The 115,343-nt window shown below is 41.2% G+C and carries 109 protein-coding genes and 2 pseudogenes (2 of these 111 running past the window's edge); 33 read left to right on the top strand and 78 right to left on the bottom strand.

Annotation, left to right across the window (positions count from 1 at the left end; all coding sequences use genetic code 11):
- From panB to panD, 3 genes are all read left to right on the top strand, one after another.
- On the top strand, positions 1–153 hold the 3' portion of the coding sequence (gene panB / locus J6836_RS01190; protein ID WP_219246108.1) for a 3-methyl-2-oxobutanoate hydroxymethyltransferase. 639 nt of this gene lie to the left of the window's left edge; the window shows 153 of its 792 coding nt (coding positions 640–792); the start codon falls outside the window, past its left edge; it ends in the stop codon at positions 151–153.
- Positions 154–179: 26 nt separating this feature from the next.
- Entirely contained in the window at positions 180–1,043 is an 864-nt protein-coding gene (gene panC / locus J6836_RS01185) for a pantoate--beta-alanine ligase (protein ID WP_219246107.1), read from the top strand.
- 215 nt (positions 1,044–1,258) lie between these two features.
- Positions 1,259–1,639 carry an aspartate 1-decarboxylase gene (panD, locus tag J6836_RS01180; RefSeq protein WP_219246106.1) on the top strand — a complete coding sequence of 127 codons (381 nt, stop codon included), beginning with the start codon at positions 1,259–1,261 and terminating at the stop codon, positions 1,637–1,639.
- Between the two features lie 41 nt (positions 1,640–1,680).
- On the opposite strand, the gene J6836_RS01175 is transcribed toward panD, so the two are convergent.
- From J6836_RS01175 to J6836_RS01140, 8 genes are all read right to left on the bottom strand, one after another.
- On the bottom strand, positions 1,681–2,223 hold the full coding sequence (locus tag J6836_RS01175) for a fimbrial protein (RefSeq protein ID WP_219246105.1): 543 nt from the start codon (positions 2,221–2,223) through the stop codon (positions 1,681–1,683).
- Positions 2,224–2,231: 8 nt separating this feature from the next.
- Positions 2,232–2,780, bottom strand: coding sequence for a fimbrial protein (locus J6836_RS01170; RefSeq protein WP_219246104.1), 549 nt, complete (start codon positions 2,778–2,780; stop codon positions 2,232–2,234).
- Positions 2,781–2,795: 15 nt separating this feature from the next.
- The gene (locus tag J6836_RS01165; protein ID WP_219246103.1) at positions 2,796–3,818 is read right to left on the bottom strand and encodes a fimbrial protein; all 1,023 of its coding nucleotides are present in this window, start codon (positions 3,816–3,818) and stop codon (positions 2,796–2,798) included.
- A 15-nt stretch (positions 3,819–3,833) separates the two neighbouring features.
- On the bottom strand, positions 3,834–6,308 hold the full coding sequence (locus tag J6836_RS01160) for a fimbria/pilus outer membrane usher protein (RefSeq protein WP_255586297.1): 2,475 nt from the start codon (positions 6,306–6,308) through the stop codon (positions 3,834–3,836).
- Positions 6,309–6,436: 128 nt separating this feature from the next.
- The gene (locus J6836_RS01155; RefSeq protein ID WP_219246101.1) at positions 6,437–7,114 is read right to left on the bottom strand and encodes a fimbrial biogenesis chaperone; all 678 of its coding nucleotides are present in this window, start codon (positions 7,112–7,114) and stop codon (positions 6,437–6,439) included.
- Between the two features lie 51 nt (positions 7,115–7,165).
- On the bottom strand, positions 7,166–7,711 hold the full coding sequence (locus tag J6836_RS01150) for a fimbrial protein (protein WP_219246100.1): 546 nt from the start codon (positions 7,709–7,711) through the stop codon (positions 7,166–7,168).
- 760 nt (positions 7,712–8,471) lie between these two features.
- Entirely contained in the window at positions 8,472–9,242 is a 771-nt protein-coding gene (locus J6836_RS01145; protein WP_219246099.1) for an ABC transporter permease, read from the bottom strand.
- On the bottom strand, positions 9,242–10,180 hold the full coding sequence (locus tag J6836_RS01140; RefSeq protein ID WP_219246098.1) for an ABC transporter ATP-binding protein: 939 nt from the start codon (positions 10,178–10,180) through the stop codon (positions 9,242–9,244). The genes J6836_RS01145 and J6836_RS01140 overlap by 1 nt, the downstream gene beginning before the upstream one ends.
- A 257-nt stretch (positions 10,181–10,437) precedes the next feature.
- Here J6836_RS01140 and can point away from each other — a divergent pair, with 257 nt between their 5' ends.
- Positions 10,438–11,091 carry a carbonate dehydratase gene (gene can / locus J6836_RS01135; protein ID WP_219246097.1) on the top strand — a complete coding sequence of 218 codons (654 nt, stop codon included), beginning with the start codon at positions 10,438–10,440 and terminating at the stop codon, positions 11,089–11,091.
- Between the two features lie 210 nt (positions 11,092–11,301).
- Here can and hpt read toward each other — a convergent pair whose 3' ends face one another.
- The gene (gene hpt / locus J6836_RS01130) at positions 11,302–11,838 is read right to left on the bottom strand and encodes a hypoxanthine phosphoribosyltransferase (protein WP_219246096.1); all 537 of its coding nucleotides are present in this window, start codon (positions 11,836–11,838) and stop codon (positions 11,302–11,304) included.
- Between the two features lie 128 nt (positions 11,839–11,966).
- Entirely contained in the window at positions 11,967–13,616 is a 1,650-nt protein-coding gene (cueO, locus tag J6836_RS01125; RefSeq protein WP_219246095.1) for a multicopper oxidase CueO, read from the bottom strand.
- Between the two features lie 241 nt (positions 13,617–13,857).
- Between cueO and J6836_RS01120 the strand changes: the two genes are divergently transcribed.
- The gene (locus tag J6836_RS01120) at positions 13,858–14,208 is read left to right on the top strand and encodes a YacC family pilotin-like protein (protein ID WP_219246094.1); all 351 of its coding nucleotides are present in this window, start codon (positions 13,858–13,860) and stop codon (positions 14,206–14,208) included.
- A gap of 72 nt (positions 14,209–14,280) precedes the next feature.
- On the opposite strand, the gene J6836_RS01115 is transcribed toward J6836_RS01120, so the two are convergent.
- Positions 14,281–15,318 carry an AbrB family transcriptional regulator gene (locus J6836_RS01115; protein ID WP_219246093.1) on the bottom strand — a complete coding sequence of 346 codons (1,038 nt, stop codon included), beginning with the start codon at positions 15,316–15,318 and terminating at the stop codon, positions 14,281–14,283.
- A 120-nt stretch (positions 15,319–15,438) separates the two neighbouring features.
- Complete coding sequence (locus J6836_RS01110) at positions 15,439–16,086, bottom strand: TetR/AcrR family transcriptional regulator (RefSeq protein WP_219246092.1); 648 nt, start codon at positions 16,084–16,086, stop codon at positions 15,439–15,441.
- A gap of 368 nt (positions 16,087–16,454) precedes the next feature.
- On the opposite strand from J6836_RS01110, the gene J6836_RS01105 reads away from it, so the two are divergent.
- Positions 16,455–17,675: a Tm-1-like ATP-binding domain-containing protein gene (locus tag J6836_RS01105; RefSeq protein WP_219246091.1), complete on the top strand. Its 1,221-nt coding sequence runs from the start codon at positions 16,455–16,457 to the stop codon at positions 17,673–17,675.
- An 11-nt stretch (positions 17,676–17,686) separates the two neighbouring features.
- A complete protein-coding gene (locus J6836_RS01100) occupies positions 17,687–18,514 on the top strand; it encodes a phosphoenolpyruvate hydrolase family protein (protein WP_219246090.1) in 828 nt (275 codons plus the stop codon).
- A 50-nt stretch (positions 18,515–18,564) separates the two neighbouring features.
- Here J6836_RS01100 and J6836_RS01095 read toward each other — a convergent pair whose 3' ends face one another.
- The 3 genes from J6836_RS01095 to J6836_RS01085 all read right to left on the bottom strand — a co-directional run bounded on the left by J6836_RS01095 (position 18,565) and on the right by J6836_RS01085 (position 21,065).
- Complete coding sequence (locus J6836_RS01095; protein WP_219246089.1) at positions 18,565–19,260, bottom strand: hypothetical protein; 696 nt, start codon at positions 19,258–19,260, stop codon at positions 18,565–18,567.
- A 4-nt stretch (positions 19,261–19,264) separates the two neighbouring features.
- Positions 19,265–20,002: a hypothetical protein gene (locus J6836_RS01090; RefSeq protein WP_219246088.1), complete on the bottom strand. Its 738-nt coding sequence runs from the start codon at positions 20,000–20,002 to the stop codon at positions 19,265–19,267.
- A 166-nt stretch (positions 20,003–20,168) separates the two neighbouring features.
- Complete coding sequence (locus tag J6836_RS01085) at positions 20,169–21,065, bottom strand: diaminopimelate dehydrogenase (protein WP_219246087.1); 897 nt, start codon at positions 21,063–21,065, stop codon at positions 20,169–20,171.
- 199 nt (positions 21,066–21,264) lie between these two features.
- On the opposite strand from J6836_RS01085, the gene J6836_RS01080 reads away from it, so the two are divergent.
- Together J6836_RS01080 and J6836_RS01075 are read left to right on the top strand one after the other, a co-directional pair.
- The gene (locus tag J6836_RS01080) at positions 21,265–22,611 is read left to right on the top strand and encodes an MATE family efflux transporter (protein ID WP_219246086.1); all 1,347 of its coding nucleotides are present in this window, start codon (positions 21,265–21,267) and stop codon (positions 22,609–22,611) included.
- 208 nt (positions 22,612–22,819) lie between these two features.
- Positions 22,820–24,142 carry an L-cysteine desulfidase family protein gene (locus J6836_RS01075; protein ID WP_219246085.1) on the top strand — a complete coding sequence of 441 codons (1,323 nt, stop codon included), beginning with the start codon at positions 22,820–22,822 and terminating at the stop codon, positions 24,140–24,142.
- Positions 24,143–24,496: 354 nt separating this feature from the next.
- On the opposite strand, the gene yjiA is transcribed toward J6836_RS01075, so the two are convergent.
- The 11 genes from yjiA to J6836_RS01020 all read right to left on the bottom strand — a co-directional run bounded on the left by yjiA (position 24,497) and on the right by J6836_RS01020 (position 38,420).
- The gene (yjiA, locus tag J6836_RS01070) at positions 24,497–25,465 is read right to left on the bottom strand and encodes a GTPase (RefSeq protein ID WP_219246084.1); all 969 of its coding nucleotides are present in this window, start codon (positions 25,463–25,465) and stop codon (positions 24,497–24,499) included.
- Positions 25,466–25,504: 39 nt separating this feature from the next.
- Positions 25,505–25,708: a YbdD/YjiX family protein gene (locus J6836_RS01065; RefSeq protein ID WP_004260586.1), complete on the bottom strand. Its 204-nt coding sequence runs from the start codon at positions 25,706–25,708 to the stop codon at positions 25,505–25,507.
- Between the two features lie 101 nt (positions 25,709–25,809).
- On the bottom strand, positions 25,810–27,963 hold the full coding sequence (locus J6836_RS01060; protein ID WP_219246083.1) for a carbon starvation CstA family protein: 2,154 nt from the start codon (positions 27,961–27,963) through the stop codon (positions 25,810–25,812).
- A 420-nt stretch (positions 27,964–28,383) separates the two neighbouring features.
- On the bottom strand, positions 28,384–28,839 hold the full coding sequence (locus J6836_RS01055; RefSeq protein ID WP_219246082.1) for a WG repeat-containing protein: 456 nt from the start codon (positions 28,837–28,839) through the stop codon (positions 28,384–28,386).
- Between the two features lie 13 nt (positions 28,840–28,852).
- The gene (locus J6836_RS01050; RefSeq protein ID WP_219246081.1) at positions 28,853–31,396 is read right to left on the bottom strand and encodes an energy transducer TonB family protein; all 2,544 of its coding nucleotides are present in this window, start codon (positions 31,394–31,396) and stop codon (positions 28,853–28,855) included.
- 18 nt (positions 31,397–31,414) lie between these two features.
- Positions 31,415–32,851 carry a protein kinase domain-containing protein gene (locus tag J6836_RS01045; RefSeq protein ID WP_219246080.1) on the bottom strand — a complete coding sequence of 479 codons (1,437 nt, stop codon included), beginning with the start codon at positions 32,849–32,851 and terminating at the stop codon, positions 31,415–31,417.
- Positions 32,851–33,603, bottom strand: a complete 753-nt coding sequence (locus J6836_RS01040) for a PP2C family serine/threonine-protein phosphatase (protein WP_219246079.1) — start codon at positions 33,601–33,603, stop codon at positions 32,851–32,853. Before J6836_RS01040 ends, J6836_RS01045 begins: the two co-directional genes overlap by 1 nt.
- A gap of 3 nt (positions 33,604–33,606) precedes the next feature.
- Positions 33,607–34,287 carry a vWA domain-containing protein gene (locus tag J6836_RS01035; RefSeq protein ID WP_219246078.1) on the bottom strand — a complete coding sequence of 227 codons (681 nt, stop codon included), beginning with the start codon at positions 34,285–34,287 and terminating at the stop codon, positions 33,607–33,609.
- Between the two features lie 786 nt (positions 34,288–35,073).
- Positions 35,074–36,252, bottom strand: a complete 1,179-nt coding sequence (gene purT / locus J6836_RS01030) for a formate-dependent phosphoribosylglycinamide formyltransferase (protein WP_219246077.1) — start codon at positions 36,250–36,252, stop codon at positions 35,074–35,076.
- A 129-nt stretch (positions 36,253–36,381) separates the two neighbouring features.
- Entirely contained in the window at positions 36,382–37,302 is a 921-nt protein-coding gene (rarD, locus tag J6836_RS01025) for an EamA family transporter RarD (protein ID WP_219246076.1), read from the bottom strand.
- 170 nt (positions 37,303–37,472) lie between these two features.
- Positions 37,473–38,420 (bottom strand): aminoimidazole riboside kinase, encoded by a 948-nt coding sequence (locus J6836_RS01020; RefSeq protein WP_219246075.1) that lies wholly within the window; start codon positions 38,418–38,420, stop codon positions 37,473–37,475.
- 159 nt (positions 38,421–38,579) lie between these two features.
- Between J6836_RS01020 and J6836_RS01015 the strand changes: the two genes are divergently transcribed.
- Positions 38,580–40,037: a glycoside hydrolase family 32 protein gene (locus J6836_RS01015; RefSeq protein ID WP_219246074.1), complete on the top strand. Its 1,458-nt coding sequence runs from the start codon at positions 38,580–38,582 to the stop codon at positions 40,035–40,037.
- 30 nt (positions 40,038–40,067) lie between these two features.
- Here J6836_RS01015 and J6836_RS01010 read toward each other — a convergent pair whose 3' ends face one another.
- Positions 40,068–41,063 carry a LacI family DNA-binding transcriptional regulator gene (locus J6836_RS01010; RefSeq protein WP_219246073.1) on the bottom strand — a complete coding sequence of 332 codons (996 nt, stop codon included), beginning with the start codon at positions 41,061–41,063 and terminating at the stop codon, positions 40,068–40,070.
- A 472-nt stretch (positions 41,064–41,535) separates the two neighbouring features.
- Between J6836_RS01010 and J6836_RS01005 the strand changes: the two genes are divergently transcribed.
- On the top strand, positions 41,536–42,165 hold the full coding sequence (locus J6836_RS01005; protein WP_219246072.1) for a response regulator transcription factor: 630 nt from the start codon (positions 41,536–41,538) through the stop codon (positions 42,163–42,165).
- Positions 42,166–42,724: 559 nt separating this feature from the next.
- On the opposite strand, the gene J6836_RS01000 is transcribed toward J6836_RS01005, so the two are convergent.
- The 3 genes from J6836_RS01000 to J6836_RS00990 form a co-directional block, all read right to left on the bottom strand.
- Positions 42,725–43,363 (bottom strand): helix-turn-helix domain-containing protein, encoded by a 639-nt coding sequence (locus J6836_RS01000; RefSeq protein WP_219246071.1) that lies wholly within the window; start codon positions 43,361–43,363, stop codon positions 42,725–42,727.
- A 212-nt stretch (positions 43,364–43,575) separates the two neighbouring features.
- A complete protein-coding gene (gene rimO, locus J6836_RS00995) occupies positions 43,576–44,910 on the bottom strand; it encodes a 30S ribosomal protein S12 methylthiotransferase RimO (protein ID WP_219246070.1) in 1,335 nt (444 codons plus the stop codon).
- A 138-nt stretch (positions 44,911–45,048) separates the two neighbouring features.
- The gene (locus J6836_RS00990) at positions 45,049–45,978 is read right to left on the bottom strand and encodes a DUF7916 family protein (protein WP_219246069.1); all 930 of its coding nucleotides are present in this window, start codon (positions 45,976–45,978) and stop codon (positions 45,049–45,051) included.
- Positions 45,979–46,250: 272 nt separating this feature from the next.
- On the opposite strand from J6836_RS00990, the gene J6836_RS00985 reads away from it, so the two are divergent.
- The 5 genes from J6836_RS00985 (at position 46,251) to efeB (ending at position 50,261) form a co-directional block, all read left to right on the top strand.
- The gene (locus tag J6836_RS00985; RefSeq protein WP_219246068.1) at positions 46,251–46,808 is read left to right on the top strand and encodes an iron transporter; all 558 of its coding nucleotides are present in this window, start codon (positions 46,251–46,253) and stop codon (positions 46,806–46,808) included.
- Between the two features lie 94 nt (positions 46,809–46,902).
- Positions 46,903–47,238, top strand: coding sequence for a cupredoxin domain-containing protein (locus tag J6836_RS00980; RefSeq protein ID WP_219246067.1), 336 nt, complete (start codon positions 46,903–46,905; stop codon positions 47,236–47,238).
- Positions 47,239–47,249: 11 nt separating this feature from the next.
- Complete coding sequence (locus J6836_RS00975) at positions 47,250–48,098, top strand: FTR1 family iron permease (RefSeq protein WP_219246066.1); 849 nt, start codon at positions 47,250–47,252, stop codon at positions 48,096–48,098.
- Positions 48,076–48,978 (top strand): EfeM/EfeO family lipoprotein, encoded by a 903-nt coding sequence (locus tag J6836_RS00970; RefSeq protein ID WP_219246065.1) that lies wholly within the window; start codon positions 48,076–48,078, stop codon positions 48,976–48,978. The genes J6836_RS00975 and J6836_RS00970 overlap by 23 nt, the downstream gene beginning before the upstream one ends.
- A gap of 11 nt (positions 48,979–48,989) precedes the next feature.
- A complete protein-coding gene (gene efeB, locus J6836_RS00965) occupies positions 48,990–50,261 on the top strand; it encodes an iron uptake transporter deferrochelatase/peroxidase subunit (protein ID WP_219246064.1) in 1,272 nt (423 codons plus the stop codon).
- A 170-nt stretch (positions 50,262–50,431) separates the two neighbouring features.
- Here the strand turns inward: efeB and J6836_RS00960 are convergent, their stop codons facing one another.
- The 3 genes from J6836_RS00960 to J6836_RS00950 form a co-directional block, all read right to left on the bottom strand.
- Positions 50,432–51,166 carry a vWA domain-containing protein gene (locus J6836_RS00960; RefSeq protein ID WP_219246063.1) on the bottom strand — a complete coding sequence of 245 codons (735 nt, stop codon included), beginning with the start codon at positions 51,164–51,166 and terminating at the stop codon, positions 50,432–50,434.
- A gap of 181 nt (positions 51,167–51,347) precedes the next feature.
- Positions 51,348–52,250, bottom strand: a complete 903-nt coding sequence (locus J6836_RS00955; RefSeq protein WP_219246062.1) for a hypothetical protein — start codon at positions 52,248–52,250, stop codon at positions 51,348–51,350.
- 322 nt (positions 52,251–52,572) lie between these two features.
- Positions 52,573–53,502, bottom strand: a complete 930-nt coding sequence (locus tag J6836_RS00950; protein WP_219246061.1) for a LysR family transcriptional regulator — start codon at positions 53,500–53,502, stop codon at positions 52,573–52,575.
- 145 nt (positions 53,503–53,647) lie between these two features.
- Between J6836_RS00950 and J6836_RS00945 the strand changes: the two genes are divergently transcribed.
- The gene (locus J6836_RS00945; RefSeq protein WP_219246060.1) at positions 53,648–55,423 is read left to right on the top strand and encodes an adenine deaminase; all 1,776 of its coding nucleotides are present in this window, start codon (positions 53,648–53,650) and stop codon (positions 55,421–55,423) included.
- 32 nt (positions 55,424–55,455) lie between these two features.
- Positions 55,456–56,799, top strand: a complete 1,344-nt coding sequence (locus tag J6836_RS00940) for an NCS2 family permease (protein ID WP_219246059.1) — start codon at positions 55,456–55,458, stop codon at positions 56,797–56,799.
- A gap of 217 nt (positions 56,800–57,016) precedes the next feature.
- On the opposite strand, the gene J6836_RS00935 is transcribed toward J6836_RS00940, so the two are convergent.
- Together J6836_RS00935 and mdlC are read right to left on the bottom strand one after the other, a co-directional pair.
- Positions 57,017–57,421: a RidA family protein gene (locus tag J6836_RS00935; protein ID WP_219246058.1), complete on the bottom strand. Its 405-nt coding sequence runs from the start codon at positions 57,419–57,421 to the stop codon at positions 57,017–57,019.
- 180 nt (positions 57,422–57,601) lie between these two features.
- Positions 57,602–59,230, bottom strand: a complete 1,629-nt coding sequence (mdlC, locus tag J6836_RS00930) for a benzoylformate decarboxylase (protein WP_219246057.1) — start codon at positions 59,228–59,230, stop codon at positions 57,602–57,604.
- Positions 59,231–59,981: 751 nt separating this feature from the next.
- Here mdlC and gltS point away from each other — a divergent pair.
- From gltS to J6836_RS00910, 4 genes are all read left to right on the top strand, one after another.
- Positions 59,982–61,187 (top strand): sodium/glutamate symporter, encoded by a 1,206-nt coding sequence (gltS, locus tag J6836_RS00925; protein WP_219246056.1) that lies wholly within the window; start codon positions 59,982–59,984, stop codon positions 61,185–61,187.
- A gap of 186 nt (positions 61,188–61,373) precedes the next feature.
- Positions 61,374–62,282, top strand: coding sequence for a LysR family transcriptional regulator (locus tag J6836_RS00920; protein WP_219246055.1), 909 nt, complete (start codon positions 61,374–61,376; stop codon positions 62,280–62,282).
- 56 nt (positions 62,283–62,338) lie between these two features.
- Entirely contained in the window at positions 62,339–63,580 is a 1,242-nt protein-coding gene (locus J6836_RS00915) for a D-amino acid dehydrogenase (protein WP_219246054.1), read from the top strand.
- Positions 63,581–63,582: 2 nt separating this feature from the next.
- A complete protein-coding gene (locus J6836_RS00910; protein WP_219246053.1) occupies positions 63,583–63,936 on the top strand; it encodes a RidA family protein in 354 nt (117 codons plus the stop codon).
- 60 nt (positions 63,937–63,996) lie between these two features.
- Here the strand turns inward: J6836_RS00910 and J6836_RS00905 are convergent, their stop codons facing one another.
- Together J6836_RS00905 and J6836_RS00900 are read right to left on the bottom strand one after the other, a co-directional pair.
- On the bottom strand, positions 63,997–65,007 hold the full coding sequence (locus J6836_RS00905; protein WP_219246052.1) for an XdhC family protein: 1,011 nt from the start codon (positions 65,005–65,007) through the stop codon (positions 63,997–63,999).
- A gap of 8 nt (positions 65,008–65,015) precedes the next feature.
- A complete protein-coding gene (locus J6836_RS00900) occupies positions 65,016–65,579 on the bottom strand; it encodes a nucleotidyltransferase family protein (protein ID WP_219246051.1) in 564 nt (187 codons plus the stop codon).
- Positions 65,580–65,773: 194 nt separating this feature from the next.
- On the opposite strand from J6836_RS00900, the gene J6836_RS00895 reads away from it, so the two are divergent.
- The 8 genes from J6836_RS00895 (at position 65,774) to miaE (ending at position 79,190) form a co-directional block, all read left to right on the top strand.
- Positions 65,774–68,569, top strand: coding sequence for a xanthine dehydrogenase family protein molybdopterin-binding subunit (locus J6836_RS00895; RefSeq protein WP_219246050.1), 2,796 nt, complete (start codon positions 65,774–65,776; stop codon positions 68,567–68,569).
- A complete protein-coding gene (locus J6836_RS00890; protein WP_219246049.1) occupies positions 68,566–69,117 on the top strand; it encodes a (2Fe-2S)-binding protein in 552 nt (183 codons plus the stop codon). Before J6836_RS00895 ends, J6836_RS00890 begins: the two co-directional genes overlap by 4 nt.
- Entirely contained in the window at positions 69,114–70,349 is a 1,236-nt protein-coding gene (locus J6836_RS00885; RefSeq protein ID WP_219246048.1) for a cytochrome c, read from the top strand. The genes J6836_RS00890 and J6836_RS00885 overlap by 4 nt, the downstream gene beginning before the upstream one ends.
- 418 nt (positions 70,350–70,767) lie before the next feature.
- On the top strand, positions 70,768–73,686 hold the full coding sequence (locus J6836_RS00880) for a xanthine dehydrogenase family protein molybdopterin-binding subunit (RefSeq protein ID WP_219246047.1): 2,919 nt from the start codon (positions 70,768–70,770) through the stop codon (positions 73,684–73,686).
- Complete coding sequence (locus J6836_RS00875; protein WP_219246046.1) at positions 73,683–74,249, top strand: (2Fe-2S)-binding protein; 567 nt, start codon at positions 73,683–73,685, stop codon at positions 74,247–74,249. Before J6836_RS00880 ends, J6836_RS00875 begins: the two co-directional genes overlap by 4 nt.
- A gap of 11 nt (positions 74,250–74,260) precedes the next feature.
- On the top strand, positions 74,261–75,580 hold the full coding sequence (locus J6836_RS00870) for a cytochrome c (protein WP_255586296.1): 1,320 nt from the start codon (positions 74,261–74,263) through the stop codon (positions 75,578–75,580).
- 276 nt (positions 75,581–75,856) lie between these two features.
- Positions 75,857–78,424: a DNA mismatch repair protein MutS gene (mutS, locus tag J6836_RS00865; protein ID WP_219246045.1), complete on the top strand. Its 2,568-nt coding sequence runs from the start codon at positions 75,857–75,859 to the stop codon at positions 78,422–78,424.
- A 1-nt stretch (position 78,425) separates the two neighbouring features.
- Positions 78,426–79,190 carry a tRNA isopentenyl-2-thiomethyl-A-37 hydroxylase MiaE gene (gene miaE, locus J6836_RS00860; RefSeq protein ID WP_219246044.1) on the top strand — a complete coding sequence of 255 codons (765 nt, stop codon included), beginning with the start codon at positions 78,426–78,428 and terminating at the stop codon, positions 79,188–79,190.
- A gap of 80 nt (positions 79,191–79,270) precedes the next feature.
- Here the strand turns inward: miaE and rpoS are convergent, their stop codons facing one another.
- The 14 genes and pseudogenes from rpoS to J6836_RS00795 form a co-directional block, all read right to left on the bottom strand.
- Positions 79,271–80,257, bottom strand: coding sequence for an RNA polymerase sigma factor RpoS (gene rpoS / locus J6836_RS00855; RefSeq protein ID WP_219246043.1), 987 nt, complete (start codon positions 80,255–80,257; stop codon positions 79,271–79,273).
- A 54-nt stretch (positions 80,258–80,311) separates the two neighbouring features.
- Entirely contained in the window at positions 80,312–81,391 is a 1,080-nt protein-coding gene (gene nlpD / locus J6836_RS00850; RefSeq protein ID WP_219246042.1) for a murein hydrolase activator NlpD, read from the bottom strand.
- Between the two features lie 314 nt (positions 81,392–81,705).
- Positions 81,706–82,332, bottom strand: coding sequence for a protein-L-isoaspartate(D-aspartate) O-methyltransferase (locus J6836_RS00845; RefSeq protein ID WP_219246041.1), 627 nt, complete (start codon positions 82,330–82,332; stop codon positions 81,706–81,708).
- Complete coding sequence (gene surE / locus J6836_RS00840; RefSeq protein ID WP_219246040.1) at positions 82,329–83,090, bottom strand: 5'/3'-nucleotidase SurE; 762 nt, start codon at positions 83,088–83,090, stop codon at positions 82,329–82,331. The genes J6836_RS00845 and surE overlap by 4 nt, the downstream gene beginning before the upstream one ends.
- Before the next feature lie 208 nt (positions 83,091–83,298).
- Positions 83,299–85,563, bottom strand: a complete 2,265-nt coding sequence (locus J6836_RS00835) for a hypothetical protein (protein ID WP_219246039.1) — start codon at positions 85,561–85,563, stop codon at positions 83,299–83,301.
- Between the two features lie 65 nt (positions 85,564–85,628).
- Positions 85,629–88,721: a host specificity factor TipJ family phage tail protein gene (locus tag J6836_RS00830; protein ID WP_219246038.1), complete on the bottom strand. Its 3,093-nt coding sequence runs from the start codon at positions 88,719–88,721 to the stop codon at positions 85,629–85,631.
- Entirely contained in the window at positions 88,718–89,098 is a 381-nt protein-coding gene (locus J6836_RS00825; protein WP_219246037.1) for a nitrite transporter, read from the bottom strand. Before J6836_RS00825 ends, J6836_RS00830 begins: the two co-directional genes overlap by 4 nt.
- 9 nt (positions 89,099–89,107) lie before the next feature.
- Entirely contained in the window at positions 89,108–89,590 is a 483-nt protein-coding gene (locus J6836_RS00820) for a DUF1833 family protein (RefSeq protein WP_219246036.1), read from the bottom strand.
- On the bottom strand, positions 89,587–90,051 hold the full coding sequence (locus J6836_RS00815; protein WP_196732901.1) for a hypothetical protein: 465 nt from the start codon (positions 90,049–90,051) through the stop codon (positions 89,587–89,589). The genes J6836_RS00820 and J6836_RS00815 overlap by 4 nt, the downstream gene beginning before the upstream one ends.
- Positions 90,052–90,115: 64 nt before the next feature.
- Positions 90,116–90,307 carry a hypothetical protein gene (locus tag J6836_RS00810; protein ID WP_219246035.1) on the bottom strand — a complete coding sequence of 64 codons (192 nt, stop codon included), beginning with the start codon at positions 90,305–90,307 and terminating at the stop codon, positions 90,116–90,118.
- Positions 90,300–90,854: a hypothetical protein gene (locus J6836_RS00805; protein ID WP_219246034.1), complete on the bottom strand. Its 555-nt coding sequence runs from the start codon at positions 90,852–90,854 to the stop codon at positions 90,300–90,302. The genes J6836_RS00810 and J6836_RS00805 overlap by 8 nt, the downstream gene beginning before the upstream one ends.
- A gap of 835 nt (positions 90,855–91,689) precedes the next feature.
- Positions 91,690–91,905, bottom strand: a pseudogene (locus tag J6836_RS23310) (phage antirepressor N-terminal domain-containing protein); the annotation flags it as partial.
- Positions 91,906–92,067: 162 nt separating this feature from the next.
- Positions 92,068–92,241: pseudogene (locus tag J6836_RS23305) on the bottom strand (ORF6N domain-containing protein); the annotation flags it as partial.
- Between the two features lie 157 nt (positions 92,242–92,398).
- Positions 92,399–92,566, bottom strand: a complete 168-nt coding sequence (locus tag J6836_RS00795; protein ID WP_219246032.1) for an Arc family DNA-binding protein — start codon at positions 92,564–92,566, stop codon at positions 92,399–92,401.
- Positions 92,567–92,653: 87 nt separating this feature from the next.
- On the opposite strand from J6836_RS00795, the gene J6836_RS00790 reads away from it, so the two are divergent.
- Positions 92,654–92,908 carry an Arc family DNA-binding protein gene (locus J6836_RS00790; RefSeq protein WP_219246031.1) on the top strand — a complete coding sequence of 85 codons (255 nt, stop codon included), beginning with the start codon at positions 92,654–92,656 and terminating at the stop codon, positions 92,906–92,908.
- A 26-nt stretch (positions 92,909–92,934) separates the two neighbouring features.
- On the opposite strand, the gene J6836_RS00785 is transcribed toward J6836_RS00790, so the two are convergent.
- From J6836_RS00785 to J6836_RS00750, 8 genes are all read right to left on the bottom strand, one after another.
- Positions 92,935–93,132, bottom strand: a complete 198-nt coding sequence (locus J6836_RS00785; RefSeq protein ID WP_219246030.1) for a type II toxin-antitoxin system HicA family toxin — start codon at positions 93,130–93,132, stop codon at positions 92,935–92,937.
- A gap of 1 nt (position 93,133) precedes the next feature.
- Positions 93,134–93,787: a DUF1902 domain-containing protein gene (locus J6836_RS00780; RefSeq protein ID WP_219246029.1), complete on the bottom strand. Its 654-nt coding sequence runs from the start codon at positions 93,785–93,787 to the stop codon at positions 93,134–93,136.
- A gap of 145 nt (positions 93,788–93,932) precedes the next feature.
- Positions 93,933–94,610: a hypothetical protein gene (locus J6836_RS00775; RefSeq protein WP_219246028.1), complete on the bottom strand. Its 678-nt coding sequence runs from the start codon at positions 94,608–94,610 to the stop codon at positions 93,933–93,935.
- A gap of 92 nt (positions 94,611–94,702) precedes the next feature.
- Positions 94,703–97,885: a phage tail tape measure protein gene (locus J6836_RS00770; RefSeq protein WP_219246027.1), complete on the bottom strand. Its 3,183-nt coding sequence runs from the start codon at positions 97,883–97,885 to the stop codon at positions 94,703–94,705.
- A gap of 69 nt (positions 97,886–97,954) precedes the next feature.
- Positions 97,955–98,458 (bottom strand): hypothetical protein, encoded by a 504-nt coding sequence (locus J6836_RS00765; RefSeq protein WP_219246026.1) that lies wholly within the window; start codon positions 98,456–98,458, stop codon positions 97,955–97,957.
- Positions 98,459–98,558: 100 nt separating this feature from the next.
- A complete protein-coding gene (locus J6836_RS00760) occupies positions 98,559–99,419 on the bottom strand; it encodes a DNA adenine methylase (protein WP_219246025.1) in 861 nt (286 codons plus the stop codon).
- A gap of 66 nt (positions 99,420–99,485) precedes the next feature.
- Positions 99,486–101,225, bottom strand: a complete 1,740-nt coding sequence (locus J6836_RS00755; protein ID WP_219246024.1) for an AAA family ATPase — start codon at positions 101,223–101,225, stop codon at positions 99,486–99,488.
- Between the two features lie 49 nt (positions 101,226–101,274).
- Positions 101,275–101,520: an Arc family DNA-binding protein gene (locus J6836_RS00750; protein ID WP_131679895.1), complete on the bottom strand. Its 246-nt coding sequence runs from the start codon at positions 101,518–101,520 to the stop codon at positions 101,275–101,277.
- Between the two features lie 113 nt (positions 101,521–101,633).
- Between J6836_RS00750 and J6836_RS00745 the strand changes: the two genes are divergently transcribed.
- Both J6836_RS00745 and J6836_RS00740 read left to right on the top strand, forming a co-directional pair.
- The gene (locus J6836_RS00745) at positions 101,634–101,792 is read left to right on the top strand and encodes an Arc family DNA-binding protein (RefSeq protein WP_219246023.1); all 159 of its coding nucleotides are present in this window, start codon (positions 101,634–101,636) and stop codon (positions 101,790–101,792) included.
- 70 nt (positions 101,793–101,862) lie between these two features.
- On the top strand, positions 101,863–102,840 hold the full coding sequence (locus tag J6836_RS00740; RefSeq protein ID WP_219246022.1) for an ORF6N domain-containing protein: 978 nt from the start codon (positions 101,863–101,865) through the stop codon (positions 102,838–102,840).
- Positions 102,841–102,904: 64 nt separating this feature from the next.
- Here J6836_RS00740 and J6836_RS00735 read toward each other — a convergent pair whose 3' ends face one another.
- From J6836_RS00735 to J6836_RS00645, 19 genes are all read right to left on the bottom strand, one after another.
- Entirely contained in the window at positions 102,905–103,417 is a 513-nt protein-coding gene (locus J6836_RS00735) for a hypothetical protein (protein ID WP_219246021.1), read from the bottom strand.
- A gap of 95 nt (positions 103,418–103,512) precedes the next feature.
- Entirely contained in the window at positions 103,513–103,839 is a 327-nt protein-coding gene (locus tag J6836_RS00730; protein WP_219246020.1) for a hypothetical protein, read from the bottom strand.
- A gap of 105 nt (positions 103,840–103,944) precedes the next feature.
- Positions 103,945–104,193, bottom strand: a complete 249-nt coding sequence (locus J6836_RS00725; RefSeq protein WP_219246019.1) for a hypothetical protein — start codon at positions 104,191–104,193, stop codon at positions 103,945–103,947.
- 83 nt (positions 104,194–104,276) lie between these two features.
- Entirely contained in the window at positions 104,277–104,711 is a 435-nt protein-coding gene (locus tag J6836_RS00720; RefSeq protein WP_219246018.1) for a hypothetical protein, read from the bottom strand.
- Between the two features lie 3 nt (positions 104,712–104,714).
- Complete coding sequence (locus J6836_RS00715) at positions 104,715–105,191, bottom strand: hypothetical protein (RefSeq protein ID WP_219246017.1); 477 nt, start codon at positions 105,189–105,191, stop codon at positions 104,715–104,717.
- 51 nt (positions 105,192–105,242) lie between these two features.
- Complete coding sequence (locus J6836_RS00710) at positions 105,243–106,175, bottom strand: phage tail tube protein (RefSeq protein ID WP_219246016.1); 933 nt, start codon at positions 106,173–106,175, stop codon at positions 105,243–105,245.
- A gap of 8 nt (positions 106,176–106,183) precedes the next feature.
- The gene (locus J6836_RS00705; protein WP_219246015.1) at positions 106,184–106,576 is read right to left on the bottom strand and encodes a phage tail terminator-like protein; all 393 of its coding nucleotides are present in this window, start codon (positions 106,574–106,576) and stop codon (positions 106,184–106,186) included.
- Positions 106,573–106,956 (bottom strand): hypothetical protein, encoded by a 384-nt coding sequence (locus J6836_RS23030; RefSeq protein WP_219246014.1) that lies wholly within the window; start codon positions 106,954–106,956, stop codon positions 106,573–106,575. The genes J6836_RS00705 and J6836_RS23030 overlap by 4 nt, the downstream gene beginning before the upstream one ends.
- Positions 106,956–107,333, bottom strand: a complete 378-nt coding sequence (locus tag J6836_RS00695) for a glutamate 5-kinase (protein WP_219246013.1) — start codon at positions 107,331–107,333, stop codon at positions 106,956–106,958. Before J6836_RS00695 ends, J6836_RS23030 begins: the two co-directional genes overlap by 1 nt.
- A gap of 1 nt (position 107,334) precedes the next feature.
- Positions 107,335–107,718 carry a hypothetical protein gene (locus tag J6836_RS00690; protein WP_219246012.1) on the bottom strand — a complete coding sequence of 128 codons (384 nt, stop codon included), beginning with the start codon at positions 107,716–107,718 and terminating at the stop codon, positions 107,335–107,337.
- Between the two features lie 5 nt (positions 107,719–107,723).
- Positions 107,724–107,930: a HeH/LEM domain-containing protein gene (locus J6836_RS00685; protein WP_219246011.1), complete on the bottom strand. Its 207-nt coding sequence runs from the start codon at positions 107,928–107,930 to the stop codon at positions 107,724–107,726.
- A 41-nt stretch (positions 107,931–107,971) separates the two neighbouring features.
- Positions 107,972–108,922 carry a major capsid protein gene (locus J6836_RS00680; RefSeq protein WP_219246010.1) on the bottom strand — a complete coding sequence of 317 codons (951 nt, stop codon included), beginning with the start codon at positions 108,920–108,922 and terminating at the stop codon, positions 107,972–107,974.
- Between the two features lie 10 nt (positions 108,923–108,932).
- On the bottom strand, positions 108,933–109,742 hold the full coding sequence (locus J6836_RS00675) for a hypothetical protein (protein WP_255586295.1): 810 nt from the start codon (positions 109,740–109,742) through the stop codon (positions 108,933–108,935).
- 109 nt (positions 109,743–109,851) lie between these two features.
- Positions 109,852–110,961, bottom strand: a complete 1,110-nt coding sequence (locus J6836_RS00670) for a minor capsid protein (RefSeq protein WP_219246009.1) — start codon at positions 110,959–110,961, stop codon at positions 109,852–109,854.
- Positions 110,942–112,309, bottom strand: a complete 1,368-nt coding sequence (locus tag J6836_RS00665) for a DUF4055 domain-containing protein (RefSeq protein WP_219246008.1) — start codon at positions 112,307–112,309, stop codon at positions 110,942–110,944. Before J6836_RS00665 ends, J6836_RS00670 begins: the two co-directional genes overlap by 20 nt.
- Positions 112,310–112,317: 8 nt before the next feature.
- On the bottom strand, positions 112,318–113,808 hold the full coding sequence (locus tag J6836_RS00660) for a terminase (RefSeq protein WP_219246007.1): 1,491 nt from the start codon (positions 113,806–113,808) through the stop codon (positions 112,318–112,320).
- 2 nt (positions 113,809–113,810) lie between these two features.
- Complete coding sequence (locus J6836_RS00655) at positions 113,811–114,413, bottom strand: hypothetical protein (protein ID WP_219246006.1); 603 nt, start codon at positions 114,411–114,413, stop codon at positions 113,811–113,813.
- 54 nt (positions 114,414–114,467) lie between these two features.
- Positions 114,468–114,725 carry a DUF2560 family protein gene (locus tag J6836_RS00650; protein ID WP_136135533.1) on the bottom strand — a complete coding sequence of 86 codons (258 nt, stop codon included), beginning with the start codon at positions 114,723–114,725 and terminating at the stop codon, positions 114,468–114,470.
- A 434-nt stretch (positions 114,726–115,159) separates the two neighbouring features.
- Positions 115,160–115,343, bottom strand: the final stretch of a protein-coding gene (locus tag J6836_RS00645; RefSeq protein WP_219246005.1) for a Rha family transcriptional regulator. Its footprint extends 356 nt past the window's final position; the window shows 184 of its 540 coding nt (coding positions 357–540); its start codon lies off the right edge, out of view — the gene reads right to left on this strand; it ends in the stop codon at positions 115,160–115,162.

The following is a 115,343-nucleotide window of genomic DNA, read 5'->3' as shown; positions in this document are numbered from 1 at the left end:
GTGATGCATGATGCATTAGGCATTACAGCTCGCCCACCGAAATTTGCAAAAAACTTTCTAGCACAGGCTGGAAATATGCATGATGCCATCCGCTTATATATTCAAGAAGTGGAAGAAGGTATTTACCCAGCTGAAGCGCATTCATTTTCCTAATCAGCTAATATATAAGGATTAGTTATATGCTTATCGTTGAAACGGCGCTAATACTTCGCCGCGAAATCCGCCGTTGGAAGCAAGAGGGCAAACGCATCGCGCTTGTCCCAACCATGGGAAACCTGCACGATGGTCACTTAACCTTGATTGACCAAGCCAAGCAGCAAGCCGACATCGTCATTGCAAGTATTTTTGTTAATCCAATGCAGTTTGATAGGCAGTCTGACTTAGCCAATTACCCGCGCACATTGCAAGAAGACTGTGAAAAACTCAAACGCAAAGGCGTAAATTTAATTTTTGCACCATCACCACAAGAGTTTTACCCTGAGGGGATGGAAAAACAAACATTTGTTGAAGTTCCTGAGCTATCCACTATGTTAGAAGGCGCGAGCCGCCCTGGACATTTTAGGGGCGTAGCAACGGTTATCACAAAGCTGTTTAACCTCATTCAACCTGAAATTGCTTTGTTTGGCGAAAAAGACTATCAACAACTCCAACTCATTCGCAAATTAGTCAGCGACCTATCATTTGATACACAGATTATCAGCGTTCCCACTGTAAGAGCAAAAAATGGCCTTGCACTGAGTTCACGTAATAATAACTTATCTGCTGATGAGCTAAAAATCGCGCCTATGCTGCATCAAATTATGCAACAAGCGGGAGAAAAATTGGTGCTTGAGCCAAATTCATCTGACGATATTATTATTGAGATGAATAACCGCTTACGTGAAGTTGGTTTTACCCCTGACGAGCTGTTTATTCGCGATGCCGAAACGTTATTGCCACTCAGTGATACAAGCAAACGTGCGGTAATTTTAATGGCAGCATGGTTAGGTCAAACCCGTTTAATTGACAATTTGCAAGTTGACCTGCAACGCGATATTTCATAAAAATAAGTCACTTATAAGAATAAAACAACACATTGCAATTACCGTGTTCATAGTGTTAGTGATAACGCTGTCAATCGAATAGCTATCATTTTTCAAACGCATTCGATTCACAGCTAGGCGGTAAGTTATTGAGTCCCTAGGAGCATACATAAGTATGTGACTAGGGCAAAATAACGTCACCAACAACGCTGTGAACCGAATGAGGAAGAAAAAAAATGTTAAGAAGAATGTTACAAGGCAAACTCCACCGAGTCACGGTCACTCAAGCAGACCTGCACTACGAAGGCTCTTGCGCTATCGACCAAGATTTTATGGATGCTGCGGGTATCCTTGAATATGAAGCTATTGATATTTATAACGTTGATAATGGAGAGCGTTTTTCAACGTATGCTATATCTGGCGAGCGAGGCTCAAAGATTATTTCGGTTAATGGTGCTGCTGCACGCCGTGCCGCTGTTGGCGATAAATTAATCATTTGTTCTTATGTACAAATGGAAGATGAAGACGCTCGCCTGCATAAACCCAAAGTCGCTTACTTTGATGAAAACAATGTGATGAGTCGAATTGCTAAAGCCGTTCCTGTGCAAGTGGCCTAATCGAGTGGGTTAAAGTGCTTTCGTTCTTGCACTTTAACCTTTTATCTATAGGTTATTTCCACGTCAATATTGGCATTTGCCTTACCTGGCGTGATTGTTTGTTCCATTTGGACATAGTAGGAAGAAAAGTAAAGAGACGTCTTTCCATTAACCCCCGAAGAATGGATCGTTATATTACGATTTAATACCATCCAGTGCCAGAGTACCTTATCATTACTGTATGAAGTTCGGATCCCAACACCATCAGCCCCCCCAGTCACTCTTGGGAGTATTAAGACCGTGTTATCTGCTGTGTATCCACTGCCTCTTAACAGTGCTTCAATTTTTGTATCTTTATCGCAATCAAGGTCAATTTGCCATTTGACATCTTTCGTCTGCGATCCCACTTTATTACCAAAATTGTTTGCACCAATCAAATGGTCACCAAGATTAACATCTAAGGTACGAGAAGACTTTACTGAACAAGTATTCGCGGCAACTCGCCCTGTAATATTGAATACTGCATCGTAACTTACCGCCTGTGCTGAAAATAAAAATGCCGCGATAAACAGAGTATTAAGGGTACCTTTCGTGATTTTATTCATACTCTTCCTTAATTGTTTTTGACGACAAAGGTAATCGATGCATTTGCGTGCCCCGCAGTCGCGACATTATCAAGCTGCTTATATCGTGCTCTAAGGCGGACATTATTGCTTCCTGATGTGGTCCCACCAGTGCTAATTAGCGTACTGACAATATTAGCATCTTTCGCTTCCCAGCGATTGCGCTCAGGAGAATAGGCTTCTATTTGAATGGCCATTCCTGTCGCTGCTCCCTCTGTTGTATCTATTTCAAACAATTTTCGATCTTGTTTTGCAGACGTTCCTTCAAGCGCACCAATGACTTGGGCATTTGCGGTACTACAATTAAAAACCAGATCAAACTCTACCCAGTCAGTCACTGCATTTCGAGGAAAATGACTGCCATCTCCCCCTAAAAACCAAACTCCTAAATCTACGTTTTGTGCAGCTGAACTCACACTGCATGTCTGCCCGATCATCGAGCCCGTAAAATTGACTTTAACATAAGCATCTGCCGCTAACACATTCACGGAGATTAATAATGACGCAATTGAAATCAATGATTTAAATATATTTTTCATTAATCAATACCTTTATTATTTATACACAAGCGTCAAAGTGACTTGTGCATTCCCATTACTTGCTTTAACGTCATTGGATGTTTTCACATATTTAAACTCAAACGTTTTTGTTATTGTTGGGCTCAAACTGGCTTTATCTAAAAGTACATATGCATAATTGCTCGAGAGAGAACGGTCGCCTCCCAGTCTTAAAGGCGATGATTTTCCAGCTTCATATACACGCACAGCAAAGCCGGGATCATCCCTTTCATCTTCTAAATAAACAATGTCGGTGTTTAAATTCGTTGGATGCAAGTTATCTGCTATGGTGTATGCCACTGACATGACCGTTGGACAATGGATCGTAATAGATTGTTGCGCTTGCCCAAAAGTCTCACCCACATTCAGTGCACGTACTTTCGCAATATCATGTACACCTAAATCAACGGATTGACGCGTTGATGAAACGTTACACGTTCTTTGCGCCCACGAAATTAGCGTTGAGGCGGGTAATATTTCACCAACGGAAGTTTTCCAACTCACGTTTCCACTGCATTGCACCTTGATTGGATCATAATGGGTTAAGGTTTTTTCAGTGCCAGAAATATCGCCTTGAACCGTCTTCACGTACATCATTTTGGCTTCAAGCTGCAACGCCGAGGTTCCTGCTATGGCATCAATACCGTCATTATTACCAGTCAATGGATACCACTGACTAGTGCCTTGCTGCCGAACACCAATCACATAACCAATCCCCTCTATTCCGCTACTAAAAACAGGGTAATTACCAGAACCGTCTGTGATTGATTGTCCCAGTGGACGGCTATTTATTTGAGGCGTAAATTTGAAATCACCTGGGGCTTCAGCCACACACAGTTCGCTATTTGCAGTCGAATTGAATTGCTTCCAGCCGTTGCCCAAAACGGCTCCTCTCGGTAGCTGGTGTGTTGCTGCATCAATCTCAAGATCGCCTAAATTAATACGAAACTGGCCAACACCTAAAGCACTGTAGGTAAAAAACGTGAGACCAACTAGTGTAATTATCTGTTTTATCTTCATATTTCACCCTACTTTTTATTGGCAATTTACGGGAATTATTGGCAAATGCTGTTTTAAATGCGTTGGCGTTAATTGGTATTGCGCTGTGCATTGCTCTTGAGGTCCCTTACCCCACTTGATCTTTAGGCGACCATTTTCTGGCATGCCGCTAAGGTAAACTTCGCCGTTATCCCCAACAATACCTGAGCTCATGTTGCTATCTTCATTTTCAGCAAATTGAGCCATTGCACCAAATGGTGCTGGTTTCCCATTATGTGTCACATTGAATAATATTCGGTAACCAACGTGGGTTTGATAATTGACTAAAATTGCAGCCCCTTTGGTCGGGACGACATTGACCGTGTTCGATTTCAATTCAACATTATCGGGCAGAGAGTCGATATCGAGTGTGACCTCATTTTTCGTGTAGGGATTCAAGTACGGGACTATCGCATACCCACGTAAATCCGTTGATACATTACTCCGGTTGGTCACTTGAACATTTTCAGCCCCTGGCGCCCTGACAATAGCAAATGAGTCATGAATAGGTTGCCCCAGAGTCACACCGTATGGGTGAGCTACAACCACGCCCGTTAAACCATAATTAGCGCGTTGTGAAAATCTGTCGTAGCCATATGCTGCATTAGCAACACCATAGCTTCCACGATATGAGGCTGAAGCATTACCACTCGCACGGGTATCTTTATTTCCGTAAGATTGTTGTACAGAATAAGAGAGGTTATTTTGTTCCCCTAAGCTGCCACTGACACCTAACATGGCATCTGAATTACCGTTATTATCTGTTGTGATATTGCTGTTAATTGATGTGTAATTACCTTGTGTGTTGTCTAACGGGATACTAATTGAAAAAGAAAAATGGTTATCTGCCTTACGCTGATAAGGGCTATCAGAATAACTGTAATTAAAACTGTAAGTCACACCACCATAATTATTATTGTAACCCGCACTAATTGAACGTTCTTTGCCCGCGCGGTTCCAATAATCTTGTTGATAGCTTGAGAAATAAATACTGCCAAATTCCTGTAGAGACTGGCTTAATGAAACTTGGAAACGGTTCTTTTTATTGTCTCGATATATTTTGGGTTGATTACTATTGGCTTCACTAAATGAATAGTAGCCTTCCGTCGAATAACGATAGTTCGCTAGCGTGACTGTTGTTCCCGTTGCCATGACATTTTTTGAATATTGGAAACGGTAAGATTGCCCGCTTGCGGTATCTTCTTTACCCAGTAAATTTTGGCTATTTCCTTGCGTCACATCGGCAGATAATGCCCCAAAGCCACCAAGGTTAACACCCACCCCAGTCACGTAAGATTGATAATTTTTTGATAATAATGTTCCAACATAACCTGTAATACCTTTTGGTAAACCATAGATTAAGGTTGTTTGAACAAAATCAGGTTCAATTTCATTGGCAGTATTTGATTTATACTTTCCCCCCGTCAATGAATACTTTAGTTGCCCTTCACGTTGCATAATGGCAATCGATGAGAACGGAACAACAAATGAACGCTCGGAACCATCTGCCTCTTTAATGAATACTGTTAAATCTCCGCTAGTGCCCGTCGGATACAAATCATCAATTTCAAACGCACCCGGAGAAACATACGATTGATAAATCACATAGTTATTTTGCTTAATAGTCACTTCAGCATTACTTTGAGCAATCCCTCTAATAATCGGCGCGAAACCTTTCATTGAACTTGGCAACATGGATTCATCACTTTGTAATTGAATACCACGAAACTGGAAACCATCAAAAATCTCCCCAGGTGTTGAAGTATCACCTATGACTAGCTGAGATTTTAAAAAGTTAATTCCTCTTTCTAAGCTCGTTTCAATGCTTTTCCATTCACGATTGCCTGAACTATCACTGTAAGTGGAATAATTATTTAAACGCCACGGCCCGAAATTAGCCGTACTACGAAGGTTTAAGTAATGGGTATTGGTATCTTTAGTGCTGTTTCGGCTCCAGTTGTTTGAACCGCTATAATAGTAATTGAGAATAAACGCAGGGACGCCATTTTCCCATTGACTAGCAGGTACCGTACCCGCAGCTTGTTTATCCATCGCAATTTGAGGAATTGAAAAATTTAATTTTTGCTGATTGAGTTCCAATGTTGATTTTGCATCTGGAATATATTCATTTATCGGGCCTATAATTTGCGCAGCAGATAAAGACGTTAATGAAGGGATTGAATTAACGTTTATCCCCCAGCTTGCTAAATCTTTTTTAGTAATGACTGGAATGAGTTCATTTGAGGATTCGCTCTTAACAAACTCAATTTTTTTCGAATCCATAAGAATGCCATTAACGATAACATCAACATGGTAATCCCCTGCTAATTGGCCCCCTGGGTTAGCAAATTGATCCAAATTAGGCAAATCGGCAATGTTTTGTCCTTCAATAACACTCAATGAACTCGGGCTAAAATAGTCGTTGGCAACAGCATAATTGGCATTGACACCAATGAAGGTGATCGCTGCCATTACGCGACATATTCTTTTCAATCGAAAACTAGATAGCTCATTATGCGAATTAGGAATATAACTCTCACAACTTCTTGATAAATGCTTTTTTGTTGTTATACGGCGCATAATGAAATTCTTCCAACTGATTATTTTAGTGTCTGAGTTTTCGTTTTTGTTATTGTCCCGTGGTCATTAACAGCACTCCAAGTCACTTGGTTTGCTTGGATCCCTGAAATATTCCACGTTGCTTCCCCCATCGGAGGTACCATGCCGGGATCTGTTATTGTCCGTCCACCTACATTTAAATCGCCGAATGAAACATAATATGGTGTTGGATTTTTCGCTTTTAAGTTGCTGCCTTGCTTTTCAAAACTGAGTTTTTCAAAAGCTGTTAATGCGTCAGAAGTCGGTAAACCAGATGGTCGATAAATCAACTTAATTTTGTTATTAATAGAAATGGTTAAGTTATTTGTTGCATTTGGGTCTGACGGTGGAATTGATTTAACATTTAACCAATAGACGGATTCTTTATCTGTCGGCAATTTGGGATCAGTTAAAACAATTCGAATAGCATTTGCTGACTCTGGCTCAATACGAAACAGCGGTGGAGTCACCGTAAAGGGAATTTTTTGGCTATTTTGTCCATCGAAATTATTAACCCATGATTGGACAAGGAACGCCGTTTTATCATCATTTCGAACCGTAATTGACGCTTCTTTCTTGTCACCCTCATAAATCACTCGGGTTCCACCTAATACCACACTCGCATTAGCATTCACTGCGGCGGTGCATAAAAGCGCTAACGTAATAAGAGATTTTTTCAAAATATTCCCCTAGAGAAAAAAGAGGGAACAAACGTTCCCTAATTGAGCTAATTACTGGTTGTACTGAATGGTCACAGTGACATCCGCATTTGCTTTACCTGGCGTCACTTCATTTGCAGTTGTTACATAACGCGCGTAATACGTTTTTTCGCCGTGATTGCCTTTAAGGTCAATACCATCAGCCTCAGTTCCTGGTGTATAGAAATTCGTTCCATTTACATCGCCAGAAATTCCGATACCGACACCACCAGCACTATTTACAGCATAAAGTTTGTTGTTATCCGCATGAGGAGTACCATCAAACGTGACGCGAGCACGACCAAGCGTTGCAGGACAACCACTCAGACCAATGGTTAAAGGTACTGCTTCTGTAATTTCACCCACTTTATCGAACGTATTTGTCATCCAAGTTCCTAACTGGACAATACCCTCATTTTTATTGGTATTATTAACTTCAATCGTACAGGTCGTATCAATAAATTGACCTCTGAAATTAATCGTACCTTTTGCATTACCACTATCAATTGCCGCATGAGCAATACCCGAAAGTGAAGTAGCAATAATTGATGTAATTAATACTGTTTTTTTGAAATTCATAGTGACCTCATCTATATCAGTAAATATTTATTAATTATGTACAGGCGCAATATATAAATTACTCAATAAAGAACTATTACCCTGAATATTTAATTCACAAAAAGTATATTAGCCTTTTTTAAGTAAATCCATATTACGAGTGAATACTGTTTATTTAACTTATGCTAAGTTATTTAATTTCAATAAAACACCTAAAAAGAACATTTTTAAAATATAATTCTTTATATATACCGATAGCGATATGTTAACGATATCAACAAGAGAAAAAAGAGAAGGGGATTTTATTAATTGAACTGTAACAGCATATTACCCCATTAATTAAAAATAACAGGTGATAAGTATTTGCAACTTAAATATTATCAAATCCAATATACTAATTAACATAAAAAAAACATAAATAGAATTAGAGCCTGACTAATTGACTAGTTACAGTTTTTAATGTCAGATTACCAGATAAAAATAACGGTAAGTATTTTTACTATAGCCATACAACTAAATAGATATTTAATCAAAAAATTTGACTTTCATTCAAAAAGCTTAACTATTTCCTGAACGATTATTCAATGCATATCAAAAATGGGAAAAGAAAATTTATCACTTCGATTTACTGTCATTTATTTCTTTACTCAAAAACATCTTCACTTAGCGTTATCATCCCCTCAGATACGTAATATTACGCAAAAAAAAGCCGCATCTAATAAATTAAATATAACTATTAGATACGACCTTATTTTATTTTACGTATTTATACTTAAATTAATTAACTACGAAGTCCTCTACCTTGCTCAATTAAATACCAAGTCAATAAATAGAAAACAATTAAAAATATCATCAATACACCAAGAGTAATGGCGATAGATACATCCGCAATGCCTAGAAAACCAAAACGGAAACCACTAATCATATACACAATTGGGTTTAATTTAGATACCGCCTGCCAAAATGGAGGTAACAGGGAAAGTGAATAAAAAACACCCCCTAAGTAAGTCAGTGGCGTTAAAACAAACGTTGGAACAATACTAATATCATCAAACGTTTTCGCAAATATTGCATTCAATAGCCCCGCCAGTGAGAAAACGATCGCTGTTAATAACAACGTTATGATAACCATAAGCCATGAATGAACTTGTAATGGAATAAAAAATAATGAAACTAATGTGACAAGGAAACCAACCAAAACCCCCCTTGCAACGCCACCACCAACAAAGCCAGCAATAATAATGTGGGTAGGAACAGGCGCAACAAGTAATTCTTCAATATTTTTTTGGAACTTTGAACCAAAAAACGATGAACAAACATTCGAATATGAGTTAGTGATCACCGCCATCATAATCAGGCCAGGGACGATAAACTGCATATAATCTACCCCCCCCATTTCGCCAATACGTGAACCGATTAAATTACCAAAAATCACAAAATACAATGACATGGTAATAACTGGTGGCAGCAAGGTTTGTATCCAAATTCGCCCAAATCGAGTAACTTCTTTTATCCAAATTGTTTTTAATGCAACCCAATACAGTGAGAACATTATGCAATCTCCTTCTCAGCCGTATGGCTTTCTTTTTTGACTAAGCTAACAAATAATTCTTCCAAACGATTGGCCTTATTACGCATACTCAAAATTTGAATACCTTGTTCGTTCAATTGACTAAAGACGCTATTCAGTCCTTGCTCTCTTTTAACATCAACCTCTAATGTTGACGTGTCTATTAATCGAGACTCATAACCTAATAATTGAGGAATAGGACTTTTTGGCATTAAATCAAAAATGAAGGTCTCTGATTCCAATTTGCTCAATAACTGTTTCATACTGGTATTTTCAACTAGCTCACCATGTTGAATGATCCCAATATTGCGGCACAGCATTTCTGCTTCTTCTAAATAGTGCGTTGTTAAAATAATTGTTGTGCCCTGGGCATTTAAATTCTTTAAAAATGACCACATCGAACGGCGTAATTCAATGTCAACTCCCGCAGTAGGCTCATCCAAAATCAATAATTTTGGTTGGTGCATTAAAGCACGAGCAATCATCAAACGTCGTTTCATTCCGCCAGATAAGTTACGAGCACGCTCATCACGTTTTTCCCATAAATCCAGCTGCGTTAAATACTGTTCAGCTCGCTGCACAGCGACAGAACGAGGCACTCCATAATAACCTGCTTGGTTTAGGACAATCTGCAAAACAGTCTCAAAAGGGTTGAAGTTGAATTCTTGGGGAACTAATCCAAGTTGCTGTTTTGCATGTACGACTTGTTTCTCTAAGTCATAACCAAATACTTTAACTGAGCCACTGGTTTTATTAACCAATGAACTGATAATACCAATCGTTGTTGATTTCCCTGCACCATTAGGGCCTAACAATGCATAAAAATCACCATCTTCAACATGTAAGTCGATTCCTCGCAGAGCCTTAACGCCACCTGAATAGGTTTTTGTTAACTGCGATAACTCAAGTGCATACGTCATATATAAAAAAACCCTTTATTCTTAGGACGGTTTGGAGGCAATATACGCTAATGATGCCACTTTTTTCTGCTCTATGTTATGCAGAAAAGTGATAATAGATTTCTATAAGATAATTCAATACGTTACTAATTGAGGGTTGTCTTGTCTAAATGAGTGGTTCATTATACCAATGTTGTAATTAGTATAACTAATTATTAATTAATCAATAAATGTTGTATAAGATTTTATCGCACAGTAACACAACTAGGCTATAAGTCATGATGAGAAAAATCGAAGAGCTGTTTGCTAATAATGAAGCATGGTCAGCCTCTGTAAAAGAACAAGATCCTGAATTCTTCAAAGAATTATCAAAAGCACAAAAGCCAAGATTCTTATGGATTGGCTGTTCGGACAGTCGAGTCCCTGCTGAAAAATTGATCAATGCTGCGCCGGGAGACCTATTCGTTCACCGTAACGTTGCAAACTTAGTTATCCATACCGACCTTAACTGTTTATCGGTCATTCAATATGCTGTTGATGTACTGCAAGTTGAGCATATCATTATTTGCGGCCATTATGGTTGCGGTGGTATTGAAGCCGCAGTAGATAACACAGAGTTGGGCCTTATTAATAACTGGTTATTGCACATTCGTGATATTTGGTACAGACACAGTTCAATGCTGGGTGAGTTAAAACCTTGCGAACGACTGGACCGCTTATGTGAATTAAACGTAGTAGAACAGGTGTATAACCTCGGCCATTCAACTATTATGCAATCTGCATGGAAACGCGGCCAAAAAGTGATGATCCATGGCTGGGTTTACGGTATCAACAATGGTCGTCTTCAGGATTTACATATCACTGCGGATAGTCGAGAAAAGCTTGAACTTTGCTATCGTGAATCAATATCAAACCTGACACAAAAAAAATAATTTAACTTGTTGAAAAGCCCTTTTAAATAGGGCTTTTATTATTTTTATGTCTACTCGCTCTTTAATGCTTAAATAAAAGCCATTCATTCTCTTTCACTAAACTACTAAAATAGAAAGGGAATTTACTGAATTAATTATGCTATTTAAGATATATAAAAAAGGTTGAGTAATTACACTACACTCAACCCTTTAAGTAGACGATGAGTTTAATTACTCTTCAAGTAAAGTCACATGCCCAATGTACGGAAGGTGACGATACTGTTGCGCATAATCAATACCATAGCCGACAACAAATTTGTCTTCGATTGAATAACCAATCCATTCGACAGGTACATCCACTTCACGGCGTGATGGTTTATCTAGCAAAGTACAAATCGCCACCGATTTAGGGCCACGCAATTCAAAAATTTCGCGAACTTTATTTAAGGTATTACCTGAGTCGATAATGTCTTCCACGATTAAAACGTGTTTTCCACGAATATCTTCATCTAAATCTTTGACGATTTTGACATCACGACTTGATGTCATCGCATTGCCGTAGCTTGAAACGGTCATAAAGTCGACTTCATGTGGGACATTAATTTTACGACATAAGTCTGCCATAAAAATAAATGAGCCTTTCAATAGGCCAACAAGAACTAAATCACCTTCAAGGGGTTGGTAATGTGCACTGATTTTTTCAGCTAATTCACTGATTCGTTGAGCAATCTCTTCTTCAGAGATCATGACTTCAAGGGTATGTTTCATCTTCAATTACGCATCTAAAGGAATGGAAAGCGCGTAATTTTACCATAGGCGAGACTCAGATACTAATAAAGGAAAATACAGCACTAATATATTTAATGCTGTATTTTGTCCTAAAACGGAAGCGGCGATTAACTTACCGTAAAACCAAGCATCATGCCCGTATCTTCATGTTCAAGTAAATGACAGTGCGCCATATAGGGGTGTTCTTTCGTCGCAGGGTGTTTAAATTCCACTAAAATTTCGCTCACCTGCCCTTCAACTTTAACAATATCTTTCCAACCTTGGCGATGCGGCTCAACAGCTTGGCCATTTTCTTTTAAGATACGAAAGCGAGTTCCGTGAACGTGGAATGGGTGCAACATCATGTCACCACGCCCTGAGACCACCCAAATTTCTTGGCGGTTCATTGGCGCATCAAATGCAGGATGAGTCATTGAGAACACTTGCCCATTAATCGTATTGGCGTTATGAATATCTAAATCACCTGCACCAGTACCACAGTGACCACCATTGCCCATACCACCACTCATGTTACCGTGGTTCATGTTGCCTTGGCTCATATTCCCATGGTTCATGGTTCCACTGTTCATCATCGCGCCATGGTCCATATTATCCATCATTGCACCATGACCGCCCATGTTCCCCATCGCTTGTGCGCCATACTTTTCACGTAGCATCATCATGCCTTGCATATCTAAGCGCATGTCCATCATCAAATGGAAACGACGGCGATTTAACCCTGCTAAAGAAGGTATTGCGGAGATTGCAGTGAGTGTTGAAGGTAATTTTCCTTCACCATTTGTTAATGTGGTTTCAATCCGAAGAACAGGCAGAGGTTGGTCAAATGGTGCAATAGTCATCCCCATTTGCCCCACAGGTAATGTAACTAAATCAAACGCATGACCATCTGAAGCATCAATTAATACCTCAAAACGCTCACCCATTAAAATCGGTAATTCAGTCAATGCAACGGGTTCAGCAAGTAAGCCGCCATCACTGGCAACAACGTACATTTTACGACCATCACTAGTTGAAATATTCAAACTACGTGCGTTACAACCATTGAGTAATCGCAGACGGATCCAACCTTTTGGCGCAACATGTTTCGGGTAAACCGCACCGTTAGTGAGCATTAAGTCACCAAACCAACCTACCGCAGCACTCATCACATCTAGTTGATAATCGATTTGCCCGTCATCTTTCAAACGCTTATCTTGCAAAATTACAGGGATATCATCAATACCCCAGTGACTTGGCAAACCATGTTTCTCACTATTTTCATCTTTAATCAGGACTAACCCTGCCAACCCCATAGCCACTTGGTAGCCCGTTTTACCGTGGGTATGAGGGTGGAACCAACAGGTTGCTTCGCTTTGATCTATCGTAAAATTAACTTTTCGCGTTGCACCCGGTTGAATAATCGCTTGGGGCCCACCATCCTGCTCGCCTGAGATTTCTAAACCATGCCAATGAACGGTAGTATCTTCCGCCAACTGATTCACAATATTGATATTAACACTCTGACCATTTTTCAAGCTAATTGCAGGGCCAAGTAGATCACCGTTATATCCCCACGTTGTCGTTTTTTTGCCGGGAACAAATTGAGATATCCCTTGCTTAATTGCCAGTTGAATATTGCCCTGTGCATCAGGCTCTAATAACGGAGGGATAGCCAGTGTGGGATAGTTTTCAGCGGCTACCGCGATGCGGCTCCAAATAGGCAGCGCACTTGCAGCATATGTGATAGCACTTAATTTCAAAAAATCGCGACGTAACATTGATAACCTTCCTTTTGTTTATCAAATCAATAATCAATGACAGAGTATATTGAGGGAAATTACCCTTTCTCCGCAAAACATGGTTTAATGAAACAAATGGTAAAGCCTCCCCTTACAGGAAGGTCAATAAACCCACTCAGTAATTATGGGTTTATTACATTCATTTAAGAAAAATATAGTTGACTAACAATTCTATTCTTATGCTAACGTTACTTGACATAGAAACCCGATAGAATAAAGAATGCGCAAATTTATATTAATGATGTCATGCTTAATGACTCTGTTAGGGATAACCAATTCTGCCAGAGCTCTTGCCCCCAACGAAGCTGAAGATCTGGCTGATCTGACGGCTGTTTTTATCTACCTAAAATATGACTGTGGGTACTCACAAATTCCCGATAGAGAAATTGAACGCGCTATCGTTTATTTTGCGAAAAGCAATAAATGGGATTTGAGCAACTACAACTCTGAGAAAATGACTCAGTTAAACAAAGAAAGTTACAACGACTTAAAGGGAATACCGCTCAATCAAGAGTTTAAGTGCCAGTCATTAGCTAGAGATTCTCTCGGTCTGTTTGCCTACGTAAAATAATTCCATCAATGACATTAAGAAAACATGCCTAGAGTTTGTTTGCATGTTTTCTTCTCCATTTTGACACTTTTATTAGCGTTTTTTTGCCCTGCTTTCCTGCCAAAATAAAACAATGGATGGAATGCTTTGGATGATCACCATGCGGATAATATGATTCGACATAACAAACCCAGCATCTAAATTCATCGTAATTGCAGCAAAGGTCATGGCTTCCATACTGCCTGGCGCCCAAGCGAGCAATAATACTGAAATATCATACCCCGTTAACCAAGCTGCAAATACCGTAATCAAGAACGTTAAAATGATATTGATGACGACCACTTGTGCGGAGGAGTAAATATTTTTAATTAATGATGAAAGCGGGAAAACAACAAAGTGGTTACCGATATTCATCCCAATTAATACCATACTTAATTCAGTCAGCATTAATGGAAAATTTAATGGAATATCAACCCAACTTTGTATTAATGTTGCCGCCGCTAATGAGGTTAGCATATAAGGTGCAGGAACTCTGAAACGCTGTAATATCAAACCCGCTATCACCCCAACGGCGACAATCAACAATAGCCACATTGTGGCTGCCAATGTTAATGAAGGAAACTCAATGATCGGCTGCGGATCACCATCGCTCCCAACCACAATCCCTGCTAATAAAATCAATATGATAAGACGAATTGTGTGGGAAATGACAATCTTCTGTGGCGGTGTATGGGTATGATCAGTTAAGGCTAGAATGGCCGCCATTGCACCAGGGACTGAGCCCAACATGGCTTCTTGTTTCGTCCAGCCCACTTTGCGATAAAACCAAAAAAAACTAAAGGAAAATTGCACAGCCAAACACACAACTAACATCAATAATAATAAAAATAAGTTATCAGCTTCATTCAGTGAAACCTGATTAAACATCAAGCCAACTGACGTACCTAATGTCACTTGAACAAAAGAAATTGTATGTTTAGGAATAGCAAAAGAAATGCCAAAACGATGAAAAATAATAACCGCGATGATGGGGCCAAACATTAATGCGAGTGGAACACCAAGGTAAGTTAACCCGCCCCCGATCACCGCACAAACAGCAATCCCCACCACCATCTTGAATAATTTCATCATAAGACATTAACCATTAAGACTATTTATAGCCTTAATTTATATCATATTATTAATGCCAGATGACCTTCGTTTTGATTTATTTATTACGATAGTGATTATTCACCGCAGTTTTATCATTTATTAGTTTTTGATTTGCTTATTTTGACGTTTGGTATTATCTGAAATAGCTTGGTTCATAATTGCTTTAGCCATCCATTGTGCTAATTCTATGACCTGCTGATTATCCATCTTCCAAATATCTTTTAGCACTAAGAAAATCTCGGATCCATAAATAACAGAAAAAGCTTTGATGACCTTATCGACAATTTCCTGCGGATATTCTGATTTCATCGGCGTGGTCACCATCGCAAGAATATCTTTACGATTTCCCCGCTCGAATTGCTTACTTTTGACCTCTTGGGGAGCAGAACGCCCTTGTGCCCATTGTTGTAATGAGGCTTGTAACGCAGCCCTCAAAGCACCTTCGTGTTCAAACATTCGAGGGAAAGCAAACGTCAACAACTCATCAATACGCTCTTCTGTTTTTTCACTTTGTGGACGCCACGTTAAAATTGGCCCTAAGCTTTCATTGACGGTTGCCGTGATTAAATCACTTTGTGTCGGAAAATACCGATAAGCTGTTGCGCGTGAAACGCCTGCTTCAAGTGCCAATTCAGAAACAGAAGGCATCGCACCTTTTTCAAATAACTCTAAAGCCGTAGTCACCAGTAATACATAAGTCCGTTTTCGCGTCCCTTTATATTCTGAAGCTGAATTAGTTTTCGGCATTTAATTGTCCTTAAAATACTGTTTCTTACAACAAGTTTAGTCAATGATACTTAGAAAGCACAAGCGGGAATAAGTATACCTACTCAATAACATACAATTAAAAGATACATATCTCAAACTAACCTGTATATACAATCAAATAAGTTATCCCTATCACAAATTTAGTATTTCAATGATGCATTATATATACCGATGTTAATTAATATTTATGATGTTTTATCAATAAGATATGCATATTAGCAACTAATTAGCGTTACAACAAACCAATAAATGAGACTACAGTCTCATTTTACAAAAACCAAAAATGATACTATAGTCTCATTACGGTGAAAAATTCAACGCGAGCTCTAATCTGAAAGGATTTTTATATGAAAAAACACGCTGGTTTTATCTATATCGCCACAACGCTGGATACCAAAAGCGCTGAACTATTTTATGTCAGTGAATTAATTAAAAGCGCTGGGTTAGCCGTTCGCACCGTTGACTTAACCACTCAACCAACACAATTAGAAAAAGAGCCAGATGTCAGTGCACATACTGTCGCAAGTTTTCACCCTCTTGGAGTGAATGCCGTTTTTTGTGGTGACCGCGGCAAAGCGATTGAAGCGATGGCGCAAGCTTTCAGTCTTTACCTTGCTGCACAAACTGACGTTGCGGCGATCCTTGGCTTAGGCGGCTCAGGCGGAACCGCATTAATCACCCCTGCAATGCAAGTGCTTCCTGTTGGTATACCTAAGTTAATGGTTTCCACCATGGCTTCAGGGGATATCTCAGGCTATATCGGTGCGAGTGATATTTCTATGATGTACTCAGTCACCGATGTTTCTGGCTTAAACATTATTTCTCGCAAAGTGTTGAAAAACGCAGCAAATCAAATCGCAGGTGCCGTTTGGTTTAACCAAGACGATGACGAAAATATCGATATCAAACCTGCTATTGCTTTATCTATGTTTGGCGTAACAACACCTTGTGTCCAACAACTCACCACACAGTTAGAAGAACAATATGACTGCCTCGTATTCCATGCAACGGGCAGCGGTGGTAAAGCGATGGAAAAACTAATCGATAGTCAATTGCTACATTCCGTATTGGATATAACCACAACAGAAGTGTGCGACTATTTATTTGGTGGTGTTTTAGCGTGTGACGAAGACCGTTTTGGTGCCATTCAACGTACCCAAACACCTTGCGTCATGTCTTGTGGTGCATTGGATATGGTGAATTTTGGACGACCAGCTACCGTACCTGAAAAATATCAAGGTCGTTTATTTTACCATCACAATGCACAAGTCACATTAATGAGAACGACTAAAGAAGAAAACCAACAAATGGGTCGTTGGATTGCTGAGAAATTAAATCGCTGTGATGGCGAAGTCCGTTTTATTGTTCCAACATCAGGGTTTTCCGCATTAGATATCGAAGGCGCGCCATTCTGGGATCCTATCGCAGACCAAGCGTTTATCGATGCATTGACCGAAAATCTCATAACAACAGAAAAAAGACAGCTTATTTTGAGTCCTCACCACATAAATTCCCATGATTTTTGTGAGCAGGTTATTCAGCTACACCAGGAAATTTTGAACAAATAATAGAGGTTAATATGAGACATAACCGCGCAGAGTTATTAAAGAACTTCAGAGAAATGATTACTCGAGGAGAACCCATTATCGGCGGCGGTGCGGGTACTGGTTTATCGGCAAAATGTGAAGAAGCCGGCGGCATTGACTTAATCGTTATCTATAACTCTGGCCGTTACCGTATGGCTGGACGAGGTTCACTCGCTGGCTTATTGGCTTACGGCAATGCCAATGAAATAGTAATGGACATGGCAAAAGAAGTTTTACCTGTGGTGAAACATACCCCTGTTCTTGCTGGCGTAAATGGCACCGACCCATTCTGCCAATTTGATAAGTTTTTAGACGACATCAAAGCGACAGGCTTTGCGGGCGTGCAAAACTTCCCAACTGTTGGCCTGATTGATGGTAATTTCCGCGCTAATCTAGAAGAAACCGGAATGGGCTATGGTCTAGAAGTGGATATGATCCGCATGGCACATGAAAAAGACCTGCTGACCACACCGTATGTTTTCAGCGCTGATGATGCCGTTGCGATGACCAAAGCGGGTGCGGATATCATCGTGCCACATATGGGCTTAACAACCGGTGGGAATATTGGTGCCGAAACAGCACTGACACTGAAAGACTGTGTGCCACTTATCAATGAATGGGCAAAAGCGGCTAAAGCAGTGCGTGATGATGTCATTGTTCTTTGTCACGGCGGCCCTATCGCAACCCCTGAAGATGCTGAATATATTTTAGCAAACTGCCCTGACTGTCATGGTTTTTATGGTGCAAGTTCAATGGAACGTTTGCCTACCGAAGTCGCACTAACAAAGACTACAAAGCAGTTTAAATCAATAACACGCTAATTTTTTTATTTTTTGCCAACACCGGGCGCCTATTTCGATAGGCGCTTTTTTTATCTCTTTTTTGGGTTCAAAAAACGCCACAAAACCCAAAATAGCGATGTGGAATAATACAAAACGCCGAATTGAATAATCATAAGTGGTTTTTCCGTCATCCCTGTCATTTTTAACATGCCATAATAGTTGTTATCTTCAAGGTATTGATCCGTAAGCCCCCCTTCAGGCAAATAATGCGTTAAAAATACAGCAATAATAAAACACGCAACATAATGACGTAATTTAGCAATCCCTTCATCGAAGGCATTAAAATTATCAAACTCATTCCCTTGCTGACGCCCAATAATAATTCGGTTTATTAACGTAGCCGCGTAAATATAAAGAATGGCGGAAGAATTAATTTGCGTAGTATGAAAAATATAAGCCACGCCACCTAAAATCGCGGCCACAAAAATGAAAAAAAACCCACGCTGAAGCACCGCCATCATTGTGCCCATATGCACTAAAATAAACTCAAACAGCAAGATCAATACCATATTGTAAACCACTTCAACACCTGACCAATCAGGGGAAAACCACAAAGACAATAAAAAACCGATATAAAAAATAGTTAAGCCGTGATCCACCAGCGAAGGTAGAAAGTGCATAACACCTTGAGGTTTACCTGATGCAATAAAATGGCGCTTCCCTTTTACTGAGAATGATGATGAATGCTTATTGGTATTTTTTTTGTTTCTTATCTTCCTTGCCACGAACTTACTTTCCTTTTTCTCGGTAAATAGAGTGCCCCTTGCACAAGAAATTCATTAAACAGGCCATAAAAACAGGTAACCCAAAGTAGAGTACTCCAAACGCAAAAGCGACATGAGGCCTATCAGGGAACTCTCCCCCCGTGGAAATACTGGCGTAATAACCAATAGAGCGTAAATATTCAGGCGTTAACCCACCATAAGGCACAAGGAAAGATAAAATTAATACGAGGAAAATACAGAACATAAAATTGAGTGCCATTAACGCTGAATAACCCATATTTTCACTGCGTTCTTGTTCACTGCGGCTGGTTAAACCAAATAACATTCGATTCGCGACTGTCGCACTATATAAATACAGGATCAGCGGCGAGTCCCCTAAGACTGACATATTAATTGCCAGCGCGAATAAACCATAAAAAAGCGCAAATAAGGTTAATACTCGCCAATCACGGAATACCGCCATAAAGACGCCAGAGTGAATCAAAATAAATTCAAAAATTAGAATGATGGTCAGGTTATAAATAATTTCGACCGTGTAATACTCAGGGAAAAACCAAACAGATAAAATAAAGCCGACATAAAAAAGAGAAAAACCGTAGTTAACTATCTTGGAAAATGCACGAATAAGGCTGAAAGAATGCGAACTTTCTTTCCCGCTTTTTACTGAGGGCTGTTTTGGGAAAAAACCTTGGTCTTTATTTTGCTTTTCTTGTAATTGCTCATTCCCTGACGGCTTCGCCATGAGATCACTCCACATTGACAATATTGCTTTTTTAATAAGCTACTTGATAACGTAAGAAATAAACAGTGTCCAAAATCCGAATGGCAAAGTAAATCAAAGATAAAGTGTAAGATATATCGACAAGATGGCATGAACTGAACGCGTCATGCCACAAATGAAATGGCAATTAGACGAGTTTAGCAATCAACGAGTCTAAATCACCTTGCAAGAAATTTACGGGTGGGATTTCAATCACAGTATAAGCGCCCGCCGCCTGCTTCATTGAAGCGCGTGCTGCTGACACCATAAATTGTGACGTTAACGCAGGGTTATTGATACGCATTGAGTATTCGAATAATTGGTTGTGCGTCGCACCCGAAACGCCTTTATGGGTCATGTGTACACCGTGGCCAACATCTTTTAATGCGTCAATACTATCAACTTGGCGAATATGGGTTTCATCAGAGGCAAAATAGCTATCCGCTTTAATCGCTTGAGCAACATCATCAAATTTTGCGCCTGCGTCTAATTCAATATACACCATACGGCGATGTACACCGGTTCCTAATGGAATAGTTACCGATAACGCATCTTTCACGCCGTCAATGGCTTTTGCTGCGACGCTGTGCCCCATGCTCATGCCTGGCCCAAAATTGGTGTAAGTCACTCCTTTTGGCGCCATCGCTAACATTAAAGTACGCATAATAGAATCCGAACCGGGATCCCAACCTGCGGAGACGACAGCAACACTATTATGTTGTTTTGCAACATCATTTAGGCTTCTTTTCAGCGCTACAATATCTGAATGCACATCAAAGCTATCAACGGTATTAATGCCTAATGCAAGAATTTTTGCCGCAAGTGGGCCAATTGCACGGGTTGGCGAGCACAGGAGTGCAACATCCACTTTCCCTAGTTTTTCAATATCATCGACGACTTTATACGAGGCGAGTTCAGCTGGGATGTCTTGTGTATTACGACGAACAATTCCGACAAGCTCAAAATCATCAGCGGCTAGAACAGCTTCTAGTGCATAACGGCCGATATTCCCGTATCCCACTATTGCTGCTTTAATTTTTGTCATTTTTACTCCTATACAGTTCTGATGTTGCTTATTAATTAATTTATAGCGAAATTAAATCTAACAGATTAATTAAAAGTAAACAAAACATTCACTTTACGAAATTGAGGGCATTTTAACCCTATTTTCATTAATGAATTCCATGTAGAATTCGCAGTTCAAGGCACTATTCTTAATTCTCATAAATATATAAAGGTTCTCAATGCATCAGTCTGATGTGACTGAGCGGTCACTCTTTTCGCTCAGTTGGCCAATTTTTATCGATATTTTTCTGCATTTGGCCACATTATTAATTAACACTTACATGGTTAGCCATGTATCGACCGCTTACCTTGCAGCGATGGGGGTGGGCAACCAAGTTTTTGATCTTTTTATTACTATTTTTAACTTTATCAGTGTGGGATGCAGCGTTGTTATCGCACAATATTTAGGGGCAGGCCGCCGTGAAAAAGCCAGCCAAGCGATTCATATCTCCATCGCTTTTAACTTTATTCTTGGTTTTTCCAGTGCATTAGTCGCGGTATTCTTTGGCTATACCATTCTAAAAATCATGAATATGCCATCCCATTTAATGGCTGATGGTTATACTTATTTACGTATTTTAGGGATTTGTTTAATCCCTGAAGCGATTTCCATTATTTTAGCAGCCTGCTTACGGGTTTATGGCAAAGCACAGCCAGCCATGTGGGTCACATTGATTGCCAACCTGATTACTGTTGTAGGTAATATCATTGTACTTTATGGTTTTTTCGGCTTGCCACAATATGGTTTAGAAGGTGTGGCATGGTCTACCGTCGTTGGGCGTGTCGTGGCTGTAATTTTACTTTTCTGCTTATTATTCTATGGGTTGCGTATTAAATTTGTCCCAATGATGTTAATTCATTGGTCACGTAAAATGCTCGGTAAAATTTTACACATTGGTTTACCTTCTGCGGGGGAAAACTTGGTGTGGATTTTACACTTTATGACGGCATCCGCCTTTATTGGTTTAATGGGTGAAACAGCACTTGCGGCACAAACCCTGTATTTCCAATTATCGCTATTTATCATGTTATTCGGTATTTCCGTCAGTATTGGTAATGAGATTATGGTCGGCCATTTGGTTGGTGCGAAACGCTTCCAAGATGCCTATATTCGCGGAATTAAAAGCTTAAAAATGGGCTTTTATGTCACTATCGGTGTTGTTATTGCTTTCTGGTTACTTCGCGACCCTATCCTTAACAATATTACTGATGACCACGGTATTATCGAGCTATTATTACCGCTCTTTTTGCTCTCGGTATTTTTAGAGCCTGGGCGCACCATTAATATTGTAATGGTGAACGCGTTACGTGCTTCTGGAGATGCCCGCTTCCCATTATGCACCGCTATTATCTTTATGTGGGGCGTGGCGATTCCCCTCGGCTATTTCTTAGGGATAAAAATGGAAATGGGCTTGCTGGGAATTTGGCTCGGTTTCTTCGCAGATGAATGGTTGCGCGGCTTGACTAATGCATGGCGCTGGCGCTCACGGAAATGGCAAAGTAAACGCCTCGATGTGGAAAGCTAACCCGTAAAACAATCACAATGTCCTGCTCTATTTTATAGGCAGGATTTTTGTGACGAAGCGCAAACTCGAAAATATTTTATTTTTATCTCCAGTTTTGGAGTTTTTTTTTCTCCACCACCCAAGTATATCCCCAAACTTAGTGAAGTTTTTCTCCAACGGGTTGTTTAAAATAATAAAATCAAAAAAGAATTCATTAAGGGGACCTGCCATGCATGCGCAATCACAACCATTACTTTGGCAATATTTTATCAATGCGGTAAAACAAGAAGTTAAGCCAGCTTTAGGTTGTACCGAGCCAATTTCATTGGCTTACGCAGCAGCAAAAGCAGCGTCTTTCCTTGACGGTGACGTCACTCGCGTTTGTGCCTTTGTCTCTCCTAACCTGATGAAAAATGGTATGGGCGTTACGGTGCCAGGTACAGGTATGGTAGGGTTACCTATCGCTGCCGCTTTAGGTGCGGTTGGGGGTGATGCGGATGCGGGCTTAGAAGTACTTAAATCTGCTTCAACTGACGCGATTGCTTTGAGTAAAACAATGTTAGCGCAAGGCCTAGTAACTGTTGATATCAAACACCCTTGCGAAGACGTTATCTATTCCGAAGCAACGGTACATACCCAAACAGGTTCAGCGACGGTGATCATCACAGGTTCACACACCAATATTGTGAAGATAATTCATAATAATGAAACGGTGTTTGATACCTTATCAAGAAAGTCCCTAGATGATACCCCCGTTGATTGCGCTGCGGATATTCCCTTACCGCCCGTTACCGCAAAGGCTGTCTACCAATTTGCGACAGAAGCCCCATTAGGCGATATTCGTTTTATTTTAGAAGCTGCCCAGTTAAATGAAGCCCTTTCCCAAGAAGGCCTGCGCAATGTGTATGGCTTACATATCGGCAAAACATTGCAAACTCAGCGCGACCGCGGTTTGTTATCGAAAGACTTGATGTCTGAAATTATGATCCGCACCTCTGCCGCATCTGATGCCCGTATGGGTGGTGCAGTTTTACCCGCAATGAGTAACTCGGGCTCTGGTAACCAAGGTATCGCCGCAACCATGCCTGTTGTGGTGACAGCAGACTACCTGCAATCCTCTGAAGAACAGTTAGCTCGCGCATTGATGTTATCCCATCTGATGGCAATTTATATTCATAATCAATTACCTGCGTTATCAGCGCTGTGTGCTGCAACCACCGCCGCGATGGGTGCCGCCGCAGGGATTGCATGGTTATTGGAGTCACGCTATGAAGTGGTTGCAATGGCGATTTCCAGTATGATTGGCGATGTCAGTGGGATGATTTGTGATGGTGCATCAAACAGTTGTGCGATGAAAGTCTCCACCAGCGCCAGTGCGGCTTATAAAGCGGTACTGATGGCTTTAGATAATAGCTGTGTGAGAGGCTCGGATGGTATTGTGTCGGATGATGTTGACCAGTCAATTGCCAATTTGTGTTCATTGGCCGCAGGGTCGATGAGGCATACTGATGTGCAGATTATTGAGATTATGGCGTCAAAAGCACGCCCTTAACGACGTAGCGTTGTTGGCTACATTCGCCAACCCGAGTCACATACTTGTGTATGCTCCTAGGGATTATTTCTTTTGCCGCCTTGCTACGCCGCTAATTCTTCGCCCTTAACGACGTAGCGTTGTTGGCTACACTCGCCAACCCGAGTCACATACTTGTGTATGCTCCTAGGGATTATTTCTTTTGCCGCCTTGCTACGCCGCTAATTCTTCGCCCTTAACGACGTAGCGTTGTTGGCTACACTCGCCAACCCGAGTCACATACTTGTGTATGCTCCTAGGGATTGGCTCTTTTGCCGCCTTGCTACGCCGCTAATGACTTTGAATTTCTTTTTTTTATTTCTTTTTTGAATTGTTCTATTTTGAATTAACTTCCAAAGCGGCGAATTTTTCGCGAATAATCTCTTCGGGGAGTTTCACACCGATAAACACTAATACGCTGCGGCGGGTTTCGCCGTCTAGCCAATCCGTATCCCAATCGGCACTGTAAAGGCGTTGAACCCCTTGGAATAACAAACGTTTTGGTTCATCTTTGATGGATAAAATACCTTTGTAACGCAATAAATTATCTGCAAAACTGAGCAGTAAATCTTCCATTACTTGTGAAACTTCCATTAATTCAACAGGGTAATCAAACTCCACAACAATAGACTCCACTTCATTTTGCTGTTTTGGTGCAAAACGGAAAGCCGGTTTATTCACCTTCAGTTGTGAGTCTAATAAAAAACCTTCAATGTCTAATAAGAGCTGTAAGTTAATATCGCCATGAATAACTGGGTAAATTGGCGCTCTGGCATTAATACGCTGTAATCGCTCTAGCAGGGCGTCGTTATCTGGGTTGATGTCAGTTTTTGTTAATAAAATTCGGTCTGCATAGCCGATTTGTGCTTGAGCAATCGCAAAGTCATTCAATTGTTTTTCAGCATGAACCGCATCTACCAGCGTAATGATACCATCCAATAAAAACCGTTCGCATAACACATCATGGGAGAAAAATGTTTGCGTGATAGGGCCAGGGTCTGCCATGCCAGTGCATTCAATCACTAAACGGTCAAAGTCCAACTTGCCACTGTCGAGGCCATCTAATAAGTCTAATAATGCATTTTCTAATTCAGCGGAACGTGAGCAGCAAATACACCCGTTGCTCAGCGTGGTGATTTGTGTAGCTCTGTCACCAATAATGGCGTTATCGATAGGAACTTCACCAAATTCGTTTTCAATGACTGCAATTTTATGTCCATGTTCTGCATGAAGAATATGGCTAAGGAGCGTTGTTTTACCTGCACCAAGAAAACCGGTTAGGATTGTGACATTAATTGGTTTCATTATTATCCTCTTTGCACCATTGTTTTACTGCAATCATCGTTAACAGCAGCGGAACCCGCCTTTGCCACTTCCACCATACCGCGCATCTTGCCTTTCACGAAAAAATTCTTTGTAAGTCATGACGGGCTTATCAGGGTGGTTATCACTCATGTGTTGGACATAAGTATCATAATCAGGAATGCCAATCAGCATGCGCGCTGCTTGGCCTAAGTATTTACCTGTTTTTCCAAGGTTACCAAACATCTGTCTCTCCAAATACAAATGCCCTACATCATGTGCACACAATGTAGGGCTACCGTTCAGTTACCGAGCCACCTTAGCGGCTCGGTGGTGTCGAATGGTCACTAATGTGAAGATGAAACTTTCACGCCCTCTTTCGGTACAGGCACATACGGTGTTTCTTTGTCTGTACGTTCTGGATTTTTGTATGCTTTCATTCCCACGCGGATACCATAGAAAATGATACCGTAAACAACCACTAAGAATAGGATACTCAGACCCGCATTGGTGTAGTTGTTGATGATAATGTGATTCATGTTAGTAATTTCTTGCGCTGTCAGCTCAGCGCCGCCTGCTGCAATCTTATCTTTATAAGATTTAGCTAAATACAGGAAGCCTTCAAGCTGCGGGTTATCACTGAATAATTTCAGTCCTAACGCCCAAGTGGTACAAATCAATAACCATACTGCAGGTAACACGGTGACCATGATGTATTTGCTACGTTTCATCTTAATCAGAACTACTGTACTTAGGATTAACGCAACTGCGGCTAACATTTGGTTCGAGATACCGAACAGTGGCCATAGGCTCTTAACGCCGCCCAGTGGGTCAACCACGCCTTGATACAGTAAGTAACCCCATAAGCCGACACAGCCTGCCGTACCAATGATCCCCGCAACCAGTGAATCTGTTTTCTTCAAAAATGGAACGAAGTTACCCAGTAAATCTTGCAGCATAAAGCGGCCAGAACGGGTTCCTGCATCCAATGCGGTTAAGATAAATAGCGCTTCAAACAGAATACCAAAGTGATACCAGAAGCCCATATTTGCCGCAGGCATGATTTCGTGGAATACGAATGCGATACCAACGGCTAATGTTGGCGCACCACCCGCACGGTTCAGAACCGACGGTTCACCGATATCTTTTGCCGTTTGCATGATTTGTTCAGGTGAAATCACAAAGCCCCATGAACTGACCGTTGCCGCTGCGTGAACAGAAACATCTTTCAGTTGAGCCATGATAGCCGCACCATCTGGGCCACCCAACTCATGCAGGTTAGGCATTGTAATACCTAACGCCGCTGGCGGGGTATTCATCGCGAAGTACAAACCTGGCTCGATAATAGATGCAGCAACCAGCGCCATAATCGCAACGAAAGATTCCATTAGCATTGCACCGTAACCGATGTAACGCGCATCTTTTTCGTTTGCTAACAGTTTCGGTGTCGTTCCCGAAGAAATTAAAGCGTGGAACCCCGAAACCGCACCACATGCAATGGTAATGAACAAGAATGGGAACAGTGTACCTTTCCAAACTGGACCTGAACCATCAACGAATTGCGTTACTGCAGGCATTTTTAATTCAGGATTCAGGATAACGATACCAATCGCTAAACCTACGATAACCCCAATTTTCAAGAAGGTTGCCAGATAATCACGCGGCGCCAAGATCAACCATACAGGCAACAGTGCAGAAACAAATGCATAGCCAACTAGCGCATAAGTGATCGTGGTGTCTTTAAATGTCAGTGCAGGGCCCCAGTATGGGTCGTGGGCGATAACACCACCGAACCAAATCGATGCCACCAGCAATACGATACCGATGACGGAAACCTCACCAACACGCCCCGGCCGGAGATATCGCATGTATATCCCCATAAACAAGGCAATTGGTACCGTTGATACCACGGTGAATACACCCCATGGACTTTCTGCCAAGGCTTTAACGACAATAAGTGCAAGTACCGCTAGGATAATGATCATAATCAGGAAACAACCAAAGAGTGCGAGCGTTCCCGGAATTGGGCCCAACTCTTCTTTAACGATTTCCCCTAATGATGCACCATTACGGCGTGATGAAATAAACAGCACCATAAAGTCTTGCACCGCACCGGCTAATACAACCCCTGCCAGTAACCACAGCGTACCGGGTAAATACCCCACTTGCGCTGCCAGTACAGGTCCAACTAACGGCCCTGCCCCTGCGATTGCCGCAAAGTGGTGACCAAATAGGACGTTTTTATTGGTTGGAACATAGTTTAAGCCATCATTATTAATGACGGCTGGAGTTGCACGGGTTTCATCCAGCTTCATCACTTTTTTCGCGATATATAAGCTGTAGTAACGATAAGCAATCAGGTAAACCGCCACGGATGCGACGACTATCCACAGCGCACTAATGTGTTCACCGCGTCTTAGCGCAACAACCCCTAAACAAATTGCGCCGATAATCCCAAGGATCATCCACGGAACGTGCTTTAAAATACCATTTTTGTTCATAGAACACCCTTCTGAGGTAAAACGAACATGCCATTGATTTTGTATTTACCATCACGCTAGCAACATCGTGGTGCTACTTGTCATTGATGGCTTTTTAATTGGCAGTGGTTGAACTGAGATAAATCAAAATATTGAGCTCTGCCATGGTGTTTATGGTATGAAATTGCACTCTGCAAATGCTTAAAGTTACGCTAAGCGGTGCCATACAGAATTAAGCGGTTTGAATTTTGCCGTGAATGGTTTTGAGGAGGGTTTAACAGGATGAAAACTGTGATCTACATAACAATAACAACTGGTTTTCAATAAGTTAAGTAATATAAATAATATGGTTAAAGTCGGTTTAATTGTAAATAAATATCACAAATATCGTAAAAAACGCCTTAGATACCCTAAAAAGGTGTATCTAAGTACGTAGAACCTTTATGGCAGTGTAATTGTTGTCCAATCTCCACCAACCCACCAACTGTGTTCACCATCCGTTTGCGTTTTACACCCAACGCCAACTTTGGCCTTTCCCTCTTCAAAGGGGTACGCGCAATCATAGGTTGCCTCAATAACGACCTTCCCTGTCGTGGCATCCGCAAAGCCAATTTTATCTCCCTGACGAATGCGGTAGACCCCGTCTTGAGCTTCGTCGGGCCAGTTATCAAAATAATAGATTCGATAAACTTCTTGGTTATGTTTATCAGCAACAATTAAGTCACCATCATCTGACTCACGTAAACAATATTGAAAAGGCGATTCGGCTACAAAACAACGAATTTGGCTTTTTTGGTCGTCTACCCATAAGCTGTATTGTTGATCAAGATTTTGTGCAAATAATGGTGTTGAGCAAAATATGGCAAGCATCCCTACCATTTTATATTGATTCATCATATTCCCTATTCCTTTATGGCTTATAATTTAACGAAGCTTCACTGGGTTGGTTAAAAATCACTGGAATTAATAACACTTTATTTTGAGATGCTGAATTAAACCGCCACTGATAGGCAACTGAAATTAAGCTATCATCGAAATAATCTACGCCACTACTGTGCTGTAACATCACTGAGCTTGGCACTCCCCCCTTCGGTACATCAATTTTCAAAATGGCTTCGCCTTGCATTTTGCCTATCGATTCCTGAGAAATAACAGGCAGTTGTAATGTCTTTTCTTGAATTCCAAAAGCGGCCGCATCAACACTCACAGCTACGGGGTCAGCTAAGTTTTCATTGCGCATAGGCAAAGTACGAGGGGTTGACGCAAATGGTATCACCGCTGGCATTACTTTTTCAGCTAATGCCTTTTGCTCTTCAAACTCTTGGCGTTCTTGCTCCGTTGCAGATGCAGATAATTCACCTTTACTATACAGCTGCGCCATACGTGCATTGATAATATTCACCCGTTCTTTGGTTTCATCTGGCAAACCGAATAAAAAGAAACGAGATTGCGCCGCCATCAAACGCTGATCCACACTTTTATCCGCATTATAGTGTATTAACGCAAATGCACCTGCTGCCAATTCTGGGTCTTCATCTATCATCGTCACCCCCCAAGCGAACCACGCATCAATACGGTTTGGGTTAATGGTGATTATTTGCAGATAATGCCCCCGTGCACTCAACAGTAAATCACGCCAATGCTGCTCATCATCAACAAAACCATCTCTTATTGCAGATGCTTTATTTTCAGTTAACAAGGTTCGCGCGGCATTAAAGTGCATTAATTCCATTCTTGCCGTTGTACTCAGCACCTCAGTATTATTTGGGTACTTTAACAATAATGCGCGAAGCCTTTGTGTGTTACTTTCCCACGCCTCGCCGTTAGACTTAGTGCGGCTGTCTGCTTGTCGCAGTGTTGCGCGTATCTCTTTTGAGATCTCCTGCTGCTGTTGGTAATATTCATAAGATGAACTTGAGCTGCGTGTGTATTTGGCAGGAACTGTATTATTCACATAACTCAGGAGCCTTTTAAGCACATACCCAAATGATTTTTCATTATGCCTTGCTAAAGCCTTACTCGCGCTTTCCACTAAAAGGCCTACTTCTTGCGCATAATCATCCAAGCTTTTCACTGTGCTTTTAAAGCCAACATTCACAAGGTGACGAGCAGGTTGCTTTGAGGGAACAAAGCGTAATTGGCTCACAGCAAATTCAGCTGCAGTATCGTATTTTTTTACGCCACTGGTGGTGTCGATTAAGGTAAATGCAGGCGCACCGTCCTCATTCACATCCACGGCCACGATTGCTGAAACATTATCAACATCATATTTAACGGAAGGGTAACGCACCTCGTCAATAGAGCTAGGTACAATAGTCGTTCCCTCTGTATTGATCGTCATTTTCCCAGGGTAGCGTGGATCACTTAGGTCATAGTACGTGGCTAGCTCAACAACCCCATATATCCCTTTAATGGATAATGGCTGTTTTGCTAATACTTGTGTTTGCTCATCCGCTGGTTCTCTAAACCAATCTAATACCTGTATGTTGCTTCTTGCTTGTAAGATTAAAAAGTTTTGGCGTTCAGCGGTAGAAAGGTGCTGAATTTCTTTCGCAAATATTGTGGCACTTTGCGTATCAAATAATTGAGAAGGAGATTCTGACCACTTATTATTGAGGTTCAGATATTGTGCAAAAATAAGTGCAGCATACGCATGCTTTAAATTCACATCACTATTATCAACTTGGCTTTTTATTATGCTATATGCAAGCCCCAAACCTTTCCAATAAGTGGGGTTATTCGGCTGTGCAGCAACGGCACGCATAAAGAAAACTAGGCTCTCTTCTGCGGCCTCGGTTTGGCGTAATTTAAGCAAACCAACAACAAAGGCGAGCGCACCATCTTGCGGTAAATATTGACTCGCCTTTTCTAATTGGCTGATTTGGTCACCTGACGCCGCCATATTCGTTTGCAATAAAGGTTGCCAGATTACACGCATTGCTGCACTTTGTGGGGCCAACTCGGTAAGTTTATCCATCTTATCAATGCGAGCTTGTAACTCATGGTATCGCGCTTCAATTTCAGTGTTAGCTTCATGGTTATAAATAATCCCCGATAACACACCACTCACTGCAGTGTTTTGTTCATTCTGGAACAATTGCCAGTCACGCTGCTCAATGAGTGTTTTCGCCCACCAACGTTGGTTTGATTCCGCACTTAACGGGATATTTAAAAGTGTAATGACGCTAAATACCGCCAACGTCATAATCGCTGCGCCCCAATATTGCCGCGCTTGAAAGCGAACCGCACTTATCGACAAAGCAATAATAAACACCAGCCCAAATAACCACATCACTGTAAGGAATAAGTTATCACTTACATTCAAAGCCATTGGCCAAATGAGTTCACCCAGTTCAAATAACGCAATAAATACGCCATAGCCAAAGAAAAAAGGTAGCGCAGGTGCCGCAAATAAGAACGCCAATGGTAATAAAAGGAGTGGACTCAGTTTCATTTTCAACGTCATCCCTCCTTATGGTTTTTTAGTCAAAATCGATTTGATGGGTAAAAAGAGCCCCAACCAGAAAAAGAGACTCAGCCCCAATATGCAAACCAGCGTGATAATACTCAGGGCCACATCAGACTCAAAGCCCTCCTGCGCCCAATATTGGTAAAAAACCGCAGGCGATAGTGTTTCTGGTTTCATATTTTGGGTAATATTGCTAACAATAAATGCCATCAATAAAGGAATAGCGATGGCAAGAAATGTGTAAATATGCACCTTTTTAATTGCGGCAAACCACGCTGGCGGTGTAAAGGTGATTGGCGCTATGGGTTGTGGGCGAACAACTCGGCGAGTTTGAGTTTGCCCTCTAACCTGCACTTTCTGTACATTTTGCTGTCGCCGTGTTTGTTGCAGCGCTTCGCTGGCCACTTTTAATTGCTTAACCCGTTCACAGGCAGCACATTTCAACCCAGCAAAATATTGGTGTTCTTTATTTTTGCTGCATACCACCATTTTTTTCTGGCTACGCAATGCGTAAGGGCGCAAACACTGCACCCATTGCGCCGCACTCGGCCTTTGATCTGGCGCGCCATTAAATGCTTTATCAAATAATTGGCGAATATCATCAGGCAAGAAAGTATGTCCACTGGTTGGGACAGGGCTAATCCCTTGGTGCGCCTTCACTCCATACGCATAATACTTCCCTGCAATTCGGCTGGGTAAATCATTTGGTACTTGATTATGTAAAGGGCGACCAGAGAATGGATGAATACCAAAATTCAATAATTGAAATAAAATCACCGCTAAAGCAAATCGGTCTTGCTGGGACTCTTGCGATTGGGGCACACTTTTCGCATTTTGGAATTCAGGTGCAAGGTAATCGACTGTGAATTGCCCCGCAGCAAAACGTTCTTGTTTTCCTTGAATACTAAAGCCATCGCAATCTAACATTGATACATATAAGCTTTCCCGATAAAAACGCAAGTTCACGGGTTTCATATCAATAATAAAGTGGTTTTGCTGATGAATAGCCTCAACCAATATGGCTAGGTTGGTTGCAAGTTGGATTTTTGCCCCTAACCCAACGGGTAAGTTATTCGCTCTCGCCTGTCTTTCTTGCAAGATATATTCGAGCTCAATGGATGCATTCACATCCAACTCAGGCATGGCAAAGCCGACAAACTGTTTCTTCTGGTTAAATAGTTGGCTAATCGGCCATGCCAGTTGAATAACAGGAATGGCCGTGTCAGTAATTGGTGGTAAGTTTGGCTTTAATGCTAGCATTGCCGATGTTTTTCGGCGGTACAACGTTTTATCAATTTTGTCGTGGTAGAGCTTAGCGACTTGTCCCTTCGCTGATGCAATATGGTAAACGCTTCCTGCCCCACCACTTTTAATTAATTTACCCAGCTGGATAACTTGCCCTTGCCCATCGACAAGTTTTATCTTATTGACCACCGCCATTACATTTCCCTAAATGCCACAAATAAGGTTTTATCATCCCCTGTAATGGAATACGTCCGAGGGTCATCAAGCGTTCCTTTTAATGCTTCACTGCCCGTCTGCTGATCATTTTGCTGTAAAAATCGAGTCACTGGTTCAATAAACGGGAGATAAAGCGCATCACATTGCTTATTCATAGCAAAAGGCTGTACGCCATCAGACATTAAAATGACCCGCTCTATTTTTGCGGTGATAGGTGTAATACGTAAATGTTCCTGCCAATCAGTGGAGGTTAAAAACCACGTTTGGTTGGCATATTCCCCATTTTCTGGTACCGAAACCTTATCAATAAGCTGGTCATCTTGTTGATAAGAAGCAATGGCAGCACCGTCACCTAAATGAAAAAGAAAACCTTGGCGTTTGCCAATCCATGCAGCAACAAGGGTACACGCGAAATCCTTTAATTCCCCATTCTTATCATTTGCAAGGGAAAGCAGTTGTTCGCGAATAGACTTCAGTGTACGAAGAATAACCGGTTGTATTTCTTCTATAGTTAAATAGTCAACATCACCAAACTCAGATATCCGCTGAACAAATAACCTTGAAACATAACGAGAGCCAATATCACTATAACGCGCAGAGCCTGCGCCATCACATACACAAGCGGCTAAGCCATTTGCGGTGTGCTCCACAGACCACGCATCTTGGCAAGGCTGATTATTTTCCTGATGCGCGCGCCCTTGAACTGATGCGCAATAAATTGACCAACTCATATATTATACCGACACTGTTGACCAGCTATCTGTTGAAGGAAGTTGTGCTTGGCCGCCTGGCGTCGATTGGGAAACCACTTGCATACTGGCACTTAACCATAAAAACAGTTCTTTAAATTGCAATCCTTGCAGTTTTTTCACGCCATTTAGGCCTGCAATACTAAATTCGCCCATGACTTGCGCACTTGCCCCATCAACCATAATAGGGAACATCGCCACCTTTTGATCTTTTTGCGCCTGGCGGCAAACTTGTGCAGACTCTTCCCATAAATCTGTCGGCGCACCATCGGACATTAAAAATAACCAAGGGCGAGTATATGCCACTCCCGCTTGACGAAAACGTTGTTTTTCTGCTTCAATTTCATCTAGCGCGACCATGACGGCTTGCCCTGTAGGGGTTGTACCATTAGCTTCTAATATAGGTGCAGTAAAATCCATGGCATCACACCAGTCCCCGATAATGGAGCATTGGTCATTTCCACCATATTGAATAACCAGTATCCGCACGCGTTTAGCCGCGATCACATCATTTTTGAGTTCTTTTTCGAGTAATTGCAAACCTGCATTTAATTCGTTAATCGGCTCACCATACATACTGCCTGAACAATCTAATACCAAAACTAATGGTGTTCGTTGCTCGCTATTATCAACTAAAGCAACATCAGGGATGATAAGTTGACTCATGAATTACCCTTATTGTGTTGTGATGAAAATACCAATATACAGAATAGTGTTTGTAATGAAACTAAGAAAAAGGGAGAAATACACATATTGAATAGAAATAATCTTAGGGGTATTATTAAATAATCATTTAATACATAGATAGTATACCAAGAACTTTCCTGCGCATTTCAAATCAAATAATTCCCGTCATGCAGATAACCTAAATGAAAAAGTGATTAACATTAATTTAAATATTAAAAATATCACATTTATACGTATTTTAATCACACCTATTATTCATTGGTAACACTTGCCTTCACTACTCATTTTAAGCATTAAAATCAGAAGTGATTTATGAATAAATATTAAACTTGGCGCCTATCACTCTACAGAAGAGTAGATTAGATAAGATTAAAGCACCGAATAAGGCAACTCTTTTAGTTCAATGAAAAACACAACACATTGAAAATACTTAGAAATCACAATCTTAAAGCCATCAAAAAGCACAATACCCCCATCATTTGGCAACCAAAATAAGTACAACTGATATTATTCCACACTCTGCATTCGACAGCTCGAAAATGGATCAGAAATAAATTTTAAAATTAAGTTATCCATAAAATACGCTTACTTAACGCAAAATAAATAATTTACGTTATTTATAAATTCCGGTTTAAATAAAAACATTTACTTCCGAAAGTGGAAATAAATATTTAATAAATAGCTCATAGAAGAAATTAGTCTTATTTAATATAAGTAACACCATTAAGGGAATAGGAAACTATTCCCTTTTTACGTACTGAAAAACTAACCAGACACCTTCACTGTCGCTGCCGCTTTTTTTGCCATAACCAGCGCACTTTCAATGGAATCAGCAGTGGCTAATGCAACCCCTAAACGCCGAGTTCCCGAAATTTCAGGTTTTCCAAATAAACGTAATTGAATATCAGAGCCTAACGCATCTTTAATGTTAGAAAACACCACATTTCGGCTATGAAGTTCAGGAAGAATAACCGCTGAAGCGCTTGGTCCATATTGGCGAATGAGGCCAATTGGGAGTCCTAAGAATGCACGGACATGTAAGGCAAATTCAGACAGATTCTGTGAAATCAGAGTGACCATTCCTGTGTCATGAGGGCGTGGAGAAACTTCATTAAAAATAATGTCATCTCCACAAACAAATAATTCAACACCAAACAAGCCGTAACCACCTAATGCAGAAACGATTTTCGCCGCAATCTCTTGAGCCTTTTTCAACGCTTTTTCGCTCATCACTTGAGGCTGCCAAGACTCACGATAATCACCTTTTTCTTGGCGGTGCCCTACAGGAGCACAAAAATGGATCCCATCAGCAGCACTAACGGTTAGCAGTGTAATTTCAAAATCAAAGTTAACCATTTTCTCAACAATGACACGGCCTTGCCCTGCACGACCACCTTCTTGGGAATAATTCCACGCTTTTTCTAAATCCGCATTTGAACGAATGACACTTTGCCCTTTCCCCGATGAACTCATGACGGGTTTTACAATACACGGGAAACCAATTTTTTCAGCCGCTTCAATAAAATCGGGTTTATTTTCTACGAAATAATATTCAGATGTAGGTAAGCCTAATGTTTCAGCGGCAAGGCGGCGAATACCTTCCCTATCCATTGTTAAGAAAACAGCGTTTGCAGAAGGGACAACTTTCTGCCCCAGCTCTTCAAGTTCAACTAGCGTTTTTGTGGCTATTGCTTCAATTTCAGGCACGATAAAATCAGGTTTTTCTGTCGCAACCAGATTTTTTAGTGCTTCACCATCAAGCATATTGATGACATGACTGCGATGGGCAATGTGCATAGCCGGTGCATTTTCATAACGGTCTACCGCAATCACTTCAATGCCTAAGCGTTGGCATTCAATGGCAACTTCCTTACCTAGTTCTCCCGCACCCAGTAACATAACTTTCGTTGCAGATGTACAAAGCGCCGTACCTAACTGTTCCATAATTGATGACCTTCTATGCGAAAATAATAGCGAGAATTATATACGCAAACGTTTGCTTTTGCTATTCAGGAAATTAAAAGGCCATGATGAAAATCATAGCCTTTTGAAATTAATGAAATATATTCTGATTTAAAGGGAGTTATCACGCCCTGTAATAAAAGGCTCTTTCTGGGAAAACTTAGCATATTGCTTATGCAGTAATGCTAAAATACAAAATAGCAAACCAATCCAGATTAATGAAAAACTGATCCCCTTGACCCAATCAAACAATTCATTAAATAAGAATACGGCAAGTAAAAATTGAATTGTCGGCTCTATATACTGAGCCAAACCAATAACTGTAAGTGATGTCCGCTTAATCGCCGCAGTAAAGAATAGTAATGGAATAATCGTCACTGGCGCTGCTAACATGTACAAAGCGCGAAGCTGCCAATCCCCCGCCTCCACTGCGCTCAATCCTTTTGACGATAACCACCAAGTAATTCCTATTGCGACAGGTAACAACCACAATGCTTCTAAAAATAGTGATGTAATAACATCAAACCGAATAAACTTACGGATCAATCCATATACAGCAAAGGCACTTCCCATCACTAATGCTAAAACAGGTAATTCACCATACTGCCAGATTTGATAACCCACCCCAGCCAAAATAAAAGTAACAGCCATTTTTTCCGCAAAAACTAATCTTTCACGTAAAAAAACAACTCCCAGTAAAATAGAGAATAATGGATTAATGAAATAACCTAAACTTGCGGCTAACACTTGCCCATGAGTCAATGCATAAGTAAAGGTGGTCCAAGAAATAGCCATCACCGATGAACTAAAAAGACAAAGAATAATAGACTTTTTATCAGTCCACACTTGTTTCCATATTGTTTTGTTTTTAATCACTAAGCGGATTAAAAATAGCAATGGAATAGACCAGATGAGGCGTTGTGCAAGTAGTTCTAGCGGTTCAGCTTCAGGCAGTAGTCGATAAAATAAAGGGGTTATCCCCCATAAAATATAGGAAAAAATAGCCAGAGCCACACCTGAACGCAACAACATAATATAACCTACAAGAAAGTCTATTAACGTTAAATTTGCTGCATATCATACGCCAATATAGATAAAATAAAATGCTGCTAACCCTCACTCTAAAGCTATCCATTACAGATTATATGCAAATAAAAAATAGAAAATTAAGCCACTTTTTATCTGCATATTAATTCTTCACATTAAAAAATCTGTTTTTGATGTAATGGCGGCTGCTGTTTCATAAATTCGGCAAGCTCTTCTGATGTTGGCGCTGCCGTGATAGCCCCTTTTTTAGTCGTGGCTAAAGCCCCACACGCTGTTGCTTGGGAAATAATTTCCATCAAATTGTCTTTTGTATTGGTAATACCATGCTGATCAATTGCCGCCAACAAACCAGCCATAAAAGCATCACCTGCTCCTGTAGTATCAATGCTATCGACTAAATAAGCACTCACAACCAAATAATGCTCATTCGTCAATACCCTGCACCCTTGAGAACCTTGTGTCACCACCTTAAGTTGCGCAGGGTAATCACGCAATTTGTCAACGGCCTTATCGAGCAGGCTTTCACCCGTTAACCAAAGTAATTCATCATCAGAAAGCTTTAAAATGTCAGCTTGTTTGGCAAAAGTTTCCACAACTTGATGCATTTCTTCGTGATCTTCCCACATTTGTGGTCGAATATTCACATCAAAACTTAATCGCCCCCCAGCTTGCTTGATTCGAATTAACCCTTCTGTTAATGATGCTCGACATATTGGGTGGACAAGCGCCAATGAGCAAAAATGCAAAATATCCTGACCAAAGTGAGGTAAGTTTTTTGCACTTAAAAATTGGTCTGCTGAAGGTGAAACCAAAAAAGTAAACTCACGTTCACCATTTTCGTGTAATGAAACTAATACGGTACTTGTTCGATATTCTTCATCAAACTCCATGGATTGAGTATCGACACCTAGGTCAAATAAGGTTTTTTGCATAAAATGACCAAATGTATCTTCTCCAACCCGGCCAATAAACCCACTAGGATGACCAAGTCTAGCAACACCAGCGGCGACATTAACAGGTGCGCCTCCAGCACAAGCTTGATACTGCATATTTTCTAATGGAATCAAATCAATAACAGCATCGCCCAATGCCCAGATCTTCATATTTTCACCTTTTCGTTCTCAATCAAGAAAATTTAAGCTAGTAAACCCCTTATGTTAACGTTAACATGGAGTATAAAATGATTGATTAGAAAACGCACGCGTTATCTCACTCTATTTATCCATTTCAGATTTGTTAGCAAAAAAGGTTAGGGATCCATTATGGAAAAACAGATTAAACGAGCAAACCAAGCTATTGAAAAAAACATAAAACGACTAAATACCCAGTTTTATCCGCACTACCATTTAGCTCCACAAGCAGGTTGGATGAATGATCCTAACGGCCTAATCTATCATCAAGGCCTATACCACGCTTTTTACCAACATCACCCCTACAGTTCAGTATGGGGGCCTATGCATTGGGGCCATGCAACAAGCACTGACATGGTGCATTGGCAACACCAACCGATAGCGCTTGCGCCGAGTGAGGAATATGACCGAGATGGCTGTTTTTCAGGTTCTGCAGTCAGCCACGAAGGTAAGCTATATTTATTTTACACAGGGCATATTTGGTTAGCAGGTGAAAACGATGATAGCCAAATCCAACAATCGCAGTGCTTAGCGGTGAGTGATGATGGTATTCATTTCGTGAAGAAGGGGGTTGTTCTCCCTGCACCTAAAGGATACATGCATTTTCGCGATCCAAAAGTATGGCAACAAGATGGCAAATGGTGGATGGTTGTTGGTGCAAGAGACACATTAGACCAAGGGCAAATTTTGTTATTTAGCTCGATGGATTTACACCATTGGGATCCTAATTTTCAAGTGCTCGCTAAAACAAATGACAAAAATGTCTACATGTGGGAATGCCCTGATTTCTTTTCACTCAATGACCAATTTATTGCTTTATTTTCACCCCAAGGAAAAAAAGCAAAGAATTTCCAATACCGAAATCTCTATCAAAATGGTTACCTTATTGGGCATTGGTCACCCAATTCATCTTATAAGATTACCCAACCCTTTACTGAATTAGATTTTGGGCAAGATTTTTATGCACCCCAGACTTTCTTAGCAAAAGATGGCCGCCGCATTGCTATCGCTTGGATGGATATGTGGGAAAGTCATATGCCTTCAAATAAACATGGATGGTCGGGCTGTTTTACGCTCCCAAGGGAACTTACCTTATCAAAACAAGGTAAAATCATTGCAAAACCCATTCGTGAATTAAAGGAATTACGACAGTCAGCGGTTCATTTTCCAGAAATTTGTCTGCAGAAAAACACCACACTTTTACTGAATGAACATGCAACTTATTGTGAAATTGAATTAATTTGGGACTTAACACAAAGCACTTCGTCTGAAAAATTTGGTTTTTGGATTGGAAATGGGCTGCAATTCTATATTGATAATCAAAGCCAACAATTAACATTAATGCGGCACTACCCTGAATATATTATCAGTGACAGTCGTCATGCTCCTTTACCACAAGCCGAGCAACTCAAAATTCATGCCTTTATTGACCAGTCTTGCCTCGAAGTTTTTATCAATGAAGGTGAAATAAATTTTAGTTGCCGCATCTATCCAGAGCAGCTGCAGAGAAAACTGCAACTATTTACAATAAACCAGTCAGCGCACTTGAAAGAAGCCACTTATTGGCCATTGAATAAGGCGATTGAATAAGCCATATTCGCTGAAATAGTTTCAATGCGACTAAAACGAGCTGCGCTCAAGAAGGTCACATGCCACATATTGAATATCTTGTTGCTGGCGACCTTCTATTATGTGAAGCGCAGCCTGTTCCCCTAATTGGTAGTGCGGCAGTACGACTGTGCTCAACGGCGGGTAAAATAAATTACCCACTCCAATCATATTATCATAACCAAGGATGGCGACATCATTTGGAATATGCAGGCCGCGACTCAATAAAACTTGGTATGCTAAAAAAGCAACACGGTCATTTCCGCAAATAATAACGTCAAAATCAGGTTTATTATTTTGAAAATGAGAATCAATCAAAGTAATAACATCAAGATAATGCTCATCACCAAGCTCAAGGTGATATTGCATCAAATTTTCAGATGGTAAATTGGCATTTTTCCAAGCTGCTTCCACGGCTTCGCGACGAGTTTTGCCTGCTAACGTCTCTTGTGGAATATATAAACATAATGGATTTCGATAACCTTTCTCTATTAAACGCTCCACTGCTTTGTACTGACCATTAAAATCATCTGGGATATAAGCGGGAAACAATTTATTTTTATCAACACAGTTGGCTAGCACTAGCAGGCTTTGATGCAAAGATTCAGGAATAGCAACCTCCCTTAGCCCCATGGTTGTAAAAATAATACCATCAGGGCGTTGAGACAATAACTGACGAACTGCCCTATCGTTATCTTCCTTTGAGGTAATATTTACAACAAAACTATTCCAACCATATTGCCTAGCTGTTTGCTCTATTGACAAAATAATTTCAACCGAAAAAGGCGTCGTTGCTGTATCTAAAGCTAATACACCTACTGTTGAAACCTTAGAATTTTTTCCTCTAATTTTTCGTGCTGAAAAATCAGGAATGTAATTGAGTGCATTAATTGCTTGTTGTACTTGTTTCAACGTATCTGGTTTTAACAATTCAGGGCTATTAATCGCCCTAGAAACTGTCATTAAAGATACATTTGCAAGTCGAGCAACATCTTTTAAAGAAGCCATTAAGTATATTCACTCAGTCAAAAGGGTTTGTAATAAATTCTATCATGTCACGCACAAAAAGTACCTTAACTTCCTAAAACCATATACCGGTACTATTACTTAATAAAATTGCATAAAACATACCCTCTAGGCTTTTTCTGACTGGCTATTTAAGATATTATTAAGTCAGTTTATAAAAATTTCCATCTGATTTGCGAGCCAAAAAAAACTCGCCAAACAAGTAAAAGCACCTAAATTGTTACATTGGATTAATCGATTCTTACGCATTGACACAAACTTTAACCATTGTTTCCATTTTTATATTAAATTTAACTAGATGATACTTTTAATATAAATTAAGGTCAGTAATACATTAATAAAAAAAACAACGTTCTGTAGAAAATATTATTTCTAAATTTATTTTTAGCGATATTTATCTACTTATTTTATCAAATTAATATGAATATCAAATCAGTTTAACAGGAGTATGGTGATGAATAACACCATTCACGTAATCATAGATAGTGATAATGTCTTTAAGAATAAACTGAAATTAATGATGGAATCATTTGGTTTTGTCTTTAAGTTCTATAATAATGAAGATACATTTATTAGTAATTATACTTATCCTTTAGAGAGTAATGTAAAGGAGTGTATTTTATTATTTTTAAACAATAACGAAAATCGTATTAGTCGATTAACCAATATAAATAACTCTTTTGGTATTGTTCCTTTTATTGTCCTTGCGGAAGACCCCTCAGTTAGCCTCTGTAGAGAAAGCTTTAAGTCGGGTGCTTATGACTTCTTCCCTTTTCCATTCAAAGACATTGAAATTCTTAATGCGATCAGTAGCGCCACAGAACAATTCCTAGATTTACATGAGAACCACAAGAAATATACCTATCTGTTTGACAAATTTGAGCGTTTATCGGTCAGAGAAAGAGAAATAATGGATATGATCTTAGAAGGTAATACCAGTAAAGAAACTGCTGAAAAACTTTCACTATCTCCGAGAACGGTTGAAGTACATCGCTCGAACATCTATACAAAATTAGGTATAAAATCACTCCCGCAACTTATTCAAGAATACGAATATATTAATACCTACTCAAAAAACATATAATATATATTATATGTTTTCACAATTTAGCAGTTATTATATCTGATGGTTTAATTTCAAACCGTCAGATAGTTATTTCTTATAAAAAAATTAACATATGAGAATTTAGATAAATATAGATTAATATGCTATAAACGCCCCTGCACCCTCTTATTTTCATAAATAAGAATAGTTTCAATTACTCTATCACCAAGTAAATCGCACTTAAGTTAATTAATGGTTACAAGTGTAATAATTACAAAGTTTATTGACAGTAATGAATAGAGTAATATTGCTGATATTACACGCCTGTTAAACCTTTCCTTCTATGCTTTATTTTGATGCCTATTTTCTTAAACTAAAAAAATAAGGCTGCTATTAACATACTGACAAACAATATTGGAAGATAATGTACTCTCTTTTTCATTGCTCTTTATCTTAACATAGCCACTTGTGACAGTTATTTGTTGTAAATGTTGGTCAGCCTTTTACGCTTCAACTATTTTAAATGGTGTATCACTGCCTAAAAATAGGCTGAAGCGTTTTTTTTTGCACTTATCTCGTCAAAAAATGCCGAGTTTTGCTACTTATAATCTTTGATATTAATGTCATATTGCTTCAATTTTCGCCACAGCGTTGTTCTTCCCATGTTCAAAATCTGATGCATCTGTTGAATTTTACCTCGACACGTTTTTGCCACCTCAATAATGAGTGCTTTTTCAACAGACTGTATATTCAACTCTGCCATATTTGGATCCTGAAACGGTCTAAGTGACGCAGGTTGCCGATAAGATTGGTATTTCAGTTTTTCACTTGCCTCTCTTCCCAACGATTGAAGAAGCGCAAGCAAAATGTTGCTATTCATCTGAGCAGTTGATAAGGCCAGAATTAACTGTAACTCACCAAATTGTGAATATACTGGCGCTAAATAATAAAATTTGCCATGTAATTCAATGGGGCTAGCAAAAAGCCTTTCCTGAGCATTTTGGCTCATCTCGCCTAATAGTAGGTCGGCTATTTCAAAATCATCTGATGATTTTTGACTTAACCACAATGTTTCGCCTTGAGTGCTCAGCAAAGAAACATCGGCATTAAGCTCATGAAGTGTCGATAATCCTGATAAAACGGTGTCACGTACTAACGAAAGTAGCAGCGTATTATCATCTAAATATGCTGTATTTTCTTTTGTTGGTGTAGTTGTAAATAATAAATGAGCCGACATAGTTATCCTTATTCTTCGATAAGAGTTATCTGATTATGTCAACTTGCCATTTAATTTTTATATTCTAGATCAAGTTATTCTTTGATAGATTTTTGATGCTTGATCCACATCAATTTTGAACACAAAAACAAGGAATTATTTCAAAATGAAACCAAAAAGCCTACTTATTAGACAATAAGTAGGCTTTAAAAGATACAAACAATCTCTATCTATTATTCAGTAACGATTGTGCCCCACAGGTCATACTCATCAGCGTGCTCAACAAGCACTTTAACGATATCCCCTGCTTTTACATCAAACTCACCGTTTAAATACACCATACCATCAATTTCAGGTGCATCTGCCATACTACGCCCAATAGCACCCTCATCATCAACCTCATCAATAATCACCCGAATTTCACGGCCAATTTTATCTTGCAGTCGCTGCGTTGAAATTTGTTGCTGTAATTGCATAAAGCGATGATAACGTTCTTCTTTGACGTCTTCTGGAACTTGATCTGCAAGCTCGTTAGCTTTTGCACCTTCCACGGGACTGTATTTAAAACAGCCGACACGGTCCAATTTCGCTTCAGTTAAGAAATCGAGCAACATTTGGAAGTCTTCTTCTGTCTCACCAGGAAAACCCACTATAAAGGTTGAGCGTAGCGTTAATTCAGGGCAAATTTCACGCCAGCGCTTAATGCGCTCTAATGTTCTTTCCACCGCACCAGGGCGTTTCATCAATTTTAAAATTTTTGGACTTGCATGCTGCAAAGGAATGTCTAAATAAGGTAAAACTTTACCTTCTGCCATAAGCGGAATGACATCATCGACGTGTGGATAAGGGTAGACATAATGTAAACGCACCCAAACCCCCATAGAAGCAAGTTGTTCACATAACCCAACCATGCTGGTTTTTACTGGCTGCCCATCCCAAAAACCCGTGCGATGCTTAACATCCACACCATAAGCAGAGGTATCTTGTGAGATAACCAAGAGTTCTTTCACACCAGAAGCGACTAAACGTTTCGCTTCGTTCAATACATCGCCGATTGGGCGGCTATCTAAATCACCACGCATCGAAGGAATAATGCAGAAGGTACAACGATGATTACAACCCTCTGATATCTTTAAATAAGCGTAATGTTTCGGCGTTAACTTAACGCCTTGTTCAGGCACTAAACTAAAGAAAGGGTCATGTTCTGGTTTTGGAACATAGTGATGAACATGGTTTAACACTTGCTCATAACTATGCGGCCCCGTTATCTCCAAAACTTTTGGATGGACTTCCCGAATTTGATTTTCTTTTGCGCCAAGACATCCTGTCACAATGACTTTACCGTTTTCATTTAACGCCTCGCCAATCGCTTCTAACGATTCTTGTACCGCGCTATCGATAAAACCACAGGTGTTTACAATGACCAAATCAGCATCATCGTAGCTTGGAACAACTTGATAACCATCAGTACGGAGTTCAGTTAATATACGTTCTGAGTCCACCAAGTTTTTTGGGCAGCCGAGTGAAACGAAGCCAATTTTTGGCACCGGATTAGTATTTTGCGACATAACTCACTTCTTTTATTGTTTTAAAAAATGGGCGAAATTTTACCTGAAGAATCGCGAGAATTGTATAAATTTTTGTCGATAAAAATGATTTTTCGAACGAAAAAACAGGCGTTAATTCGCTCGAAAATAAAGAGATATTTAGCGGTTAATCGAGCGCGCAATTCGCGCATAAGTATGGCGTACACCACGAATGACGATGCCATAGTTCAAAATATTTTCAGGTAAAGCGATTCCGTTATACCCAGAGTCACCAATGTGGTGCAAATCCGTTCCTGCCATTTTGCACATCAGCGCAATTTGACGGATGGTTTGCACATCCGCACCTTCTTGTGAAGTGCCAATTGCCGTCATTGTCATCACCCCTTGAGAGTGGCAATAACTTACCATTTTTTGTACAAACTCCAACGAAATGCCAGGAACCGTTCCAGGCGCAGGCAACAGGATAATATCTGCGCCACTGGCAATAAATGCTCGAATATCATCCTCAGTGATAAGCTGCTCCGCTGAAGCATTTAACACACCTGCAGCATGCATTTTTCCTGTAATCAAAATCACATCATTACCAACAACCGCTTTTAATTCTTTCAAACTTTGGTTGATTTCTTGGTTGGTCACACCATTGCCCGGATTACCTGTCAGAACAATAATATCCACACCCATTTCTTTTAATTTCATCGCATTTTTGACAGTCGCCAAACGTCCTTCAGACATTTTCCACTGTGCATCTTGCGTTGGGTTATTAAACCCTGCGGGGACGGGTTCTAAATTAACGCCTATCGCGCGCCCGGTAAGATGTTTCAATGTGCGGATAATCTCTTCGGGTGCAATACCTTGAGGCAAACCTTGCATAATAGGTTGATTAACATCGAAAACATTTAATAGCAAAATATCCGCACCTTGGCTTGCTGCAAGTTCTGCATTCGTTACCGTCATTAAAACAGGCTGGATAGTTCCGATGGTTTCAGAGACAAGTAACCGCCCTTCACTGGCTTTTATTGCTTCCAACAAACTCTTTTTGCTTAAATTTACAATCTCTGAAGCTGAACAATCAAGATAACGTTTTTGCATTTGCAGTACCTTTATTTATCAACAAATTTCCCAGTAAAATAATTTCTTTTAATGAAATATATCATGTCATAAACAATAAACCGCTTCACAGTGCACATTTTATGCAAAGTTATTTTTTAAAAAATAATAACTTTACCTAACATCAGGATTTCTAAAAAAAAACAACCGTTAAATACATTTAAAGGATAACTTATCGGAAATACCCACTTGTAATCCTATAATAGTAATGATTATCATTACAACTCAACTTAAATAATGGTAAGGACGTAATAATGAAACTCGCCTACAAAGCTGCTGTTTCGGGTCTCGCGTTGTTTTCAATTTCTGCATTTGCTCAAGAATATCCGCTTGGTCATCCAGTAATTAAAAATGGAATGGAAATCCAAGGTGTCTATTTACAACCCATTACAATGGATACAGAGGAAGGGCATCACAAGATGGCCCATCTAGCGGCGGATAAAGCCGATGTCCACTTAGAAGCCGACATCCACGCGGTAGAAGATAACCCGAATGGCTTTGCTGAAGGCGATTGGATCCCTTACCTCACTATTGAATACTCTGTAACGAAATTAGGTGATAAACCACAGACACAAACAGGCACGTTCATGCCAATGGTTGCTAGTGACGGCCCTCACTATGGGGAAAACATCAAACTAGATGGCAATGGTAAGTATCGTGTGACCTATAAAATTTACCCACCATCACACAACAAAGATGTTGCCTTTGGTCGCCACATTGATAAAGAAACAGGTGTTGCACCTTGGTTCCAACCGTTTGAAGTTTCTTGGGATTTTGACTACGCAGGTGTAGGTCGTAAAGGAAGCTACTAGTTTTATCTAAAGTGAGCTAAGGGCTTTATAGGAACAACCATCTTCTATAAGCCCTTTTTCTGCTTGTACTCATAAATGGACTACCTAAGCCAAAATGAAAACATTACTGAGCTTTTTACTGGTTATTGCTTGCTCTTTCTTGCCTCAATCGGTTTTTGCGGCGGAGAAACATACCGTCGAATTAGAAATGAAAAATGGCGATTTAATTCCACGCATACTTGAAGTTCCTGCCAAAACAATCATCCGTATTAAAATTACCAATACAGGAACTGAGCCTGCTGAATTCGAAAGCATCCAACTGCGTAAAGAAAAAGTATTAGCACCAGGAGCCAGCTCTGTCGTTGTCATTGCGCCTCTCAAACCAGGTACATATACCTTCTTTGATGACTTCCATCTTTCGAGCCCTAAAGGCGAAATTGTAGCTAAATAGAAGGGTTAAATATGGGACAAGTTCTGTTTGTTGTCTGGCGAGAAAGCTTTGAAGCTCTACTGGTTATCGGCATTATCTATGCGTGGATAAAACGCCACCCAGATGCCCGTAATGGCATGAAATTCCTGTGGGGCGGTGTTGCGCTTGGTGTTATCACCTCTATCTTACTCGCCCTGCTTATCTATGGTGTCTTCAACGTTCTTGATGATACTGGCCAATCGTTATTCATGATTTTCATGGAATTGCTTGCCTGTATATTAATCGTCCAAATGGTATATTGGATGAATAAACACGGCAGCTCGATGAAATCAGAAATAGAATCGGGTATTAACCGCAATGCTGCACACCATAATTGGTGGGGAGCCGCACTCATCATTGCCATTGCGATCGCTCGCGAAGGAAGCGAAATTGTGGTGTTCCTCTCCAGCTTCATTATGTCGCTAACATCTGCAAATGCGTCTGAATTTTTTATCGAGGTAGGCGGGGGTATAGCCATCGCAGGTTTAACTTTATATATATTCCTCCTCACCAACCGCCTTATTTCATGGGCAATATTCTTCCGAGTGACTGGTGTTATTCTGTTATTTTTAGCGCTCTCCTTACTACTCAAAGGTGTAGAAGAAAGCGCGAACTTATTAATTGAATATGATTATTCAATTCCTGAATTTCTAATCTATCCTGCATGGGATACCACTGCTGTACTTGATGACTCAGGTATTGCAGGGAACTTTATTTCATCTTTCTTCGCTTATCGATCTCAGCCTATTTGGTTAAGTGTGATCACTTTTGCCCTTTATTGGCTAATTGTTATTCCATTATTTGCACGGAGCAAAAAACATGCACAACTCGCTAAGGCATAATACAAGATGGATTTTTTTTAGCTTAATACTTGCCATTGCCGTACCTACCATGGTTCAAGGTAAGGCGCTACGCTCCCCTGTGCAAACAGGGGATGATATTATTATTGCCAAGGGGGATATCCCTACCCCTGAAAAATACCAAGCTAGTATCCAAACTTATCTGAATTTTGCTAATGCTGAATTAACTGAAATGGTTGCAGAGTTAGGTCTGTTACAACAGTCCCTGAAAAAAGGTAATTTAGCTAAAGCACAAGCCGCCTATATTGCGGCTCACAAACACTATGAGACAATACGGCCAATCATTGTATTATTCGGCAATACCGATAGAACCATTAACCCTCGCGCTGACTATTTTCTTGATAAAGAAAAAGATTACCGTTTCACCGGTTTTCATCTCGTTGAATATCAGTTATTTGATCAAAAATCTGTCCAGCAAGCACTTCCCCCTGCTGAAGAATTATTATTAAAAGGGCGTGACTTACAAAAGCGAGTCATGACCGAAACTATTGAAATTCCTAAACTAGTTCAAGCCTCTGCTGACTTTGTAGAAATGATCATAGAAACAAAGTTAGATGGCAAAGAAAATATCTACAGTTTGTCGGATTTAACCGACATTGCGGCAAATCTCAAAGGTTCTCAAGAAATCATTGAAATCATTAGCCCTTTTATTGAGCCTAAAACCTTGGACCAAATAAAAGAAAATGACCAAAAAATGAATAAAATTGTGCAGGCTTATCAAGTTTCAAATGGTCTGTATCAACCTTACAGCCAATTACAACAAAAAGACAAAATGGCACTCTATTCCTCATTAACTCAACAAGCTGAAATCTTAGCGACATTAAGAGCGCAGCTCGATGTTGATGTTTACTATAAATATTAAGGCATAAATTTATGCAAGTTAAACTTAGAAGCCAACACCTTACCAACGGGTTATCTCGCCGTTCTGCATTAAAAGCACTCGCAATTGGTAGTGCCATTTTCGCGGCCCCTGCATTAAAAGCGAAAGAGCAAATCGCTAATTGCCAGTTAAATTATGATAAAGCAATAAACTACCTTGGTCAGCACCAAGCAGGGGTATTAACCCCTGAACAAAAAAATGCCTCTTTTATTGCTTTCAATATCACCACAACTAAGTTAGATGAACTGCAAACTGTTTTTTCGCTTTTATCACAGCGCATCGCCTACCTCACTCAACCTCAACAGGCACCATCAACTGAAAATGATAAAATGCCTCCTGCTGAGTCTGGTATTCTTGGCACTCACCTACAGCCTGACTCACTCACTATCACCGTAGCTTTAGGGGATAGCTTATTTGATTCACGTTTTGGATTGGGCAAAATCAAGCCAAAACAGCTCGTGGAAATGACCAGTTTTCCAAATGATAGGTTAGAAGCAAAATGGTGCGGTGGCGACATCATGCTACAGATTTGCGCAAACAGCCAAGAAAGTGTCATCTATGCTTTAAGAGATATTTTGCGCCATATTTCACCTTACAGCTTTCCGTTATGGAAAATGGATGGCTTCTTGCCTGCTCGTAATATTGATAATCACAGCACAGCCATTAACCTATTTGGTTTCAAAGATGGTACAGGGAATGCATCTACCGATGATACCACGCTGATGAATGAGTTAGTTTGGGTCTCTGGTACCAATGAACCTACATGGTGTGATGGTGGCACTTATCAGGCGGTACGCTTGATACGTTTTAACCTTGAATTTTGGGATAGAACACCTTTAGAAGACCAAGAAAATGACTTTGGTCGCCATAAAGTGACTGGGGCACCAATAGGTATGAAACAGGAACACGACGACCCCGCATTTGATAAAGACCCTCATGGCGATCGCGTGTTATTTGATTCCCACATGCGCCGTGCTGAGCCACGCAATCCAGAACGCCATACCGCCAAACTAAGGCGTCGAGGCTACAGCTATTCTTTAGGGCTAACAGATGCTGGTGCTTTGGATATGGGGTTAATTTTTGTTTCTTACCAAAGCAATTTGAAAACAGGTTTTATCGACACCCAAAAACGGTTAAATGGCGAGCCCCTTGAACGCTATATCAAACCTTTTGGTGGGGGATATTATTTTGTCTTACCAGGCATGCAATCACCACAAGATAGCATCGCAAAAACAATGTTTGATGCATTAAAACAAACAAACTAATTGATTAGCCAATAAAAATGCCCTCAAAACATTAATCATTCTTAAGGGCATTTTAGTTTACCACTTCACCTTCATTTACAGACTCAATCTTATGTTAGCCTATTTCCTTCGGCTTACTCATCCCTGATATCCCCATCCTTGAAGTACTCCCTTTAGTTTTAGTTACTTTATTATTTTTTGCGTTCCTTCACATCAGCTTCAACTTCCTGTTTCCAATCCTCTGATATTGGTGCAGCTTGTTGCTTCGCTTCGACTGCTTTATTTACAGCGCGATACGCTTTATCGTACCCTTCGCCATCTTGTACATATCCCGTTGCATTCGAACTTTTAATACCAATATTTTCCGCTTCAGAAACGGCATCAATATTGGCACCTAAGAAAATAAAGTCCCATTTATCTTCTGTTTCTGCCGATTTAATCATGGCTTTAATTTTGGATGATGAATATTTGCGGCTACTATTTTCTTGTCCGTCAGTAATGATGACAAAAAGTACATTATTATTTTTGGTGATTTTTCTATTTTCACGCATTTTTTCGATGCCTTCACCAATGGCATCCAGTAATGCGGTATACCCACCAACAGGGTAATCATTCAGTGTTAAGTTAGCCACTTTGCTAATCGGTTCACGATTATGCAATAGACTTGTTTTGTCATTAAATAGAATTGTCGTGATATAGGTTTTTGATTTTTTATCCTTATTTTCAGCAAGTACACTATTGTACCCACCAATGGTGTCTGACTCGAAACCAGACATCGAGCCGCTTTTATCTAGAATAAAAACCAAATCTAATACATCAGGATCCTGTTTTGTTTCAACCACAGTTTTACTACTTGAAATAGAAGAGAACAACAATAAAAATGCTACTGATATGACGGTGAAAATTGACTGTTTAGATAGGTTCATCGCCGAGTTCCTTGGTGAGGTTAATATAAGTATCGCCATCACCAATGTCTCGTTTTATAACATTATTTCACATAAGATTACTCTGCTTACTGAATAAGCATATTCTGAATTAAAAATAAACAATTTCATTACCTTAAATATGAAAAATTAAGGTAATCAAAAAGAATTGCTGAACATATACTTAATTAGCCGATTTTATCCATACTCCATTTCCTCTCAGTGTATTAACTTCCTGAATAAAATCATTATATTTTATATTTTCCTCAACGGTATTATTGACAGTACTTGCAGCATGCTCATGAACTAGCTCAATCGTTGCCTGATGAAATTCTTTATTTAGTTTTTTATGAATATCAACATCATCTGTATTTTTAAGCTGCTCAGTCAATACAATAAGTTGCTGCGCTTTTAATTGTACATTTTTATCATTAAATACGGGCTTTGGAATATCATAATTAAAAACCATATTAATAGAATTAACACTTTCATCGCCGGATGTGACAGGCATTAAATTCTGTTCATATTCATTGGCCATATACTTAACTAATTCAAACTGGTCAAAACATTTAGATTTTATATTACCATCCGAATTATCATCATAAAGCGTAATTGAATCAGGGAAAGCTTCCCCTATTGGATAACTGCACCTAAATAAATTGGTATCAATGATTACCGCATTAGCGCTGCGAATCGGCAAATCTAACTCATGCCCATTAATGGTAATCGGGTAACTTGCTGGTTTAAACCGGTCTGATTTCCCATCTACGGCATAAACCTCAGATAAGGTATAGTAGGCAAAATTATTCGGATTTAGGATCCCCCCTGAGTTATTTTCAAAAATCATAAACTCGGTCATTTCACCTTTATCATTTTCTAAATGATGAAGCCCACTGGAGAGATTAATAACACCATTCCCATTAGGTAAAACTTCATAGTGTTTACCATCAACTTTAAACCTAATATTACTGGTACTTGGGTTGCTATAATAAAACTTACCTTTACTTCCAATAGCATCAAAGTCATCACAGGCTGAAAGTAATAGCAATGAGACCATTAAGCAGTTGAATCTCAGTAGTGTTTTCATTAAATACTCCCAACAGACTGAGCATCATAGTAAGAAATTTAAAATCAACTGGTTATATTTAACACTATTAAATATCCACTAGAATGCATTTTTATTTTATTGATTGCATAATTTAAATCTAACTGGATAAAAATAGCTTTACGATAAATGCTTTAATCTTGAGTAAGTATTAGTCTATGTTTTTTATAATCATCAATATCACTGCACTTGATAATAAAAATTAAGAACTTATCTATCCAGCTATCTATGATGGTATATATCAATCCATACAATACCTTCAGCGTATTAACGGCTTAATTAATCAGAAAAAAGCATAATGATTTCACGACCCTTTTTTGTCCTTAAGTGCAGTCAAAAGTATCTGAAAAATAGACTCTATCATCGGTGTTGACGCTGAATTATTACGAATTAAAGCTACCGTTCGAGCAAGCTCAGGTTGTTGAAGTTGCAATACTTTTAGTTCAGGATCGCATAAATGGGCTGTATACAGTTGGGGTAAAATCGCAATTGCTAATTTTGATCGTACTAAACCGTACAGTGTTTCAATGTAATCAACTTGGTAACGTGGGTTCAGTTTTAATCGATGACTTTCAATGGTTGCCGTCACCAATCGCTGAATATTTCCTTTTGAAAAAACGGCGATATCGCGACCGTTAAGTAATTTCCAAGGTAGGTGAAACCCATGATTAGCCAATACATCATCACTATGAATAACCGCCACAAACGGGTCATCTTGCAGAGGGAAAATACGTAAATCCTGAGGTACAAAGCTATCAATAACACCGACCCCAAAGTCAATTTCATGATTAATCAATTTATTGACCAGCGAATCATTGGTTTGATCATAAAATTCAATCTTTAGTCTTGGAAAGTGTTGGCTTAATAATTCAGGCACCGCAGGAAACAGCAATGAGCTCACCGAAGGGACAAGGCCAATCCGCAGTGTACCATCGCCCCCCTCTTCAATAATTTTTTGGATTTCACTAAATGCGCGATGTGAAACACTCAATATCTGTTGGGCATGGGGCAAAATAGCCGCTCCTAATTCTGTTAAGGAGACGGATGAAGCCGTTCGGTTAATCAGTTTTCCACCTAAAACAGACTCGATTTGCCGTATCGCACTACTTAGCGCAGGCTGACTGACTGCTAAACGGCTTGCTGTTTCCGTAAAATGACGTAATTTTGCCAAAGTGACAAAATACTGAAGTTGCTTAAGCGTTAGCGCGGGCAAGCGTTGCCAAGGTTCAGTCATAGCGGCCTATTATTAAATTGATTAAATATTCCTGAAGTATTCATCGCATTATAACCTGTTCTTATGACCTGATAAATTTTATCATCTTGGCAAACGTTTGCGTTGCTCATAAAGTAACTGTCATAATTTGTAGGGATGGTGTCTTATGTGCAAAAAAGAGCAAAGCCGACGTCACGTCGTTCAGTCTGCAAAAGGGGATATTCCTTTTGACCTTTTACTCACCAATGCCAATATCATTGATATGGTCACGGGCGAAATTCGCCCTGCGGATATTGGGATCACGGGTAATCTTATTGCTAGCGTTCACCCAACAGGGTCACGCTCAGATGCAAAAGAAACTCATGATTTATCAGGCTATTTTATCTCTCCGGGACTGATTGACACACACGTACACTTAGAAAGCTCCCATTTACCACCAGTACGCTATGCCGAAATTGTCTTAACACAAGGCACAACAACCGTCTTTTGGGACCCTCATGAGCTTGCGAATGTATTAGGCCTTGAAGGTGTGCGTTATGCCATTGATGCCAGCCGAAATTTACCGCTGGATGTGATGGTAGCCGCGCCATCTTCTGTGCCTTCGACACCTGGATTAGAGATGTCAGGTGCCGATTTCGAAGGCGAAGAGATGTCGACAATGCTCAGCTGGCCAGAAGTCCACGGTGTTGCTGAAGTCATGGATATGTTTGGTGTGCTTAATGGCAGTGACCGCATGGAAGAAATTTTAGAGGCTGGGCTGCGTTCAGGAAAATTAATTGAAGGACATGCGCGCGGGCTAAAAGGGGCGGATTTACAGGCCTACCTTGCAGCGGGTGTCACATCCGATCATGAACTCACTTCAGCAGAAGATGCCCTCGAAAAATTACGCGCGGGGCTCACTCTCGAAATTCGTGGTTCACATCCTTACCTGTTACCCGACATTGTCACCACATTGAAATCACTACCTCATTTATCTTCACAGATTACCGTGTGCACGGATGATGTTCCACCTGATATGCTACTGGAAAAAGGCGGTATTATTGCTCTGCTTAACTTATTGATTGAACACGGTATGCCCGCGACTGATGCACTACGTTTTGCAACACTAAATGGTGCAATCCGTTTACAACGCAATGACTTAGGCTTAATTGCCGCGGGTCGAAAAGCCAACTTGGTGGTTTTTGATTCATTAACAATATTAAAAGCCCATTCTGTGTATGTCGCTGGCCAAAAAATTGCTGAAAAAGGTAAGTTACTCACCGCTATCAGTTCACCAAGTGATGTTTTGCCGCCTCGTGAAACGATGCGACTTTCCCCGATCACCGCTGATGATTGCAAGCTTAGAATTGATGGCATTAATAACGGTACAGCTCGTCTACGCCATATTCAAGGCGCCCGTTTTACGCAATGGGGGGAAGTTGACGTCGAAATTAATGATGGTGTAGTCCAGCTTCCTGATGATTTTAGCTTTATTCGTGTTCAACACCGCCATGCACGCCATGAAGCTAAGCCTCAAATCGCGCTGCTAGCAGGTTGGGGCGAACTTCGTGGTGCCATAGCAACAAGTTACTCCCATGATTCCCATAACCTTGTTGTATTAGGTCGTGACCCGCAAGACATGGCCATCGCATGCAATTTATTAATTGAAAGCGGTGGCGGTATGGCATTAGTGCAAAATAGCAAAGTCTTAGCCCACGTTGCGATGCCTATTGCGGGAATGCTCTCTGACCTCCCTGCACCTGAGCTTGCAGCTCAGTTTCGCCAACTCCGTGATTTAAGCAATGAAATTGCGGATTGGGAACCGCCTTACCGCGTATTTAAAGCAATTGAAGGTACCTGTCTTGCGTGCAATGCAGGGCCCCACTTAACCGATTTAGGGCTCACTGATGGCACAACGCGCCAAATTGTTGATGCTGTTATCCACCGTAATGAACATGCATAACTTAATTAAAATAATAAAAGGAGAGCCAACTCATGGCTGACAATTCAATGAATAAGCCAGTATCAGGGAATTGGCTTGAAAAACGCTTTGCCTTGCGTGAACGTGGCAGTTCAGTCAAAACTGAATGTTTAGCGGGGATCACAGGGTTCTTGGCAGCAGCTTACCTTCTAGTCGTCATCCCCGGCTTACTTGCTGCGGGCGGAATGGATAAAGGCGCTGCAACCACAGGCACGATTATTGTCTTCGTTATCGCGAGCTTATTAATGGCTTTTTATGCCAATCTACCTTTTATTGTCGGCCCGGGAATTGGCGGTTCAGTCTTAGTGGGTATCACTCTTGCAGGTAGTGAAGGCATTGATTGGCAAATCGGTTTAGGTATCGCTTGTTGGTCGGGTATTTTATTTTTCCTGCTCACTAAGTTTGGCTTGCGCGAAGTTGTCACTCGCTCCGTACCGCAATCAATTAAACTCGGATTAACTGCATCAATCGGCTTGTTTGTCGCGATATTAGGCTTTCGAAATGCCGGGTTAGTCCTTGCTAACCCAAAAACAAATGCGCTGATGTTAGGGGATTTTTTGTCTCCTGGCGCCCTGGTTGCACTGGCAGGCTTTTTTGTTGCCATTGCCTTACAAGCACGTAAAATTCCCGGCGGTATTTTGTGGGCCATTTTATTTGCCACCCTTTTAGGTATTCCTTTTGGTGTCACAAAATTACCTGAAAGCTTTATTGGTGTGCCACATTCAGTTGCCCCGGTATTAGGCCAAGTGGATTTAATTGGTGCCTTAAATATTGCCTTTTTACCGTTCCTATTTGTCTTTTTTGCCGCCGAATTCTTTTCCACAATGGGCACCACATTGGCCGTTGGCGGTGAGGCAGGTTTATTAGATGAAGAAGGTAACATGCCTAATATTAACCGCCCGTTTATTGTCGACTCCATTGCCGCAGCATTAGGCCCATGGGTGGGAATTCCTGCAGCAACTGCATTAATTGAGTCATCAGCTGCCGCAGAAGCAGGTGGTAAGACAGGTATGACCGCTTTAGCGGCTGCAATTATGTTTTTATTGATGCTGCTATTTACCCCAATTGCTTTAATGATCCCTGCTCAAGCGACAGCTCCAGCTCTGATTTTAATTGGTTTAAATATGTTCAGCGGATTACGTAAAGTCGATTTAGCTAATTTTACTGACGGATTGCCTGTATTAATGATGGTAATGATTACGTTAATCGCTAATAGTTTCGGAACAGGTATTGCTGGCGGGCTGTTATTTTATATTTTAATTAAAGCGGTTGCAGGCCAGTGGAGAGAAATCCCAATTAGTTTGTGGATCCTCGCGGTTCCGTTAGTTTATTATTTCTCGACGCTCGTTAAGCATTAATAAACTTTGAGAGATAAAAGCCGATTTGATTATCGGCTTGAGGTTGTTGACAAAGCAGGATAAAAACGTGGTTTTTCCTGCTTTGTGTTATCAGCCGAAAATCAATGAATTGATTTTCCTTAATTTTTTTCAAAACCTATCCAACCTGCAGCCAAACCTAATCGGTTTATCAGCAGGCTGAAGCCGATTTGATTATCGGCTTTTTCTATTTTGAGGATTAATTTAAAACAGCGTGGGCTTCAATTTCAATTAACCACTCAGGTAATGAAAGCCCCGTAACAATAATCCATGAAGAAGCAGGCGGCGCATCACCAAATTTTTCTTTTAATGCCTTAGCGATGTCTAATTGTTCTTCGTGGCTATTCGCGCCATCCTTGATATAAATACGCAAAACAACCACATTGGATAAATCGCCCCCCGCCTCACGCAGTACATATTCGATATTCACCAGTGACTGAACGGTTTGTTCGTAAATTCCCCCCACCACTGTTTCTTGATTAGCATTTACACCCACTTGGCCTGATAAAAATAATTGGCGAGTTCCGGTTGTTTCTATTGCTTGGCTAAATCCATACTGCAAAGAATTAAAGACAGTTGCAGGGTTAATTGATTTTTTTTCCATATTTTTATGCCCTCATTAATCAAACAGTGATGCAGTATAAATAATTTCTTCTTTAATTCTTTAAACATCGAGCAAACGGCTTTTTAATGGCACTGAAAGAGCACCAAAATACACAATAATGTGTAAACACAGATAAAAAAATAGCCCCTAACGAGGGGCTATCTAATAACGTCACTAATATTAAATTAGAGGTGGAATCGAGGGTAAAATAGGGACCTCAATGACTGTTGGCCCATTACGCTTAAACGCCTCTTCACACGCTTTTTTCACCTCTTCCACCGTTTCGGCTCTTACTGCAGCACAACCATACCCTTTACCTAAAGCCACAATATCTAGATTTGGAATATCAAGCCCCGGTACACCCGGTGTTTCTTCCAATACCGCAAAGGATTTTAAAATGGCATATTCATTGTTCTTCGGAATAATAAATACAATCGGTAAATTCTGCTGCGCCGCACTCCATAAACCTTGAATAGAATATTGCATGGAGCCATCACCAATAATAGCCATCACTGGGCGATGACGCCCACTGTCCCTTTCAGCCAATGCAATCCCCACACTTGCAGGTAAATTCCAACCTAATGAACCACTTGCGAATGTATAAAATGAGTCAGGAGATTCAATCGGCCACTCACGGTGAAGTTCGCCAAGGTTTGAAGGGGACTCTTCCACTAAGACGGTTTCTTTGGGTGAAACATCCCTTAACGCGCGAAATAACTGTGTTGCGCTCAATGTTGAGCTCTGGCTCGTTTGTTCTGGTGCCGCTGGGTGTGGCGCCATACCATGGGGTTGTTTTATCACAGTTTTTGATGCGACACGCGGCGCTACTAAGTTGATTAACCCTTCTAGAGCAAGCACCGCATCACTTAATAAGCTATCGCCAACAGGGGCTCTACCGACTTCGATTGGGTCATCCGTAATATGCAATAATCGTAATCCTTCCGGAATATAACTCCCGGCAACATAAGGGTAGTATCTAAATACTGGGGCACCAATAACAATGGCTACGTCATGCCCTTCAAGTTTTTCAGATAACGGCTTAGTCGCAAACGGTAACCCACCAGCGTATAACGGGTGTGTCTCAGGGAATGGCGGACGCTCAGAAGCAGGCGCTGCCCATACTGGGGCATTTAATTTTTCAGCAAGTTTAATGCCGATATCCCACCCTTCCCCTCGAGCAATCGCGGCGCCATAAATCAACACAGGGTTCTTTGCATTGGATAATGCAGTGGCAAACTCTTGTAGTCGAACAGGGTCATAACCAATACGCTGTGGGACTGAGCGAACAACCGCTTCTTGTGCCAATGCAGGCTTATCCCAATCATCCAGTGGGATCGATAAAAACACGGGGCCCGCAGGGGGTTGTAGCGCCATAGCATAAGCGCGCATAAAAGCTGCAGGGACATCTTCTGCACGCACAGGCTGGTAGCTCCATTTCACCCATGGCTTTGGTAGAGTTTCAGGTTCTATATTAGTTAACCAAGGCTCCATCAATAACATTTCCCGCGTTTGGTTTCCCGCCGTAATGATTAATGGCGTACGGTTCATATACGCAGTCAAAATATTGCTCATCGCATTGCTTAAACCTGCGGAGGTGTGCACATTCACCATCGCAACTTTACGCATTCCCTGTGCGTAGCCATCGGCAGCAGCAACGGCAGAGGCTTCTTGTAAGGTTTGGATATATCGAAAATCACTCGGAAAATCTTTTAAGAATGTTTCTTCTGTTGAACCAGGGTTCCCAAAAACGGTGGTAATATCCAGCTTACGTAATAAATCGAAAGTAACTTGGCGTATCGTTTTTTGCATTTAAAACACTCCATAAAACAATATTAAAACTGTCTAATAAAAAAGAAAATTTGAACTCAAGAAATTTTTAAACTGATGAATAATGTCATTATTAAATAGTCGAAATAAAATCTAACCCATTGTAATTAGTTTATCATAGCAAACAATTGACTCACGATATATTCACGTGAACTTTACTTTTATATATATTTATAATGGTATTAATAACAATAAGCTTATTAAAACAAGCGATTAATAAATTAGCTAAATTCGATAGCCTGAATAAGATGGTAAAAAAAACCAAATATATACCTGAAACAAAATTATCAAATAGAGTTTGCTTATTATATTTGTACTTATTCCATTTAATAGGTTAGACAAAATTTGCACAAACCATCTAAAACAGATTATTTGCCCCATTTTTCTCTTCAATCAGTGCATTTTCTTTTATGTTGTACATCACACTTCTTATAATTACTTAGTTGCACAATATTCAGCAGTACCCGTTTAAATTTGATTGTTATATGGCTATCTGCAGATAAACACGTTCTCTGGAAGTCAGCTATTTACGCCACCTCTCGCTATTTTCTATTCAGGAATTCACATACAAATCTGTATTACCTTACCACCTAATATCTAGACCAGGGTTAACTAAAGGTTATAGATACCCAAACAAAACTCATTGTTAAACAAAGGTTACGCAAAGTAGCTTAATTTATTAGTAATGTTAAATAATAGAAGAAGCCCAGGTAAGCTTATTTGAGGTAAAATAATGATTTTAGATGCCAGTTACACATTATTAGTTGCTTGTTTCGCGCTATTGATTGGGATGTTCGTTGTTAAATACACGCCGTTTTTACAGAAAAACCATATTCCTGAAGCTGTTGTTGGTGGCTTTATCGTGGCGATTATCTTATTGATTATTGATAAAACGGCAGGGTATTCCTTTACTTTTGATGCATCCTTACAAAGCATCTTGATGATCACCTTCTTCTCATCGATTGGGTTGAGCTCAGATTTTTCGCGATTAATAAAAGGCGGTAAGCCACTGGTATTATTAACTATTGCTGTCACCATTTTAATCGCTATTCAAAATACTGTTGGTATGGGTATGGCAGTAATGCTTAATGAGAGTCCATTTATTGGCTTAATTGCGGGATCAATCACCTTAACGGGTGGTCATGGAAACGCAGGCGCTTGGGGGCCAATATTAGCCGACAAATATGGCGTTACTGGCGCTGTTGAATTAGCGATGGCATGTGCCACATTAGGCTTAGTTTTGGGTGGTTTAATTGGTGGCCCAGTAGCACGTCATTTATTAAAAAAAGTGACAATCCCAAAAACTACTGAATTAGAAAAAGAAACGATTGTTGAAGCCTTTGAACAACCAAGTGTTAAACGTAAAATCAATGCCAATAATGTCATTGAAACTATCTCAATGCTGATTATATGTATTGTTGTTGGTGGGTATATTAGTGCCTTATTCAAAGATACAGTATTGCAATTACCAACCTTCGTTTGGTGTTTATTTGTCGGTATTATCATCCGTAATGTATTAACCCATGTATTTAAACACGAAGTGTTTGAGCCGACCGTTGATGTCCTTGGTAGCGTAGCACTGTCATTATTCTTAGCAATGGCATTAATGTCTTTAAAATTCGGACAATTAGCCAGTATGGCAGGCCCTGTTTTATTAATTATTGCCGTGCAAACGGTGGTTATGGTGCTGTTTGCCTGCTTTGTTACCTTTAAAATGATGGGTAAAGATTATGATGCTGTGGTTATTAGCGCTGGGCATTGTGGATTTGGTATGGGAGCAACACCGACTGCAATTGCAAATATGCAAACCGTCACAAAAGCATTTAGCCCTTCCCATAAAGCGTTCTTAGTCGTGCCAATGGTGGGTGCATTTATCGTGGATATTTCAAACAGTATCTTAATTAAAATATTCATCGAAATAGGTACTTATTTCACCTAATCTATTTTATAAAGTGCCAACTTATAACCAAAAGATATGAGCTGGCATTTTCCTTTCTCGTCAATATTTCCCTTCATTTAAAAATTTCTTTTCTCGCATCCGCTCACAAAATGACGACCCCATCGGATTAAATAGGATTAATTCGGTAGAATACCCTGATTAGCAAAAATGGCAGGTTTTTATAGAATGAAATTACGGCATCTTGATATTTTTTACGCAGTCATGACTTGTGGCTCTTTAACACGAGCCGCAGAAGTTCTTCATATTTCACAGCCTGCGGCCAGTAAAGCGTTAAAACATGCAGAACAGCAACTTGGATTGGTTTTATTTCAAAGAATTAGAGGAAAATTAATTCCAACGGATGAAGCTAATTTATTGTTTGAAGAGGCAAAAGAAGTTTATCAGAATTTAGATAAGCTCAGAATTTTAGCACAAAATTTATCCCGTAATCCGCAAGGTAAGTTAGCAATAGGTTGCTTACCAAGCCTAGGTCTAAACTTAGTGCCTGAAGTCACCGCCCTGTTTATTAAAAAACACCCAAATATCAAGCTTACGATAGGGACACATCACACCACAGATATTCTGCAATTATTAACCCAGCAAGATTTAGACATTGGTATCGGCTTTAATCTTGAAATCGAAGGGGGGATTACCGTGCTGCCAATTGCCGATATTCCCTTAGTCTATGTTGACAGTAGGCCGCCATTACACTCGCCAGTATCCTTAGTTGATATCGACCAAGAACGTTGGATCCATCCAGGCTCTGACTCCTTATCTCAACTACTACAAAAACGTCATCAATTCGCTGAATCAAATATCAGCGTACACACCTACCATATGGCTGCTGAGTTTGTTCAAGCAGGTTTAGGTTGCAGTATTACAGATATTTTCTCAGCAGAGCACACGCTGCCCGAGTCGATGATTTACCCATTAAAAGAAGGATTACGATTAGCCGTTTCCGTTTTCCACCGTGCGGATAGGCCATTAACCAAAGCAGCACAAAATTACGTCAATACATTAGCGTTAACCCTCGAAAAAAGGAATAGAGTCGTTAACCAAAAGTTATACTCTGGTAATGAAAACTCAATTGTTTAGTTAACTCATTCGCCGTTAAATATTCATTCCTACGTTATTATGGGTTACGGAATATTATGGCTAAACATGTGGTGATTATTGGAGCAGGTGTGATTGGGTTAAGCACCGCATACGCGCTAATTAAAGCGGGTCAAACCGTCACATTGCTTGAATCTGATTCAGATGTCGGGATGCAAACCAGCTTTGCGAATGGTGGTCAGCTGAGCTACCGTTATGTTTCGCCACTTGCCGATGCCGGTGTTCCTTTGCAAGGACTGCGCTGGATGGGGAAAAACGACTCCCCGCTAAACCTAAAAATAACGCCATCAATTCAGCAATGGTCATGGTTAGCCCAATTTACCCTTGCCTGTAATCGCAAAACAAATAAAGTGAATGGCGCACATCTTTTGCGTTTATCGCTATTAAGCCAAAAAATCATGAATATATGGCGGGAAACCGGTGATATCTCTGACTTTGCTTGGGAAAAATCGGGGAAATTAATTATTCACCGTGATCAAAAAAGTTTCCAAAAAGCCTGCGAAACGGTTGATAGCCAATTTCAAAAGATATTAACACCCGATGAAGTGGTTGAGTTAGAGCCATCCTTAAAGCATATTCAGTCCCAACTCGTTGGTGCAATTTATGCCCCCGATGATGAAAGTGCAGATTGTTATTTGTTTTGCAAAAACCTACTGCAATATTTACACACGCAACCACAGTTTACCCTCTGCTTACAGCACAGTGTGAAGTCATTTATTCAACACGATAATTGCATTACCGGAATCGTCACTCACCAGGGAAATATTCAGGCGGATGAGGTTATTGTTTGTGCGGGCAACGGCAGCCGAGAATTACTGAAACCGCTGGGAATTGATGTACCTATGTTAGGTTTAAAGGGATATAGCCTTAGTGTTGAATATCCTCAAGCTGAGCATTGCGTGCCCAAAATTAATGTGACGGATTATGGTAATAAAATTGTTTATGCCAAATTAAACGACCAACTGCGCATCGCAGCTATGGTTGATATTGGTTATGATGATTCAGGGCTGCGTGATAACCGTGTGAATGCCTTAAAAGATATCGTAAAAAAAACATTCCCGCATTTACCTAAAGTGGATGATGCACCCGCTTGGTATGGGTTACGACCTTCAACGCCAAAAGGCCCTCCGTTATTAGGAAAAACTGCATACAAAAACCTTTGGCTAAATATTGGTCATGGGAGTTTAGGGTTTACTTTAGCGGCGGGCAGTGCAGAGATATTAAGCCAATTGATCACCGCACAAACATCCCCTATTTCTCTTACAGGATTAACGAGGTAAACATGAGTATTAAACGTAATAACCCAAAACCGCGCCTAGCAGACAGTGTTGAATTTGGCGGCCTTGTGTACTTATCTGGACAAGTTCCGAGTGATTTAACAGGCGATATTACCCAGCAAACTCAAGAAGTTCTTGATAAAATTGATGCTTTATTAGCAGCAAGCCAAAGTGATAAAACCTGCATTTTATCTGCCCAAGTATGGATTAAAAATATGCCGCGCGACTTTGCTGCATTTAACGCAGTTTGGGAAAGCTGGATGCCTGTTGAACATAGCCCTGCACGTGCAGCCGTTGAGGCGAATATGGCGCGAGAGCAAGTTCTGGTAGAAATTATGGTGACGGCAGTTCAACGATAACGTCGAATATTATTGAGTAAAGGGCGACAAAATTACCGCCCTATTTTAGTTTACAGCCTACTAATTTACAGCCGATAAATGGCATTTTTCTTGTTTATCTTGTTGGCCCTTGACGCCATTTTTGTATGCGACAATATCCGCCATTATCGCTAACGCAATTTCAGGCGGGGTTTTGCTCCCAATTGGAATGCCAATGGGAGCGTGAACTCGGTCAATTTCCGCCAGCGACATTCCACCAGATCCCAATAACCGTTCACGGCGGCGTGCACTCGTGCGGCTTGATCCCATAGCACCAATGTAAAACGCTGGAGTATTCACGGCCTCCATTAGTGTTAAGTCATCAATGCGAGGATCATGTGTTAAAGATACAATCGCCGTATTGGGCGTACAGCTTTGCGACTCTAAATAACGGGCAGGAAATAATTTAATGACTTCAAACTGGTTAGAAAGCTGCCCAGCAAAACGTACTAACTCATCCTCACGGTGTTCACAAATAATCACTTCGAACCCCAATGTTGCCGCAAAATCTGCACAATAAATCCCCACATTCGAGATCCCAGCAATAATTAATCGCGGCGGTGCAGCAATATAAAATTGGATATCATCACCAGCGCGCTCTATTTGAGTTGGAATTTGTTGATTCTTAACTGTGCTAATTTCACCGTGTTGAGGCAAGGTGACTCTTTTATTAATTGCAGTATATCCCAATAGTGCTTGATGTATTTCAGTGAGATAGTGAACACTTTCATCACTCTTAGGCAAATATTCGATTAAAACATCTAAACTACCATCACAAGGCAAATTCACTTTTGCCTCTAATCCACCGCGACCATAGCGAACAACTTGGCTACCATTTAGGTACTTAGCATCTTGGACTCGCTGAATAAAATCTTCTTCAATACAACCACCAGATAAAGACCCAACATACTGGCCATCCGCTTTTGCAACAAGAAGCGATCCAGGGCTGCGAGGTGAAGAACCGTATGTACTTAGCACTGTACATAACCAAATAGGCTCTTCTTTTACCCAAGAAAGGGCTTGAGAGATAACAAAAACATCTTCACGCAGCATACTTGCTCCTATTCATTATCAACTACTGGATAATCAATATCTTTAATAACACTTTTATCATTTATTGCTAATTCATAAACAAAATGGTGACGTAATATTGATTTTGCCCCTTCATCTCCTGTTAATTGAATTAAATCTGAATAATACCTTGCAGATATTCCCACTGGGTGCCCCGGCAACCCGTTATATACAGGCCTAACCAACGGATGATGATTCAGATTATTTGCAACACAGATAAATAGTTCACTACTTATATAAGGCATATCCGCTAGATGAATTAACCACCCCTCTAAATGAGAGGTATTTTTAACACCCAACGCAATAGACTCGCCTAATCCATCGCTATTCAACAATGAAAATGGAATATTAAATTGTAAGCAAATATGAATAACTCCCTGATTATCTGGACGAGTCACCACGTGAACTGGAAGCCTGCTTCCCATTGAATTTAAAAGCGTTTTTTCAAAAACAGTTTGCTCATCTAATAAAAAATTCAATTTACTGCCTTTTCCACCCGCTTTTTGGAATCGCTTACTGTGACCAGCTGCTAATATTAATATGCCAATATTCATGATTTTAATTATTCATTAGTATATTTATTTGTGCTTTAATAAATAAAGGATATTCAATGAGATAACAAGTTATTATTTATATTAATTTGCCAACCATTCACAATTAGACGATATTTGAATCAGTATGTAATACTTTTTAGAGTAATGATAAATAAAATAATATAAATGCAATATAATAAGTGTAAGGGTTTATTATGAGCAAAAGCAATGTCGAACTCTCCCGCAGACACTTTCTAAAATGTGCCGTTATTGCTGGAATTTCAGTGTATCTCGCCCCTTTGTATAGCCGCGCTTTTGATGTGCTATTTGAGGAAAAAATTCTACAGTCTCCAGACTGGAACCCCGTTGATAAGCGAATCAAATTCCGTATTGACGCTTTCTCTAAGGTCCAAGGTGAGAAAGTTTTCGCCAGAGACATTCGAGCACGGGATATCCCTCACTGGCCGAAAAAACAAGGCCACGCATTTTTACTCAGAGTGACTCAAGCGGATAAAATCTACCAAGGTTTTAACCTTGAAAGGCTCAGTGATGGCTTAATGCCAGACCGTATTGTGACGGCCAGTGACTTAGAAAAAGATGGTGTCGCTTTCCCTGAGTTTTATGGAGAAGACTTACTTCTTCCTGAAGGAAAAACACCTGCCTACTTAGGTCAAGCGGTGGCACTGCTCATTTACCATGACTTTGCAAAATTCCGTTTTGCTAAAGAAACGCTTAAATTCCACGATGATATTATTCAATATGGCTCATTTACTGGGCCATTAGAGCGCGACCCTTGGGGCACCTATCGAGGGGTACGTATTGGAAGTGAAAATCCTTACGACCCAGATATTTACTCCAGTATGAAAGACATGCCTATCTCACCCATTGGGATGAAAAAACACCTTCCCGTATGGCCTGAAGGCCGTGAAGGTGGAAAACTGGATGAAGAAGGCATGTTGTTTGCTGATGAGCTGGCAAAACAACTGGAAAACCCACCTGAAGATTGGTTGGTGATTAAACGTAAATATACGACCCAATCCATTGATACCGCGGCTCTAGAGCCTGATAATGCCAATGGCTGGTATGATGCAAAAACGCAATCATTCCACCTTGTGATCCCAACTCAGTCACCGCAAGAAGTGGCGGCATCATTGCCTGAAATGCTGGCTAAATCAACGTTCCCAATTAAGCAAATATTTCTACATCCTTGTTTTACAGTGGGTTATGGTTCAAAAGACCACGCCCCATTCCCTTATTATGGCGCTATGGCAACACTATATGGCGATGGCGTACCTATTCGTCTGGCCAATGACCGCTATGAGCAATTCCAATCCAGTATCAAACGCCATGCCTTCGATATGGATTACACATTAGCCGTCAACAAGAAAACCCATAAAATTGAAGCGCTCAATGCCTCATTTATTGGCGATGGTGGTGGGCGCTGTAACTTTACTCCATCCGTTGTAATGGTGGGTGCCACAGGTGCGCAAGCCATTTATTACATTCCCCGTAGTGACCTTTCTGCAATTGGTATTGCATCACGAGCGGTCGATGCAGGCTCTGCCCGAGGTTACGGCACACTGCAAGCCATGGCTGCTACCGATATGTTAATGGAAGAAGCGGCGAAGCTGCTTAAGGCTGACCCCATTGAATTTCGCCTAAACAATCTAATCAAATCAGGGATGAAAAATACCCAAGGGGCAATCCCGGGCGGCGCTATTCGTGCTGATGAAGTATTAACGCGCTGCGCAGCTCACCCGATGTGGACCGAAAGGGCCAAACGCAAAGCTGATTACGAAGCCAAAAATAGTGGGAAATTTTTTGGTACAGGGATTTCCTGTGTGCAAAAAGACTTTGGGACAGGCGCGGAATCATCATTTGCTCGTGTAGAGCTAACGCGAGAAGGCAAAATTGCCATCTACCACAGTGGGGCTGAAATGGGGACAGGCATGTCGACCTCTCAAGCCGTTGTATGCGCAAAATGGCTTGGAAAACCCGCTGAACTTGCTCACTTTTCTGTCGCTGATTGGTCGATTTTACCCATGGTATCAACGGGTAACCCGTTTGCCATGGCACAGGAAGAACAAGACCGCTTAGCGCAAAACCCACTCTGGACGCCAAATTATTGCTCACCGTCAAGTGCCAGTAACTCCGCATACTACTTTACCCACAGTACCGAGGAAGCGGCACGACTCGTGTTCGAACATGGGTTGTGGCCTGCGGCAATGTCAATTTGGCAAGAAGGCATTGGCGGAGGACAAGCTGCACCATTAGTTGTACGCCGCGAAGATGCACGTTGGGTCGCCGAGGGGCTAACGGCCGATGGATTAGAAGTGCTGAGCTTACAGCGATTAATCGATCGCACCTTTGAAATGGGCGGTGTAACTGGCGTGGTTAGCCACGTATTTAACCGCTGGCAATGGGCTGAAGCCGACTTTCGTATTCAAGGCGAGATGCGCCGCTTACCCGTTGATGGGCTCTCATTGCGTTTTGCTGAAAAAGATTACCAAGTCTGCCATCGTGAAAAAGCCTATTACCCTGATACGCAAAGAAATAACGCAGGTGTAACCTACTACAGTGCGGTGGCGACTGTCACAGAGTTGTCCATTGATAAAGCCACTGGTCAGGTTGAATTACTTGACCACCATACCGTTGTGGAATGCGGTAATTTAATCGTTCCACAATTGGTTTCAGGGCAAATCCAAGGCGGGCTCGCTATGGGTATCGGCCATGCCCTCCATGAATATTTACCTCTATATGAAGACGGCCCCGGCAATGGAACATGGAACTTCAACCGTTACCATCTTCCGCTCGCCAGTGACGTTGCAGTTTGGCAGCAGACAAGTGAAATCCTACCGGGACTCTCAGAAACCGATCCTCCAAAAGGGGTTGCTGAGGTAGTGATGATCCCTGTGGTTTCATCTATCGTCAATGCTATCGCCGATGCAACTGGCCACCATTTCTTGCACCTACCAGTGCGTGCTACAGATATTCAAGAGGTATTATCATGAGTTTAAATTTCCTTCCACTGACCTTAACCATCAACGGCCAATCTTATGGACCAATGGATGTACCTGAAGGCCTCATGATGATTGATTTCCTTCACGAATACGTCGATTTAACGGGTTCACGTTTAGGCTGCGGTCAAGGCATCTGCCACGCCTGTGTGGTGATCTTAGACCACCCATCTGGCACCAGTGAAGAAGTTCGTACCTGCATCACTGGCGCTCACTTCTTTAACAACAAAAGCATTCGCACCATCGAGGGTGCTGCAACGAAAGAAGAAAATGGGGATGTAAAATTATCCCCTGTACAACAAGCCTTTATCGAAAACTTTAGTTTTCAATGTGGCTATTGCACCCCGGGCTTTGTCAACGCCGCCACTATTTTTGTTGAAGAACTTCAACGTAATCCAATTAAAGAGGAAGACTTAGAAGAAGCCATTAAGCAGGCACTGAACAACCATATTTGCCGCTGCACAGGCTATGTTCGTTACTATGAAGCGGTGCGTGAAGTTGTTCTTGCTACTCCTGGGCTGATTAAGGAGGCAATCAAATGATCAAAAAAATCATTTTATGGCTCGTGGCGATTATCATTGTCGTTTGGGCTGTGCTTTACTGGTATGAAAGCCGAACATTAGATGGCCCTGTACAACAGGTGACCTCGACACCCCAAGAAATTGAACGAGGCCGTTATCTGGCTCTTGCCAGTGACTGTGCAGCTTGCCATACCAGCACTAACGGCGCACCACTTGCGGGCGGCTTTCCCCTTGATACACCTTTTGGCACCATCTACAGCAGCAACTTAACCCCTTCTGCGGATTTTGGGATTGGTCGCTGGACAAAAGATGAGTTTTATAAAGCACTTACCCAAGGGATTTCTCCACCCAGCAAGCACCTCTACCCTGCGATGCCATATACCTCTTATAAGGGCATGACACGGGAAGATTCCGATGCAATTTACAGTTATTTGATGAGCCGCCCAGCCGTGGATGTCGCACCACCCGAAAATTCATTACCTTTCCCGCTCAATCAGCGTATGGCAATGATTGGTTGGAACATGCTGTTTTTTAATGATAAACCACTCCCAGATAGCTCCCAAGGTAGTTCCCCTGAATGGCAACGTGGGAAATATTTAGTTAACGTATTGGAACACTGCTCCGAATGCCACACTCCAAGAGGTGCTTTGGGGGAAATGGAGTTGGATAACTTTATGAAAGGCGGTGCTTTAGGGCGCTTTATCGCCCCAGATATTACGCCAGAAGCACTGGCGGCAAGGGGCTGGACAAAACAGGATTTACAACAATTTTTCATGACAGGTATCACCCCTCAAGGCTCAGCCTATAGTGATATGCACCCTGTGATTTACCTGAGTTCGCAACATTTAACCCCTGAGGATAATAGCGCAATCGCCTCTTATCTGATGGGCGACAACCCACCGGCTACATTGCCATTAAAAATGGGGGAAGGTAACCCACAAGGCCGACAAGTATATTTAGAAACCTGTTCAGGCTGCCACTCTTATGACGGTGGCGGTAAACCAAATGTTGCCGTTGCAATGAAAGGCAATTCAACATTACGTGATGTAGACAGTACCAATCTGATTAATACTATTTTGGATGGTTTACCGGAACAACAATTTCCGAATAACCAAAGTCTACAAAGCATGCCAGGGTTTGCAAATAAGTTGAATGACCAACAAATCAGCGAGTTAGTCAACTTTTTGCGTGTTGAATGGGGCGGGCAACCTGCCGATATCACACCTGAACACATTAAAGCCTTACGTCAATAACCTCCCACAAAGCCAGACTAATGATACTAGTCTGGCTTCCCATTTAAATTAATAATAAATCTAAAACATAATCGCTATATATTTTATTGCATATTGATTTTGTTTTAAAATAATTAAAATTATTTAATCCCAATAATTTAAACAATCATTTTAGGTAGTGATTTTCGTTAAAATTATCTAATTAAGATGACTCCACCAAGATTATTCACTTTCTTGTATAAAACCCTTTACTCACTTCCCATAACCCTTTATAGATACCCATATTATTTATGTAACTAATTGAGCAATCACATATTAACCATCAAAATGCGACGTAGTTTATTTGTCATAAAATAATCTTATATTTAATGATACAAACACACTATTTATTACTGCCGCTAATGCAAATCCCCCTAATAATAAAATTTGGGAGTACATAATGACGGGACATATTTCTAGACGTAATTTTATTAAATTGGGTACCATCGCAGGGATTACCATCATGGTAGGTAAACTCCCTTTCGCTCTTGCCGTTGAGTTGGACTCTGACTCACCGAAAACCGACTGGATTGGGCAAAATGGTAAAGCGCGTTTCCGTTGGGATGGCGTCGAAAAAGTCACAGGTAGAAAAAATTTCGCCCGTGATTACCGAGCCAAAGATATTCCGGGCTGGCCGACAAAACAAAGCTATGCCTTTATGTTAAAAGCTACGGATGCAGAGAAAACGTTCGAAGGCATTGATATTTCTATGTTAGGGCCAAATTTACAGCCTGACAGAGTTGTCTTACAAGAAGATTTGATCCGTGACGGCCTAAATATCCCCCAAGATACAGGAATGGGTAAAGGGTTTTATGGTACCAATGTGCTCGTTCCGTTAGGGGAAACCGCGCCAATTATTGGCCACCCCGTCGCTATTTTGATTTACCAAGACTTTGATAAGTACAGTGCGGCGCAGCGTATGTTACGCTTTGCGACGAATACGGTGAAATATGGCGCGGTCACAGGCCCTAAACCGCCAGCAAACTATGGTGCGGCTCGCTATGTGCGAATTGGGGGAGAAACCCCGCTTTCCCCGTCAATTTTCTCCCCTTACCAAGATTCTGGGATCAAAGGGGGTTTTGATGGCAATACACCTGTTTGGCCCCCTTATGACCCCAAACATGCCATCACGGTTCCCCCCGTTATCCGCAAAGATCGTGGTGGTGGCTTTATTCAAGCCCTTCATCAAGCAGAACAACGGCCTGATAAACAAGAAAGAGCCATGGATTACGCACGGGAAATTGAGCAAGAAATTTCCGCCGCACGCCAAAACCCAGACAAATTTGTGCTTGAACGCCACGGTTTTTCCCAATCTATCGACCCTTGCGCCATGGAGCCAGATAACTGCAATACATGGTATGACGCCGAAACTAAGACTCTGCATATTTTGACCGCCACACAATCCCCAGCTGGCGTGGTCAATGCTGCGGCAGAATTATCCAAAAATAATAAACACTTTACTGTTGAAAACATTGTTTTATTAACAGGCTCAACGGTAGGTTATGGTTCAAAGGATTATTCGGTTTTTCCATTCTATGCCTTAGTCGCCAGTTTCTATGCAGATGGCCTGCCTGTGCGCATGGCGAATGACCGTTATGAACAGTTCCAAATGGGTATGAAGCGCCATTCTATTGAAATGGACGTGACCATCATTGGCGATAAAAAAACCGGTAAATTCGATGTATTAAAAGGTACGTATAACTGCAATGGCGGAGGGCGTGAAAACTTATCCGTTGCGGTTTCTCACGTTGCGGTTCGTGGCGCACAGTCGATTTATTATTTCCCTAAATCAGATTTAACCGCACTCGCTATGGCAACACCAGCGGTTGAGGCAGGTTCAATGCGGGGCTTTGGTTCGCTGCAATCTATGGCGGTGACCGAATTGATGGTGGACGAAATCGCCCATAACCTCAATATCGACCCAATAGAGCTACGCCGCCGCAACGCTATTTTAGAAGGTTACCCGAATACCCAAGGTGGCGTGATTGCCGGTGACCCGCGCAATGTGGAAATGCTAAACCTTGCCGAAAAACACCCGATTTGGGTCGAACGTGAGAAAAATAAAACGGAATATGACGCCAAAAACCCCGGAAAACTATATGGCGTTGGCTTTGCACAAGTTCAACAAGTGTATGGCTCCAGTGGCGTTCCTACTATTCTTTCCCTTGAATTTGACGCAGATGGCAAACTGACCATGCGCCACTGTATGCAAGAAATCGGTACAGGGGGAACTACCGCCCAACAAGTGATGGTGTGGCAAGCTCTCAGTAAAGCCCCTGACGTGGTGGAATTTGGCGTCACAGAGTTTGCGGAATTGCCGTTAAAAACCAGTTGGGCCGATCAGAAAAAGCAAGACGAACTCGCTAAAAGCGACCCGTACTGGACCCCCGCCTTGATCCCAGATATGAGCTCATCCAGTGGCGTCTACTACATCGGTTTCGGAACGCGCCAAGCGGGTCATTTTTTACTGGAAAATACCTTATGGCCTGCGGCAAAAAGCATTTGGAGTGAAGGCCCTGGCGGCGGTGCATTTAACGGCCTAAATGTTGAGTTTTCAGATATTCGTGTTGGCCCTGAGGGGATTGGCGGTGGCGGTATGAAACCCATTCCCTTCAATATTTTAGCTAAACGCGCCCATGAAATGGGGCTAATTACAGGGGTTGCGGTACATGGTTATTCTAGTTGGCAATGGGCTCGCGCAGATTTTGATATTCCAACCGTAGGGTTAAAAAACCTGCCTCTTGATGCCATATCCATTCGCTATGGTGATGACGCACCTGATGCATTGAAGAAACAAATGACAACGGGCGGCTACCACTTTATCAAACGTAAAATGGCGTACTACCCGCCGACTCAGCGTGCGAAAGCAGACCCAACAACGGTCACTCCTGCGTGTTGCTTGGTTGAGCTCAACGTCAACACCATGACGGGGGAAGTGGATGTAATGCGCCATCATATGATTATGGACCCCGGTACCATGATAGTCCCAGAGCTGGTTTCGGGGCAAATTCAAGGTGGTACGGCAATGGGCATCGGACATGCATTGATGGAAGAACTTCCGTTGTATGAAGATGGCCCGGGTAACGGCACGTGGAACTTTAACCGTTATGTTTTACCTCGTGCAAAAGACGTGGCGGTTTGGCAACAAACTATCGATTATTTGCCGCGGCTGTCTGAAACCTCGCCGCCAAAAGGCATGGCAGAACTGGGGATGATCCCTATCCTGCCTGCCACCAGCAACGCACTCACCCACGCGACGGGGAAACGTTTTTATGAATTCCCAATTACAGTAGATAAAATTAAAAAGGCCCTCTCATGAATATCACTAATGCCGTTCCGATTATTGAGCGCAAGCCATTAACTCTAACTATCAATGGTCAAAAAATAGGCCCTATTGATGTCCCTGTTGGGATGCCGATGATTGAGTTTCTCCATGAATACCTCGACCTAACTGGGACTCACTTTGGTTGTGGGCAAGGCATTTGCCACGCCTGCACCATCATGGAAATTCAGCCTGATGGCACCACCGTTGAAAGCCGTACCTGTATTTTTGGTGCACACTATTTTAATAACAAAAACATTGTCACTATCGAAGGGCAAGCAAAGCTAGATGAGCAAGGAAAAGTGGTTGAATTAACCCCTATCCAACAAGCCTTTATCGAAAATTTTTCGTTCCAATGCGGCTACTGTGCTCCGGGTTTTGTGACAGGCGCTACCGTGTTCCTCGATAAGCTCAAGAAAAATCCAGTCAAACGAGCCGACCTTGAACACGCCATTGAAGAGGCGCTAAATGAACATATCTGCCGCTGCACGGGATATGTACGTTACTACGAAGCCGTGAGGAAAGTCGCCCTCGACACTCCCGGCTGCGTGATTGATTAAGGAGAACGACGATGGCTAAATCTCGCTCCATACGTAAAACGTTCTATGTCCTCATCGTACTCTTTCTTGCGCTGATGCTGGCAATCCTGTTTGGTGCATTTCGTACCTCCAGTATTGGCCCTGACTTAGATAAACCGCTTACCTCGGAAGAAGTGGCAAAGTTAATACCGCGCGGGCAAGAGCTCGCCATTGCAGGGGATTGTTTTGGTTGCCACTCATTACCCGAAGGGCCACTTGCGGCGGGTGGACGCGCTATCGGGACACCTTTTGGTACCATTTATTCCACCAATATCACCCCTGATAAACAATTTGGTATCGGTAACTATACCCGTGCCGATTTTCATCGTGCGCTTAAAGATGGTATTGGCAAAGAGAGAGGCAACCTCTACCCTGCCATGCCATTTGTTTTCACACATATGACAACTTCAGAAGATATTGATGCGCTGTATGCGTATGTGATGACCTTACCGCCAATGGCCGTGCCCAACAAAGAGAATACAGGCGTATTTGTTTTACCTGTTCGCCCGTTTATGAACTTTTGGACGCTGCTTAATTTCCCGAAACAAAATGCGCCACATGACCCACAGCGCTCCGAACAATGGAATCGAGGTGCATATATTGTGGAAGGTCTTGCTCACTGTGGTGCCTGCCATTCACCACGTAACCTGATGATGGGCGTCGAATTTTCTCGCTCATTACAAGGGGGTGAAGAAGCAGGTCTGGCAATTCCAGATATCACTGCACAAGCGTTATCTAAACATGGCTATGACACTGCATCTTTGAGCCAGTTTTTACTGACAGGTAATGCCCCACAAGGCTCAGCCTTTGCCGATATGAGCACCGTGACGCATTTTTCCACCAGTCAGATGAAGAAAAGCGATGTCGACGACATGGCGATTTATTTGATGACGGATAAACAAGGAAAGGTGTTAGGCGCCAAAGCACCACCCGCGCCATTACCTGAAGCGAATGCGCAACCCACTGCGGATATTGGCGCAACGATGGAAACGGGTCGCTTGATGTACATGTCCACTTGCGCAGGCTGCCACGGCATTACGGGTGAAGGCGTACCGAATGGTATTCCCGCCCTTAAAGGCAACGCCATTTTAGCGATGGACAGCCCTGAAACTTTTATTAGCGTAGTGTTAACGGGTATTCCTACCACCACATTCCCTAATGGGCAACGCATGTATGCCATGCCAAGTTTTGCCGACGATTTAGACCCTCAAGAAATCGCCGATTTACTTTCATGGGCGCGTGCTGAATGGGGTGGTCAAGGCAAGCCAGTTACCGCCGAACAAGTTGAAAAACTGAAAAAATCGATGCAATAACTCAAAAACGCCTCTTAAATAAGGGGCGTTTTTTCTTTGCTCAACGTCGTTAAACTTGCTTTCGCACACAAACAAGTAATACCCACAAATTTCAGACACTTTATCACCAAACTCAAGTTGCCCTCTATCACCTTGGCGTAATACCATAGGGAAATCCATGCGTAACACGTTTGCCTACTCTCATTTGTTGGGATCTGTGGTATTTTATACCCTTTAGTGGACGTTAAACTCGCTCACAGAACTTCGTTAACTCAATACGTTAGAACAGACAACACTATGACTGATACGCAAAGCTTCGAATCACACACACCTATGATGCAGCAGTATTTAAAACTAAAAGCACAACATTCAGACATACTGCTGTTTTACCGTATGGGGGATTTTTACGAACTCTTCTTTGATGATGCTAAAAAAGCCTCACAATTACTGGATATCTCCCTAACAAAACGCGGGCAATCAGCGGGTCAGCCTATTCCAATGGCGGGTGTGCCGCACCATGCAGCCGAGGGCTACCTCGCCAAACTTGTACAAATGGGAGAATCTGTCGCGATTTGCGAACAGATTGGTGACCCTGCGACAAGCAAAGGCCCCGTTGAACGCCAAGTAGTACGTATTGTCACACCAGGCACCATCACTGATGAAGCATTACTAAATGAACGCCAAGACAACCTGCTCGCCGCTGTCTGGCAAGATACCCAAGGCTACGGCTTTGCCACATTAGACATCACGTCTGGCCGCTTTATTATCAGCGAAATTTCTGATGAAGAAGCCCTACAAGCCGAATTACAACGTACCCGCCCTGCGGAGCTTCTATACCCTGAAGACTTCGCCAGTATGTCACTGATTGAGCACAATAAAGGCTTGCGCCGCCGTCCACTGTGGGAATATGAACTGGACACGGCAAAACAACAACTTGGCTTGCAATTTGGTACCAAAGATTTAATCGGTTTTGGTGTAGAAAATGCCCATAAAGCTCTACGCGCTGCGGGTTGTTTACTGCAATATGTCAAGGATACCCAACGCACCTCATTGCCGCATATTCGCAGTATTGTGATGGAAAAACAAAATGATAATGTCATTTTAGATGCCGCAACGCGCCGTAATCTAGAAATCACCCAAAACCTCGCGGGGGGGACTGAAAATACCCTAGCCTCTATTTTAGACATGTGTGTAACGCCGATGGGTAGCCGCATGTTAAAACGTTGGTTACATACCCCACTGCGCAATATTCAAGTGTTGAATAACCGCCAGCAAGCGATTAGTGCGTTGCAAGAGCAAGGTTTTGAATTACAACCTTTCTTGCGCCAAATTGGTGACTTAGAACGCGTTCTTGCCCGCCTTGCACTGCGTTCTGCCCGACCACGTGACTTAACCCGTATGCGACATGCATTTCAACAATATAGCGATATTCACCAGATCCTTAGGCAGTCCAGCAGCCCTTATTTAACAGAGCTGCAAAGCCGAATTGGCCAATTTGATGAGCTGCAAAGTTTGCTGGAAACCGCGATTATTGATGCCCCACCCGTATTAGTGCGTGATGGCGGCGTGATTGCACCGGGTTACAACAGCGAGCTCGATGAGTGGCGTGCATTGGCTGATGGCGCTACAGATTACCTCGACCGTTTAGAAATTCGTGAGCGTGAAAAGCTGGGTATCGATACCCTAAAAGTGGGTTATAACGCGGTTCATGGTTATTACATCCAAGTTAGCCGTGGCCAAAGCCACTTAACACCAATCCACTATGTACGCCGTCAAACCTTAAAAAATGCTGAGCGCTATATCATTCCTGAGCTCAAAGAGTATGAAGATAAAGTTCTAACTTCAAAAGGAAAAGCATTAGCCATCGAAAAAGCATTGTATGACGAACTATTTGATATGCTGCTTCCACATCTTGCTGCACTGCAAACCAGTGCAGAGGCATTATCAGAGCTTGATGTCTTAACCAACCTTGCTGAGCGCGCAGAAACATTAGGCTATGCTTGCCCGCAACTCACTGAAAAAGCAGGTATTCAAATTACCGAAGGCCGCCACCCAGTGGTTGAGCAAGTGCTCAGTGAGCCATTTATCTCCAACCCGCTTTCATTATCCCCACAGCGCCGCTTGTTGATCATAACTGGGCCAAATATGGGCGGTAAAAGTACCTATATGCGTCAAACTGCGCTGATCACTCTACTTGCCTATATCGGTAGTTTTGTGCCCGCTAGCAAAGCGGTTATTGGCCCGATTGACCGCATTTTTACCCGTGTAGGTGCTTCAGATGACCTTGCATCTGGTCGCTCAACATTCATGGTAGAAATGACCGAAACAGCTAATATTCTGCACAATGCGACCGAACATAGCTTAGTTTTAATGGATGAAATCGGTCGTGGTACCTCAACGTATGATGGACTTTCCCTTGCATGGGCGTGCGCTGAAAACTTAGTCAATAAAATCAAAGCAATGACATTGTTTGCCACCCATTATTTTGAATTGACAACCTTGCCTGAAAAACTGGAAGGTGCTGTGAATATTCACCTCGATGCCATTGAGCATGGTGATACCATCGCCTTTATGCACAATGTTCAAGAAGGTGCGGCGAGTAAAAGTTATGGTCTTGCTGTTGCCTCATTAGCTGGTGTACCAAAAGACGTGATTAAGCGTGCAAAGCAAAAGCTAAAAGAGTTAGAAGTCATCTCAAACAATGCTAACTCCAGCCATGTAGATAGCGCACAACTGAGCTTCTTAACGGCAGAAGAAACTGAGCCATCCCCAGTATTGGTCGCATTAGAAGGCATTGACCCAGACAAACTAACACCACGCCAAGCCCTTGATTGGCTGTATCGTTTAAAGGATATGGATAGCTAACATGGATGAGTATGCGGCGCTACTCGCGCCAATTCGGCAATTTTTACAGTGCGAAACCCCTGATGAATGGGTGCAAAAAGCCAGTCAGCCTGAAAACTTGCCGATTATCCTTAAAGACCACTTATTGTGTGAGTTAAAAGCCGCGCAAAGTGCCCTGTTTTTGATCCGCAAATATGCCGTGGATAAAGACAGCGCCGCCACATTACTTGAGTGGTTTAAGCCTTATGAGGCCTTTGCTTATGATAGGATTGGGGATGTTCATACCTTAAGAAATAAAAACCAAATATCCAAACAAATACTGGCACGTAAGCAATCACCTTACAGCCAAGATTTGATTGATAAAATGGTGCTGCTAATCAAAGAAGAGCTGCATCACTTTTACCAAGTATTGGAAATTATGCATGAGCGCAATATTCCTTATGATGGCATCACGGCAGGGCGCTATGCAAAAGGCTTATTTAGCCATATTGACCCACATGATCCTAAAACGTTAGTCGATAAACTGATTATTGGGGCTTATATTGAAGCGCGTTCTTGTGAACGATTTGCAAAGTTAGCGCCTTATTTAGATGAACAGCTGGCTAATTTCTATATTTCATTATTGCGGTCAGAAGCTCGGCATTACCAAGACTATTTACAGTTAGCTCAGTTAATTAGTAAACAAGATATTACTGATCGGGTTAATTATTTTGGAATTATTGAAGCTGAATTAATTTCAACACCTGATGATGATTTTAAATTTCATAGTGGTGTTCCCATTAATTAATGCGATTTTTGGTTGATAAAAAAATCCCTATAAACTTTCGCTTATAGGGATTTTTATTTATCTTTTATCTCATTAACACTCTACATATTGAATAGCGACTCTAAGGTCAGCTCTTCACCATGTAAAATATCTTTTAATCGCCTTAAACCTTCCACCTGAATCTGACGAACTCGTTCACGAGTGAGCCCAATTTCGCGCCCAACCTCTTCAAGAGTTTCTGCTTCATAACCTAAAAGCCCAAAACGTCGTGCTAAAACCTCCCTTTGTTTTGGGTTCAATTCATATAACCACTTAACGATATTATCTTTTAAGTCGTTGTCTTGAATTGTATTTTCCGGACCTGAATCATTATCATCAGACAATACCTCAAGCAAAGATTTCTCTGAGTCCCCTGCAATTGGAGTATCAACAGATGTAATGCGTTCATTTAAACGCAACATGCGGCTGACGTCTTCGACAGGTTTATCTAGCTGCTCAGCGATCTCTTCAGGGCTTGGTTCATGGTCCAACTTCTGGGCTAATTCACGTGCAGTACGAAGGTAAATATTGAGTTCTTTAACGATATGAATTGGAAGACGAATTGTTCGGGTTTGATTCATAATAGCGCGTTCGATCGTTTGACGGATCCACCACGTCGCATACGTTGAAAAACGGAACCCTTTTTCTGGATCAAATTTCTCAACAGCACGAATCAACCCAAGATTGCCCTCTTCGATCAGATCAAGTAAAGCAAGACCTCGGTTATTATAACGGCGAGATATTTTCACAACTAAGCGAAGGTTACTTTCTATCATGCGCTGACGTGAGGCAACATCGCCACGCAGTGCACGCCTAGAATAGAAAACTTCTTCCTCAGCGGTGAGGAGTGGTGAAAATCCAATTTCACTTAGATAGATTTGGGTAGCATCCAGAACACGTTGGCTCGTGTTCTGGAGTAAATCCATTTCTTCTTCCTGTTCAGAAACCAGATCTTCTTCTTTAAACTGACTCTCATCAAAAGCGTCGTCTAAATTGCTTTCGTCAAGGTCATTATATAACTCGTTAACTTTCAGCGAACTTTGGCTCATCAGTGACTCCTACCCTAGATAATGCGGACAGAATGTCAAAGCACTCTGCCCAGTTTATCGTTGCGGTAAATAACGCAACGGGTTTACTGATTTTCCCTTGTAACGAATTTCAAAGTGTAGTCTAACTGAACTTGTGCCAGTACTACCCATCGTAGCTATTTTCTGACCTTCAGTAACATCCTGTTGATCGCGCACAAGCAACGTATCGTTGTGTGCATAAGCACTCAAGTAGTCATCGTTATGTTTTATAATTATTAGATTTCCATATCCACGCAGTGCATTGCCTGCATAAACGACTTTTCCTGGCGCAGAAGCGAGCACAGATTGACCTCGGGAACCGGCAATATCCACCCCTTTGTTCCCGCCTTGAGCATCAGAGAAACCTTCAATCATTTTCCCTTCTGCAGGCCAACGCCATTTAATTGACGAATTATTTGTGCCACTTGCTGCCGTAGAAGCAGTTGGTGCGGTAGTTGTATTTGCCGTTGTTGTCGTAGAAACTGGCGTTGCAGGTTTTCTATTATTCGGCAACATCTTACCGGAAGTTTGGCCACCACTATTTGCAGGATACTCATTAGTTGTTCGAAGATCAACCGGTTGCTGATGACTATTTGATGAATTTGACGCCAATTGCGTGTTCGAGTTCACATTTGTGTTACCAATATTAATTACCTGACCAACATTTAAGCTGTATGGTTCAGGGATATTGTTTTTCGATGCTAACTCACGGAAATCATTACCGGTTATATATGCAATGTAAAATAACGTGTCACCACGCTGAACGGTATAGCTATTTCCGCTATAACTGCCTTTTGGAATGCTGCCATAATCACGGTTGTAAACAATACGCCCATCACTGCTGGTATTCACAGACGCTGACGTACGGTTTACGGACTGATTATTAGTATTGCTTGATAAATTTGGGCGTGATGACGGCATTGCCGTACTCATCCCTGTATTACTTGGCGCAGTAGATGTCGTCCTTTGAGCCACTGGCTGACGCGATTGGCTATCATTCACACTCGAAATAGGTGCTGCTGGATGATACGGCGTAGAACAACCCGCCAATAACGCTCCGCTAAATGAAAAGATGACTGCCCATCGAATTCTGCTTATAGGGCTAACAATTTTCATGCTTCTTCTCCCGTGAAGAAAAATCTGACGCGACAATTCAGTTTTATGTCAGTAATAGAGTTACCATAAAATATTTCACTTATTAAAGCAGAAATACAAAATAGTGAACAAGTTAAATATATCAAAAAGATAACAATTTGAGATTATGACTTAATAGTTTAAGCCATTGATTCAATTTTAGATGGGTAAAATATCATATTTGGAATAGTTTTACTGCTATTTGAGTTAGTAAAACTTTTGCAATGGCATTTTATTTAACATTATTATAAAAAATCAATTCACTTTTATAATTCAGAAATACCATTGCAAATAAATTAAAGTAGCTCACCCGCAATAAGTGGCACAAAACGCACTTTTTCAATAACATTGGCATGGTAGTCGTTACCTCGTCGAGTAATTAACTTCAGCGACTGTTCTTTATCCCCGACAGGTAATACCATGCGCCCGCCATCTTTCATTTGCCCTAATAACATAGTCGGGATTTCTGTTGGTGCTGCGGTGACAATAATCGCATCAAATGGGCCTTTGGATTGCCACCCTTCCCAGCCGTCACCATGGCGCGTAGACACATTATGCAGATCAAGCTGTTTTAACCGACGTTTAGCTGTCCATTGTAGGCTTTTAACGCGTTCAACTGAAAAAACATGGTGCGCAAGATGCGCTAATACTGCCGTTTGATACCCCGAACCAGTGCCAATTTCCAGAACATTATCATTGGCTGTTAACGACAGTAACGCCGTCATTTTTGCGACAATATACGGCTGTGAAATAGTTTGCCCGTGACCGATTGGTAACGGGATATTATCGTAGGCTTTATGTGAGAGCGCTTCATCCACAAACCGTTCACGAGGAACTTGTGAAATGGCATCCAATAGGCGCTCATCGTGAATTCCCTGTTGGCGCAATTGTGCCAAGAGTTCTTTCATGAGCCCTGTTTTCATTTTACTGTCACTCCTGATTTCTCCAACCACTCTTCGACTAACGTATGCGCTTTATATGCCGTTAAGTCGACCTGTAATGGTGTGATAGAAACATAACCATTTTGGACGGCTTCAAAATCGGTCCCCGGCCCTGCATCGCGAATTTCGCCAACAGGCCCTAACCAGTAAAGCATATTCCCTTTAGGATCTTCAAGGTTATACACTTCTGACGCAGCATGGCGGCTACCACAGCGCGTAACTTTGATGCCCTTGAGTTCTTCATAAGGGATATCTGGCACATTGATATTCAGGATATTCCCTGCACGTAACGGGTTCTTTTGTAGCATAGCAAGAATGTCGCAAGTCACTTTTGCCGCCGTTTCATAATGGACTTCACCATCTAGCGAAACCGCAATCGAAGGTAACCCTAAGTGACGGCCTTCCGTTGCGGCTGCCACGGTGCCTGAATAGATCACGTCATCACCCAAATTAGGGCCGCAGTTGATCCCCGACACGACAATATCCGGACGCGGACGAACAACTTTATTCACACCGATGTATACGCAGTCAGTTGGTGTCCCTTCTTGAACAGAAAGGTCACCGTTGCTTAATGTTTGAATTTTTAGCGGCCTATCTAATGTCAGTGCATTAGATGCCCCACTGCGATTGCGGTCAGGTGCAATCACTTGAACATGATAATATTGGCGTAGCGCAGCCGCAAGAGTTTGAATTCCTGGCGCATTTACGCCATCGTCATTACTCAATAAAATCTTTAGCATCGACATTATCCATTGATGTAATTGAAGTTTATTTTTAATTTCAAGGATATTGTCCTGCCTGTTATCCTAAAAACTTTTCGTGACCAATAAAATGACTCTAAAATCTATCAGCGTCACGTTAATGATATAACACTATTATGTGATTAGGCTAGTTTGCTATTTTTATCTATTCCTCTCATTTTTGTGTCACAATTTCGGCACAGTGGTTCTATATCTGCTGATACACACCTTCTGATGCAAGAATAAATCTTGCTGTGCGATAAGGTTTTAATACAAGCGCACCCCCTGTGTTTGTTCTTATCTTGCTGACGTGGTGAGATATCGTTATATCTTGTCCACCTGAGTTTTCAATTATGAACTCGGGATGCAGAGTGTGTGGCAATTCATGATTAAATTCAGTAACAGTGATTGCTGATGCACTATTAACTCGAATATATGTACCGGACACGGACATAATCCCAGCGCTAAAAGTATAATCACCAATGCCTACGGTGTTGTTTTTAGATGATGCAATGCTGTTAACCCCTCTTTGTCTTGCGCTTGGCCTATAGCGCAAAGGAACCTGCATAACCCTATCTTTATTGGGAACGCCAATGATTTCATTATCTGAAATATCACAATATGACAAATCTGAGTCGTCAATGGGCTGATAGCGAATGCCGACGTTATTTGCATTCCCAGTTAAGTGTATTTTATTGCGTTTTGTGTCAACGTTTGATGTCCTGTAATCAGCATTCCTTGCGTCATCAATTACAATCCCAATCACAGCCGCGTCAAATATCGGTTTATCTTTCTTAATAATGTTGTCCGTAAATGAGCTATCTCTCATCGACCCAGTATTTGTCCCTAATTGCGCACCTATTCTTGCAAACCCATAAAATAGGTTATCATGAATCTTTAATCCTTCAGCATATTCTTTAGCTTGCGTTCCGCTTGCAATATATCCCTGCGCGCTACCGTTATACTGTACCAACACACATTTGCATTCGTTGTAATCCCTATCTGCTGGCGTATTTATAGTGACTGTATTTCCACTAATGCTGACAATTGATGCAAAGTGAAAACACATACCGCTTTTATGTAAGAATGCGAGTTTCGTACCTGTACTTAATCGTGATGCGCTTGAAACGTTAAACGTCACTGATGCATTATCTATACTTATAACTTCTTCAAATGCATCAACATCAAGATAAATTCCAGAATAATAGAATTGATTATCATGCACAGAGCCGTTTGTTGACCCTCTCACATTTGATAATCCAGCTTGCCCTGAAAATAAAACTGTATTACTAAATACATTAAACCTATCTGGCCCTCGTTCTTCGAAACCATTCACAGGATAACCGTAACACGCTATACCCAAAAATGCTGGACTAAACAGGTAGTTTCCGTAAGCGAGTACATTTCTGTTACCCCTAGAGATAGACAGCCCATTATCGTGCCCATAAAAAGATTTGTTATTTGTGCATACAACTTTTTCACAATTAACGAAGCCGGGGTCTTTTGTTTTCCACAGAATGTTATTGTCAAAAATAACTTCATTCGTGTTATTGAGAGTAGCAAATGGCAGCTCGTAAAAGTTTCGCAACTCATTGTCGTGAAATTTTATTTTTGCATTAGATGTAAAGTTACTCACAAACGCCCATTTAGCACCCATTGGTGCAGCGGAATTAGGATAATACGGATAGGTTAACCCTGTTCTATCGAATTGACCGTCAAAAACAATGCCTGAAATATCTAAGGACTTAAGGTCAACATGCTGACCGAATAACAATATCCCTCTATCGCCCGTTATAACCGGCTTTCCATACCCTTTAACTACAATATCAGCACCTTCTGGGAATTCGACTGTTTTAGTAAAGTGATAATCACGGTCAATGACAAGGAGGCCTTTTCTGATCCTTAATTGCTCTATTGCGTTAATGAAAGCAGTAGAGTGGTCTGGTGATGAGTGTAAAAACTGGCGCGGGTTTATAAAGTATAGAGCGTCACTTAGTGTTCCAGTTCCAATTCCAATTAGTGACCCGTCACCTTTGCTAAGATCGCACCTCAAGCTCGCATCACCAACGCTAACCCAAGCGCCTTTACCAACACCACCAGTTGACTGTGGAGTTGAGCCCGCTGGAACCTGTTTCGGTAAATCACCATCCCAGCGGTAGTGGTCGCCATCACCATCTGGCAATTTCCATAATACCGTTCCATTTCGACTAACAACTTCAGCGCCTTCTTGGAATGTTCCTGCTGGAGCATAACCAGCGGCGAGCAGGGCTTGTTCTGATTCGATTCTGAATTTTTCAACAAGCCTTTCGTTTTTCTTTTCTGCACCAAATAAACTAACGCGCTCAACTCCGAGTCTATCGACCCAAATTTCACTTTCCCTGTCATTTATCGCCTTATCAAAATTTTCACTATTATCGAACAAGTCTTTGGCTGCTGCCGAGCCTACTTTATTGCCAGTATTGTATGTAGTCATTCATGACCTCTATAAATGCAAAAACCCCGCCGAAGCGAGGTCTATTTTGTTTATTGATGGATTAGTTAAGCTGAATACTCAGCGTCGTCATATTGGTAAAAACTATCTTTGTATTCTTTTGCTGTTATTTGGCATGTGCCATCTGAGCTTGGTGATATTTCTTGGATAATGCCGTCGTAGCCAACGCGTTTTGATGAACAGAAAATTAACCTCAACGGCTCAATATACGGGTCATTCATAACCCAAGATTCAGGGGATAATTCATCGTCATACGGGATTGTTAATGTGAATTCATCGACTTGGCAGGGATTTAAAAGTTTTGATGCCGAGCCATCTTGGAGGCGTATCAAGCAGCGAGGCTCATCGATTCCCCAATCAAGTGGCTCATTGACTTGCAACGTGATTTTCTGCTGGTCATACTCCATGTCTATTATCAAGCAACTCATTGTTTCACTACTTGGAATATCATCTGTTAAAACAATTCTATCCCCGATGTTGTAGCAAAGTGCATCTAGCTCTGTTGATGTTGAAAACGTTAACCGCTGTTGGCGATACTTCATGAGCCTTCTCATACCTAATCGGTAGGCTATATCAGGACTCAAAACACCATCAAGGGTATAGTTTTCAATTTTACTAGGCGTTAAATTACTTTCAGTTCGACACTGGATGGTCTCTTCAGCCCACGTTGTGCCATTAATATAAGTCACGTCGACCCCATCGTAATCATCTTGCGATGGTGCAGAAAACGCAGTCTGTAAATCCTCTGTCGTTTCTTGCGGACTAATAATACCTGTCCATGATTTAACTCCCTCTCGTCCAACAGAAGCCAGTCCGTCTGATAATAAGAAATACCCCATTCCTGCGTTACAAATTTTTTGTAATACACTAAGCGCTGAATCGCTGCTACTTTCTGATGACCAGTCAAATAATTCATTTCGAGGCGACCAGTATGTATCGTGCAATTCATCAATCGCTATTCCATCAATTTTAGTGTTATCCATCCCCAAGCTGTTAAGTACATGGTAAAGCGCACCCTTGATACTTCTCGATGCATTGTTCCCATATAGCCGAGTTGCGATAATGTTTATTCGGCGGTCTGATTGGGCTGCTAGGCGGTTTCCTGTTCTGACTGTTACCGCTATTGTCGTTATCCCTTCATAACTTCGCGGACTAGCTTTCAATCGCGCCCTTAATGCTTGCCAGTGACACTGGTCTCTTGTGCTACCCCCGCCAACGTCAGATACCCGCCGCATTCTAACCTCATACTGTGCTTGCGCTGGAAGTTCAAACACTTCAGTAAATCCGATTTGGTCTTCTGTACTCCGACTGTATCGAAACTCTTTTGTTGTCCAGCTCTCATCATTGACCGCTCGATACTGAACAGCCACTTTAACCTCTCGCGAACCACGTCGACCTTTTTTATCATAAGAAGCCAGTCCCGCAGGAAAGACAATATTCATTTCTAAATGGTCAGTTGTTTCACTGTCAGGACAAGCAAGGAATGGCCCTATCCAGTTATATTCATCATTAACGCCCGTTACACTGTAATCTAAAAGAGTTCGAGGTCTAAACCCCTGCCAGCTAGTATCGATCACTGTAATTTCATTACCTGCCTCATCTTTTTCAATCGTGAATCGCAGCACTGTAATGGTAAGTCCATCAATTGACGTAATTTTGTATTGATTTCCCTTTAACCCAAGACTTATTCTCTGAATGCCTTCTGGTAGGCCGATAAATGGCGTTCCATTTGCGCTGTTATATGCAAGCTTGATATGTGCATCAATAGCCGGAGAGCCGCCGGTGGAAGCCTCTCCTCGCGTAATCACGGGCGAACTTCCAAATAGCGAAATTGGTAAGTCAGAGGTTTCTATGACGCTGCCGGAGTAAGGACTAGATTCCTCAGTAATTAATATTCGCCCTGAGCTATCCCAAGCGATCAAACCCGAACCAACAAGCTGAGTGGATATCGCATTAATCAGACCGCTCATTGTGACGTAATCCGTTATTAAAGATATGTAGTAATCAGCACCCTTCCATGAAATAGAAAACGTTTCAGGTGACAATGTAAAATCATAAGTTTGCGGTGATTCGCTAGACTCAATCGTTGAAGCAGAACCGCCAACACCTGCTACAGGAGGCTGGCGAGGAGTATAGCTATTAACAAATAAGTCATAATTGTTATCATTAAAAACCAAGGTGATTTGTCTGCCCATATGAGGGTCTAATTCACTCATATCACCATAAATAACACTATAACCGCCCTCGGTTTTAACCGTGAAATTGTCAGGTGCTTCTATAGTTATGACACTCCCCTCTTTCCATGATTCAGGTATTGTTGAATCATCCGCAGCATTTTCATCGCTGGATGTGGCATTAATCATAGTTAAAGCATTTCCAGACAGAGCAACCGCCTCCGCATTAACACTGACGCTTTTCGGTGCGCTTGAGCTTAAATCTAGCCCTGTTGTTCCTGCTGTTGTCGTCCCGACTTCAGTCGAGTTGTACCAGTTTTGTGAGCGCTCATCGCCAGATATATCTACCCCCTGTTGATATATGGAATAGCTCACATCATCACCGAAAGAAGAAATAGGCGTGTTGCCGATTTTGATATTAGCGGCATTGATAGAAAAGTTGCCGCGCCCCACGCTCAGGAACATTTGAGTGCGATAAATTCTAGGGTCGTTCTTGTCAAATCTACTGACAGGCTGCACGAGATAATCTGGAAATATACGATAACGACCAAATACTTCACGGATTGGATCACCCAGTTTTGCACTATTTGCTTTTGCTGGATTAAGCTCTAATTGGTCGCCATTACCCGAAGATGAATAACCGACAACATCAATGTTTTGCATCATGAAGATGGAGTAAGCTGCAGTGGCCACGGCAATTCCGACTGCTATCCAACCAATTGTTGCTGCCTCAAATCCATAAGGAATTGGGTATATTTTGATATCCGAATCAGTTGAGATATTTAGCGTTTTCCATGATTCTGGCAAAGCCATGCAACCATTCACTTCAATGCAAATCGGTTGCTTATCTTCATTGCGATACCCGTTCACGTTTTTAGTTAACCACTCGTGTAACGTTGTATTACCGTGCTCATGCGTCTCTAATGGTTCGCCTTGCAGCTTTGAAGGGTAAATTCGTATTGTCACTGGTAATACTCCACTTTAGTGAATCGTCGCTCAAATCGCGATAAGGGAAGAATGGTGATGTTGTTTTTAGGGTTACATTCAATTACATGTAGAAGTCCGTTAACACTAATGACAATTGCGACATGGGTAATCATATTGCCAGAGTAGCAAGCCGCTACCGCGCCTTCTTTGGGACTACAAAGCTCAACCTTTTTCGCCATTTCTTTAGCTTCAATATCAAGTCCGTTATCGTCTTTTGTTACCCCTTCAAATAATGGCCACTCATTCAGTCCTAAGTTTTTACGAACCTCATGCACAATGCCGTAACAGTCTAAATTAGGGTAAGTTCGCCCGCCCTTCTGCCAGATAACAGAACGGTATTTATCAATATTCAACATGGAAATTCCTTATGAAAGGTAACGCAGCCCTGCATGTTCAGCGAGGTTGTATCGGTGACGAGGCCAAGCCGTGTCAAGAATATTCATATAGCCAGCAGTTATCTGTACTTCAACTGCTGTCCAGTAGCCTGATTTAATAGCCAAGGTGTAAGGTTGTTGAACTGGTGCAGTTAAATCGACATCAAGATATTTACGATAGGTAATTTCTGCGCTGCTCAAATCATCTAAAGCATCACGTATTGCACCTGACACAATCCCATCAACATTACTAATAGCAAACTTTAAATCTTGCGTTCCATCCGCATTGCGAGCAGGTAAGGCGATATCAATGCCACAGGCAATAAACGTAACCAATCGCCCATCTTCTAGCTTAGCTTCGACATCCTCCCAACCTCTTGTTAGCCAGTAATCCTTGCCACCAACCCTGATTTGCAGGGTTTCAATTTCCACCTCTGAACCGCCAGAGGCATAGAGCCGATTAAGTATTGTCATGCTTCAGGCCACTCCCTATTTAATGCGATATCAATAATGTCACTCTCGGCAATATAATCAGGGAAAAGCCCCCAGTCTTTCGGTAATAAAGGCCTTTCCCATAATTCAAGCGTTGCCGAGAATTTCCAGTGTTTTGGCGGAGCTAAAGTGGGGCCATCATAAATATCCATAAAGCGACATTTATACAGTTCAACACCCAGTGGAGTTTGTAATTTCATCAAGAACCAAGCCGCACCATCACTTAATGCATCACGAAACCATGCTTCAAATAATTGTGCCTGTTGGTCTTTCTCGAAGTACCACGATACTGACGCATTTGTTGGTGTGGATGTATAAGCCCTGCGCTGTCTTGCACGCCCTGAACTTAACTGGGTTCGCCTTAGCGGTGATACAGGTTGAAATGCATAACCTTCTTGCTGTGGTAGCGGTAGATAGTCATGCGGATAGGTTATTTCTGTCATGCTATCCTCGGATTTTAGATATAAAAAAACCGCAATTAAGCGGCGGTCTTTACTATTTTTATAACTATGCCTTTATTTGTGGCTCATTATGATCATGCGTATCTTTATAAACTGAATTCAGAGTTTGCCCTAGTATGTTACCAGTATTATATAACCTATTGAGCTCTCTGATTTCTTTTTTAAGCTCCTGTATTTTACTGATCGCTACATCAATAGATGATGAATCTACTAATATTTCTAATTTTACGTTACTCATATGCACCACCTTTATTGCTAATTATACTCACAAGTTCCATTTCACTAAGGAATAACTTCTGCCCCTCAAACTCTGCCATATCAGAAAATTTCATAGCTATTCTCTTTATTAATTCATAATTAGAAGCAATTATTGTTGCCGCTTCCTGCTCTACCTCAGCGCCAATTTTAGACTTTAAGTCATGCGACTTTTTAATGCAGCAGTATAGATTTAATTCATCAATTACTTTCAGATAATCAACCCATGAACTTCCACTAGGAGAAAATTCCTTATCTATTACTTCAGCTTTTAAGTTATCACCATCAAAAGCTTCTGCATAAACACCTGATAATAATGTTATCATTCTGGCTCTTAGGTACTCCTCAACATCACCTAAGTTATCTATTTCCCACTTTAGAATTGGCATTGAGGCGCCAGTATACCTACCAGTTACAGAGAAGACTTGTACCTCTATCCCTTCTGATGTGCCACCTTTCGCTCTCCATGAAATCCAATGACCAGCCTCATGCATTGCTATTCTATAAACAATTTCTTTCAGTGTTTTCATTAACACCCCCTATTGAAGATATTAATGCTTAATTTTAAAACAGCAACTAGGGATGCCAGCCAACTCGTCAGTTAATGAATAAAGTCCATTATCAATCCATATAGCTCAACCCGTCTTGCGTTTAGTGTTCCAGCCTGTACCAAGCGCTTTTGATACGTTACCTTTGCCCATTGGTATGCGGTATATAACCCGTGGGATTCTCTATCATCAAGAAACAACTGTCTTCTCTCCCATATCACCCATCGTCTATTTTTCATCCATGACGGAAGTGCGAAGATAGATATCATTCCCAGCGGGGGTATTTTACACCCACTTCGTTTTACTGAATGAGATAACCCCAAATAGAAAAGCAAGACGAAAGTTAATACATTGAATATCAAAAAAATCATTAGTTCCAATCCTTACTGAAAGACCTTAGCTAAGAGGCGTGTGTCGATGTGAATTTATAGCCCGTCCTTGGGCTGGGTGGTTAGGCTGGTAATTTTGGCGTTAGACTTAATTTAGCCAAGTAGATAGGGCCATCTACATTACCCATTGCACCGCTGACCTGTGATGATATTTCGGGTGAGAATGTTGATAAGAATGGATTGATTTTTTCATACCAGATTTCTTTCAGTATTTTAAAATTCCCATAGGCAGCATTGACGTTAGCGCTAACTGTCGAATCACAGTAAATATCATCTTTCTTAACCATGACATAACCGCGACTTTCGGCTAAATCAGCAAATACTTTCGGGCTAGTTAATTGCTCGTCGTCTGCTGCTATTTCAGATTTAATAATCGCGCCTTTGTCGTCATAGTGGTGAAGTACGCGACAATTAACGAATTGCTCTGTTTGCTTCGGTAAATACTCACCCTCAAGTGGAACACGCGCAGCCAGTGATAATGCCTCTGTGAACTTATCGCTATCAATTTCTTTGTACGTGCAACCAAAATGACTTTTTAGCGACGACCACATAGTAATCATTGCTTTTGCTTGTTTATCTTTTGGTAATGCTTTGCCGCGATTTAAAACAAGTTGTTTGATTACCTCTTGCTGCTCTGATGTAAGGCATCCAGCAATTTGTTTAGCTTTACGCTGCGAATTGTCTTTCTTTGTAAAGTAGAAATCCTCTAACGCCTCGAAAACATCCCATGCCTGATCTGTATCTAGCATTTTAGCGTGCCGTGCGGCTCCGCGTTCAGTCCATAGCGTTAGACTTCTAGCTCTCTTCCCTACTATTTGGTCATGAAATTTAACTGGGTAACTTTCAGTTACTCTGTCCTTAAATACTTTAAGTTCAACGCCTTCCAACTTAAAATAATGTTTTCCCTCTATGAATCTATCAGCGTTACGCGAGAAGTTCATTTTTACATTTACTTCGTCCGTTCCGTATAGCTTAGCCATAATTCCAGTAGTAATAACTGGCGTACCACTATGTAAAATTGATGGTGTCGCCTTAACTGAATTGCTCACATCATTAATATTTGCTACATTATTCATGTCGGTTTCTCCTAAGACTCTGACAAAATCGAAGCCCTAACTATTCCTAGTAGTTGGGGCTTCACTGCTTTTGCATAGCTATCTTTCTTTCCTTGATGTACTCCATAACAATCCTGTTAACTTCTGTGTTTAATGACCTTCCAACACTTTCAGCCCATTCCTTCGCTTCATCTATATCTTTTTGAGGCCAGCGGAAGTTAAGCTGAGGCATTCTGCTTGCTCCTTTCATATTTTCTCCTTATAGGCCACCGTGGCCTTATTGAGAATATAATAGCATCATCCTATCATGTCAATAAATATAGAAAGGATTAATAGAATGGCTAGAGACGACCCAAAATTTTCCTTCAGGATGCCTCATGAGGTGAGGGAGAAGCTTAAATATAGAGCTAAATCTAATGGTAGATCATTTAATGCTGAGCTATTGCAGATAGTCTTAGATGCACTTGAGAAACCACCTATTTTTTCAGGCTACCGAAGTGACACAGAAAAACTTGCCGACCACCAGGCCGAAGAAGTCAAAAGAATGGTTTTCAACACATTGGTTAAACTATACGAAAATGACAAAAAATAGCCCTGAACTGGGCTATTCCATATTGATTATATTTTTTCTTTTAAACCAGCTTGCTTTAAGATTGCATTGGCAGTGTGCTTTGACACTATTGAATATGGGACACTAAATGATTTATTTGTGATGTCACTTCGCCATATCTCATGGCTTCCCTTTCCTTGCCTTACGAAATAACACCCATTAGTTAGAAGTATATTTGTTAGCTCAGGATATAATCCAGATCCCATATCAAAGTGCCATCCTTGAGTCAGATGACTGCTCTTGAACAAACTTAATTCTCATGCCGTCAGTTGAATTCCCTAAACCGTTCTCTGCATATAACTCAGGAGCTATTTCCCAAACTCTACTAGTTAGTTCGTCATATGAATTTGCTTCTGTAACTAACCCAAGATCATCACATTCACCAATCCAAACTCCATCATGGATGACCCTAACAACAAACGGTGGTGAGTGCCTATCCAGTCTATTTCTAACAGAACCTAACGTATCTAAAATCGTCATCCCAAAATAAGAACTAGCATTATATGAAGAATCAGCAAGCCATAAAAATAAAGCTCTTATTCTTCTACCTGATTCAATTAACTCATTATCATCAGTGTAATTAAAATCAGACATTGTATCTAATAAGTTACCCGCTGCATGGAAGTGAATAACTGGACCTATGTTACTTTCGCTTAATTTTGCACATTTACTGTCATATGAATCAGCAAACATCTCCATATATTTATCTACAAGCCTATTAGCTACTGGTTTTACATAGTCCGTACAGCAAGCACGAACAGCCTCTATCAAATCAGAACGGGAAACATATAGCTCGTGATTTAGTGCTACATATTTTATTTCCACACTCCCGAATTTAGTTCTATAAACAGCTGCACCCATAATTACCTCCTGACGCATCTATACCTTTATGATAGATCATATTTTACACCAAGAGAACATTTGTTTATTTTTCGAACCAAGGAACACCCACCATCCAGCCCAAGGACGGGCAATATAAAAGCCCCGTATGGGGCTTACTTGATAACTATTGATTGTTGAAATTACTTATAACTTTGTATTTTATTGATTGATTTGTTGCGTCCATAACTTCAACTTTCGCCCCCTTATATCCGATGACTTTTGATTCGGAAAGGTCATACTCGACGTCATTATTGAACGCAGGTCTAGCCATGTTGCTCGATGCCTCTCTATAGCCTATATTTATCTTGTTACCAACTCTACCGTTATACAATAGAGTTTGTTGGAATGAATTATCATTAGCAACATTCAGCATTGTCTTTTCATATGGCATATTAGACTCACAAACCGCAACACCGAAAGCAGTAATCACGCATAGCTCTTTTGTTTTCGCCTTCACCATTATTGCCTTCCATGGATCTGCAATAGCTGCTTTATCTACTGTACCAGAATCTATCGTACCAGCAGGGAAGTAAAATTCACCTTCTGTACTATCCCCTATTTTTTTAAATACACCAGATGTGATTGTATATGTCCACGATACACGAGCCGGAGCAGTAACTTTTATGCCTTCATACTCACTCATGATCCCCTGCTTAAGCAGAGAATCACCTACATAAGCTGTATTTACACTGCCAATAGGTGGCTCACTAATATTTTTCACCTTTGGCATATAATTATATTTTGTCGATGTACAGCCACTAACTAAAACAACAGCAATAAAAGCCAATATAACCTTCTTCATCCCTAACCCCACTAGTTAAATTTTATTTATGTTAACTAAATAGGCTGGCAAAACAAAGCAAAAAGGCAGATAACTGCCTTATTGGTCACTATTTAATTTTTTAACTTCCGGTTAGGGTACAACCCGTGCATAGTCTTCCCAAATTTACCTCTAGCTCTCTCTAACTGATCTGTCATCTCATTGATTGCCTGTTTAACCGCTTGTTTTTGCGTTGCTTGAAGCTGGGCGATAGTTCTATCATCAGGATTACCATTCACCGTTATTGGTGCTGGATTAACATGAATTATCTGAGTGTTTGACTCTTCATTACTATTATTCGTCGTCTGGTTGGCCGGATGAATATTCTTCATGGCGTATTGATCGTTTTTCAATGCATCCATCGGGATACTTCCGGTATTCATCATCTTGTAAAGGTTTGGAACGCCGATTTTTTCCGTAGCTTCCTTCGTGAATACGAACTCGCCAGCATGGACTACACCTCTAGGGTCGTATTTACCCCCCTTACCTGTATAACCACCACCTGCAAAGCCCTCTACAAGACCGCCATTAGCAAATCCAAGCCCTTTTAATCCCGCATTAAAAATACTCACAGAGCCACCACTGCCTCCACCGAAAAAGCCTGTTAGTGAGTTGGTAATAGCTGCTTGTATCGCTATCTTGATTAAATCATTAATAATAGACTTAGCCAAATCTGCTGACATGTTTCTTAATGATTCAGTAAATGATTGAGTTCCGGTTAGCATATTGGTAAATGAATTACTAAGGCCATCCGTGAGAGTATTTAAATTATTGGTGATAATGTCATTAGCTTGCTGACTGTAATCCTTTGAACTATCTATATAATTTCTTAAAGCCTCTTGCGCTCCAATCTGCCAATTCTGGCGTAAAGAATCCTGTTCGGCGTGGTAGCCCTGCATCATTAAAATACGCTTATCTAATTCACCTTTAATGATTTGAGTTTCTTTCTCATACATTTCTTGGGTAATGCCAGATGAAGCATCATTATATTGGGCAGTTAATGCCGCGTGTTTCTTTTGATATTCCTCCTCGAGGCGTAACCTTTCCTGTAACCGGCTACGTGCTAAATTACCAATACCAGCGCCTTGCAGCTCAATATTATAAGCTCGTTGTGCTTGTGCGGTTTCTTCCATGAGTTGCTTGTTGTAGGCAGCTATCTTTACTTCAGCTTCTTTGCGTTGAATGATTTTTTCATATTCGGCGGCGCGTTCTAACTCAGCCGTAATCAGTGCTTTATTGGCTAATAGTGATTTTTGGTCAGTCGTTAACTTACCTTTGGCTTGCTTATCCTCAATATCCTTAATTTCTTGATTCCACTTAACCAATGCTTGCTGTTGTGTACCTAGTTTATCGCTAATTTCACTTTGAAGTTTAAGTGCGGCATTTTGTTCCTGTAGGTTAGATAATCGCTTCTGCGCGGCTGATTCAGAATAGGTGGAGGTTTTGTTTAGAAGCTTTAGCCTATCGCTTTCAGCTTTTGATAGGTCGAAATATTTACCAGCGGCAGCTTCTATACTTGCAATTTGCCCAGGTGATGCGCCATTTTTTTCCGCATCCATTAGCGCCTTTCTGATTGCTCTTTTTCGCAAGTCTTGAATGTTAAGTAATTCGTTTTGCTGTTCTAATTGCTTAAGATAAGCTGCGGCATCTGATGAATCTAATGGCTTACTGCTCATCTGATTATCAAGAGCAGCCTTTGCATCTGCAGCCTCTCTGAATTTGGCTGCCATTAAGCCTACTGTTTGAGCCAAACTATTTCCCTTGGCTGTAGATGCCTCAAATATAGCTTTCCCTTCTGAAAGTCGGGAATTAAGTTCATTCACGGCATCCGCTGACAATCGTGTGACGTTAGCTATTTTAGCCTCTAAGTCTGCACTTACCCTTCTTTGTTGATCTATCTCCCTACGTTTTTTAGCTAAATCTTGCTCTCTATTCCCAAAATGGATTAGGGATGTTTCTATTTTCTTATACTCAAGCTCCCTGCCTGCAATAAGGTTGTTTGAAGCTTCTAGCTCATCATTTAAAATTTCAAGGCTATCTGCTGAATCTGCTATCACTCCCTTTAATTGAGTTGTGTTGAGCTTATTAAAGCTACCCCTAAGCTGGTCTACTTTATCAGCAAGTGCCATTGCTTCTTCTTTTGCTTGCTCAGCCTTTTGATAAAAATAAAAAATTGCACCCGCTGCAAGCATGGCGGCACCGGCTGGGCCACCGACTAACCCTAAAGCCCCTTTAGCGAGAGAGGCCGCTGCTGCCAATCTGCTTTGTGCAGCTGCGTTAGCGTATGTTGCCGCTGTATTACTAATCACATCTTTAGTTGTAAGAAATATACTTGTAGATAATCCGCCAAAATAACGAGCAGCACCAATACCGATAATGCCAGTTAACACTGTAGAAACCGAACCAAAGTTATCACTTAAGATTGCCAGTCCTGCTGAAATGGAACGAGTTATACCTAAGTTTTGGTTCATTTCCCCATAGTAGGCTTTTGCCGAGTTTGTAACCCGAGTAAAGCCATCTGCAACAGTGTTATCCATACTGTCTGCTAGCGCATTATTCGCATCTTTTGCAGCCATAACCGCATCAGCAAACAGCTTAAACGAAATCTTACCGTCAGCAGCTAGCTTTTTGACTTCCATCTCAGTAACTTTAATGCCGCCGTTTTGTTTTTCTAACTCTTTTGCAATATCGCCAAGTAAGGTAGGCGTTGCATTCATTATTGAGTTCCAGTTTTCGCCTGCAACTTTGCCTGCAACCATTGCTTTATTTAGCGCATTTTGCATCGACAGGACTTCATTGACACTTGAGGCATTCGCAGTCATTGAGGATGAGAGCGATTCGATATAATCGACGGTTTGAGTTGTGCTATATCCCAACTCCTGCATTGAAGTGGCAGCGCCAATATATAACAATTGCGTATCAGCAATATTTTTACCATTACGGTTACTAATTTCTAAAAAGCGTTCTTGAAGCATTGAGTAGTTTTTAATATCACCCTCAACAGACTTCAAAGCATTCTTAATACGCGCGGCAACCTGCCCCCACTCATCAACAGTCTTGACCACAACACCTATTGATAAAGCCCCTGCTGCGGATGTTGCTAGCCGTTTAAATGAAACGCTTAAATTATCTGTTGAGTCGCTAGCTCTTTCTCCTTGCTGTGTTAGCCTGCCCAATGCGCTTGCTAGGCTCTCTGAGCTTTTTTGAGCGCCTAAACTATCTAATATGATCGCAAGGCGTGAAGTTTGTTCTGCCATTTTACTTTCCTCTAGAAAAAAGAAAGCCCCGTCAAATGACAGGGCTGTTAGCTAAAAAAGTTATTCGGTTTATTTTTCAGGTGGTGAGTATGTGATTATTCCAACATAAGGATCTAGTGTTAAATAAATTTTGACCACTCCATATGTGGAGGTGAATTTTTCGTAAAAAGCGTCCCTTGTTATATCTGGCTTAACTTTAATATCAAGGCAGCTTTTTGCAGCATCAAATAGCTTTTCGCCATCTTTAATTACCCCAGCCAAATATTTACTTTCTTCTCCCAATAAAACACAGAAGTATTCTTTATCATCAACAGCATTAAAAAATGAACTTACTTCAACGAGCTTTTCGCTTTTGAATTTAAGTCTGTTTTCATAAGTCCATTCATTAAACGGAGGAGTATTATCAAAAGTACAAACTGTTTCGTCTCGCTTCTTCTCACAATCACCATCTTTAATAAAGCTGACGCTATCCATGCTCTGCCCCCACTTCAAGCCGAACGGGGCATCTGGTTTGCTGTCACACCCAGCCAGCAAAGCAACCACCGCAGCCACTGCTAATATTCTTTTCATCATCAATACCTTTTCATTATCAATGATTGAATATTAGCGTGCATGTGGTGCGATTCCTAGCAAACATTGGGTGTAAAAAAACCTGCCGAAGCAGGTCTAGTTATTATGGTTTGTATTTTGCTGGGTCTGACGTCTTAGGCGTTATAAGATCACGGCTAAAAAACATAAGCTCCATACCCTTTTTTCTCTCTTGGGCGCTATAAGTTAACTCGTAGTCTAATGTTTTACATCCGTCATACATGTCAGAAATTTCCTTTACATTATCGTATGACACAACCCAAGGGGATTTTATTTCATTTGTTATTTTATTAGCTATAGCAACGTGATTATCATGCACATAGTGATTTTCATATAACCCCTCACCCTTCACATAATACGGAGGGTCTATATACGTAAGAGATTTTTCTGGAAGTTTTTTAACAACACTATCGATAAACACCAGTGCATCTAGATTATACACTGATACTTTTTCACCATTATCGCCAATCGCTTTGATTCTTTGAATCAGATTTGTTTTGTTAAACCTAGCATCTAACTTCCAATCACCCTCTTGTTTCTTGCCGCCAATAACCCCACCAAGCAAAATACCTGATCGGTTAGTTCTGTTAAGAAAAAATGCAGAAAATCCCAAAGCAAGCAAATCACTTGAGTCTAATTTACTCATCACATCTCTTTGTCTATGCCACTCACTCATAGTGACATCGGTGTTTTCTATCAACGAACATAACTCATCATTTCGATGTAACACAGAGTGCCAGAATGCATATACAGCAGGATTGATATCATTAAGATATACATGACCAACATATTGATGGGCTAACAAATTCAACGCAAGGCCAGCGCCTCCTGCGAATGGCTCTGCATAATGGCAGCCCTTGAGGTTATTTTTATCAATGATCCCTTTAAAATACTGTGTAAGCTTTCCCTTTCCTCCAGGGTATCTAAGCGGGGTATTAAAACGCATATCATTTCCCTCTATTTTTACGATAGCTTACCAGCAAAAATATTTTATGGCCATAAAAATAAATCTTTAATTTTCATCCAAATAGGAGTCAACCTGTGATGTACTGACATAATGCCCATTAATCAATACAAACCTTAATGCTTTGGTTATATTGTCTATGAATTTACTAGCTTCATCTGCATTTTTTTTAGCCCAAACTGCATATGGGTTATATTTTATAGGCCCAGATATTAAATTTTCTATTTCCTCATTGGTGCTAAATGCTTTGAATATCTCCCTAAGTCTAGCCTTTCCTTGTGGGTTATCTTCTTTTAAATAATCAAGTAAATCTATTTCACCATCAACAGAGATTTGAAGTCTGCTAATTATATCTCCAGCGATCCTTTCAAAAACTGGCTTTTTGAATTCATAAGGGTTGTTAGTCCAGAAGTCATCGTTTGCTGGCAAATTATATAAAAACTCGAACAATAATTGGTCAGGAGCCAAATGTGTTGGTAACAAAACAAGATTTTTCCCCTTGAGAACGGACTTGTTTTTTTCCTTTATGTTTTTAGCTACATCGCCATCTAAAACAATGACGCTCTTTTCCGAAAACTCAGGGACTTTGCAGAGCATTAAATCTATATATTTATCACAGCCTAGTGATATATTTTTCATTGTTTTAGTTATAGCTGTTATCTTTCTTTTCCTGACTATGCTCGAGTAAAGTTGATAAGCTTGCTTATCTTCAAAATAAACATTCACCAAAGGAAGTGCTAATTTGTTACCTAAAATTAATGATTTAGTGTGCAGATCAGCATTTATTTTAACCCAAGTGTAATCTTCCTTAGCCTCTAATTTTCCATGCGAGTCAGTTAGATAAATTACTTTGTAGTTACCTTCTCTATCTTCTTGTTCTTTTTTGTGTAGAGCCTCTATAAGAGTTGGTGAATGCGTAGTAAAAACGACTTGCAAGTCAAGATTTTTACATTCCTTTTCTAGCTTGCTAATTAGGCTTTCTTGGGCTGCTGGGAACAAACCAGCATCTGCCTCATCAATCAGAAGCAAACCACCTTTATAAGATGAATACTCTTTTTTTAAATTTCTAAATGAAAATAAAGCTTGAACTATCTGGCCTATGTTATCTTCACCAACAGATACGGACTCATGATCATAGTTATCTGAATGCATGACCATAGAATTAATCGTACCAGACGTTCCTGTAATTATGGTTGATTTCCGCTTACCAGTTAAATCTCCATACATTCCTGCTATCTCAGATTTATTTTCATTATAGAAATCACTTTCAGTGACTAAATATTTATCTCGAGAAGGTATTGGTAATAATCTTTTGAGACTAAGGAATATTACTGGGTGAGTCATGTTCCTACTTTCATTTTTACCTTTAACCGTTGTGTTACCTCTAACAATAGTCCTGATTTTACTCCTATCGGATGAGTTATACGCCCTTAACTCTAAGTTTGATGGAGTTACACCAGTGTAACCATCATAAATGGATAGCTTGACCTGCATATCTCCAGCCTTGTCATGCTTTTCTGAAATTCTAAAGTGCTCAGAAAATTCAGACTTAAAACCTCTCCCTGTTAACGTCTTGTAATCGGTTAATTTTACCGAAGGCTCTACTGAAACGTCCTCTCTAAAACTAAAAACCTGAGCCAAAATGCCTAAGATTGTTGACTTAGATGTTCCATTTTTGCCACAAATAGCAGTTATTCTCTTACCAAAGTTTATTGTTACATCCTCTAACCCTCTGAATTTAACGACCTCAATAGAATTTACTCTGGTAGGGTTTTTATTTTTTTTCATCAGTATTCCTTGCCGTAGGACATTATTCGATAGAACTCTTCAAGTATTTTTATTTCTTTTCTTCATACATCTTCTTGACGGTTTCCATGAATAGCTCTTTGAACTTATCTGATTCTAAGTTGGCTAGTTCGTCTATGTTCTTCGGTTTTCTTTCTTCGTCTACAGCTTCCTGTAGGATCATTATTATTTCCGAGTTCATAGAGCGCCCATTTTTAAGCGCTCTCTTTTGAATTTTTTCTTTTAAATCATCAGGTATTCTAACGCCCATTGGCGTTAAGCCTCTCATGCCTTTCATTGTAGCTACCCTCAGCAATATTTAGCATCACAGTGTAGCTAAAATAATATTGACTAAATACTTTTAAGTTGATAGCTTTATGGCTACACTTTAGCTACACAAAGGGCAAAAAAATGAGGATGAGAGAAGTTTCCCCATTAGGGTTAAGAATCGACCCTAAAATCAAAGAAATTTTGAAGCTTATTGCAAAAAAAGAAGGAAGATCTCTGAATTCAGAGATGGTTCAGAGATTAAAGCGAACGCTCATACAAGATGGTTTATTGAGTGCTTAAAACAGCGAAGCCCCAACTACTTGCGATAGTCAGGGCTTCTAATTTAGCTCGAATCGAGAGGAAACGAACTATGACTAATGTATCAAATGTCAGCAACATCAGCAATTCTATAAAAACAATGCCAGTTATCACTCATAACGGCGTGCCAGTTGTAACCACAGAAACAATTGCCTCTTTGTACGATACCGTTGTTGGAAATATTAAAACCAACTTCTCAAGGAATGCAAAAAGGTTCATCGAAGGTAAGCATTACTTTAAGTTAACTGGTTCAGTTCTAAAGGATTTTAAGAACAAGGTTACTAAAAGTAACTTAGTTGCTTGTGCTAAAAATGCCAAGCATTTAACCCTCTGGACTGAACGCGGAGCCGCACGTCATGCCAAAATGCTAGACACCGATAACGCATGGGATGTATTCGAGGCTCTAGAGGATTTCTATTTTGCTAAGAAAGAAGATGCTCAACAAAAAATAAGCATTCGTCAATCAACAGCAAAAGAACTTACTCCGCTACGTCAGACAGCCGAGCGTTTAATTGCTACTGGTGTCGCTAATATTTACCCTGATATCTGGAAGTATGTTCACAAGGAGTTCGGTGTTGAGCACATCAACGAGCTTTTACCTGAACAGATACCGCAAGCCATTTCATTTCTTGATGCGCTTGAGGGTGAATATTTACCAAAACAAACAGAGCAATTCGTTAATTGTCGAGTACTTCACCACTATGACGATAAAGGCGCGATTATTAAATCTGAAATAGCAGCAGACGACGAGCAATTAACCAGCCCGAAAGTGTTTGCTGATTTAGCTGAAAGTCGCGGTTATGTCATGGTTAAGAAAGATGATATTTACTGTGATTCGACAGTTAGAAGCAATGTTAATGCTGCCTATGGTAATTTCAAAATACTGAAAGAAATTTGGTATGAAAAAATCAATCCATTCTTATCAACATTTTCACCCGAAATATCATCACAGGTCAGCGGTGCAATGGGTAATGTAGATGGGCCTATCTACTTGGCTAAATTAAGTCTAACACCAAAACTACCAGCCTAACCCCCCCCCAGCCCAAGGACGGGCTAGATTCCCACCGAATGTTAGCTTAGCGAGAGTGCAAATTCTATTTGTCATCTAGTTTATAAGAGGTGTAACCAATTACGCCTGCAAAAGGAACCTTTGTTACTGTAAATTCAACAGAGCCATAATTTGTCTTTATAATTTTCCTCATGCTTTTATTTTCAAAATCACGGCAGGATTTTTTAAACTCTGTTAATTGTGCGGTATCAACACCTAAACTTGATAAATAGCTAATTTCTTTAGGTATATTACCGCAATCACTCTTTTTAAACTCACTCACAGGATATGAATTCACAACTGATATTAGCCTGTTATTTTTAAACGTCAGCATGGCAGTGCTAGTCCATGGCATGAAAGGTTCTTGACCCTCTAGGAAAAAATCTATCTCACACGCTTTATACCCACGCATGCTTTTGCAATTACTTAAATCAATATCTTCGACTTTATCAACATCTTCAAAACTTTGCCCCCACTCAAGGCCAAAAGGGGCTGACGAAGCAATTGCACTATGGTTAAACAGTAAACCAATCGCGCCTATAACTAATATTTTTTTCATCCACATCCCTTACATTAATTTAGCCAAGCCTTTCACCATAACCTATATGTTATATGGTACAATTGGGAACAAATCGTTATTTATTGTTAGTGGAGTTACTCCAGATCTTTATCAAAATAATCATCTAATTTACTCACATGTCCACAGCGACTTTCAAATCCATTAGGGATCCCTCCATTTCTCATCCACTCTTCGCATGACGCAGCTACCTTTCCATAGGTATATGCCCCAGTCATCGCTATGTATACAAACATTTCACACTTTTGTTTATCATTATGATCGTCACATATCAGCTTTTTCATTTCGTCCATTTCATAAATGCCACCATCTCCCGTACCTTCAGGTGCTGGTATAGCCGCATTTGCAGACATCAAAAGAAATGAGCCTAATACAAAAAATGTGCTTAATAAGATTTTCTTCACGTTACCCCCTGTTGGTTTTTCAGTCATGGTAACTAACGTAAAGAACAAAACAAAGCAAAAAACCGTAATTAAGCAACATGTTGTGATTATAAGCTCATCCTTGGGTTAGCCCTTATCCTTCCGTTCTTGCTCTTTCATCCATTCTTCTCGGAATAGATCATCAAGTGCAAAAATGGCGGCATCAAACTCTCTACGGCTTATCGCTGTCGGTTTTGATGAAAGATATTGTTCGATATCTCCGAGATATAACGGCAATGGACAGGCGGTCATACCCGCATATCGACGGTTACGACCGATAACACTGTAGGCAATTAAAAGCTCGTTAATGACACCATCAAATTTAGGTGCTGGCATGTCGGGAAGCCCTAATTGCTTTCGCTTCCACTTGGCTTTATCACCTTGTAGCCCGCCAAACTCAGTGAGCCACTTTTGAGCCTCTATGACTTTTTTACCGTTTCCGCCACATGCTCAGATTCTTCTTTGCCTAACTCAATCGCGGCATTGAGGATTTTCCAGTAAAGCTCTGGATTCTGTTTTAGCAGCATAGCGCCGCGCTCAGGTGTGTACTCAATGGCAACCTGTTCGCCACTTTGGTTTAACTCACCAACACCTTCCCAGCCTTTCAATAGATAACGGGCTGTTGTTGCCATCAATAAATCATCAGGCGTTTGGGTAACATCGATTTTCGTTAAATCAAATTCTGGCGTACCCACATTCATTTTGTTATCTAATCTGTCGATATGACGGTAGATTGTTGCGCTAGTTGTGCGGTAGTGTTCGTTTTCAATCGAGCCGATAAGTAGCTTTAATCCGCTCATTGGCTCAATCCATTTAACAGCTTCCAGCTTTGAATCAGTATTTAGAATAATCATTTACTACCTCAATATTTTATAAGAATTAACATCACCGCCACTATATACATCTAATGATATAGCCACTTTTACAGCCTCTTCTGCTGACTTACCACTTTTCATTGCCCCCATAGCAAAGGAGTCACCTGAGCCAATTGCTAATGGAGCCTCTGTCTCATAAACGTATGCATGTTTTTCATCTTTATTTTTACTAACTACGAACGCCTTACCGTCAAAATCAATCGCAATAATAGAAAAATCAGATAATTCATTAAACGCAGTGCCAAAATTAACCCCTGATGACAATGTTTGCCAGATTTCATCCTTTGCAGACATATCGCCGCAAATGCCTATAACTTGTATCCTCCGCCCATTAATCTTTAACGGATGCTCATTGCCCGCCTTAAATATTTTTTGCTCTTTTAAATTTACTATCATGCTGCCAACTTGAGATTGGCTATCTGCAGCAAGCGTCGCTCCATCCCATGCAATAGTTGTCATTACCTTTCCTTTGGTTATAAAAAAGCCCGAATCAACGGGCTATAAAGTTAACTACTCACCATCGTCAATAACTGGTGGTATCCGTGTAATTGTTGGTGGCGTGTCTGCCGCTGTAATATTTAACTGAACCTGAATAATGTCAGTATTGCCACCATCAGGCCAGTCACCATCAACTTGCACCGCAGGGAATGAAAACGTGTAACCACCCTCAGCATTTTGAAGTGTAAACTCAAAGGGGATAGTTTCGCCTGTTAGTGTTTTCTTCCAAATTTCCCATGCGGCTTTAGACCAAGAGAGCGTAATACTGCCTGATGGTGTGAAAGTTGTAGGAATGTTTGCGCCAGCAAATGGTGTTCCTGTACCAATACAGCGCTGGGTCTGCATATTGTTGTCAAAACTCAAACTGAACGAGTCAACGCAGAAACCATTACCGCCTTGAATATCGTTGAGCTTGAGGTTGGTAACTTCCTTAAAGCTGTAACGTAACTTACCTGCATTATCGACAGGCTCAGTGTGGTATTTCGTGCCGTCGCCTTTCGATTCAAAATCCAATCCAGCAAAAGTCACCGTTACAGTAACGTCTCCATCCGCTGGCGTTTCAATTTGCATTGAGCCAACCTGACAGCCTCGTGAAATTGAAGACACCCCGATGTCGGATGCAAAGGTAGCTAATGAGAAGGTGATGCGTGAATCACCCATTGTAAGCGCATTGCCTACCCACTCCGCACCAAAGCAAGATGCTAAGAAGGCATCATGTTGACCATAGCGAAATTTAGCCCCCACATCACCGCCAACATCGACAGTCGTTAACGATTTGCCTTGCGCCATGCGAGTACCGCCGATTTCGTCATTATCGGAAGTGTTCTGTGTGGGCTTTACCCCATAACTTGTTCGTGTTAATAAATCCCAGACGCCACTTGTTGGAGTGACCCCCGTTGTAATTTCACGGATAAAAGCCGTGACCGTTTTTGCACCTGATGACATTTAGCCTCCTATAGTGCGCGATATGGAATGTGTAAATTCATTTGATAAAAGCCGTTAACCTCACCACCATCAACCAAGTCAACTGCGAAATAATCCAGTGAGCCATCAGTTTTAAACTCAAAAAGCTCTCGCAATTTATCCGCTGTTTCGTAGATTACTTTAGTGCCTTTACCTAACGCTGAATACAGTCGAATCACAACAAGACCCCCGCGTTGAACAACAGCACCATTGCCGATTTCTATAGCTCCGCCCATGCTAGAAGTTGCCGTTAATTCAGCCCAAAGAGTTTTGTTTTTGGTGTCAAACGTCTTTTCGTTTGGATAACGAATATCAGATTTAGGAATGGCGGTTTGGGTGGTTACTCTGGTGATGACGGCATTTCTAATTTCCGTCAGTGTCATCGTCTACTTTGAATTACCTTATGAAATGATGGCGCGTAAACACCGTCAGTAGCTTGATCTGAATAGCCATTTTCAAGCGCTATACCATATGGCAGGTTATTTTGAATACAAAGAATGGTGAATGGCTTAGATTTAGCGATTGCCGCTACGCCGATCCTTAACGTCTCATTCCCTGCTTTGTCTTTGATATTTTCGTCATACTGATTATCAGCTGAACCTTCACTAACTCTGTGATTACCTCGAAACGTCCCCTTATCAAGTGGCGATTTAAGAATGACAGCTTGTAGCATTGCCCCTGCCGTTCGCTTCATCTCAGTACCGACATCATCAGAAACAATACGGACAAAATGACTAGGCGGCGTATTCCAACCTTTTGCCATCACATCCTCCGTAATTGAATATCGTAATGAGCACCTACGGGATCTTCCTGTATTGAAATAACACTGTATTTTTGTCCGTTTACAGTGATGTGATGACCTATTGATGGCGTATCTGTTATCTCATTTGTTAATGCAATAAGTAACACGTCACCAGCTAGAACATTTATCTCATCAACACGACCAAACCCCATTGTTTGTAAGTTGTAATTGTCTAAAATGCCACGACCTGTATATTCGACAATAGTATCATTCCCCGTTTCAGTAACCGGATCCCAATCATCACCCTCGATAACATACGAGCCAGTAAACGCTTTTACCGCATCAGCTAAATCGCTATCAAATGCCTCTGCTAGCTCTTTCTGTATTTCTGACCTCATATTACACCTTCTTCAAAAAAACAACGCTAAGGCGCTTTGAGTACGGTTTTATGAGGTCTAGAATGTATTGCTCAGTTGCATTCAGTTCATAACTACCATCTTGATAAGTTTTACTTACCTCAACAGAGCCACCTTTTACGGTTTTAGCCTTAAGCTCCTGAGATTGACCTTGGTACAGTTGCTTATTGATAATCCCTTTAATAATCTCGTATGAAGCCAGTTTTAATGCCACTGGCACATCATCTGTGTCATTATACGGCTTAACGCTTCTTGCGATTAAATACGCTTCACTTTGAGCCAATAGCCGAGCCTTATCACTTTCCGTTTGGCTAGCCCAAGTCTCACCTAGTTCCTGTTCTGCTTCTTGTTCAGTAATAAAGCTCATTGCGATTACCCCTGAATAAGTGCGAGTAAGTCAGCTTTTTTTGCCTTCGCGTCAAACTTAATGCCTTTCTCAGTAAGAATAGCCTTGAGCTCATCAGCTTTAAGTTGGCTATAATCTTGACCTTCTTGCCCCTCATCTGCCTTATCGCTTCCAGATTGAGTAAGTTTTGCAGCCGCCTCTCTTCGCATTCGGTTGAATGATGCTAATCCCATAATTACCTCGAAAAAAAGCAGAGCCGAAGCCCTGCACTTGATTACGCCAGCTTGTGATTGAAAGCAACTAAACGAATTTGCTTAGTCTCGTACACACGCTCCCAGTTTGTGCCGACAGCAAGCCCAGCATTAGCAGGGGCGATACCTGCCGCGCCAGCCCATTTCACGCCACGTGGATGTAGAACAAAATGACGGCGGTTAATTAAGATATCCGTACCTGCTAATGAGTCACGGTCTGTTTCAACGCCAACAGGAGCGCCAACATCTTGGAAACCAATTGCGCCAGCCCCAAATAAGTAGGTGGTATACACTCCCGAGGTATTCGGCATGCCATCATCAACAATGACTCGCTTATCCATAAAAGTGCGATACACAATCACGCCATCAGCATCACGGATAGTTTCGATTAGACCATCTTTAGCTAACTTCGCCATCGTTGCTGAGTGCATGGCCACAGCGGTCAATTTATCGACTGAGTCGCCCAATTTATAAGCCGCATCAACAAAAGAAGCACCAGAAATTACCGCATCAGCGCCAGTTCCTGATGAAATATCTGACATATTGTCGGCCATGCTTGTAGCGCCAAACACCCCCTTAAGAGTGCCTAGTGTCATTTTCTGCATTTCTCGCGCCCAATAATCAGCGGCTAAATCTGCAATCGCCCCCATTGGATCATCACCAGAAAGCGCTTTAGCTAAATCATTCACACCCCAAGCCTTACCGCGAGCATGTAAAATTGCTAAGTCCTGCGCTGCTGTAATGGCGTTGACAGTTAATGCTCCAGAGTCAGAAAGCACCTCTGAATCACCACTTAGGTCATTCCAGAATGGCAAGTTCGCTGTCGTACCACCTTTAGAGCCGAATGCAATATCAACATCCAACTCACCAACAACGCCAGAACTCCATAATGCCGATTTCTCAGCGGTTTTATTAATCACGTACTGAGTAAATAGCTCAGGTACAATTACATCGGAAATTTTAGTATCAGCCATCTATAAGCCCTTAAATTTTTAAATTGTGTTTAGCAGCAATCTCTTTATATTGCTGCGGATTTGTTTGTTTCAGACCTGCTAATTTAGTCAGATTGAGAGAACCGTCAGGGTTAGTAACATCAATAGCACCTTTCCCTTTTTCATTACCCTGAGCGCCAGAGCCTTGAGCCACAGGCCAGAAGTACGGTTTGCTTTCACGGATAGTTTCAACCCACTCCTTTGGAGTAAGTGGAGTTTTCCCGTCTTTACCAATAATGACTTCGCCATTTTCATCGAGTGCTACAGCATTGCCGTTGTCATCCAGAGAAAATTGAGACTGAGCCAAGAACGCGATATCTCCCGTGGCCTCTTTCAATACGCCACTCTCAATAGCTGCCTGAACAATCTGGCCTTTAACTACGGACTGACGAAATTTGTTAGCGTGGCTTTCAGCTTTGTCAGCTCGCTCTTTTTCGGCTGCGAGCTTGCCGTCATAATCGGCACGTAAGCGTTCAGTGCGCTTTTGAATGACTTCATCTAATTTACCCTCGGCAATTAATTTAGATTCCTCATCCATATTCGCTTTAGATAGCAAGTCTTTCACTGCTGCAATGTCGATGCCGCCAAGCTGGGTTTTTAGCGAATCCAATTCATCTTTTAGCCCCTTATTTGTGCCAAGCAATTCATCGCGCTTAGACTTTAAGCCTGCAACTTGCTCACTGACAGCCTTATCGATAATGGCCTGCATTTCAGGTGTGATAGTTGTTCCGCCCGAGCCGCCACCTTCTCCACCATCGACAACCTGTGAGTAATATTTGCGGTTTATATTCATAAATAACATATTGTTCCCCTTGGGATTTGATGCGCCTAGCGCGTTGAATTAACTCAGCCCTAAGCCGAATTTAGGTAATAAAAAAGGCCACCAAAGTGACCTTATAGATTGAATACTGTTATAATCCGAGTTCTTCGAACGTCTGCTTATCCAGTAGTTTTAATTGGTTGAGTGTGTACATCTTGCCTTGTGGATCAACAAATCGGTCAATGTCATAACCGCCTTTTTTGTATAGTTCATAACGATTCTTACCCAGCCACTCTTTTTGAAAGCCAGCGGACTGATTTCCGAACCATGATGAATAATCCGTATTGGAATTAACCTGCCCGATTATTCCAGCGCGATCATCTTTGGGTATTTTGCTCACTGGCCTTGTGTCTGCTACAAATGGTCGTCTGCCGATTAAGTTACCGTCTTTATCACAACCTACTAAGATAGTACGACAGTTAGGGTGATATGGCGGGCGAGAGAATGAATCGCTGTGATGATAAACTTCACCATCTTTAGAAGCGCACACCTTGCTTGTTCTGCCGTCTAATGTTGCGACGACTTTTAGGTAATCGTAGCCAAGTTGAATAAAAGTATCTTCAACAACCTGATTACTTACATGACTTCGTATTGTTCTAACATCGCGCTCTATAGCGCTGCGTGTAGCGTTTAATATTCCGTCCTGATAGTTGAGGCGTTTAGTGCCTTTAATGCGCTGTACAATCTGCTGAGTCGTGTCTCCGCTTGTTATTCCACTTCGGATCGCATACTCAACGCGTTGCTTTGCTTCATCGGCTATTTTTGAAAACAACTCATCAACAAGAGCGCCACCCGACATAGGAATATTTTTAGCTTTAGAATAAAGCCTTTCGCCTGATATCGCTTTAGTTAGCTGCTCACCTGCCAGTGATGCGGTATAACCCACTTCATAAGCTGACAATGTGGCTGCGCCAGCTGATGCGCCTTGCTGAATCTCTGAATGTACAGAGTCACGCCAACTGCTAATCAGGTCACGAATACTCCTTAGCTCAGGCGTGGTATATTTCCCACCGTTTAATGCTATAAGCTCGGAACTACTTAAGCTATCTAGGTAATCACGCAACTGGTTAAGCATGTCGCCTGACACGATATTAAACTCACGGAGTATTTCATTGATATTTTGGGATGATGCGCGGTATAGGTAAGCTTGGTGGCGAGTAATTGCATCTAGAAATGCTAAATTAAGTTTCTTCTCGCTCATAAGTGACCTCTCTCACTGTACCGTCATTCTCTGCCTCGACTCGCAGCAATTCATCCTTATAGTCAATATCTGGCAATTTCCCAGTACCAATATATTCCCAGTAAGTTTGGAATGAGTTTTTGCCAGCAAGAGCACCCTCATAAAGTTGCTTAGCCAGCTCTATATCATACGTCGAGTTATTAAAATCAGGCTTCACGGTGAATACGTAATCATCAGATGGAAGCTTTAGCCACTGAGCCATGTACTTGATACCTTGCTCAATAGCCTCAGCGGCACAAGTGACAATACTGTGCAAGCTTGCGTGCTGATCGTCTTGTCTTGCTCTCCTTGCTTCACCTGACTCTTGATCCCTTGTGTCGATAACTTTAGCGCCAGACTCTAAAGCCGCGCTTTTCTGGGTGTCCATTTCGGCTTTGGTTTTATCAATGCCTACGCCTGTAATTTCCAAGTAACCGCACTGAGAGTCTTTAGGCAATAACCACGCCGCCATCACTCCAGTGACAGTAATATCGTCACCATCGCTTAAATTAGAGACCCACGGCTGAGGATGGGCGGTATGATGCAGAGATTGATAATAATCGGCGCTCAATTGGTATGATTTCAATGCCGACTTAGCCATTGTTAACAATGGAATTGTGCCAACATCAGAGGCGTTATCAGTAGTCCCACAAAAAATAAACGGTGTGAAGGTTAATAAATCCCGACCCAAACTTGGTGTTCGATCCTCAATAGAATCACCATCATAAAGGCTAACAACCAACTTACCATCAACCAGCTCTAGAACACGGTAAACCGTCTTAGTATCATGCCCGAATTTATCTTCGCTATTACTGAATTGCTCTTCTAGTACAACGAGGTTTAAATCTTTACGCCCGCCGACACTGTTTTCTTTCCAGTTTGTGATTGATAACGCATCATACAATGCGAAATATGGGATGCCTTTCTGGTCAACATCGATGAGCAACCCACAACGCCCATACTCGAGAAGGTTAAGCACAACACGGATGAACAATTGCTTTAATCCAAAACCGTCACTAGTTGCGTTTTCTTCTAAACCTTGTAGTTGCTTGTTCGGGATGCTGATTTCAGGCGTTAACTTAGAGACTAACCCAATCATTGTTCTAAGCGAATCTTGAACAAATAGAGGATATTGCGCCCTATTAATATAACCTTCGTAAATTTTCTTAGCACTATCGCCAAGCTTTTCAGCCTCAACCATTCCAGCCGATTTAGGCAAGTAAGTTTCACCTGATTGTTTTATCTTTTCTTCGCCAGCAATAGCATCTTGCATAATTTGCCAGCTATTTTTAGCCGCAATATATTGCGGATGTTTATCTGTAACTGCCATATTTCACCTTATGCCATGCCAGCAATGCGTTTACGTTTGAATGCTCTAGCCTTAACATTCCGTCTGCTTACTGCAAAGTAACGGAACCCGTCAGCGTCATGTGATGTGTAGTCATGAAGTGGCTTATCTTTCCAACATCCCTTTTTGTCGTCCCACTCTTTACGATAGGCTTCAAGGTGTGCGATGCCTTCGCCGCATTTATGCTCATCAAAAGCACAATGAGGGAGAATTTCACGTACTGCCTCAATACCCTCATCGATAGATACTCTCGGCACGACATTAAATCGAATTGAGTAAACCTGTCCGTCAATTTCATACCCTTCACGCGCTAATTCTTTCCGTGATTTAGCATCAGAGCCGAATTCCCTATTCTCAATATCATGCGGGCCATTGTGACTAGCGTAGGTATAACCTCTGTCTTTCAGCGCTTTCATATAGTGCCGCAGACCTTCGCCGCTATTTGAGTAGTGATCGATAACGTGGAACTCTTCACCGACCTCACGAATAAACCAAATAGCCGTGGAGTCACCAACACCGATATCCCAATAGGTATGTACTGGTAAATGTGAATTATCAGGAAGTGTGCCAATGCGTTTATTTTCGTACAGGAAGCGAAATTGCTTGGCGTAATACGCACCTTCAACAGATTGCTGAAATGCTTCAGACGGTATTGACGGGTATTCTCGCTTCATATCGTCGCCAAGTGTTTTCTCTTTGGCGTAGTACCAAGCTTTCTGACGCTCATTTAATTGAACGCCGTGCTTACTGGCTATCTCATCGAAGTAATCAACTAGCCGCTGTGGTAATTGCTCAACAGGGTCAATGGCATATTCGGGATTCTTCCACCATGAGAAGAAAAAGAATTTCCAGTCTAGGTTAGAGAGAGTCTTACTCTGAATTTGCGCTTTCTCAGCAGACTGGCAGTAATCGTAAAAATAACCTGCTCGACCTTCCGCTGTACTTTCAATCGTCGTGAAACAATCGCTTGATACTGCCTCAAACGCGCCAGTAACAATCTCTCGGGCTTTCTCTGGATACTTGGCGCATATCTTGCCGAACTCAGATACATGTAAATATCGGAGTGTACCGCCACGAAATGACGTGCTGATATAAAGCGACCCACCTTTACTAAAAACCAATTCACCAGCCGCGTCATTGCTTGCTGGATTTGCTGCTTTAATTTCATCAGGTAGCTTTTCATAGGCATACTTTATCTTTTCCCTGAATAGCCGCTTAGCATCATTAAGCGTATGGGCTATCAATGCACATTTAGCCGCCTCAAATAACGCTGCATCTAATTGGATAATGCAAACCTCAGTCGTGAAACCAAGCTGACGAGCCTTTAAGATAATGTTTCTTGTGTGCATCCCTTCAAAGTATTCAAGCTGCTCAGGCGTCATTTTAAATCGAACTGGCTTACCTTCTTTGTTGGTGATCCAGTAAAGATGATTCAATCGCCAGAGCTTATCTCTCAATAGTGCAAGATGTTCTGGCTTCATGATTATTCCTTAGATAAGTCGTCCATTAGTTCTGATAGCTGGCTAGCTGTCTTATTCGGTTGTACGTCATCTAGCCCGTAAGCTTGACGCTCAAGGCCAACTAGATTTTTAAGCGTTTCGCTTAATGCTTTGACTGACTTAACGCGTTCAGGGAGAGAAATGATTGAGTTGTAAATTTCATTTAGCTTATCGCGCCCGTTATCATCAGGACTAAACATTAGCTCCCCCAATTTACTTAAAGCTGGCACATCGGCACATTCAGCTGATAGCTCATCAAATAAGTTATTGGTTAGCTCTCTAGCCCTTCGAATATCGCCCCTGTGTTCCATGCGAACACTAGCGATGACTTCGGCGGTTGCCTCAATAAGTACGCGCTCTGAAAGTACGGTTTCGCTGCGTACCTGCTTGCGTACTTCCTCTTTGCGTACCAAATCATCTGCACGGGATTTTATTTTTGCGTTAAGGTCTCGCGACCAATCATCCTTCTTTGCTCTTTTGCGTATAGCTCCTTCAGATATGCCATGCTGTGAAGCTATTTCTCGAAGTGACATCACGCCAGCTCGGTAAGCCGACTCGATGGCCTCCCAATCTGGTCTTTTAGCCATATTCACATCCTCATAACAAATTAAAAAGCCCACCTTGATGAGCTTTGTGATTGGTTATTCTGCTACCTCATCGTTGAATAACGTTTTCTTTGTTTCCTGCACTCGTTGATAAACGGAATCAACTTTCGTTAATGTATCAACGCTGCCGTTATCAAAGTTACCGTTGTTATTACTCCACAGTTGGAAAAATAACTCATACTCAAGTGGGTCATCCTTGATGAGTTTAATTGCCTTTGCGGTAGCTGCGGTGTTATTGCCTGTTAGTTTAAGTAAGCCTAAGCGGATTTTTTGATGTGATTCTAATTCAGTCATGATTTACTCGCTGTTAGAGAATATTACCATTTAGAAACAAATGGTTACTTGATTGTTACGCATTTGATTTGTATTCTTGTAAAGCCATAAGCAATTCCAAGCATTACTGCCTCCTACATGGTATCTTTCATAGTACTACTCCAAGCTTTGCCGCCTAGTTCCTTGGCGGCTTTTTTGTTGCCAATAAAAAAGGTCGCTGAGCGACCTATTCCTTCTTGCCAAATATAGACTTGAGAACCCATAGAATTACTGATAATCCAACAACGGTTCCCCAATTGATGCTTATTGTCAAATCGAACCCTGCTGAATCAGCAAACCAATTCCAAATATGCGGCAAGCACCATGACACGAAGAAGCTTACTGATAGGGCTGCGATGATGCAGAAAGATTGACCTGTTGTTAGTCCACTTGTATTTATTTTCATGGTGATATCCTTATGCGTTAAATTCAGGCAATCGTAACTGGCCTTTTTCTTCAATCTCAGCGATACGATTAAGAAGTTGTGGTTTTTTAACCCTACCCCATCGATTTAGTAATCGACCTGACATGCTAGCCACATCCTTCTCTTTCATGAACTCAAGAATTACTTCGTTTCTCTCTTGTTCCATGGTGCGGATA

Origin of the sequence: Providencia sp. R33 (assembly GCF_019343475.1) — a bacterium.
Taxonomy (GTDB): domain Bacteria; phylum Pseudomonadota; class Gammaproteobacteria; order Enterobacterales; family Enterobacteriaceae; genus Providencia.
Note: the sequence above shows the minus strand (reverse complement) of the source record. Positions and strands in the feature narration are given on the sequence as shown.

Coding starts and splice junctions, on each gene's coding strand:
- J6836_RS00685 (WP_219246011.1), bottom strand. CDS start 107,930: ATGGGATTAGCATCATTCAACCGAATGCGAAGAGAGGCGGCTGCAAAA.
- J6836_RS00785 (WP_219246030.1), bottom strand. CDS start 93,132: ATGGGATCTGGATTATATCCTGAGCTAACAAATATACTTCTAACTAAT.
- rarD (WP_219246076.1), bottom strand. CDS start 37,302: ATGTTGTTGCGTTCAGGTGTGGCTCTGGCTATTTTTTCCTATATTTTA.
- J6836_RS00960 (WP_219246063.1), bottom strand. CDS start 51,166: ATGAACCTATCTAAACAGTCAATTTTCACCGTCATATCAGTAGCATTT.
- J6836_RS01115 (WP_219246093.1), bottom strand. CDS start 15,318: ATGATGAAATTATTCAAGATGGTGGTGGGGATTGCTGTTTGTGCGGTG.
- efeB (WP_219246064.1), top strand. CDS start 48,990: ATGCAAGTTAAACTTAGAAGCCAACACCTTACCAACGGGTTATCTCGC.
- J6836_RS00990 (WP_219246069.1), bottom strand. CDS start 45,978: ATGCAAAAACGTTATCTTGATTGTTCAGCTTCAGAGATTGTAAATTTA.
- J6836_RS01035 (WP_219246078.1), bottom strand. CDS start 34,287: ATGAGTCAACTTATCATCCCTGATGTTGCTTTAGTTGATAATAGCGAG.
- J6836_RS00870 (WP_255586296.1), top strand. CDS start 74,261: ATGGCTAAATCTCGCTCCATACGTAAAACGTTCTATGTCCTCATCGTA.
- J6836_RS01045 (WP_219246080.1), bottom strand. CDS start 32,851: ATGGCGGTGGTCAATAAGATAAAACTTGTCGATGGGCAAGGGCAAGTT.
- J6836_RS00660 (WP_219246007.1), bottom strand. CDS start 113,808: ATGAAGCCAGAACATCTTGCACTATTGAGAGATAAGCTCTGGCGATTG.
- J6836_RS00675 (WP_255586295.1), bottom strand. CDS start 109,742: ATGTTATTTATGAATATAAACCGCAAATATTACTCACAGGTTGTCGAT.
- J6836_RS00980 (WP_219246067.1), top strand. CDS start 46,903: ATGAAAACATTACTGAGCTTTTTACTGGTTATTGCTTGCTCTTTCTTG.
- J6836_RS00885 (WP_219246048.1), top strand. CDS start 69,114: ATGATCAAAAAAATCATTTTATGGCTCGTGGCGATTATCATTGTCGTT.
- J6836_RS00710 (WP_219246016.1), bottom strand. CDS start 106,175: ATGTCATCAGGTGCAAAAACGGTCACGGCTTTTATCCGTGAAATTACA.
- J6836_RS00810 (WP_219246035.1), bottom strand. CDS start 90,307: ATGAGTAACGTAAAATTAGAAATATTAGTAGATTCATCATCTATTGAT.
- J6836_RS00835 (WP_219246039.1), bottom strand. CDS start 85,563: ATGACTACATACAATACTGGCAATAAAGTAGGCTCGGCAGCAGCCAAA.
- J6836_RS00935 (WP_219246058.1), bottom strand. CDS start 57,421: ATGGAAAAAAAATCAATTAACCCTGCAACTGTCTTTAATTCTTTGCAG.
- J6836_RS00895 (WP_219246050.1), top strand. CDS start 65,774: ATGAGCAAAAGCAATGTCGAACTCTCCCGCAGACACTTTCTAAAATGT.
- J6836_RS00750 (WP_131679895.1), bottom strand. CDS start 101,520: ATGAAAGGCATGAGAGGCTTAACGCCAATGGGCGTTAGAATACCTGAT.
- J6836_RS00720 (WP_219246018.1), bottom strand. CDS start 104,711: ATGATTATTCTAAATACTGATTCAAAGCTGGAAGCTGTTAAATGGATT.
- mdlC (WP_219246057.1), bottom strand. CDS start 59,230: ATGCAAAAAACGATACGCCAAGTTACTTTCGATTTATTACGTAAGCTG.
- J6836_RS00765 (WP_219246026.1), bottom strand. CDS start 98,458: ATGATGAAAAGAATATTAGCAGTGGCTGCGGTGGTTGCTTTGCTGGCT.
- J6836_RS23030 (WP_219246014.1), bottom strand. CDS start 106,956: ATGGCAAAAGGTTGGAATACGCCGCCTAGTCATTTTGTCCGTATTGTT.
- panD (WP_219246106.1), top strand. CDS start 1,259: ATGTTAAGAAGAATGTTACAAGGCAAACTCCACCGAGTCACGGTCACT.
- can (WP_219246097.1), top strand. CDS start 10,438: ATGATGAGAAAAATCGAAGAGCTGTTTGCTAATAATGAAGCATGGTCA.
- purT (WP_219246077.1), bottom strand. CDS start 36,252: ATGGAACAGTTAGGTACGGCGCTTTGTACATCTGCAACGAAAGTTATG.
- J6836_RS00805 (WP_219246034.1), bottom strand. CDS start 90,854: ATGAAAACACTGAAAGAAATTGTTTATAGAATAGCAATGCATGAGGCT.
- J6836_RS01100 (WP_219246090.1), top strand. CDS start 17,687: ATGAGACATAACCGCGCAGAGTTATTAAAGAACTTCAGAGAAATGATT.
- J6836_RS01140 (WP_219246098.1), bottom strand. CDS start 10,180: ATGACGTATGCACTTGAGTTATCGCAGTTAACAAAAACCTATTCAGGT.
- J6836_RS00715 (WP_219246017.1), bottom strand. CDS start 105,191: ATGACAACTATTGCATGGGATGGAGCGACGCTTGCTGCAGATAGCCAA.
- rpoS (WP_219246043.1), bottom strand. CDS start 80,257: ATGAGCCAAAGTTCGCTGAAAGTTAACGAGTTATATAATGACCTTGAC.
- J6836_RS01040 (WP_219246079.1), bottom strand. CDS start 33,603: ATGAGTTGGTCAATTTATTGCGCATCAGTTCAAGGGCGCGCGCATCAG.
- yjiA (WP_219246084.1), bottom strand. CDS start 25,465: ATGAAACCAATTAATGTCACAATCCTAACCGGTTTTCTTGGTGCAGGT.
- J6836_RS00745 (WP_219246023.1), top strand. CDS start 101,634: ATGAGGATGAGAGAAGTTTCCCCATTAGGGTTAAGAATCGACCCTAAA.
- J6836_RS00655 (WP_219246006.1), bottom strand. CDS start 114,413: ATGGCTAAAAGACCAGATTGGGAGGCCATCGAGTCGGCTTACCGAGCT.
- J6836_RS00795 (WP_219246032.1), bottom strand. CDS start 92,566: ATGAAAGGAGCAAGCAGAATGCCTCAGCTTAACTTCCGCTGGCCTCAA.
- J6836_RS01175 (WP_219246105.1), bottom strand. CDS start 2,223: ATGAATAAAATCACGAAAGGTACCCTTAATACTCTGTTTATCGCGGCA.
- J6836_RS01055 (WP_219246082.1), bottom strand. CDS start 28,839: ATGATGAATCAATATAAAATGGTAGGGATGCTTGCCATATTTTGCTCA.
- J6836_RS00780 (WP_219246029.1), bottom strand. CDS start 93,787: ATGGGTGCAGCTGTTTATAGAACTAAATTCGGGAGTGTGGAAATAAAA.
- J6836_RS00900 (WP_219246051.1), bottom strand. CDS start 65,579: ATGAATATTGGCATATTAATATTAGCAGCTGGTCACAGTAAGCGATTC.
- J6836_RS00790 (WP_219246031.1), top strand. CDS start 92,654: ATGGCTAGAGACGACCCAAAATTTTCCTTCAGGATGCCTCATGAGGTG.
- J6836_RS01020 (WP_219246075.1), bottom strand. CDS start 38,420: ATGAAGATCTGGGCATTGGGCGATGCTGTTATTGATTTGATTCCATTA.
- J6836_RS00920 (WP_219246055.1), top strand. CDS start 61,374: ATGAAATTACGGCATCTTGATATTTTTTACGCAGTCATGACTTGTGGC.
- J6836_RS00945 (WP_219246060.1), top strand. CDS start 53,648: ATGTGCAAAAAAGAGCAAAGCCGACGTCACGTCGTTCAGTCTGCAAAA.
- J6836_RS00725 (WP_219246019.1), bottom strand. CDS start 104,193: ATGCCAGCACCTAAATTTGATGGTGTCATTAACGAGCTTTTAATTGCC.
- J6836_RS00825 (WP_219246037.1), bottom strand. CDS start 89,098: ATGTTGAATATTGATAAATACCGTTCTGTTATCTGGCAGAAGGGCGGG.
- J6836_RS00775 (WP_219246028.1), bottom strand. CDS start 94,610: ATGAAGAAGGTTATATTGGCTTTTATTGCTGTTGTTTTAGTTAGTGGC.
- J6836_RS00670 (WP_219246009.1), bottom strand. CDS start 110,961: ATGAGCGAGAAGAAACTTAATTTAGCATTTCTAGATGCAATTACTCGC.
- J6836_RS01000 (WP_219246071.1), bottom strand. CDS start 43,363: ATGTCGGCTCATTTATTATTTACAACTACACCAACAAAAGAAAATACA.
- J6836_RS01005 (WP_219246072.1), top strand. CDS start 41,536: ATGAATAACACCATTCACGTAATCATAGATAGTGATAATGTCTTTAAG.
- J6836_RS00770 (WP_219246027.1), bottom strand. CDS start 97,885: ATGGCAGAACAAACTTCACGCCTTGCGATCATATTAGATAGTTTAGGC.
- miaE (WP_219246044.1), top strand. CDS start 78,426: ATGGATGAGTATGCGGCGCTACTCGCGCCAATTCGGCAATTTTTACAG.
- J6836_RS01145 (WP_219246099.1), bottom strand. CDS start 9,242: ATGTTCTCACTGTATTGGGTTGCATTAAAAACAATTTGGATAAAAGAA.
- hpt (WP_219246096.1), bottom strand. CDS start 11,838: ATGAAACATACCCTTGAAGTCATGATCTCTGAAGAAGAGATTGCTCAA.
- J6836_RS01165 (WP_219246103.1), bottom strand. CDS start 3,818: ATGAAGATAAAACAGATAATTACACTAGTTGGTCTCACGTTTTTTACC.
- J6836_RS01080 (WP_219246086.1), top strand. CDS start 21,265: ATGCATCAGTCTGATGTGACTGAGCGGTCACTCTTTTCGCTCAGTTGG.
- J6836_RS00680 (WP_219246010.1), bottom strand. CDS start 108,922: ATGGCTGATACTAAAATTTCCGATGTAATTGTACCTGAGCTATTTACT.
- J6836_RS00705 (WP_219246015.1), bottom strand. CDS start 106,576: ATGACACTGACGGAAATTAGAAATGCCGTCATCACCAGAGTAACCACC.
- J6836_RS00905 (WP_219246052.1), bottom strand. CDS start 65,007: ATGCTGCGTGAAGATGTTTTTGTTATCTCTCAAGCCCTTTCTTGGGTA.
- J6836_RS00665 (WP_219246008.1), bottom strand. CDS start 112,309: ATGGCAGTTACAGATAAACATCCGCAATATATTGCGGCTAAAAATAGC.
- J6836_RS00985 (WP_219246068.1), top strand. CDS start 46,251: ATGAAACTCGCCTACAAAGCTGCTGTTTCGGGTCTCGCGTTGTTTTCA.
- gltS (WP_219246056.1), top strand. CDS start 59,982: ATGATTTTAGATGCCAGTTACACATTATTAGTTGCTTGTTTCGCGCTA.
- nlpD (WP_219246042.1), bottom strand. CDS start 81,391: ATGAAAATTGTTAGCCCTATAAGCAGAATTCGATGGGCAGTCATCTTT.
- J6836_RS00815 (WP_196732901.1), bottom strand. CDS start 90,051: ATGACAGAAATAACCTATCCGCATGACTATCTACCGCTACCACAGCAA.
- J6836_RS01150 (WP_219246100.1), bottom strand. CDS start 7,711: ATGAATTTCAAAAAAACAGTATTAATTACATCAATTATTGCTACTTCA.
- J6836_RS00940 (WP_219246059.1), top strand. CDS start 55,456: ATGGCTGACAATTCAATGAATAAGCCAGTATCAGGGAATTGGCTTGAA.
- J6836_RS01110 (WP_219246092.1), bottom strand. CDS start 16,086: ATGCCGAAAACTAATTCAGCTTCAGAATATAAAGGGACGCGAAAACGG.
- J6836_RS00880 (WP_219246047.1), top strand. CDS start 70,768: ATGACGGGACATATTTCTAGACGTAATTTTATTAAATTGGGTACCATC.
- J6836_RS01060 (WP_219246083.1), bottom strand. CDS start 27,963: ATGAACAAAAATGGTATTTTAAAGCACGTTCCGTGGATGATCCTTGGG.
- J6836_RS00970 (WP_219246065.1), top strand. CDS start 48,076: ATGCACAACTCGCTAAGGCATAATACAAGATGGATTTTTTTTAGCTTA.
- mutS (WP_219246045.1), top strand. CDS start 75,857: ATGACTGATACGCAAAGCTTCGAATCACACACACCTATGATGCAGCAG.
- J6836_RS01105 (WP_219246091.1), top strand. CDS start 16,455: ATGAAAAAACACGCTGGTTTTATCTATATCGCCACAACGCTGGATACC.
- J6836_RS00915 (WP_219246054.1), top strand. CDS start 62,339: ATGGCTAAACATGTGGTGATTATTGGAGCAGGTGTGATTGGGTTAAGC.
- J6836_RS00695 (WP_219246013.1), bottom strand. CDS start 107,333: ATGAGGTCAGAAATACAGAAAGAGCTAGCAGAGGCATTTGATAGCGAT.
- J6836_RS00820 (WP_219246036.1), bottom strand. CDS start 89,590: ATGACAATACTTAATCGGCTCTATGCCTCTGGCGGTTCAGAGGTGGAA.
- cueO (WP_219246095.1), bottom strand. CDS start 13,616: ATGTTACGTCGCGATTTTTTGAAATTAAGTGCTATCACATATGCTGCA.
- rimO (WP_219246070.1), bottom strand. CDS start 44,910: ATGTCGCAAAATACTAATCCGGTGCCAAAAATTGGCTTCGTTTCACTC.
- J6836_RS00690 (WP_219246012.1), bottom strand. CDS start 107,718: ATGAGCTTTATTACTGAACAAGAAGCAGAACAGGAACTAGGTGAGACT.
- J6836_RS01160 (WP_255586297.1), bottom strand. CDS start 6,308: ATGGCAGCGATCACCTTCATTGGTGTCAATGCCAATTATGCTGTTGCC.
- J6836_RS01050 (WP_219246081.1), bottom strand. CDS start 31,396: ATGAAACTGAGTCCACTCCTTTTATTACCATTGGCGTTCTTATTTGCG.
- J6836_RS00755 (WP_219246024.1), bottom strand. CDS start 101,225: ATGAAAAAAAATAAAAACCCTACCAGAGTAAATTCTATTGAGGTCGTT.
- J6836_RS00650 (WP_136135533.1), bottom strand. CDS start 114,725: ATGACTGAATTAGAATCACATCAAAAAATCCGCTTAGGCTTACTTAAA.
- J6836_RS00845 (WP_219246041.1), bottom strand. CDS start 82,332: ATGAAAACAGGGCTCATGAAAGAACTCTTGGCACAATTGCGCCAACAG.
- J6836_RS00975 (WP_219246066.1), top strand. CDS start 47,250: ATGGGACAAGTTCTGTTTGTTGTCTGGCGAGAAAGCTTTGAAGCTCTA.
- J6836_RS00740 (WP_219246022.1), top strand. CDS start 101,863: ATGACTAATGTATCAAATGTCAGCAACATCAGCAATTCTATAAAAACA.
- J6836_RS00910 (WP_219246053.1), top strand. CDS start 63,583: ATGAGTATTAAACGTAATAACCCAAAACCGCGCCTAGCAGACAGTGTT.
- J6836_RS00760 (WP_219246025.1), bottom strand. CDS start 99,419: ATGCGTTTTAATACCCCGCTTAGATACCCTGGAGGAAAGGGAAAGCTT.
- J6836_RS01015 (WP_219246074.1), top strand. CDS start 38,580: ATGGAAAAACAGATTAAACGAGCAAACCAAGCTATTGAAAAAAACATA.
- J6836_RS00875 (WP_219246046.1), top strand. CDS start 73,683: ATGAATATCACTAATGCCGTTCCGATTATTGAGCGCAAGCCATTAACT.
- J6836_RS00955 (WP_219246062.1), bottom strand. CDS start 52,250: ATGAAAACACTACTGAGATTCAACTGCTTAATGGTCTCATTGCTATTA.
- J6836_RS00890 (WP_219246049.1), top strand. CDS start 68,566: ATGAGTTTAAATTTCCTTCCACTGACCTTAACCATCAACGGCCAATCT.
- J6836_RS00950 (WP_219246061.1), bottom strand. CDS start 53,502: ATGACTGAACCTTGGCAACGCTTGCCCGCGCTAACGCTTAAGCAACTT.
- J6836_RS01075 (WP_219246085.1), top strand. CDS start 22,820: ATGCATGCGCAATCACAACCATTACTTTGGCAATATTTTATCAATGCG.
- surE (WP_219246040.1), bottom strand. CDS start 83,090: ATGCTAAAGATTTTATTGAGTAATGACGATGGCGTAAATGCGCCAGGA.
- J6836_RS01120 (WP_219246094.1), top strand. CDS start 13,858: ATGCGCAAATTTATATTAATGATGTCATGCTTAATGACTCTGTTAGGG.
- J6836_RS01085 (WP_219246087.1), bottom strand. CDS start 21,065: ATGACAAAAATTAAAGCAGCAATAGTGGGATACGGGAATATCGGCCGT.
- J6836_RS01065 (WP_004260586.1), bottom strand. CDS start 25,708: ATGTTTGGTAACCTTGGAAAAACAGGTAAATACTTAGGCCAAGCAGCG.
- J6836_RS00735 (WP_219246021.1), bottom strand. CDS start 103,417: ATGAAAAAAATATTAGTTATAGGCGCGATTGGTTTACTGTTTAACCAT.
- panC (WP_219246107.1), top strand. CDS start 180: ATGCTTATCGTTGAAACGGCGCTAATACTTCGCCGCGAAATCCGCCGT.
- J6836_RS01010 (WP_219246073.1), bottom strand. CDS start 41,063: ATGGCTTCTTTAAAAGATGTTGCTCGACTTGCAAATGTATCTTTAATG.
- J6836_RS01090 (WP_219246088.1), bottom strand. CDS start 20,002: ATGGCGAAGCCGTCAGGGAATGAGCAATTACAAGAAAAGCAAAATAAA.
- J6836_RS01170 (WP_219246104.1), bottom strand. CDS start 2,780: ATGAAAAATATATTTAAATCATTGATTTCAATTGCGTCATTATTAATC.